Annotated in this window: 95 protein-coding genes, 6 pseudogenes and 1 riboswitch; of the genes and pseudogenes, 49 read left to right on the top strand and 52 right to left on the bottom strand. The window is 65.0% G+C overall.

The annotated features are described in order from the left end of the window. Positions 1 to 574: thiamine pyrophosphate-binding protein (locus AB4Y43_RS20050; protein WP_368728596.1), on the bottom strand; the 574-nt coding region annotated here is incomplete at its 3' end. A gap of 254 nt (positions 575 to 828) precedes the next feature. Here AB4Y43_RS20050 and AB4Y43_RS20045 point away from each other — a divergent pair. Genes AB4Y43_RS20045 through AB4Y43_RS20035 form a run of 3 tightly spaced genes read left to right on the top strand, consistent with a single transcriptional unit; the run spans position 829 to position 5,162 of the window. Further along, the gene (locus tag AB4Y43_RS20045) at positions 829 to 2,001 is read left to right on the top strand and encodes an HlyD family secretion protein (RefSeq protein WP_368728595.1); all 1,173 of its coding nucleotides are present in this window, start codon (positions 829 to 831) and stop codon (positions 1,999 to 2,001) included. A 10-nt stretch (positions 2,002 to 2,011) separates the two neighbouring features. Further along, a complete protein-coding gene (locus AB4Y43_RS20040; protein WP_342948285.1) occupies positions 2,012 to 3,592 on the top strand; it encodes a DHA2 family efflux MFS transporter permease subunit in 1,581 nt (526 codons plus the stop codon). A 1-nt stretch (position 3,593) separates the two neighbouring features. Beyond that, positions 3,594 to 5,162 (top strand): efflux transporter outer membrane subunit, encoded by a 1,569-nt coding sequence (locus tag AB4Y43_RS20035; protein ID WP_368728594.1) that lies wholly within the window; start codon positions 3,594 to 3,596, stop codon positions 5,160 to 5,162. Here AB4Y43_RS20035 and AB4Y43_RS20030 read toward each other — a convergent pair. Both AB4Y43_RS20030 and katE read right to left on the bottom strand, forming a co-directional pair. Next, the gene (locus AB4Y43_RS20030) at positions 5,159 to 5,983 is read right to left on the bottom strand and encodes a CHAD domain-containing protein (protein ID WP_368728593.1); all 825 of its coding nucleotides are present in this window, start codon (positions 5,981 to 5,983) and stop codon (positions 5,159 to 5,161) included. The genes AB4Y43_RS20035 and AB4Y43_RS20030 overlap by 4 nt on opposite strands. A 24-nt stretch (positions 5,984 to 6,007) precedes the next feature. Then, positions 6,008 to 8,104 carry a catalase HPII gene (gene katE, locus AB4Y43_RS20025; RefSeq protein WP_368728592.1) on the bottom strand — a complete coding sequence of 699 codons (2,097 nt, stop codon included), beginning with the start codon at positions 8,102 to 8,104 and terminating at the stop codon, positions 6,008 to 6,010. A gap of 171 nt (positions 8,105 to 8,275) precedes the next feature. Between katE and AB4Y43_RS20020 the strand changes: the two genes are divergently transcribed. From AB4Y43_RS20020 to AB4Y43_RS20000, 5 genes are all read left to right on the top strand, one after another. Beyond that, positions 8,276 to 9,268: a cation diffusion facilitator family transporter gene (locus tag AB4Y43_RS20020; RefSeq protein WP_342948289.1), complete on the top strand. Its 993-nt coding sequence runs from the start codon at positions 8,276 to 8,278 to the stop codon at positions 9,266 to 9,268. A gap of 110 nt (positions 9,269 to 9,378) precedes the next feature. Continuing rightward, positions 9,379 to 9,960, top strand: coding sequence for a (2Fe-2S)-binding protein (locus tag AB4Y43_RS20015; protein ID WP_069262304.1), 582 nt, complete (start codon positions 9,379 to 9,381; stop codon positions 9,958 to 9,960). Next, the gene (locus AB4Y43_RS20010) at positions 9,957 to 10,988 is read left to right on the top strand and encodes a xanthine dehydrogenase family protein subunit M (RefSeq protein ID WP_342948290.1); all 1,032 of its coding nucleotides are present in this window, start codon (positions 9,957 to 9,959) and stop codon (positions 10,986 to 10,988) included. Before AB4Y43_RS20015 ends, AB4Y43_RS20010 begins: the two co-directional genes overlap by 4 nt. Next, on the top strand, positions 10,985 to 13,264 hold the full coding sequence (locus AB4Y43_RS20005; RefSeq protein ID WP_342948291.1) for a xanthine dehydrogenase family protein molybdopterin-binding subunit: 2,280 nt from the start codon (positions 10,985 to 10,987) through the stop codon (positions 13,262 to 13,264). Before AB4Y43_RS20010 ends, AB4Y43_RS20005 begins: the two co-directional genes overlap by 4 nt. A gap of 19 nt (positions 13,265 to 13,283) precedes the next feature. Beyond that, on the top strand, positions 13,284 to 14,381 hold the full coding sequence (locus AB4Y43_RS20000) for an enolase C-terminal domain-like protein (RefSeq protein WP_342948292.1): 1,098 nt from the start codon (positions 13,284 to 13,286) through the stop codon (positions 14,379 to 14,381). A gap of 11 nt (positions 14,382 to 14,392) precedes the next feature. Here AB4Y43_RS20000 and AB4Y43_RS19995 read toward each other — a convergent pair whose 3' ends face one another. The 4 genes from AB4Y43_RS19995 to AB4Y43_RS19980 form a co-directional block, all read right to left on the bottom strand. Further along, complete coding sequence (locus tag AB4Y43_RS19995) at positions 14,393 to 15,085, bottom strand: hypothetical protein (RefSeq protein WP_368728591.1); 693 nt, start codon at positions 15,083 to 15,085, stop codon at positions 14,393 to 14,395. A gap of 111 nt (positions 15,086 to 15,196) precedes the next feature. After that, complete coding sequence (locus AB4Y43_RS19990) at positions 15,197 to 16,165, bottom strand: ROK family protein (RefSeq protein WP_368728590.1); 969 nt, start codon at positions 16,163 to 16,165, stop codon at positions 15,197 to 15,199. Between the two features lie 43 nt (positions 16,166 to 16,208). Next, entirely contained in the window at positions 16,209 to 16,526 is a 318-nt protein-coding gene (locus AB4Y43_RS19985; RefSeq protein WP_368617392.1) for a hypothetical protein, read from the bottom strand. Positions 16,527 to 16,568: 42 nt separating this feature from the next. Beyond that, positions 16,569 to 16,672: riboswitch (SAM-I-IV-variant riboswitch) on the bottom strand. 104 nt (positions 16,673 to 16,776) lie between these two features. After that, complete coding sequence (locus AB4Y43_RS19980; RefSeq protein ID WP_368617391.1) at positions 16,777 to 18,531, bottom strand: IlvD/Edd family dehydratase; 1,755 nt, start codon at positions 18,529 to 18,531, stop codon at positions 16,777 to 16,779. Positions 18,532 to 18,754: 223 nt separating this feature from the next. On the opposite strand from AB4Y43_RS19980, the gene zwf reads away from it, so the two are divergent. Beyond that, positions 18,755 to 20,389 (top strand): glucose-6-phosphate dehydrogenase, encoded by a 1,635-nt coding sequence (gene zwf, locus AB4Y43_RS19975; RefSeq protein ID WP_368728589.1) that lies wholly within the window; start codon positions 18,755 to 18,757, stop codon positions 20,387 to 20,389. Between the two features lie 22 nt (positions 20,390 to 20,411). Further along, positions 20,412 to 21,251, top strand: a complete 840-nt coding sequence (locus tag AB4Y43_RS19970) for an ROK family protein (RefSeq protein WP_083245078.1) — start codon at positions 20,412 to 20,414, stop codon at positions 21,249 to 21,251. A gap of 16 nt (positions 21,252 to 21,267) precedes the next feature. Here AB4Y43_RS19970 and AB4Y43_RS19965 read toward each other — a convergent pair whose 3' ends face one another. Further along, complete coding sequence (locus AB4Y43_RS19965) at positions 21,268 to 22,212, bottom strand: LysR family transcriptional regulator (RefSeq protein WP_069262312.1); 945 nt, start codon at positions 22,210 to 22,212, stop codon at positions 21,268 to 21,270. Positions 22,213 to 22,350: 138 nt separating this feature from the next. Between AB4Y43_RS19965 and AB4Y43_RS19960 the strand changes: the two genes are divergently transcribed. Beyond that, on the top strand, positions 22,351 to 23,568 hold the full coding sequence (locus tag AB4Y43_RS19960) for an FAD-dependent monooxygenase (RefSeq protein WP_368617389.1): 1,218 nt from the start codon (positions 22,351 to 22,353) through the stop codon (positions 23,566 to 23,568). Between the two features lie 99 nt (positions 23,569 to 23,667). Continuing rightward, complete coding sequence (locus AB4Y43_RS19955; RefSeq protein ID WP_368617582.1) at positions 23,668 to 24,192, top strand: cytochrome b; 525 nt, start codon at positions 23,668 to 23,670, stop codon at positions 24,190 to 24,192. Positions 24,193 to 24,195: 3 nt separating this feature from the next. Here the strand turns inward: AB4Y43_RS19955 and AB4Y43_RS19950 are convergent, their stop codons facing one another. The 10 genes from AB4Y43_RS19950 to AB4Y43_RS19905 form a co-directional block, all read right to left on the bottom strand. Next, positions 24,196 to 24,624, bottom strand: a complete 429-nt coding sequence (locus AB4Y43_RS19950) for a biopolymer transporter ExbD (RefSeq protein ID WP_069262315.1) — start codon at positions 24,622 to 24,624, stop codon at positions 24,196 to 24,198. Further along, entirely contained in the window at positions 24,621 to 25,319 is a 699-nt protein-coding gene (locus AB4Y43_RS19945; RefSeq protein ID WP_069262316.1) for a MotA/TolQ/ExbB proton channel family protein, read from the bottom strand. Before AB4Y43_RS19945 ends, AB4Y43_RS19950 begins: the two co-directional genes overlap by 4 nt. A gap of 13 nt (positions 25,320 to 25,332) precedes the next feature. Next, positions 25,333 to 26,094 carry a TonB family protein gene (locus AB4Y43_RS19940; protein ID WP_368617388.1) on the bottom strand — a complete coding sequence of 254 codons (762 nt, stop codon included), beginning with the start codon at positions 26,092 to 26,094 and terminating at the stop codon, positions 25,333 to 25,335. A gap of 13 nt (positions 26,095 to 26,107) precedes the next feature. Further along, on the bottom strand, positions 26,108 to 27,226 hold the full coding sequence (gene pqqE / locus AB4Y43_RS19935) for a pyrroloquinoline quinone biosynthesis protein PqqE (RefSeq protein WP_368728588.1): 1,119 nt from the start codon (positions 27,224 to 27,226) through the stop codon (positions 26,108 to 26,110). A 1-nt stretch (position 27,227) separates the two neighbouring features. Continuing rightward, positions 27,228 to 27,515, bottom strand: coding sequence for a pyrroloquinoline quinone biosynthesis peptide chaperone PqqD (gene pqqD, locus AB4Y43_RS19930; RefSeq protein ID WP_069262319.1), 288 nt, complete (start codon positions 27,513 to 27,515; stop codon positions 27,228 to 27,230). After that, positions 27,512 to 28,231, bottom strand: a complete 720-nt coding sequence (gene pqqC, locus AB4Y43_RS19925; RefSeq protein ID WP_368617386.1) for a pyrroloquinoline-quinone synthase PqqC — start codon at positions 28,229 to 28,231, stop codon at positions 27,512 to 27,514. Before pqqC ends, pqqD begins: the two co-directional genes overlap by 4 nt. Before the next feature lie 2 nt (positions 28,232 to 28,233). After that, the gene (pqqB, locus tag AB4Y43_RS19920) at positions 28,234 to 29,157 is read right to left on the bottom strand and encodes a pyrroloquinoline quinone biosynthesis protein PqqB (protein WP_368617385.1); all 924 of its coding nucleotides are present in this window, start codon (positions 29,155 to 29,157) and stop codon (positions 28,234 to 28,236) included. 66 nt (positions 29,158 to 29,223) lie between these two features. Next, a complete protein-coding gene (gene pqqA, locus AB4Y43_RS19915; protein WP_006410019.1) occupies positions 29,224 to 29,298 on the bottom strand; it encodes a pyrroloquinoline quinone precursor peptide PqqA in 75 nt (24 codons plus the stop codon). A gap of 226 nt (positions 29,299 to 29,524) precedes the next feature. After that, on the bottom strand, positions 29,525 to 31,513 hold the full coding sequence (locus tag AB4Y43_RS19910) for a sigma-54-dependent Fis family transcriptional regulator (RefSeq protein WP_368617384.1): 1,989 nt from the start codon (positions 31,511 to 31,513) through the stop codon (positions 29,525 to 29,527). Positions 31,514 to 31,793: 280 nt separating this feature from the next. After that, entirely contained in the window at positions 31,794 to 34,046 is a 2,253-nt protein-coding gene (locus tag AB4Y43_RS19905) for a TonB-dependent receptor (RefSeq protein WP_368728597.1), read from the bottom strand. Positions 34,047 to 34,515: 469 nt separating this feature from the next. Between AB4Y43_RS19905 and AB4Y43_RS19900 the strand changes: the two genes are divergently transcribed. From AB4Y43_RS19900 to AB4Y43_RS19890, 3 genes are all read left to right on the top strand, one after another. Then, complete coding sequence (locus tag AB4Y43_RS19900) at positions 34,516 to 36,243, top strand: methanol/ethanol family PQQ-dependent dehydrogenase (protein ID WP_368728587.1); 1,728 nt, start codon at positions 34,516 to 34,518, stop codon at positions 36,241 to 36,243. Positions 36,244 to 36,337: 94 nt separating this feature from the next. Further along, positions 36,338 to 37,558: a c-type cytochrome gene (locus tag AB4Y43_RS19895; RefSeq protein WP_368728586.1), complete on the top strand. Its 1,221-nt coding sequence runs from the start codon at positions 36,338 to 36,340 to the stop codon at positions 37,556 to 37,558. A gap of 19 nt (positions 37,559 to 37,577) precedes the next feature. Then, positions 37,578 to 37,892, top strand: coding sequence for a high-potential iron-sulfur protein (locus AB4Y43_RS19890; RefSeq protein ID WP_069262325.1), 315 nt, complete (start codon positions 37,578 to 37,580; stop codon positions 37,890 to 37,892). Between the two features lie 20 nt (positions 37,893 to 37,912). On the opposite strand, the gene AB4Y43_RS19885 is transcribed toward AB4Y43_RS19890, so the two are convergent. Both AB4Y43_RS19885 and AB4Y43_RS19880 read right to left on the bottom strand, forming a co-directional pair. After that, on the bottom strand, positions 37,913 to 38,653 hold the full coding sequence (locus AB4Y43_RS19885) for an SDR family oxidoreductase (protein ID WP_368728585.1): 741 nt from the start codon (positions 38,651 to 38,653) through the stop codon (positions 37,913 to 37,915). Between the two features lie 96 nt (positions 38,654 to 38,749). Further along, positions 38,750 to 39,334 (bottom strand): TetR/AcrR family transcriptional regulator, encoded by a 585-nt coding sequence (locus tag AB4Y43_RS19880; protein WP_368728584.1) that lies wholly within the window; start codon positions 39,332 to 39,334, stop codon positions 38,750 to 38,752. A 98-nt stretch (positions 39,335 to 39,432) separates the two neighbouring features. Here AB4Y43_RS19880 and AB4Y43_RS19875 point away from each other — a divergent pair. Continuing rightward, positions 39,433 to 39,783 (top strand): annotated as a pseudogene (locus AB4Y43_RS19875) (metallophosphoesterase); the annotation flags it as partial. Between the two features lie 37 nt (positions 39,784 to 39,820). On the opposite strand, the gene AB4Y43_RS19870 reads toward AB4Y43_RS19875, so the two are convergent. The 3 genes and pseudogenes from AB4Y43_RS19870 to AB4Y43_RS19860 form a co-directional block, all read right to left on the bottom strand. After that, positions 39,821 to 40,810: a zinc-dependent alcohol dehydrogenase family protein gene (locus AB4Y43_RS19870; RefSeq protein ID WP_342948299.1), complete on the bottom strand. Its 990-nt coding sequence runs from the start codon at positions 40,808 to 40,810 to the stop codon at positions 39,821 to 39,823. 41 nt (positions 40,811 to 40,851) lie between these two features. Then, a pseudogene (locus AB4Y43_RS19865) lies at positions 40,852 to 41,055 on the bottom strand (alkene reductase); the annotation flags it as partial. A gap of 145 nt (positions 41,056 to 41,200) precedes the next feature. Further along, positions 41,201 to 42,922 carry a dihydroxyacetone kinase family protein gene (locus AB4Y43_RS19860; RefSeq protein ID WP_342948300.1) on the bottom strand — a complete coding sequence of 574 codons (1,722 nt, stop codon included), beginning with the start codon at positions 42,920 to 42,922 and terminating at the stop codon, positions 41,201 to 41,203. A gap of 358 nt (positions 42,923 to 43,280) precedes the next feature. Here AB4Y43_RS19860 and AB4Y43_RS19855 point away from each other — a divergent pair, with 358 nt between their 5' ends. Then, positions 43,281 to 46,052 carry a putative bifunctional diguanylate cyclase/phosphodiesterase gene (locus AB4Y43_RS19855; RefSeq protein ID WP_368728583.1) on the top strand — a complete coding sequence of 924 codons (2,772 nt, stop codon included), beginning with the start codon at positions 43,281 to 43,283 and terminating at the stop codon, positions 46,050 to 46,052. Continuing rightward, positions 46,027 to 47,526, top strand: a complete 1,500-nt coding sequence (locus AB4Y43_RS19850) for a diguanylate cyclase (RefSeq protein ID WP_368728582.1) — start codon at positions 46,027 to 46,029, stop codon at positions 47,524 to 47,526. Before AB4Y43_RS19855 ends, AB4Y43_RS19850 begins: the two co-directional genes overlap by 26 nt. Before the next feature lie 9 nt (positions 47,527 to 47,535). On the opposite strand, the gene AB4Y43_RS19845 is transcribed toward AB4Y43_RS19850, so the two are convergent. The 4 genes from AB4Y43_RS19845 to AB4Y43_RS19830 all read right to left on the bottom strand — a co-directional run bounded on the left by AB4Y43_RS19845 (position 47,536) and on the right by AB4Y43_RS19830 (position 53,792). Beyond that, positions 47,536 to 49,011, bottom strand: a complete 1,476-nt coding sequence (locus AB4Y43_RS19845) for an efflux transporter outer membrane subunit (RefSeq protein ID WP_368728581.1) — start codon at positions 49,009 to 49,011, stop codon at positions 47,536 to 47,538. Continuing rightward, entirely contained in the window at positions 49,004 to 52,192 is a 3,189-nt protein-coding gene (locus AB4Y43_RS19840) for a multidrug efflux RND transporter permease subunit (RefSeq protein WP_368728580.1), read from the bottom strand. The genes AB4Y43_RS19845 and AB4Y43_RS19840 overlap by 8 nt, the downstream gene beginning before the upstream one ends. A gap of 12 nt (positions 52,193 to 52,204) precedes the next feature. Next, complete coding sequence (locus tag AB4Y43_RS19835) at positions 52,205 to 53,365, bottom strand: efflux RND transporter periplasmic adaptor subunit (RefSeq protein WP_342948303.1); 1,161 nt, start codon at positions 53,363 to 53,365, stop codon at positions 52,205 to 52,207. Positions 53,366 to 53,660: 295 nt separating this feature from the next. Continuing rightward, positions 53,661 to 53,792, bottom strand: coding sequence for a hypothetical protein (locus AB4Y43_RS19830; RefSeq protein ID WP_256094503.1), 132 nt, complete (start codon positions 53,790 to 53,792; stop codon positions 53,661 to 53,663). Between the two features lie 24 nt (positions 53,793 to 53,816). Between AB4Y43_RS19830 and AB4Y43_RS19825 the strand changes: the two genes are divergently transcribed. Beyond that, positions 53,817 to 54,146, top strand: a complete 330-nt coding sequence (locus AB4Y43_RS19825; RefSeq protein ID WP_069262335.1) for an RcnB family protein — start codon at positions 53,817 to 53,819, stop codon at positions 54,144 to 54,146. Positions 54,147 to 54,231: 85 nt separating this feature from the next. Here the strand turns inward: AB4Y43_RS19825 and AB4Y43_RS19820 are convergent, their stop codons facing one another. Together AB4Y43_RS19820 and AB4Y43_RS19815 are read right to left on the bottom strand one after the other, a co-directional pair. Next, positions 54,232 to 54,612 carry an SHOCT domain-containing protein gene (locus tag AB4Y43_RS19820; protein ID WP_069262336.1) on the bottom strand — a complete coding sequence of 127 codons (381 nt, stop codon included), beginning with the start codon at positions 54,610 to 54,612 and terminating at the stop codon, positions 54,232 to 54,234. 131 nt (positions 54,613 to 54,743) lie between these two features. Next, a complete protein-coding gene (locus AB4Y43_RS19815) occupies positions 54,744 to 55,262 on the bottom strand; it encodes a DUF308 domain-containing protein (RefSeq protein WP_254318469.1) in 519 nt (172 codons plus the stop codon). Positions 55,263 to 55,418: 156 nt separating this feature from the next. Between AB4Y43_RS19815 and AB4Y43_RS19810 the strand changes: the two genes are divergently transcribed. Continuing rightward, positions 55,419 to 57,230 carry a beta-galactosidase gene (locus AB4Y43_RS19810; protein WP_368728579.1) on the top strand — a complete coding sequence of 604 codons (1,812 nt, stop codon included), beginning with the start codon at positions 55,419 to 55,421 and terminating at the stop codon, positions 57,228 to 57,230. On the opposite strand, the gene AB4Y43_RS19805 is transcribed toward AB4Y43_RS19810, so the two are convergent. Continuing rightward, on the bottom strand, positions 57,227 to 59,149 hold the full coding sequence (locus AB4Y43_RS19805) for an enterotoxin (RefSeq protein ID WP_342948305.1): 1,923 nt from the start codon (positions 59,147 to 59,149) through the stop codon (positions 57,227 to 57,229). The genes AB4Y43_RS19810 and AB4Y43_RS19805 overlap by 4 nt on opposite strands. A 297-nt stretch (positions 59,150 to 59,446) precedes the next feature. Between AB4Y43_RS19805 and AB4Y43_RS19800 the strand changes: the two genes are divergently transcribed. The 4 genes from AB4Y43_RS19800 (at position 59,447) to AB4Y43_RS19785 (ending at position 63,136) form a co-directional block, all read left to right on the top strand. Further along, on the top strand, positions 59,447 to 59,743 hold the full coding sequence (locus tag AB4Y43_RS19800) for a hypothetical protein (protein WP_069262339.1): 297 nt from the start codon (positions 59,447 to 59,449) through the stop codon (positions 59,741 to 59,743). 375 nt (positions 59,744 to 60,118) lie between these two features. Then, a complete protein-coding gene (locus AB4Y43_RS19795) occupies positions 60,119 to 60,895 on the top strand; it encodes an ABC transporter substrate-binding protein (protein WP_342948306.1) in 777 nt (258 codons plus the stop codon). Positions 60,896 to 60,989: 94 nt separating this feature from the next. Beyond that, positions 60,990 to 62,105, top strand: a complete 1,116-nt coding sequence (locus AB4Y43_RS19790; protein ID WP_368617374.1) for a succinylglutamate desuccinylase/aspartoacylase family protein — start codon at positions 60,990 to 60,992, stop codon at positions 62,103 to 62,105. A 335-nt stretch (positions 62,106 to 62,440) separates the two neighbouring features. After that, on the top strand, positions 62,441 to 63,136 hold the full coding sequence (locus tag AB4Y43_RS19785) for a phosphatase PAP2 family protein (RefSeq protein ID WP_342948308.1): 696 nt from the start codon (positions 62,441 to 62,443) through the stop codon (positions 63,134 to 63,136). A gap of 43 nt (positions 63,137 to 63,179) precedes the next feature. On the opposite strand, the gene AB4Y43_RS19780 is transcribed toward AB4Y43_RS19785, so the two are convergent. The 3 genes from AB4Y43_RS19780 to AB4Y43_RS19770 are packed head-to-tail and all read right to left on the bottom strand — an operon-like array spanning position 63,180 to position 67,632. Continuing rightward, positions 63,180 to 64,622, bottom strand: coding sequence for an aldehyde dehydrogenase family protein (locus AB4Y43_RS19780; protein ID WP_342948309.1), 1,443 nt, complete (start codon positions 64,620 to 64,622; stop codon positions 63,180 to 63,182). 23 nt (positions 64,623 to 64,645) lie between these two features. Next, the gene (locus AB4Y43_RS19775) at positions 64,646 to 65,824 is read right to left on the bottom strand and encodes a fumarylacetoacetate hydrolase family protein (RefSeq protein ID WP_342948310.1); all 1,179 of its coding nucleotides are present in this window, start codon (positions 65,822 to 65,824) and stop codon (positions 64,646 to 64,648) included. A 23-nt stretch (positions 65,825 to 65,847) separates the two neighbouring features. Continuing rightward, on the bottom strand, positions 65,848 to 67,632 hold the full coding sequence (locus tag AB4Y43_RS19770; RefSeq protein WP_342948370.1) for an IlvD/Edd family dehydratase: 1,785 nt from the start codon (positions 67,630 to 67,632) through the stop codon (positions 65,848 to 65,850). Positions 67,633 to 67,955: 323 nt separating this feature from the next. Here AB4Y43_RS19770 and AB4Y43_RS19765 point away from each other — a divergent pair, with 323 nt between their 5' ends. From AB4Y43_RS19765 to AB4Y43_RS19755, 3 genes are all read left to right on the top strand, one after another. Then, entirely contained in the window at positions 67,956 to 69,308 is a 1,353-nt protein-coding gene (locus tag AB4Y43_RS19765; protein WP_368617373.1) for an MFS transporter, read from the top strand. Positions 69,309 to 69,613: 305 nt separating this feature from the next. Then, positions 69,614 to 70,396: an ABC transporter substrate-binding protein gene (locus AB4Y43_RS19760; protein ID WP_069262347.1), complete on the top strand. Its 783-nt coding sequence runs from the start codon at positions 69,614 to 69,616 to the stop codon at positions 70,394 to 70,396. 8 nt (positions 70,397 to 70,404) lie between these two features. Continuing rightward, positions 70,405 to 73,152 (top strand): EAL domain-containing protein, encoded by a 2,748-nt coding sequence (locus tag AB4Y43_RS19755; RefSeq protein WP_342948312.1) that lies wholly within the window; start codon positions 70,405 to 70,407, stop codon positions 73,150 to 73,152. 29 nt (positions 73,153 to 73,181) lie between these two features. Here the strand turns inward: AB4Y43_RS19755 and AB4Y43_RS19750 are convergent, their stop codons facing one another. Then, positions 73,182 to 74,087 (bottom strand): SDR family oxidoreductase, encoded by a 906-nt coding sequence (locus tag AB4Y43_RS19750; RefSeq protein WP_069262445.1) that lies wholly within the window; start codon positions 74,085 to 74,087, stop codon positions 73,182 to 73,184. 40 nt (positions 74,088 to 74,127) lie between these two features. After that, positions 74,128 to 74,880, bottom strand: a complete 753-nt coding sequence (locus tag AB4Y43_RS19745; protein ID WP_368617372.1) for an SDR family oxidoreductase — start codon at positions 74,878 to 74,880, stop codon at positions 74,128 to 74,130. Between the two features lie 117 nt (positions 74,881 to 74,997). On the opposite strand from AB4Y43_RS19745, the gene AB4Y43_RS19740 reads away from it, so the two are divergent. Beyond that, on the top strand, positions 74,998 to 75,912 hold the full coding sequence (locus AB4Y43_RS19740; protein ID WP_368604709.1) for a LysR family transcriptional regulator: 915 nt from the start codon (positions 74,998 to 75,000) through the stop codon (positions 75,910 to 75,912). Between the two features lie 222 nt (positions 75,913 to 76,134). Next, positions 76,135 to 76,940: pseudogene (gene dkgB, locus AB4Y43_RS19735) on the top strand (2,5-didehydrogluconate reductase DkgB). Between the two features lie 14 nt (positions 76,941 to 76,954). Here dkgB and AB4Y43_RS19730 read toward each other — a convergent pair. Continuing rightward, positions 76,955 to 78,094: an iron-containing alcohol dehydrogenase gene (locus tag AB4Y43_RS19730; protein WP_368617371.1), complete on the bottom strand. Its 1,140-nt coding sequence runs from the start codon at positions 78,092 to 78,094 to the stop codon at positions 76,955 to 76,957. Between the two features lie 174 nt (positions 78,095 to 78,268). On the opposite strand from AB4Y43_RS19730, the gene AB4Y43_RS19725 reads away from it, so the two are divergent. The 6 genes from AB4Y43_RS19725 to AB4Y43_RS19700 all read left to right on the top strand — a co-directional run bounded on the left by AB4Y43_RS19725 (position 78,269) and on the right by AB4Y43_RS19700 (position 83,553). Continuing rightward, entirely contained in the window at positions 78,269 to 79,204 is a 936-nt protein-coding gene (locus AB4Y43_RS19725) for a LysR family transcriptional regulator (protein ID WP_069262352.1), read from the top strand. Positions 79,205 to 79,321: 117 nt separating this feature from the next. Then, positions 79,322 to 79,843 (top strand): 2,4'-dihydroxyacetophenone dioxygenase family protein, encoded by a 522-nt coding sequence (locus AB4Y43_RS19720; RefSeq protein WP_069262353.1) that lies wholly within the window; start codon positions 79,322 to 79,324, stop codon positions 79,841 to 79,843. After that, positions 79,840 to 80,577 (top strand): SDR family NAD(P)-dependent oxidoreductase, encoded by a 738-nt coding sequence (locus AB4Y43_RS19715; RefSeq protein ID WP_342948316.1) that lies wholly within the window; start codon positions 79,840 to 79,842, stop codon positions 80,575 to 80,577. Before AB4Y43_RS19720 ends, AB4Y43_RS19715 begins: the two co-directional genes overlap by 4 nt. A gap of 48 nt (positions 80,578 to 80,625) precedes the next feature. Further along, complete coding sequence (locus AB4Y43_RS19710; RefSeq protein WP_342948317.1) at positions 80,626 to 81,927, top strand: MFS transporter; 1,302 nt, start codon at positions 80,626 to 80,628, stop codon at positions 81,925 to 81,927. Between the two features lie 27 nt (positions 81,928 to 81,954). Beyond that, positions 81,955 to 82,683 carry an SDR family oxidoreductase gene (locus AB4Y43_RS19705; protein ID WP_342948318.1) on the top strand — a complete coding sequence of 243 codons (729 nt, stop codon included), beginning with the start codon at positions 81,955 to 81,957 and terminating at the stop codon, positions 82,681 to 82,683. Positions 82,684 to 82,737: 54 nt separating this feature from the next. Then, positions 82,738 to 83,553: an IclR family transcriptional regulator gene (locus AB4Y43_RS19700; RefSeq protein WP_069262446.1), complete on the top strand. Its 816-nt coding sequence runs from the start codon at positions 82,738 to 82,740 to the stop codon at positions 83,551 to 83,553. 31 nt (positions 83,554 to 83,584) lie between these two features. Here the strand turns inward: AB4Y43_RS19700 and AB4Y43_RS19695 are convergent, their stop codons facing one another. Continuing rightward, positions 83,585 to 84,019, bottom strand: coding sequence for a phosphate-starvation-inducible protein PsiE (locus AB4Y43_RS19695; RefSeq protein WP_069262357.1), 435 nt, complete (start codon positions 84,017 to 84,019; stop codon positions 83,585 to 83,587). A gap of 291 nt (positions 84,020 to 84,310) precedes the next feature. Continuing rightward, positions 84,311 to 84,538 (bottom strand): hypothetical protein, encoded by a 228-nt coding sequence (locus tag AB4Y43_RS19690; RefSeq protein WP_256094505.1) that lies wholly within the window; start codon positions 84,536 to 84,538, stop codon positions 84,311 to 84,313. A 572-nt stretch (positions 84,539 to 85,110) separates the two neighbouring features. Here AB4Y43_RS19690 and AB4Y43_RS19685 point away from each other — a divergent pair. Both AB4Y43_RS19685 and AB4Y43_RS19680 read left to right on the top strand, forming a co-directional pair. After that, on the top strand, positions 85,111 to 86,394 hold the full coding sequence (locus AB4Y43_RS19685; RefSeq protein WP_069262360.1) for a sensor domain-containing diguanylate cyclase: 1,284 nt from the start codon (positions 85,111 to 85,113) through the stop codon (positions 86,392 to 86,394). 44 nt (positions 86,395 to 86,438) lie between these two features. Continuing rightward, positions 86,439 to 86,825, top strand: coding sequence for an MAPEG family protein (locus AB4Y43_RS19680; protein WP_069262361.1), 387 nt, complete (start codon positions 86,439 to 86,441; stop codon positions 86,823 to 86,825). 48 nt (positions 86,826 to 86,873) lie between these two features. Here AB4Y43_RS19680 and AB4Y43_RS19675 read toward each other — a convergent pair whose 3' ends face one another. Together AB4Y43_RS19675 and AB4Y43_RS19670 are read right to left on the bottom strand one after the other, a co-directional pair. Next, a complete protein-coding gene (locus AB4Y43_RS19675) occupies positions 86,874 to 88,229 on the bottom strand; it encodes a pyridoxal-dependent decarboxylase (RefSeq protein ID WP_342948321.1) in 1,356 nt (451 codons plus the stop codon). Positions 88,230 to 88,262: 33 nt separating this feature from the next. After that, positions 88,263 to 89,522 carry an MFS transporter gene (locus AB4Y43_RS19670; RefSeq protein WP_368728578.1) on the bottom strand — a complete coding sequence of 420 codons (1,260 nt, stop codon included), beginning with the start codon at positions 89,520 to 89,522 and terminating at the stop codon, positions 88,263 to 88,265. 118 nt (positions 89,523 to 89,640) lie between these two features. On the opposite strand from AB4Y43_RS19670, the gene AB4Y43_RS19665 reads away from it, so the two are divergent. Continuing rightward, complete coding sequence (locus AB4Y43_RS19665; protein WP_368728577.1) at positions 89,641 to 90,087, top strand: winged helix-turn-helix transcriptional regulator; 447 nt, start codon at positions 89,641 to 89,643, stop codon at positions 90,085 to 90,087. Positions 90,088 to 90,099: 12 nt separating this feature from the next. Here AB4Y43_RS19665 and AB4Y43_RS19660 read toward each other — a convergent pair whose 3' ends face one another. From AB4Y43_RS19660 to AB4Y43_RS19640, 5 genes are all read right to left on the bottom strand, one after another. Next, positions 90,100 to 91,500: an amidase family protein gene (locus tag AB4Y43_RS19660; protein WP_368728576.1), complete on the bottom strand. Its 1,401-nt coding sequence runs from the start codon at positions 91,498 to 91,500 to the stop codon at positions 90,100 to 90,102. Positions 91,501 to 91,543: 43 nt separating this feature from the next. After that, entirely contained in the window at positions 91,544 to 92,734 is a 1,191-nt protein-coding gene (locus tag AB4Y43_RS19655; protein ID WP_368728575.1) for an MFS transporter, read from the bottom strand. Between the two features lie 149 nt (positions 92,735 to 92,883). Further along, entirely contained in the window at positions 92,884 to 93,672 is a 789-nt protein-coding gene (locus AB4Y43_RS19650; RefSeq protein ID WP_368728574.1) for an alpha/beta fold hydrolase, read from the bottom strand. A gap of 51 nt (positions 93,673 to 93,723) precedes the next feature. Beyond that, positions 93,724 to 94,089 carry a DUF4148 domain-containing protein gene (locus AB4Y43_RS19645; protein WP_368728573.1) on the bottom strand — a complete coding sequence of 122 codons (366 nt, stop codon included), beginning with the start codon at positions 94,087 to 94,089 and terminating at the stop codon, positions 93,724 to 93,726. Positions 94,090 to 94,359: 270 nt separating this feature from the next. Beyond that, positions 94,360 to 96,192, bottom strand: a complete 1,833-nt coding sequence (locus AB4Y43_RS19640) for a redoxin family protein (RefSeq protein ID WP_368728572.1) — start codon at positions 96,190 to 96,192, stop codon at positions 94,360 to 94,362. Between the two features lie 316 nt (positions 96,193 to 96,508). Between AB4Y43_RS19640 and AB4Y43_RS19635 the strand changes: the two genes are divergently transcribed. Further along, on the top strand, positions 96,509 to 97,072 hold the full coding sequence (locus AB4Y43_RS19635) for a thioredoxin family protein (protein ID WP_368728571.1): 564 nt from the start codon (positions 96,509 to 96,511) through the stop codon (positions 97,070 to 97,072). A gap of 136 nt (positions 97,073 to 97,208) precedes the next feature. Then, positions 97,209 to 97,619 (top strand): GFA family protein, encoded by a 411-nt coding sequence (locus tag AB4Y43_RS19630; RefSeq protein ID WP_368728570.1) that lies wholly within the window; start codon positions 97,209 to 97,211, stop codon positions 97,617 to 97,619. Between the two features lie 5 nt (positions 97,620 to 97,624). On the opposite strand, the gene AB4Y43_RS19625 is transcribed toward AB4Y43_RS19630, so the two are convergent. Then, positions 97,625 to 97,993: a GFA family protein gene (locus AB4Y43_RS19625; protein WP_368728569.1), complete on the bottom strand. Its 369-nt coding sequence runs from the start codon at positions 97,991 to 97,993 to the stop codon at positions 97,625 to 97,627. Between the two features lie 329 nt (positions 97,994 to 98,322). Continuing rightward, positions 98,323 to 99,366: an alpha/beta fold hydrolase gene (locus AB4Y43_RS19620; protein WP_368728568.1), complete on the bottom strand. Its 1,044-nt coding sequence runs from the start codon at positions 99,364 to 99,366 to the stop codon at positions 98,323 to 98,325. A gap of 412 nt (positions 99,367 to 99,778) precedes the next feature. Between AB4Y43_RS19620 and AB4Y43_RS19615 the strand changes: the two genes are divergently transcribed. Together AB4Y43_RS19615 and AB4Y43_RS19610 are read left to right on the top strand one after the other, a co-directional pair. Beyond that, positions 99,779 to 100,027, top strand: a complete 249-nt coding sequence (locus AB4Y43_RS19615) for a DUF4148 domain-containing protein (protein WP_069262375.1) — start codon at positions 99,779 to 99,781, stop codon at positions 100,025 to 100,027. A gap of 40 nt (positions 100,028 to 100,067) precedes the next feature. Then, a complete protein-coding gene (locus tag AB4Y43_RS19610; RefSeq protein ID WP_069262376.1) occupies positions 100,068 to 100,490 on the top strand; it encodes an organic hydroperoxide resistance protein in 423 nt (140 codons plus the stop codon). Positions 100,491 to 100,573: 83 nt separating this feature from the next. Here AB4Y43_RS19610 and AB4Y43_RS19605 read toward each other — a convergent pair. Further along, positions 100,574 to 101,827: pseudogene (locus AB4Y43_RS19605) on the bottom strand (NAD(P)-dependent oxidoreductase); the annotation flags it as partial. 229 nt (positions 101,828 to 102,056) lie between these two features. On the opposite strand from AB4Y43_RS19605, the gene AB4Y43_RS19600 reads away from it, so the two are divergent. Continuing rightward, a complete protein-coding gene (locus AB4Y43_RS19600) occupies positions 102,057 to 102,182 on the top strand; it encodes a hypothetical protein (RefSeq protein WP_256094506.1) in 126 nt (41 codons plus the stop codon). Between the two features lie 86 nt (positions 102,183 to 102,268). On the opposite strand, the pseudogene AB4Y43_RS19595 reads toward AB4Y43_RS19600, so the two are convergent. After that, positions 102,269 to 102,424, bottom strand: a pseudogene (locus tag AB4Y43_RS19595) (flagellin N-methylase); the annotation flags it as partial. A 424-nt stretch (positions 102,425 to 102,848) separates the two neighbouring features. Between AB4Y43_RS19595 and AB4Y43_RS19590 the strand changes: the two are divergent. Further along, positions 102,849 to 104,387 carry a nodulation protein NfeD gene (locus AB4Y43_RS19590; RefSeq protein ID WP_368728567.1) on the top strand — a complete coding sequence of 513 codons (1,539 nt, stop codon included), beginning with the start codon at positions 102,849 to 102,851 and terminating at the stop codon, positions 104,385 to 104,387. Next, entirely contained in the window at positions 104,384 to 105,145 is a 762-nt protein-coding gene (locus AB4Y43_RS19585; protein WP_069262378.1) for a slipin family protein, read from the top strand. The genes AB4Y43_RS19590 and AB4Y43_RS19585 overlap by 4 nt, the downstream gene beginning before the upstream one ends. Before the next feature lie 206 nt (positions 105,146 to 105,351). On the opposite strand, the gene AB4Y43_RS19580 is transcribed toward AB4Y43_RS19585, so the two are convergent. Beyond that, positions 105,352 to 105,693: a DUF4148 domain-containing protein gene (locus AB4Y43_RS19580; RefSeq protein WP_342948335.1), complete on the bottom strand. Its 342-nt coding sequence runs from the start codon at positions 105,691 to 105,693 to the stop codon at positions 105,352 to 105,354. 988 nt (positions 105,694 to 106,681) lie between these two features. Between AB4Y43_RS19580 and AB4Y43_RS19575 the strand changes: the two genes are divergently transcribed. The 4 genes from AB4Y43_RS19575 to AB4Y43_RS19560 all read left to right on the top strand — a co-directional run bounded on the left by AB4Y43_RS19575 (position 106,682) and on the right by AB4Y43_RS19560 (position 110,584). Next, complete coding sequence (locus AB4Y43_RS19575) at positions 106,682 to 108,541, top strand: HAD hydrolase family protein (protein WP_368728566.1); 1,860 nt, start codon at positions 106,682 to 106,684, stop codon at positions 108,539 to 108,541. 188 nt (positions 108,542 to 108,729) lie between these two features. Further along, positions 108,730 to 108,897, top strand: coding sequence for a hypothetical protein (locus tag AB4Y43_RS19570; RefSeq protein ID WP_368728565.1), 168 nt, complete (start codon positions 108,730 to 108,732; stop codon positions 108,895 to 108,897). A 594-nt stretch (positions 108,898 to 109,491) separates the two neighbouring features. Beyond that, entirely contained in the window at positions 109,492 to 109,944 is a 453-nt protein-coding gene (locus AB4Y43_RS19565; RefSeq protein WP_342948338.1) for a nuclear transport factor 2 family protein, read from the top strand. Positions 109,945 to 110,182: 238 nt separating this feature from the next. After that, complete coding sequence (locus AB4Y43_RS19560; RefSeq protein WP_368617352.1) at positions 110,183 to 110,584, top strand: FAD-dependent oxidoreductase; 402 nt, start codon at positions 110,183 to 110,185, stop codon at positions 110,582 to 110,584. Positions 110,585 to 111,990: 1,406 nt separating this feature from the next. On the opposite strand, the pseudogene AB4Y43_RS19555 reads toward AB4Y43_RS19560, so the two are convergent. Both AB4Y43_RS19555 and AB4Y43_RS19550 read right to left on the bottom strand, forming a co-directional pair. Next, a pseudogene (locus tag AB4Y43_RS19555) lies at positions 111,991 to 112,171 on the bottom strand (VIT1/CCC1 transporter family protein); the annotation flags it as partial. A 1,405-nt stretch (positions 112,172 to 113,576) separates the two neighbouring features. After that, the coding region (locus AB4Y43_RS19550; RefSeq protein ID WP_368728564.1) for a divalent metal cation transporter at positions 113,577 to 114,358 on the bottom strand (782 nt) is incomplete at its 5' end.

The raw sequence follows: 114,358 nt of genomic DNA, 5'->3' as shown, positions 1-114,358 counted from the left end.
CTTCGGGTGCGCTATAGCCCACGCCGGAATGCGCCGTGCCGTGCTTGCGCGCGGGCGGCTCATATTCGAGTTCCTGCAAGTCGTTGGGCAGCACCATGGCCGTGACCGTGCGCCGCGAGAGTGCGATGCGCACTGCGCGGTCCACCACGTGGCGTACCTGCGCAGGCACGCTGGGCTGCTGCACGTAGGCGCCCGCGACGTCCTTGAACATCGAGACGAGGTCGAGTTCCTGCTGATAATGCGCGCCGAGCGCGGCGCGCGCCTGCTGGCCCGCAATGGCCAGCACGGGCATGTGGTCGAGCCGCGCGTCATAGAGCCCCGTGAGCAGGTGCGCCGCGCCCGGCCCCGACGTGGCGATGCACACGCCCAGTTCGCCCGTGAACTTGGCGTGGGCGCTCGCCATGAAGGCGGCCATTTCCTCGTGGCGCGCCTGCACGAATTCGATCTTGCCCTGCGCGCGCTGCAGCGCGCCGAACATGCCGTTGATGCCGTCGCCTGGATAGCCGTAGATGCGTCGCACGCCCCATTCGTGCAGCCGCTCGATGATGAAGTCGCTCACCGTAGTCGTCGCCATGTGCCGTTCTCCTTGCGGATAGTCCGAGTCGTTTGCCGTGTTGGCGTCACCCGCGCAAACGCCGAACCTGGCGCCGGGTGAGACTGGCGGCTTTTGCGCCTCGATGCGCGTCTTTTTTCGTTCGACACCCTCTGCATAGGCATAGCGATTGCTGCCTGCAGGGAGTTGCCCTTTCGCGCAAATCGAATCCACCGGGACCCGCATGAAAGCCTTCCCCCATTCAGCCGATTTCAACGGTGAGCCAGGAGCCGCGCATGGCTGAGCAAGAAGGCTCGGGCGGCGTGGGCGCCTGGTCGCGCGCACACCGGGGCAAAGCGCGCCGCACGGATGCCGAAAAATCGAAAAACGGTGCGAACCGCAGTGAGAAGAATGACAATCAGGGCCGCAAGCGACCCGGCAAGAAGCCGCTCATCGTGATAGGCATCGTGCTGCTCGTGATCGCCATTGGCGCGCTTGTCTGGTGGTTCGTCACGCGCAACGAGGTCAGCACCGACGACGCCTATACCGACGGCAACGCCATCACCGTCGCCCCGAAGGTATCGGGCTATGTGACGCAACTCAACGTCGACGACAACGTCTACGTGCACAAGGGCGACCTGATGGTCGAGATCGACCGGCGCGACTACGCGGCCCAGGTCGACCAGGCGCGCGCGCAACTCGGCCTCGCGAAGGCCCAGTTGCTTTCCGCGCAAGCGCAGCTCGACATCGCGCGCGTGCAGTACCCCGCGCAGTACGACCAGGCGCGGGCGCAGATCGAAACAGCCAGCGCGAACTACGCGCGCGCGCAGGCCGACTACGAACGCCAGCACGGCGTCGATCCCCGCGCAACCACGCAACAGAACATCGACACGGCCAACGACCAGCAGCGCGTGTCGCATGCCGGCGTCATGAGCGCCCGTGCCCAACTGAAGACGGCGAGCCTCGTGCCGCAGCAGATCCGCCAGGCCGTGGCCGCCGTGGAGGCGCGCCGCGAAGAGGTGGCGCAGGCCGAGGCGCAGCTCGACACGGCGGAACTGAACCTCGCCTGGTGCGACATGCGCGCGCCCTCCGATGGCTGGGTCACGCGCCGCAATGTGCAGTACGGCACGTTCTTGCAGGCGGGTACGTCGCTTTTTTCCATCGTCACGCCGCAAATGTGGATCACCGCCAATTTCAAGGAGTCCCAACTCACGCGCATGCGCCCGGGCGACAAGGTCAAGATCAGCGTGGACGCCTACCCGAAGCTCGAATTACGCGGCCACGTGGACAGCATCCAGCTCGGCAGCGGCTCGCGCTTTTCGGCGTTCCCCGCCGAGAACGCGACGGGCAATTTCGTCAAGATCGTGCAGCGCGTGCCGGTGAAGATCGTGATCGACAGCGGCTTGCCGGGGAACCGGCCGCTGCCGCTGGGGCTTTCGGTCGAGCCTACGGTGTATCTGGCGGACTGAGGGCGCGGCCATGAGCGATTCGCAGAGCAACTGGCGCCCCGCCGGCAACCCCTGGCTCATCGCGATCGCGGTCACGCTCGCCGCGTTCATGGAAGTGCTCGACACGACCATCGTGAACGTCGCGCTGCCCCATATCGCCGGCACGATGTCGGCGAGCTACGACGAGGCCACCTGGGTGCTGACGTCCTACCTCGTCGCCAATGGCATCGTGCTGCCCATCTCGGCGTTCTTCGCCCGCGTGCTCGGCCGCAAGCGCTATTTCATGCTCTGCATCGTCGCGTTCACGGTGTGCTCTTTCCTGTGCGGCGTCGCCACGAGCCTCGGCCAGCTCGTGATCTTCCGCGTGGCGCAAGGCTTCTTTGGCGGCGGCCTGCAGCCGAACCAGCAGTCCATCATCCTCGACACCTTCGAACCCAGCCAGCGCGGCCGCGCGTTTTCGATCTCCGCCGTCGCCATCGTCGTCGCCCCTGTGCTCGGCCCGACGCTGGGCGGCTGGATCACCGACCACGTCTCATGGCGCTGGGTCTTCCTGCTCAACGTGCCGGTCGGCATTCTCACGACCCTCGCCGTGTTCCAGCTCGTGGAAGACCCGCCATGGGTCAAACGCGAGACACACCAACGCATGAACTGGCGCACGGTCGACTTCTGGGGCATCGGGCTCATCGCCCTGGGTCTCGGCTGCCTGCAGGTCACGCTCGATCGCGGCGAGGACGACGACTGGTTCTCGTCGCCGTTCATCGTCACCTTCGCCGTGCTCGCGGTGCTCGGCATCGTGGGCGCAACCTTGCGCCTCATCTACGCGAAGCATCCCGTCGTGGATCTGCGCTGCCTGCGCGACCGCAATTTCGCGCTGGGCTGCTGCATGATCGCCGCGTTCGCCGCCGTGCTCTATGGCAGCGCCGTGATCATTCCGCAGCTCGCACAGCAGCAGCTCGGCTACACCGCCACGCTCGCGGGCCTCGTGCTGTCACCGGGCGCGCTGCTCATCACGATGGAGATTCCCATCGTCAGCCGGTTGATGCCGCATATCCAGACGCGCATGCTCATCCTGACAGGCTTCATCATGCTCACCGTGGCGCTCATCTACGCGCGCACGCTCACGCCCGATATCGACTACCTCACGCTCGTGAAGCTGCGCAGCGCGCAGTCGCTCGCCATCGGATTCCTGTTCGTGCCTGTCACGACGCTCGCTTACCTCACCGTGCCGAAGGAGCTCAATAACGACGCCTCCGCACTGTTCACCATGTTCCGCAACGTGGCCGGCTCGATCGGCATTTCGGTCTCCACCGCGTTGATTCGCGAGCGCTCGCAGGCATGGATGGCGCATCTTTCGGCCCATATGTCGCCGTTCTCGCAGAACTACCAGGACACACTCGCGCGCGAGGCGCAAACGGTCATGCAAAGCACCGGAGCGCCGCTCGCGCACGCCATGCAGACGGCGAACGGCCATCTCTACGAGACCTTCGTTTCGCAGGCCACCATCCTTGCCTATATCGACGTATTTGGCATACTCGCCTGCTTCTGCGCGGTGTTCGCGCCGCTCGCGCTGTTGTTCTCGCCCTCGAAAGCGGCGGGTTCAGGAGGCCATTGACATGCGAGCGCTCGCCGTCATTCTCGCCGCTTCACTGTGTGCCTGCACCGTAGGCCCCGACTTCCAGCCGCCGCAGGCCAACGCGCCCGCAGACTGGCATGCGACGCAACGCACGGCGAACGGACCGGGCGGCGTATCGACGCCCACCGTCGAATCGAATCCCGATCCGCAGTGGTGGCGCGGCTTCCGCGACCCCGCGCTCGACGCCCTGATCGAGCGCGCATTGAGCGACAACCCCGATCTGCAGATCGCGGTCGTGCGCATCGCGCAGGCACGCGAACGAACCCAGCAGGCCGCCGCACAAGGCCTGCCGAACGTGCGCGCGAGCGCGAGCTACAAGCGCGAACAACTGGGCGCGAAGGGCCTGCTCGAATCGGCGGGCGTCTACAACAAGGTCGATGCGCTCGGCGCGCCCAACTCGCCCATCAACCAGATCGCGCCGGGTGCGGGCCCAGGCGTGGAGCGCGGCGCGCAAAGCGCGCTCGACCGGCTCACCGCGCCCGTGGACCTGTGGCAAGCGGGCTTCGACGCGTCATGGGAACTCGACCTCTTCGGGCGCGTGCGACGCTCGGTCGAAGCCGCAAATGCGCAGGCCGATGTCGCGCTCGAGTCGCAACGCGATGCGCAGGTCTCGCTGGAAGCCGAAGTGGCCGAGACCTATCTGCAGCTGCGCGGCGCCCAGATGCTGCACGCGACGGCCCAGAGCCTCGTCGCCGAGCAGCGCGAGACCGAGGACCTCGCGCGCAGCGCCGCGATGCACGGCCTCGAAAGCGAACTCGACGTCGCGCGCGCGCACGCCGAGCGTACGCAAACCGAGGCGCTGCTGCCGCAATACGATCAGCAGATCGCGCAGTCGCTCAACGCGCTCGCGGTGCTGGTAGGCGAAGCGCCGGGCGCGCTCGACGCCGAACTCACGCCGCCCGGCATACTGCCCGGCACGCCGCCCGCAGTGCCGGTCGGGCTGCCCGCCACGCTCGCGCGCCGGCGCCCCGACATCCGCCGCGCCGAAGCTTCGCTGCACGCGGCCACGGCCAACGTGGGCGTGGCCGTGGCGCAGTTCTATCCGGACATCTCGCTCACCGGGCAGGTCGGCACGCGCGCGACCTCGCCGCACGATCTCACGCACTGGGCGAACCTTTTCTGGTCATGGGGGCCGAGCGTATCGCTGCCCGTCTTCCAGGGCGGCGCGCTCGTGTCGAACTTGCGGCTGTCGAAGCTCCAGCAGGTCGAAGCCGCGCTCGATTACCGCAAAACCGTGCTCGATGCGCTGCGCGACGTGAACAACGCGCTCGATGTGTATCGCACCGATCAGACGCGCCTCGTCTCGCTCGACGAGAGCGCGGCAGCCCAGCGCCACGCGTTCGATCTCGCACGCGAGAGCTATCGCAAGGGCATTGTCTCGTTCATCGACGTGCTCGATGCGCAGCGCCAACTGAGCAGCGCCGAGCAGAACGCGCAGCAGGAGCAACTGCAGGTATGCACCGACCTCGTGGCGTTGTACAAGGCGCTCGGCGGCGGGTGGGAGCAAGCGGCGCCGATCGCCTCGTCCGCCCCTTCACCGCCGCGCTAATCGAGCAGCTTTGCCGCCATTCGCCGGCGCTTCTTGCGTTCGCGACGCAGCGTCGCGAGCGCGGCATCGGCCTTCGCACCGTCCGGGAAGATCTCGCGATGTTGGGCGAGCAGGTGTTCGCTCGCGACCGCATCGTTTAGCTTGCCGAAACGATCCTGAAGTTTCTTGAGCGACTTCATACCCCGGTTTTCGCGGCGCGGCAGTATCGATCCGAAGAACTCGAGCAAATAGCGCAGGCGCTTCGCCCCCTTGCGCACCTCGTGCCACGAGGCGTAATCGCGGCGTTTTGCGCTGCGCGCTCGCCGCATGCGCTTAGCCAGCGAGCGGCGCGCCGCTCGCACGCGTTCGCGCGCGAGGCGCTTGAGCGGCGTGCGGCGCGGCGACGTGTTCAACGCCCGGTTCACCTCATGCAGCATGTCGCGCAGCGCGTGCTTGAGATCGGCGGCAGAGAGCGTCTGCCGGGCGTGCTCGCGCGCCTCTTGTCGTACCGGCGCAAGGTGCCCGTTCGCGAGTGCGCCGCCGTCCGTGCCGAGCAGCGCGACGGCAATGTCCCAATCGCGCACCTCGCCCGCGGCCGACGCCGCACGCTTGAGAAACGCCCGCTGCGGCTCGATCCTCGCGCGCCCGAGCAGCGGCCGCCACGCCCACAACAGCGTGCGCAGCCGCCGCAACGCGACGCGCAGCTGGTGCATCGTTTCCGGCTCGGTGTCGAGCGCGGTGACACGCGCAAGCGCTTCCCTCACCAGCGGCTGCGCATAGCGCGAGAACTGCGATTGCGCGTCGCTGCGCGCGTTCTTCGATCGTGTAGCCGGCTTGTCCATTTGCTTGTGCCCTCCCGTTGACGCTCACGCCGGCACCGCCAGCGTCTGCGCCACGCGCGACCATACGCGATGCTGCCCTGCCGCTTCGATGAATTCCTTGAGCACGCGCTCGAGTTCGGCTTCATCGCCGTTCGCGACGCCGTCCGCGTGATCGGGCAACTGCGCGGCGGACAGCACGAGCCGCCCCGTCTCGACCGAGCCGATCGCCTTCAGATGCTTGAACGCTTCGAGCACGAAGTGACGCGCATCGCCCGACTGCGTCAATGCCTCCGTGGCCTTCTCGCCGCCGGGGACGAACACCGCGTCGAACATGACCGAGGGCATGCCGGTGATAGTCGCATCGGGCGCGAGATCGCCGATCGGCGCGAGCGTGGGCGCGATGACGAGCGCCGTTGCGCCCTCCAGCGCAAAGGCATCGCGCAGCCGCGTGAGCATGGCGGGGTCCGCGCCGGGCGCGGTGAGCAAGGCGATCTTGCGCGCCTTGATGCCGGGCTGCACGCGGTTGAGCAGGCTGAGCGCGGGCGAACTGGCCGTGCGCGGCTTGCCTGGTTTGGCGCCGGCTTTTGGTTTCGGCAAGCCGAGCGCTTGCGCCACGCTCGCAGCGAGGTCCGCGTCGATGTTCGCGAGAATGGCGTTGACCTGGCGTTCGCGTATTTCGGGCTTCGTGACCTTGCCCAGTTCGAAGGTATAGGCGGCCTTGATATGGTCCTTCTCCGGCTCCGACATGCTGTGGTAGAACATCGTGGCCTGCGAGAAGTGGTCCGCGAACGACTCGCTGCGCACGCGTATCTTCACGCCGTCCATGCGTTCCTGGTAGCTTTCGAAGCCGCCGTCCTTCGGCTGCGTTTCCTTCGGCCACCCGCCGCTCACCGAATTCGGTTCGTACGAAGCCTGGCCGACGTTGAGGGTTTGCCGGTGCATCGCATCGCGCTGATTGTTCTGGTACGGGCAAACCGGCCGGTTGATCGGAATCTCGTGAAAGTTCGGGCCGCCAAGACGGCTGATCTGCGTATCGGTATAGGAGAACAAACGCCCTTGCAGCAACGGGTCGTTCGTGAAATCGATGCCCGGCACGATATGGCCCGGATGGAACGCGACCTGCTCCGTTTCCGCAAAGAAGTTGTCCGGATTGCGGTTGAGCGTCATCTTGCCGATGATCTTCACCGGCACCTCTTCTTCGGGCACGAGCTTGGTCGGGTCGAGCAGATCGAAATCGAAGCTGTGTTCGTCGCTCTCCTCGATGACCTGCACGCCCAGTTCGAACTCGGGATAGTCGCCGCGCTCGATCGCCTCCCACAAGTCGCGCCGATGAAAGTCGGGGTCCTTGCCAGCGATCTTCTGCGCTTCGTCCCACAGCAGCGAGTACGAGCCCAGCACGGGCCGCCAGTGCCACTTGATGAAGCGCGCGTGGCCCTTGGCATTGACGAAGCGAAACGTATGCACTCCGAACCCTTCCATGGTGCGCAGGCTGCGCGGGATCGCGCGGTCGGACATGGCCCAGATGACCGTGTGCGCGCTTTCCGGCACGAGCGAGACGAAGTCCCAGAACGTATCGTGGGCGGTGCCGCCCGTGGGCATTTCGTCGGGGGCCTCGGGCTTCACCGCATGCACGAAGTCGGGGAACTTGATCGCGTCCTGAATGAAGAACACGGGCACGTTGTTCCCCACCAGATCGAAATTGCCCTCGTCTGTGTAGAACTTGGTGGCGAAGCCGCGTATGTCGCGCACGGTGTCCGACGAGCCGCGCGGCCCCTGCACTGTCGAGAATCGCACGTAGACAGGCGTTTCCTTCGCGGGGTCCTGCAAGAAGCCCGCGCGCGTGAGTTCGGCTTGCGACTCGTATACACGAAAAACCCCATGCGCAGCGGAACCGCGCGCGTGCACGATGCGCTCCGGAATCCGTTCGTGGTCGAAGTGCGTAATCTTCTCGCGCATGATGAAGTCTTCGAGCAGCGAAGGGCCGCGCGCACCTGCACGCAAGGTGTTCTGGTTATCGGCGATCTTCACGCCCTGGTTGGTGCGCAGCGCCTCACCGTCCGCATGCGCGCGAAACGATTCGAGGCTCTGCGATTTCGCGTCGGTGGGCTGATGCTTGCCGTTGGGGCGTTTGTGTTGTGTCATGGGGTGGCTCCTGGTGAGTGTTCCGAATGGCTCGCCACAATGTGAAGGCGAGCGACAACATCATCCGGAGCGCAAGCGATGTGCCCTCCCAATCGCGCCGGCGCACGCGCGCAGGGGGCATGCGATTTGCGCGCCCGCAATAAGGGGGTGAACGGGAGGCACGATGGCTGCATGGACCAAGACGATAGACGTTGCGGCGCGCGACATCCCGGGGTTCTGATGGAGCGCGGCGCGACTGGGCAGGCCAGCGTGAAGGTCCCGCGCGCCGTCTACTACGCGCTCGCGTCCAACGTCGTGGTGGCGCTGTGCAAGTTCGCCGCCGCGGCCTACACGAATTCGGGCGCCACGCTTGCCGAGGCCGCGCACTCCAGCGCCGACTGCCTGAATCAGTTTTTGCTCATAGCGGGCCGGCGCGCGGCCCGCAACCGGCCCGACGAACAGCATCCGCTTGGCTTTGGCCGCGAGACGCACTTCTACGCCATGCTCGTCGCGCTGCAGTTTTTCTTCGTGGGCGGCCTGCTTTCGATGGCGATCGGTGCATGGCGGCTCTGGCATCACAGCGGCGTCGATCATGTGCAGATCGCGCTGGGCGTGCTGGCCGTTGCGGCGCTCGCCGAGGGCACCGCGTTGCGCGCATCGATCCGCTCCGTCGACCGGCGGCGCCGCGCGGGCGGTCTATGGCGCTGGTTTCGCGAAACCGGCGAACTGGAGAACATGCTCTCGATCGGCGAGGACGCCGCGGCGCTCGCAAGCCTCGTCGTCTCGATTGCCGGCACGGGGCTGGCCGCCCTCACCGGCTGGCCGGGCTTCGACGCGCTCGGCAGCATCGGCGTGGGCGGCGTGATGATGGCGGCGGCCGTGTTCGCGCTTCGCGAGATCAAGTCGCTGATCGTGGGCGAAGCGGCGCGCGCGAGCGTGCGCCGGGACATGCGCGCGTGGCTCGAAGCGCGCCCCGAGATCGGCCGCGTGGTCAGCCTCGTCGTGCTGCGCTGGTCGGACAGCCTGCTCGTAGCAGTCCAGGCCGAACTCGCAGAGCGCTGCGACGCCGTCGAGCTGGTGCGCATCATCGACCGTGTCGAAAACGCCTTGCAGGCGGCGTTTCCTGCGGCGCGCTGGGTGTTTTTCGAGCCCGAGTTGCCGGAACACGGTGAGCATCCGCTATAGGTTCGAGGGCGCGATCGGGCCCCGCACGCACCCGAACCACCAGGCAAGCGCATTGCGCATTGCATGATCGCGACCATTCCAGCCCAACCCGCCCTGATAACGAGGCCGTTATGCACACAGCCACCCGCAACCCCGCGCCGCGCGCACACGACGCAAAGGCGAGGCACGATGACACGCATCTTCGCAGCGAAGCCGTGCCGATCGAACTCACGATCAACGGCGCGCACCACGCGCTGCACGTGGAACCGTGGACCAGCCTGCTCGACCTGCTGCGCGAGCAGCTTCATCTCACCGGCACGAAGAAAGGTTGCGATCACGGCCAATGCGGCGCGTGCACGGTGCTCGTGAACGGCGTGCGCATCAACGCGTGTCTCGCGCTCGCCGTGTCGCACGACGGCGCGGACGTCACGACGATCGAGGGACTCGCGCAAGACGGCGCGCTGCACCCCGTGCAGCAGGCCTTCATCGACCACGATGCGTTTCAGTGCGGCTACTGCACGCCGGGCCAGATCTGCTCGGCCGTGGGGCTGCTCGCCGAAGGCCACGCGCATTGCCGCGACGACGTGCGTGAGCAAATGAGCGGCAATCTATGCCGCTGCGGGGCATACGTGAACATCGCGAACGCCGTGGAAGGCGTGCGCCGCGCGCAGGACCTCGCCGGCGGCGAAGAGGACGAAGGAGACGCACCATGAACCGCTTCTCGTACGCTCGCGCGAAGAGCGTGGACGACGCCGTGCGGCTGCACTACGCCACCCCCGGCGCCGAATTCCTCGCCGGTGGCACGAATCTCGTCGATCTGATGCGTGAGGACGTCATGCGCCCCGCCGCGATCATCGACATCACACGGCTGCCGCTGCGCGACATCGAGGCGACGCAGGACGGCGGCTTGCGCATTGGCGCGCTCGCCACCAATAGCGCGCTGGCATGGGACGCGCGCGTGATCGAGCGCTATCCGCTGCTCGCGCAGGCGCTGCTCGCCGGGGCGTCCGCGCAGATCCGCAACGCGGCGACCGTGGGCGGCAATCTGCTTCAGCGCACGCGCTGCCTCTACTTCTACGATCCCGCCACGTGCTGCAACAAGCGCGCGCCGGGCACCGGCTGCGCCGCGCTGGACGGCGTCAACCGCATGCACGCGATCTTCGGCGCGAGCGAACACTGCATCGCCACGCATCCATCGGACATGTGCGTCGCGCTCGAAGCGCTCGACGCCACGCTGCACGTGGCGGGCCGGCGCGGCACGCGCACGCTGCCCTTCGACAGCCTGCACCGCCTGCCCGGTCACACACCGCACCGCGAAACGACGCTCGCCGACGAGGAACTCATCACCGCCGTCGAATTGCCGCGCGAGGGCTATGCGCAGCACTTCACGTATCTGAAGCTGCGCGATCGCCAGTCGTATGCGTTCGCGCTCGTTTCGGTCGCGCTCGGCGTGCGCGTGGAGGACGGCACGATGCGCGCGCTAGGCTGCGCGCTGGGCGGCGTCGCGCACAAGCCCTGGCGGGATCGCGAAGCGGAAGCGCGTCTGATCGGCCGCGCTGTCGACGATACACGTGCCATCGAACGCTACGCCGACGCCGTGGTCGCGCACGCCGACCCGCGTCCCGGCAATGCGTTCAAGGTGGATCTCGCGCGACGTACGATCGTGCGCGCATTCGAACAGGCGCTGGCGCCCCGAGCCGAGGGCGATGGCGCAGAAGACTCCGGGGAGGAATCAGCATGAGTACCGCCTATGAAGCTCGCCGCGACGCGAACCCGGTCGCACGCATCGGCGCGCCGCTCTCGCGCGTGGATGGCCGCAGCAAGGTCACGGGCGCCGCGCGCTACGCCGCCGAGTTCACGGCCACAGGGCTCGTGCACGGCGCGGTCGTCAACGCCACCATCGCGCGCGGCAAGATCGTCGCCATCGACGCGTCCGCGGCGCTCGCGCTGCCAGGCGTGCTGCACGTGCTCACGCACGAGAACCGCCCCACGCTCGCCGAAGACGACGCGGCCTGGAAGGATCAGATCGCACCGGGCGGCAAGCCGTTTCGCCCGCTCGCCGACACGCACGTCGCCTTCGCGGGCCAGCCCGTCGCGCTCGTGGTGGCGCAGACGCCCGAACTCGCGCACTACGCGGCTTCGCTCGTGCGCGTGCGTTATCGCAGCGAGGCGCATCAGACCGAACTGGCCCGCGCCCTGGAGCATGCGGTCGACCCCTCCACCGAGAAGGGCGGCTTCGAGCCGCCGCCGGCACCGCGCGGCCACGCGTACCGGGCGCTCGCGCGCGCCCCCGCCCGCACCGACGCGTTTTACAGCATACCCGCGGAGTTTCATCAGCCTATGGAGATGCACGGCTGCACCGTCGTGCCTTCCGCCGACGGGCGTTACATCGTCTACGAAAAGACTCAAGGCGTGAGCAATACTCAGCAGTACCTAATGAAGGTCTTCGGCCTGTCTCAGGACCGCGTACGCGTGATTTCGCCGTTCGTGGGCGGCGCGTTTGGCTCCGGCCTGCGGCCGCAATACCATCTGCCGCTGGCGATGATGGCGGCGCGCGTGCTGCGCCTGCCCGTGCGCGTGGCGCTCACGCGCGCGCAGATGTTCACCTTCGGACACCGGCCCGCCTCGATCCAGCACGTTGCGCTTGCCGCGCAACGCGATGGCCGCCTCGAAGCGATCATCCACGAAGCCGTGGGAGAAACCTCGCAGTTCGAGGACTTCACTGACGTGGTCGTCAACTGGTCGGGCCGGCTGTATCGCGCGCCGCACGTCCAGCTCGGCTACAAGCTTGGGCGGCTCGACGTGTACACGCCGCTCGATATGCGTGCGCCCGGCGCCGCGCAAGGTCTCTACGCGCTCGAATGCGCCATGGACGAACTGGCCGTCGCGCTGGACATGGACCCGCTCGAACTGCGCATCCGCAACTACGCCGACGAGGACGCGAACAAGCAGTTGCCGTATTCGAGCAAGGCGCTGCTCGACTGCTACGCGCAAGGCGCCGAGCGTTTTGGCTGGGGCGCGCGCATTGCCACGCCGCGCGCCATGCGCGAGGGCCACGAACTGGTGGGCTATGGCATGGCCACGGGCATCTGGGAAGCGCTGCAGACCGAAGCGACCGTGCGCGCCGTGCTCAATGCGCAAGGCCGTCTCGAACTCGCCAGCGCCACGGCCGATATCGGCACCGGCACCTACACCGCCATTTCGCAGATCGCCGCCGACGCGCTGCACATGGCCATCGACGATGTCGAGTTCACGCTCGGCGACACATCGCTACCGCCCGCGCCGATCGAAGGCGGCTCGTGGACCGTGGCTTCGGTGGGCAGCGCCGCATCGCTCGCCTGCACGCAGCTGCGCTCGCGCCTCGCGCAACTGTTGCCCGCGCACGGCGGCGTGGCGTTCGCCAATCTCGACCCCGGCATGCTGGACGAAGCGCTCGTGATCGAAGGCGGTGAGGTGAGGTTGAGCGAGAGCGCCGGCCGGCCCGAAACGAGCGCCCGCATTGCCGACGTTCTCGCCGACGCGGGCATGAAAACGCTCGAAGCGCAGGTCACACTGAAGCCCGAGGCGCTCCAGAAGCAGTATTCCATGGCGACGCATTCGGCCGTGTTCGCCGAAGTGCGCGTGGACGAAGCGCTCGGCATGGTGCGCGTGGCGCGCGTGGTGAGCGCCGTTGCGGCGGGCCGCATCGTCAACCCGAAGACGGCCGCGAACCAGATCGCCGGGGGCGTGGTATGGGGCATCGGTATGGCGTTGCACGAAGAAGCGCAGTTCGACCATACGCTCGGGCGCATCATGAATCACAACCTCGCGGAATATCACGTGCCGGTGAATCGCGACATCGGCGAGATCGACGTGCTGTTCGTGGACGAGCACGACGACGTGGTGAACCCACTCGGCGCGAAGGGGGTGGGCGAGATTGGCGTGGTGGGCGTGGCCGCCGCCGTGGCGAACGCGATCTACAACGCCACGGGCAAGCGCGTGCGCGATCTGCCGATCACGCTCGACAAGCTGCTGTGAGCCACACGCGCGAGACATCATGAATGCCACCCGATTGACGCGCCTCGAAGCGCGCGCCTATACGATCCCCACCGACCTGCCCGAAGCGGACGGCACCATCGCCTGGCGTTCCACCACGCTCGTGCTGGTTGAAATCGATGCGCTCGGCTTCACCGGCGTGGGCTATACCTATGCGCATGCGGGCGCCACAGCGCTCGTGGAGAGCGTGCTCGGCGACGCCGTGCGCCAGCACGACCTCTTCGACACCGCGCGCATCAACCTCGAAATGCAGCGGGCCGTGCGCAACATCGGCCGGCCGGGCCTCGCGGCCTGCGCAATATCGGCCGTCGATGCCGCGCTGTGGGACCTCAAGGCGAAGGCGCTCGGCATCCCGCTGTGCGCGCTGCTCGGCATGCAGCGCGAGCGCGTGCCGGTGTACGGCAGCGGCGGCTTCACGAGCTACGACCTGAAAACGCTCACGAAGCAGTTGCGCGGCTGGGTCGAGAACGACGGCTGCGCGTGGGTCAAGATGAAAGTCGGCTCGCACCCGGCCGACGATCCGGCGCGCGTGGCGGCGGCGCGCCAGGCGATAGGCAGCACGGCGGGCCTCTTCGTCGACGCCAACGGCGCCTATGAGATCGAGGAGGCGCAGCGGCTCGCGCAATGCTTCGCGCAAGAGGACGTGCAGTGGTTCGAAGAGCCGCTTTCTTCGGACGACCGCCGCGGCCTCGCCGCGCTGCGCGCCGCCCTGCCCGCGCGCATGGCGCTCGCCGCGGGCGAATACGGCTATACGGCAGACGACTTCCGCGCGCTGCTGGAAACCCACGCCGTGGATGTGCTGCAGGCCGACGCCACGCGCTGCTGCGGCATCACCGGCTTTCTGCAGGCCGACGCGCTGTGCGATGCGTGGCATACGCCGCTCTCCGCGCATTGCGCGCCGGCGCTGCATCTGCACGTGGCATGCTCGGCGCGGCGCCTCGTGCATATCGAATGGTTTCACGATCACGCGCGCATCGAGGCCATGCTGTTCGAGGGCGCGCCGCGCCTGCACGCCGGACATATCGCGCCCGACCTCGCGCGCCACGGCCATGGCCTGACGTTCCGGCACGCCGACGCCGAACGCTACGCGGTGCGCTGACGCGCAGTCATTCAACTGTCAGGTGGCCGCGCGGGCACCTGCTGCCAGACGCCTGGGCAGGTCCGCACGTACGGGTAGTAGGTCTGCGACGCGATGCAGTAGTACCACACGCCGTATGGCGCCTCGCCGCCCTGGCCGCCCTGGCCGGTTTGATCGCCTTGCCCGTACTGCTCGTTTTGATCGTACATATTGGCGCCGCCGTACTGGGGCTCTGCCTGGTACTGAGCCTGGCCCTGGCCTTGTTCGATCCACTGCGTGGGCTGCGAGAAGTCGCCGGAAACGTAGGGGTAGTAGACGCTCGCGACGTACGGCGGATAGTAGTACGGATAGAACGGAGAGCCGTAGATGAAGCCGGGGCCGAAGTAGAAGCCGACGCTCGCCGATCCGCAACAGCCATACCAGCCGTGATAGTGGCCGCCGTGATACCAGCCGTAGCCGTGGTAGTAGCCGCCATGGTAGTAGCCGCCGTGGTAATAACCGCCGTGATACCAGGCGCCGCCGTTATAGCCACCGTGGTAGCCGCCGCTCCAGCCGCTGCTGTGATTCGCGCCGCCGTAGCCGCCTCCCCAGCCGCCGCCACCACCGCCGCCCCAGCCGCCACCGCCGCCATGCACCCAACCGCCGCCTCGACCCGCGCTTGCCCCGGCGCTGATGCATAGCGCCACGAGCACGAGCAGGAGTCTGCACAATTCACGCGCTTTCATGATGCTTACCCCGGTAGCCGCTGACCGAAACGCTGACCGATAGCCGTCTGGCTTCATAGATTAGTTTAGGCGTCGGAAGCCCGTTTTTCCTGTGCGGGCGAACACGGCGCGCTACGGCTCGCGCCAGTCGTCCTGCCGCGCGATGATGGCCGCACCGATGAGTCCGCCGTCCTGCCGGAATGCGCCCGGAACGACGACGCGTTCGCGAAACTGCCGCAGCGTGCGCTTGCGCACGGCCGCGTCCAGCGCGTCGATCAATGGGGCCACATTTGAAAGGCCGCCGCAAACCGGGACGACCGAAGCGCCCGTGATATTGACCACGGCTGCGAGCGGTTCGCATACCAGCGCGAGCCACGCGCAAACGGTGCGCCGCGCGCGCTCGCCGCCTTGCTGCCAGTCGTCGAGAAGGGTGTGGCTGTCTTTCTGCTCGTCGTTCAGGAGTGCGTGGAGCCGTTCCAGACCGCGTGCCGCGCCGATGGTGTCGACGCATCCCACTCGCCCGCAGCCGCAACGCAATGCCATCACGGGCTCCGCGTGGCCCATGCCGTCGAAGTCGACGTGCGTGCTGACCGGCAGCCCGTGGCCCCACTCTCCCGCTATGCCGCTCGCGCCGCCCACCACGCGGCCGCCCACGACCAGCCCGCCGCCGACACCCGAGCCGAGGACCACGCCGAACACGACATCGTGGCCGGCACCCGCGCCCTCGACGGCCTCGGCCAACGCGAGGCAGTCCGCGTCGTTTGCAATGCGTATGCGCCGCTTGAGCCGGGAGGACAACTCCGCGCCGAGCACGCGGCCCGAGACACATGGGACGTTGGACGCGCAAATCACGCCGCTTGCGGGATCGATCGCGCCTGCCATCGAGATGACGAGAGGCGAGCGGGTCTCGCCAATATGCCGGGCCGCCAGGGCTTCGAGGGTCGCGCCGAACGCCTCCCAACTGTCGACGGGGGTCGGCACGCTTTCGACGAGGCGCACGCTGCGCGGACGGTCCGATACACCGAGCCTGATGTAGGAGCCGCCGATGTCCGCGACAAAGACGCGTGAGTGTTGCCCTTGTTCAACGCTGATGTCTGGCACCCTGGCTCCTCGTTAAGTGCATCGGCGACGCCGGCCTTTGGTTTCAGCGGGCGCGCACGAAATGATGCTCTATCTTCGCGCGCAACACGCCGTCGACGGCCGCGAGCCGTTCGCGCAGCCGGGCCGCCCGGCGTTCGGTCATGTCGCCAAATACGATTTTTTGCTCGAGCACGTCGCCGAAGCGGGTCACGGCCCATCGGTCGACGACCACCTGTTCGCCGTCGAGCACGCCGGCGGCGGTCGACACGACGCCGAGATCCAGACCGGACACCAGATGCACGGTGTGAGTGAGCGTGAAACCGGGGAGGCAGTGCGACAGGTCTTCACAGACGGTCGACGAGGAGGAGATATCTTGATGCATGGTGGCTCCGGATGAAGGTTGATCGAACCGGTGCCAGCCAGGCTGTTCCCGTTTCGTTGCCGTGAATCGGCCGCATCGCCTCGAGGGCTTCCACCTTGCCCGGGAGGGCAGGTTGGCGTCGGTCAGTCCGACTCTGGATGCTTTGCTGCTGCATGGTGTTTCTTGTTCGCTATTCCGAACGAGCTTTCATTATACCGAAATCAGGACGCCGGGCAAGAAGTGCGGCCACCCGGCTCTCCCGGCCCGCAAGCTACTTCCTGGGCACTGCGCCACGCGATTCGACCGCCCTGAGGAAATCGAAATCGGCGCCCTTGTCTGCCTGGGTCACGGTGTCGAGAAAGAGCTTGTGATAACCGCGGCTTGCCGTGGGCGCAGTCACCGGGTTCGCCTGCGCCCGGCGCCGCAGTTCGTCTTCGTCCACGAGCAGCGTAATCTCGCGGTTGGCCACGCTCAAGCGGATGCGGTCGCCGTTACGGACCTGCGCTAGCGGGCCGCCGATGGCGGCTTCCGGCGTGACGTGCAGCACGATGGTTCCGAATGCCGTGCCGCTCATGCGTCCGTCCGAAATCCGCACCATGTCCTTCACCCCGGCCCGCGCCAGCTTCTTCGGGATCGGGATGTAGCCGGCCTCGGGCATGCCCGGCGCGCCTTTGGGTCCGATGCGCTTGAGGACGATCACGTCGTCGGCGTGGACGTCGAGATCGTCGGAGTCGATGCGGTGCGCCATATCGGTCGCGTCCTCGAACACCACCGCGCGGCCCTCGTGCTCCATGAGCGCCGCCGAGGCGGCCGATTGCTTGATGACCGCGCCACCCGGCGCGAGATTGCCGCGCAACACGGCCAAGCCGCCCTGCGGGTAAATGGGCGCGGTGAGCGGCTTCACCACGTCCTGCGCGAAGCGCGGCCCGGCGCGCTCCATCTCCTCTCCGAGGGTGCGGCCGGTCACGGTCATGGCGTCGAGATGCAGCAAGGGCTTCAGTTCATGGAGCAGCGTGGCCATACCGCCCGCCCGATGAAAATCTTCCATGTAGTGCTCGCCGGACGGCTTCAGGTTGAGCAGCACCGGCGTTTCGCGGCCCATACGGTCCACGGCGTCCAGATCGATGTCGAAGCCCATGCGCCCGGCAATCGCTGCGAGATGCACGATGCCGTTGGTCGACCCGCCGATGGCCAGCAGCACCCGCAAGCCGTTTTCGAACGACTCGGCGCTGAGCACCTGGTCGATGGTGAGCCGCCGTCGCGCCATCTCCACGACTTGCGCGCCGGTCTGCTCGGCCACGCGCATGCGGTCCGAGCTCACCGCTGGAGGCGAGGCCCCGCCCGGCATCGTCATGCCCATGGCTTCCGCCACGCAAGCCATCGTGCTGGCCGTGCCCATGACGGCACAGGTGCCGACGCTCGGCACGAGGCGGTCGTTCACCTCGGCGATCTCATCCGCCGTGACTTCGCCCGCGCGAAACTTGCCCCAGTAGCGGCGGCAATCCGTACACGCGCCGACGCGCTCGCCGCGATGCGCGCCCGTCATCATCGACCCGGTAACGAGCTGAATGGCCGGAATGCCCGCCGACGCCGCGCCCATCAACTGGGCGGGCACCGTCTTGTCACAGCCGCCGATGAGCACGACCGCATCCATGGGCTGCGCGCGAATCATCTCCTCCGTATCCATCGACATGAGGTTGCGCATGAACATGCTGGTTGGCTGCGAAAAGCTTTCGTGGATGGAAATGGTCGGGAATTCCATCGGCAAGCCGCCCGCCAGCAGAATGCCGCGCTTGAGCGCCTCGAGAAGCTGAGGCGCGTTGCCATGGCACGGGTTGTACGCGCTGCCCGTGTTCGTGATGCCGATGACGGGTCGCGCCAGCGCGTCGTCGGTATATCCGGCGCCCTTGATGAAGGCCTTGCGAAGGAACAGCGAGAAGTCGGTGTCGCCGTAGTTCGTGAGTCCGCCGCGCATGCCCTGCGGATCATGGGGATCTTTTTCGTCGGGGGAGTGCTTATCGGACATAGCCACCATCCTCGGGTCGGTTCAATCAGCCTGGTCGAAGTTGCCGCCGCCGGTAAGGGTACTGCGAATTGCGCAATCAGCGCGGGGGAGAACGGCGTGACATGAGTGCCCACGATATTACAAAACGCCTTCGATGGCGGAATGAACTCAATGCGCGCAAACTCGGTCAGTCAAGGAACCGGACTTGCTCGCTGTATTCATTTCGGCCCACTGAAGCGAAATCATGTCGACGAAACCGACTCACCCCGCGACCCAGCCCCACGCTTCCAACGAAGCTTCCCGCGCGGCCCCCAGCGCGAAAGTGCCTGCGCATCCGCACGGCGCACCGGCCGCGCCCGCCTCGCCCGTTGGCAAGCATCCCGCACCGCCCTGCACGCTCGTGATCTTCGGCGCGGGCGGCGATCTGACCAAGCGCCTTTTGATGCCGGCGCTCTACAACCTCGCCGTCGACCGCCTGCTCGACGACGGCATGAAGATCATCGGCGTGAATCATGGCGAGCGCGAAACGAAGGCGTGGGTCGACGATCTGCACGCCGCGCTGGAGAAATTCGCCGCCGACAAGGCGAGTACCTTCCACGCCGGCAAGCTCGACGACGAGGCGTGGGACTGGGTCGCGCAGCGGCTCACCTACATGGCAGGCGAATTCGAGGACGACAGCGCGTTCGAGCGCCTCGCGCAGCAGCTGAACGGCAAGTCGCGCGGCAACGTCGTGTTCTACCTCGCCGTGGGCGCGCGCTTCTTCAAGCCGATTATCGAGCGTCTCGGCAAGGCGGGGCTGCTCGACGAGGGCAACGACAGCAACGGCGCGTTCCGCCGCATCGTGATCGAAAAGCCCTTCGGCGCCGATCTCGCTTCGGCGCGCGACTTGAACGAGCATGTGCTGCGCTTCGCGAGCGAATCGCAGGTCTATCGCATCGACCACTTCCTCGGCAAGGACACGGTGCAGAGCATACTCGCGCTGCGCTTCGCCAACGCCATGTTCGAGCCCGTCTGGCGGCGCGAGTACATCGACAGCGTGCAGATCACGGCTTCGGAAGTGATCGGCGTGGAAGGCCGCGGCAAGTTCTACGAGCAGACCGGCGCGTTTCGCGACATGGTGCCCAATCACCTGTTTCAGCTGCTCGGCATGGTCGCCATGGAGCCGCCCAACTCGTTCGACGCCGAAGCCGTGCGCAACAAGAAGGCCGACATCTTCGATGCGCTCAAGCCGCTCACGCCCGACGACGTGGTGTTCGGTCAATACGCGAAGGGCCCGGCGGGCGTGGGCTACCGCGAAGAACCGGACGTGGCGCAGGACAGCCGCACCGAAACCTATGCCGCCGCTCGCGTGCAGATCGACAACTGGCGCTGGGCGGCCGTGCCGTTCTATCTGCGCACCGGCAAGCGCCTCGCCGCGCGGCGCACGGAGATTTCGGTGCAGCTGAAGAGCGTGCCGTTTCTGCTCTTTCGCGACACGCCGGTCGATACGCTCACGCCCAACGTGCTGACGCTGCGCATCGATCCGTCGCATGGCACGAGCTTCGACTTCAACGTGAAGACGCCGGGGCCAGTCGTGCAGATCGGCCCGGTGCATTCGTCGTTCGACTACGACGACTTCTTCGCGGAGCGTGCCAATGTCGGCTACGAAACCCTGCTCTACGATTGCATGCTCGGCGACCAGACGCTCTTTCAACGCGCCGATGGCATTGAGGCGGCATGGTCGACGGTGGATGGCGTATTGCACCCGGAACTCGACGCCGCGCTTCCCGTGTACGAGTACGCCGCGGGCAGCGAAGGCCCGGCGCAGGCGGATGCACTGCTCGCGCGCGACGGCCGCGCGTGGCGCACCCTCGCGCCGGCGCCGGCGAAGAAGACGTGAACCAGACAGCCAAGGAGAACGTATGACCAAAATCGAAAAAGCGGTGAAGAAAAGCGCTGTGAAAAGCGCGGTAAGTGCAACGCACACCTCGAACGACATCGAAAATATTCTCGCGATCGACGTTGGCGGAACGGGCCTGAAGGCCGCGATCATCGACGCGAGCGGCGCAATGCGCACGCAGCGCGTGCGCGTGGCGACACCGCATCCGTGCCCGCCCGCCTTGCTGGTCGAAACGCTCGCGACGCTCGTCGGCCCGCTGCTCAAGCAGTATCCGGCGACCCACGTTTCGATCGGCTTTCCTGGTGTCGTGCGCAACAATCATGTGATCACGGCGCCGCATCTCGGCCCCGACGACTGGAACGACGTGCCGCTCGCGCAGATGCTCGGCGAGCGCCTGGGCATTGCGTCGGTGCGCATGATCAACGACGCGGAAATGCAGGGCCTCGCCGCGATCGAAGGGCAAGGCCTCGAATTCGTGATGACGCTCGGCACGGGGGTAGGCACGGCCATGTTCCGTGATGGCGAACTGATGCCGCACCTCGAACTCGCGCATCATCCGGTCAGCCGGAAGCGCGCCTACGACGAGTACATCGGCGACGCCGCGCGCAGCAAGGCGGGGAACAAGCGCTGGAACGCGCGCGTCGAGAAGATCATCGGCATACTCGACTCGCTCGTGCACTACGACAAGCTCTGGATAGGCGGCGGCAACGCGGCGCGCCTCACGTTCGATCTGCCGCCGAACGTGGCCACCGTGCCGAACGACCGCGGCATCGAAGGCGGCGCGCGCCTGTGGCATCCGCGTTCGGTGCGCGAAACACGGCAGTTGCCCGCGGCCACGCAGCGCGCAGGCAAATTCCGCTAGCGGGATCGTTCGAGGCTTAGGCGCGGGCCGCGCCGCTACCCTTGCGCGCTTGCCCGCCGCCATCCGCGAAGAGTTCGATCACGCGTTCGCGCAGCCAGCGATTGCCTTCGTCGTGCTGCACGCGCGCGTGCCAGAGCAAATGAATCGGCGCGGCGGGCAGCTTCATGGGCAGCGCGCTCAGGCTCAGCGAAAACGGCTTCGCCAGTTGCAGCGCCAGCCGCTCCGGCACCGTGGCGATCAGATCGGTGCGCTCGAGGATGTAGCCCACGCTCATGAAGTGCGGCACCGAGAGCCGCACCTGGCGCTTCACGCCGCGCCGTTTCAGCCATTCGTCGACCTGTCCGTGCCCCGTGCCCGCCGACACCACCACCAGATGCTCGGCCTCGCGCCAGGCCGCGAGCGTGAGCGGCGCATTCTCCAGCGGATGCCCGCGCCGGAAGAGGCAGACATAGCGCTGATCGAAGAGACGCCGCTGATAGAAGCCGCCTTTGAGTTGCGGCAGCAATCCGATGGCGAGATCGACCCGGCCGTCGGCCATCTCTTCGCTGAGATTGACGCCCGTATTGCGCACGGTGTTGAGCGCGACGCCCGGCGCTTCGCGCGCGAGGCGCTCGAGCAGCGCGGGCAGGAACACGACCTCGCCGATGTCGGTCATGCCGATCGTCATGGTGCGCGTGGCGCGCAACGGATCGAACCCGGTCACGGGATTGAGCGCGCCGTGCAGCGTGGCGAGTGCCTGCGCGACCGGCTCTGCGAGACGCAGCGCGAACGGCGTGGGCACCACGCCGCCCGGCCCGCGCACGAAGAGCGGATCGCCCAGCAGGCGGCGCAGCTTCGCGAGCGCGTTGCTCACGCCGGGCTGGCTCATGTTCATCTGCTCGGCCACGCTCGCCACGCGCCGCTCGCGCATGAGCCGATGAAAAAGCAGCAGCAGATTGAGATCGATGTCGCCCAGTTCCATTCATTCAATCCAGTGATGAAGCAGATTCCTTCCATTTTATTGTGGAATGAGAAGCGGCTGCCGAGAATACGGACACGGTGTGAGCGTGATGAAGCAGCGCCAGCCGACCCCACCTATATGAATATCGGAGACACAGTCATGAAATCACGTGATCTGAAGATTGCGATCGTCGGCGCTGGCATCGGCGGCCTCACACTGGCTCTCGCGCTGCGCGAGCATGGCATCGACGCGCAGCTCTTCGAGCAGACCGACGAGCTGCGCGAAGTGGGCGCGGCCGTCGCCCTCTCGGCCAACGCCACGCGCTTCTACGAGCGCATGGGCCTGCGCCCGGCCTTCGAGAAAGTCTGCGCGGAAGTGCCGGGCCTCGTCTATCGTGACGGCCGCAGTGGCGCGGTGATCGGCCACCATCGCGGCGCACCGGACTCCCGCGGGCAATTCGGCGGCTCGTACTGGGGCGTGCATCGCGCCGATCTGCAAGCGGTGCTGTCGGGCGCGGTCGGGCTCGAGCGCATCAAACTCAGCCATCGGCTCGTCGATCTCGCGCAGCAACCCGACCACGTGAGCCTGACGTTCGCCAACGGTGAACACGTCGATGCCGATCTCGTGATCGGGGCGGACGGCGCGCGCTCGGTCATCCGGCGCTGGATGCTGGGTTACGACGACGCGCTGTATTCGGGCTGCTCGGGCTTTCGCGGCGTGGTGGCCGCGGAGCGCACGGACCTGTTGCCCGATCCCGAGACCATTCAGTTCTGGGTCGGGCCGGGCGGCCATCTGCTGCACTATCCGATTGGCGACAAGGGCGACCAGAACTTCCTGCTGGTGGAGCGCCATCCGTCGCCGTGGCCGTCGCGCGAGTGGGTCATGCCTGCCCAGGAAGGCGAGCAACTGCGCCTTTTCAGGGACTGGCACCCGGCCGTCGTGCAGATGATCACCGCTGTGCCGATCAGCCAGCGCTGGGGGTTGTTCCACCGCCCGCCGCTCGGCCGCTGGAGCAAGGGCCGCATCACGTTGATCGGCGACGCCGCGCATGCGCTCGTGCCGCACCACGGCCAGGGCGCGAACCAGTCGATCGAGGATGCCGTGGTGCTGGCCGACCAGCTGGCGAAGGCGGGCTCGGGTAACTGGCGCGAAGCGCAGCAAGCCTACGAGCGCCTGCGCCGGGGCCGCACGCGCAAGGTGCAGTACGCTTCGATCACCACGGCGGACGTGCTGCATCTGCCCGACGGCCCCGCTGCGCAGGAACGCAACGCCCGGCTCGGCTCGCGCGAGGGCGTGCTCAATCATCTGGACTGGATCCACGATTTCGACGCGCTTGCCCAGGAGCCGAACGAGCGCCAAGGGGGAACGTGGCTTTAAGGGTGACCGGCAAGCTGCACAGTTAATGATCCGTTAATCTCGGCACGCTAGAATCGGCGCTTTCAACCGACCCTTTCTGAGCACGGAGCGCCCATGCAAATCGCTGCCGATTCGCGCTACGACCTCGTAGCGCGCCTGCTTCACTGGCTCGTCGTCGCACTCGTCGCGGCGCAGTTCGTGATCGGCTGGACCATGCCCGATGTGCACCGCGACACGCGCCCCGTCGGCGAAATTGCGTGGCACCTGGGCGTCGGCACGGCGCTCGTCGCCGCCATGGTGTGCCGTCTGCTCTGGCGCGCCACCCATCGCCCGCCGCCCGACGACCAGACGCCGTTCATGCGTGCCGTGGCAGCCCTCACCCATGCCGGCCTCTACGCACTGCTCATCGCGGTGCCCATGCTCGGCTGGATCAACGCGTCGTCGCGCGCGTGGGACGTCACGCTGTTCGGCGCCATTCCGCTGCCCGCGCTCTCCCCTGCGGGGTCGTCGTTCGGGCACGCCATGGGCGACGTCCACAGCGTGCTCGCGTGGGTGCTGTTCGCGTTCATTTGCCTGCATGTGGCCGCGGCGCTGTTTCATCGCTTTGTGCTCAAAGATCGCGTGCTGCAGCGCATGAAGCTTTAGTCGTTACTGGCCACGCCGCGGCGGGTCCGGCTCGGTCACGAAGCCGACCTTCGCGAGTCCCGCGGCGCTCGCCGCCGAGAGCTGCTTCGCGACACGCCCGTACGGCGTGGCGCGATCGGCCGAGAGCCGGATTTCAGGCTGCGGCGTGAGCCGCGCGGCTTCTACCAGCCGCGCCGATAGAGCGGACTCCTGAACAGGCTGCCCGTTCCAGCTCATGTGGCCAAGCGCATCGACGACGATGTCGACGTGCGGCGCGGCCAGGTCCTCACGCTGGCTGCTCGCGCGCGGCAACGCCAGCTGCGCAGCATGGTGCAGAACCGGCAGCGTCACCATGAAGATGACGAGCAGCACGAGCATCACGTCGATGAGCGGCGTCATGTTGATGTCGGCCGTCGGCATCGCTTCGTCTTCCAGATCGCGATCGTCGTTCATACCCGTTCCTTCATCGTCCCACGCGGCGCAGGCGCGCTGCCTGTGAGCAACAGCGCGTGTACGCCGTATGCGAAGCGGTTGAGCTGCGCGACGATATCGCGCGAAACACGCGCAAGCGCGTGATACCCAAGCACGGCGGGAATCGCCACGCACAGGCCGAGCGCCGTCATGATGAGCGCCTCGCCAACCGGCCCCGCGACGTGTTCGAGACTGGCGTCGCCACTCGCGCCGAGTGCGAGCAGCGCATGGTAGATGCCCCACACGGTGCCGAGGAGGCCGACAAAAGGCGCCGTGCTGCCGATCGAGGCAAGCAGGCCGAGACCGCGCTGAAGACGCGTCGAGCTCTCGTTCACCGAAGCCCTGAGGCTGCGCAGCAACCACTCGCTCAAGTCGACGCGCCCGCGATGCGCAGCGCCGCTCGCCCCGTGGTGCGCCAGCGCGCGCTGGCCTGCGCTGGCCAACTCGAAGAACGGCGTGCCCGCGGGCCCCAATGCATCGACGCCATCGTCGGCGTCGACGGCTTCCCGGAAGCGTCTTTGCGCGAAGCCCGAATGGCGGCGCAGACGCGCGAACTCGAACGCCTTCACTACGATCACCGACCACGACACGACCGACATCGCGATGAGCAGCGCCGCCACGAAGCGCGTCATTGGATCGCCCTGGGTCCACAGGTGCGCGATTCCATAGGTTGGCATGAGATCCTCCGTTTCATTCGCTGAGGGTGAACGTGAACGGCACGTCGGCACGCGCTGGCGCCGCCTTGCCGTCCTCGGCATAGGGCTGGCAGCGGCTCGCGAGCGCCGCGTCGCGCGCCGCTTCGTCGAGCCTCGCGTAGCCGCTGGTCGTCGCTACACGCGCGGCGACTACGTGGCCGTCCGCTGCGGTATCGACTTCGATGATGGCCGTGCCCGCCTCGGCGCGGCGCAAGGACTGCGCGGGGTAGTCGGGCTTCGTGAGCGCGCAATCCAGATGGGCGACGCGGCGCGGCACGTCCACGGCAGGTGCCTGAGCGACGGGCGCAGGTTGCGATCGCGGCTGCGGTCCAGCTATGCGCTCCGTCGGCGTCGCGGCTTCGGGGGCAGCATGTGCGGACGGTGGTGGCGTTAGCGGCGGCGGCGTGCGTGCAATGCTTTGCGCACGCACAGGCGCAGGTGGACGGGTTCTAGCCGACTGCACACGATTATTCTGGATTGCTTCGTGAGTGGGTCGGCTCGGCGAAGACGTTCGCGCAGGCGCTTCGTTCTTGTTCGACACAGGCGGAATCGGCGCGATCAGCACGGCGTCAACGACCCTCACGCGCACCGGCATCGCGTGCGACGCGGGCGCCTCCCATCGCGCCACCGCAATCAGCGCGGCATGCAGCGCGAGCACGCCCGCGACCACACCGGCGATTGCGGCACGCCGCCCGAACGGGTGCTGGCCGAACGCCGCAGGCTCACCGCGATCGAAGCGCGCAACGACCGACGCCATGTCGATTCTCCACTCAAAGCGCGAGCGAGTTCTGCCGGCTGCGGAACACGATCGGCCGCTCGTCGTCGCGCGTTGGCCGTCTTGCGAATTCCACGGCCTGCACGATGCGGTCGTGATGCGGCGACTTCCCGCACACCGGGTCGACCGCGGCGGCGTCGCCGGTCAGGAGGTAGGCCTGGCATCGGCAACCGCCATGATCGGCGTGACGCTCGTCGCAACTGCGGCAGGGGTCGCGCATCCAGCCATCGCCGCGAAACGTGTTGAACGCTTCGCTCTCGTACCAAATCTGCCGCAGCGGCACGTCGCGCACGTTCGGCAACACGAGGCCCGGCAACGAACGTGCCGCGTGGCAAGGCAACGCCGCGCCGTCGGGTGCCACGCCGAGAAACACGCTGCCCCAGCCGCTCATGCACGCTTTGGGCCGCTGTTCGAAGTAGTCGGGCACGACGAACAAAATGCGGCACCGATCGCCAATCCGGGCGCGATAGCGGTTCACGGTCTCCTCCGCTTCGCGAAGCTGCTCGGCGGTGGGCATCAACTGGTCGCGATTCAGCATGGCCCAGCCGTAATACTGCGTGTTCGCGAGCTCCAGATAGTCGGCGCCCAGTTCGAGCGCCATGTCGATGATCTGCGCGATGTGCGGCAGATTGAAACGATGCAGCACGCAGTTGAGGACCATGGGATAGCCATGCGCCTTCACGAGCCGCGCAACGTTGCGCTTCAGTTCGAACGTGCGCGTGCTCGTGAGAAAGTCGTTGAGTTCGCGTGTGGAATCCTGCATCGACACCTGAATATGATCGAGCCCGGCCGCCTTGAGCCTCTCGATGCGCTCAACGTTCAAGCCGATCCCGGACGTGATCAGGTTCGTATAGAAGCCAAGCTGGCGCGCATGCGCGACGAGCGCTTCCAGGTCGTCGCGCAGCAGCGGCTCGCCGCCGGAAAAGCCGATCTGCGCCGCGCCCAGTTCGCGAGCGGCGCTGATGGTCGCGCGCCATGTTTCGGTGTCGAGTTCTTCGCCGTGCCGCGAGAAGTCCACCGGGTTGTAGCAGAACGCGCAATGCAGCGGGCAGCGGTAAGTCAGCTCGGCGAGCAGCCAGAGCGGCTTGGGCAGGGGGGCAGGAGCGGTCGCCATGTCAGTCGAGCCAGCCGCGCAGCCGCGCGTGATCGAGAAAGCGATAGACGTCGGGCGCCAGCTCGGAGGTACTGAAAAGCCGCTCCAGCTCGCCGATGATCTCGTCGAGTTCATGCGCGCCGTCACAACGCGCGAGTATCTCGCCCGCGCTCGAATTGAGCTGCACCATCCCTTCGGGATAGAGCAGAACGTAGGCGTCCTGGGCCGCCTCCCACTGCAAGCGGTACATGCCGCGCAAGCGCGGGCGCAGCGGCACGCCGCTGCCTGCATCGGGCACTATCGGATTCATATGGGCCACGCCTTTTCGACTGCATCGAGGATCGACCAGAGAATGTCGAGCTTGAACTGCAGGATCTCCACCGCACGCTGCTGTTCGGCGGGCGTGCGGAAATGGCTCAGCGTCACTTCGAGCCCGTGTTCGACGTCGCGCTGCGCGAGCGGCACGCGGCTGCGAAAATACTGAAGGCCTTGCGGCTCGATCCACGGGTAATGCGAAGGCCAACCCGCGAGCCGGTCCAGATGAATCTGCGGTGCGAACATCTCGGTAAGCGACGAACACACACCCTCCTGCCACGGCGCGCGCCGCGCGAAATTCACGTAGGCATCGACCGCGAAGCGCACGCCGGGCAGCACGAGTCGTTGCGACCACATCGTGTCCGGATCGACGCCAACGGCATCGCCCAGGCGCACCCAGGCTTCGATGCCGCCTTCGTTCTCGCCTTGCCCGTCGTGGTCGGTCAGACGCTGGATCCAGCGGCGGCGCGTGGCACGGTCGGGGCAGTTCGAAAGAATCGCCGCATCCTTGAGCGGAATGTTGATCTGATAGTAAAAGCGGTTCGCGACCCACCCGCGGATCTGCGCGGGCGAGCAACGCCCGCCGTTGAGCATGCGGTTGAATGGATGGTGGATGTGATAGCGCGATTCGAGGGCACGAAGACGCGATTCGAATTCATTCGCAGTCCATGATATTTCGTGCGTGTTTTCAAGCTTGAGAGGTGCGTTCATCGTCATACCTGAAACTGCATACCGTCGTGGGCCACGTCGATGCCGTGTGCACGCAGTTGGGCGTGCTCGACGGAATGCGGGTCGAGAATCGGATTGGTGTTGTTGATATGCGTGAGCACCTTGCGCGTGCCGCGCGGCAACGTGTCGAGCCAGTCGATCATGCCCGGCCGGCCGTCGTCACCGCGCTGCGCGAGATGCCCCATGTCGACCGCGTGCTTCGTCGAGAGGCCGAGGTCGATCATTTCGGTGGTGGTCCAGAACGTGCCGTCCACGAGCACGAGGTCGGCTTGGCGCATGGTGCCGAGCACGTCGGTGCTCATCTGCGCCAGACCCGGCGCATAGAACGCACGCGTGCCCGCTGCGATATCCTCGATCAAGAGTGCGATATTGTCGCCCGGCGCGGATGCCTCGCGGCGTGGCGAATATGGCGGCGGCTTGCTCTCCACGGGCAGCGCGGTAAAACGCAGGCCGGCGCAAGCGGCAACCGTGAACGGCTCGCCCGGCGCGACCGTATGTGCCTCCACGCCGCAGTAGTGGCCGAGCAGCGGTACGAGCGGCAACCCGCTCGACAGATCGTCGAGCACCGGCGCACACGCATAGAGCAGCAACGGCGACGTGCGTTCGCGCAGCATCAGCAGGCCCGTTACGTGGTCGATCTGCGCGTCGGTCAGCACGACAGCCGCTAGCGCGCTATCGCGCGTTGCGCGAGCGGGCTGCAGATCGGAGTGCGAGCGCAACTGTGCAAGCAGATCCGGCGACGCATTGACGAGCACCCAGTCCGCGCCGTCGCCGCTCACAGCGATCGACGACTGCGTGCGCGGCAGCACATCGCTGCACGCCTGCCGCGCGCGGCGGCAATTCGCGCAGTTGCAGTTCCATTGCGGCAGGCCGCCGCCCGCGCCTGAACCCAGTATCCTGATCTTCATGATCGTTCTCGCTGCATGCCGCCCGCCACGCCCCGATAGCCGCGCGGGCGGCACGCTGCCGTGCGCTCAGCGGTTGGCGATATACATCGTGATTTCGAAGCCGAAACGCAAGTCGGTATAAGCGGGGGTCGTCCACTGCATGACATGTCTCCTTGTTTGAGATTGAGGCTGCATACCGCATCGAATGTGCGGCCAGTCTCTTTAAAGCAAGGGGCATGCCGGTGTGAGCCAGCGTTCGCTCGATGCGGCCAGTGCTGCCGGCGCGGGAAGGAGTGTTGCGTTTCGGAACACGGGTGCTACAGGATGCAACACCCGTGGGACAGAGGAGGAGACAGGAAGTGGCCTGGCCGCGCGCGCGAATGGCGCTTCAGGCGTCGCCCGAACCGCGACCGGGATCGGCAGCGGGCATCTTGCGGTAGATGGTATTGCGCGACACGCCCAACGCCCGCGCCGCAGCCGACACGTTGCCGCCATGGCGCGCGAGTGTGGCCGCGATCGTCGAGGCGGTCACGTCTTCAAGGCGCGCATCCTCCGGCACCAGCGGCTCCGCGCGGGCATGCGCCGGGGGCAATGCCTGGGTCTGGCCGCAGCAGCGCAGATCGTCGAAGAAGTCGTCGGGCAGGTGCTCGCGCCGGATCTGGCCGTCATCGTCGACCATGGCTGCGGCCGTGCGCAGCAGGTTGCCGAGCTGGCGGAAGTTGCCGGGCCACGCGCAGCGCTCGAACAGCGCCATCACCTCCGCTGCGACGCTGAGTGGCTGCACGTTGGTACGCCCGTGCGATTCCCGGTGCAAGAGCTTTTGAATCACGACCGCGAGATCCGTGCGGTCGCGCAGCGGCGGCAGCCGCACCACGAGGCCATTGAGCCGGTAATACAGGTCCTCGCGAAAACGGTTCTGCGCGATCATCTCTCGCAAGTCGCGGTGCGTCGCGCAGATGATCGAGATATCGACGGGGATGGTCTTCGTCGAGCCGAGCGGATTGACCATGCGCTCCTGCAGCACACGCAAGAGGCGCACTTGCAGCGGATACGGCATGTCGCCGATCTCGTCGAGAAACAGCGTGCCGCCGTTCGCCTGCAACAACTTGCCCACCGCGCCCTTGCGCCGCGCGCCGGTAAATGCACCCTCCTCGTAGCCGAACAGCTCCGATTCAATCAGCGTTTCCGGAATCGACGCGCAATTCACCGCCACGAACGGCTGGTCGCGGCGCGGCGAATCGTTGTGAATGGCCTGGGCGAGCAGCTCCTTGCCCGTGCCGGTTTCGCCGGTGACGAGAACCGGGATGTCCTTGCCGATCACCTTGCGCACCTTCGCGATCACGAGCGCCACTTGCGGATCGCCCGTGTCGAGGTAGCTCAGGCGCGAGAGGCCCATGGAAGGCGGCTGCGCCGTTGCATAGGCGGCCGGCTGCACAGCCGAGCCATGCACCGCAACGGGTCGGGCGCCTTCGGCCAACGTGGCGCGCCTGAACTGCACGCGCGCGCAAACCACCGCCCCGCTCGCCAGATTGAGCATGAAGTGCGATTCCAACCCCGCACGCATACTGTCGATCAGCTGCGCGCTGGTGGTCTGGAATAGCGACGAGAGCGTATGAGCGCGCAGCGCGGCGAGCGAGAGGCCGAGCTGAAACTGCGCGCTGCGGTTGGCCGAGAGAAAACGCCCGTCGCAGGTGAAGGCGGCGATGCCTTCCATGAGTGTGCCGAGGAATTCCGGGCGGCCATGAAACGAGACCTGCAGCGTCTCCTGAAAAGTCGTCGCAAACAAATGATTCTCAATCATTTGCACTGACATGCGCGCGAGCGCCATGGTGTGCTGGTGATAGCTGCGATGATCGCCCGTCACGTCCAGCACGCCGATCACGTCGCCGTATGGGTCGAAGATCGGCACGCTCGAGCAGGTGAGGAAGCGGTTCGCCGCGAGGTAATGCTGGTCGCCGTGCACGACCATCGCGCAGCGCTCGGCGAGCGCGGTGCCGATCGCGTTGGTGCCCTGGCGGTCCTCGGCCCAGTTGGCGCCCGGCCGCAGCGCGACCTTTTCGGCGCGCTGGAGGAAATCGTCGTCGCCGATCGAATGCAGGATCAAGCCTTCGGCATTGGTCAGCACGATCATGCTTTGCGTGTTGACGATCTGCTCGTGCAGCGTCTCCATGACAGGCGTGGCATGCATGCACAGCACGCGGTTCTGCTCGCGCTTGAGTTCGAGCCCCGCGCCCGAAAGCACGTCGTAATCCGGTCTCGCGCTCGCGCGCAGACCGAAGGTCTCCGAGCGCTCGTGTGCCTTCTGGATAGCCGGTGCGGGCCAGCCATTGGACATCTGGACCGCTTGCCCCGCGGCCATCTGTACGTCGTCGCGCATGCTCTCCTCCACGATTGGCCGGTACCTTGCCGGACACTTCGGTATTTCTCGGTGTCCTCTATTAGCAAGCTCCGGGCCATCCGGCCATCGAATCCAGCCAGCCGGTTTGCGCCGAACGCGCACGCGACGCGCAACACGCTGTGTAAGCGAATCGTATGCAACGCAACGTGCGTCGATCGAAACACGCGCCGCAGCGATTCGCCAGCCTGTGTATTACCGCAAATGGCCCGCGTGGAGGAATGCGGACTCACCCCGATGCGCGCATATGCAGCACATCCCTTCAATCCCATGCGTAATGCAGGCCCACCCAAAAACCGCGCGGCGCGCCTTGTCCGACGAATTGCTCGTTCACCGGATTCGCGCCGTCGAACGTGTGGCCGGGCCCGTTGAAGAAGTTCTGGCCCAGCACGCCGAAGCTCGCATAACGCTTGTCGAACAGGTTCGTCACGTTCGCGTAGACCTCCAGCCGCTTTGTGACGCGATAGCGCGTGTCGAGATCCACGAGCACATAGCCCGCGATCTTTCCATTGGCATCCTGATTGTTTTCGTCGCCTTGCGCATACACGCCGCTGCGCCATGTGATGTTCGTGCCGATGCTCCATTGCGCCGTGGCCGCGTAATCGAGCCGCAGCTTGACGGCATGCGCCGGAATGCCGGGCACGTGGTCGCCCGGCCGCACCGTGATGACGCCGTTCGCATCCGCCGACGAATTCGCGGAGCTTTGTTCGGTCCATGTCGAGCGGTAGGTCGCGTCCACGTAGCTGTAGTTCAGGCTGATGCCAACGGGGCCGAACGCCGTGTGACCCGCCAGCTCGACACCCTGGCGGCGCGTCTTGCCGACATTCTGAAAGTAGCCCTGCGTGCTGCCCGCCGCGCTCACGAACTCGATGTCGTTGGAGAGCGTGGTGCTGAATGCGGCGGCGCTCCACGTTGTCTGCGAGCCGATACGACCGCGCGCACCGGCCTCGAAAGTCTTCGAGACCACAGGCTGCAGCGCCGGATCGGCCACGAAGTCGTTCGGCAGCGAGCACGGCGCAGCGGGGTCCGCGCACGCAAGCTCGATTGCGGTGGGCGCGCGCATGCCTTCGTTGTAGGTCGCGTAGACCGTGACGGTGGGCAGCGGATTCCAGTTGAGCCCCACTGCGGGATTGAAGCGCGAGAACGTGTGATAGCCGTCGAGCAGCGGCTGCACGCCGCTTTCGTCTGCGATGCGCGCGCTCGCCCAGTCGTAGCGCCCCGACAGCGTGAGCGTCCATTGCGGCGTGAGCGTGAGCGTCTCGTTCAGGTAGAGGCCATAGTTAGCGTTGCGTGTTTTTGCATCGGTCTGCTGAACGAAATCGCCGATACCGACCGTCGCGCGGTCGGGCGTGAAGGCGGCATTCTGCGAAGACGAGACGTAGTGCGAGTTCGCGAAGTCCGCCGCCACGCCCGCAACGAGCTGGCTCCCGATGCCGCCCAGCTTGCCGAGCAGCGTCAGCTGCAGGCTCGCGCCAAAGCTGTCCGTCGTGACGATGGAATCGACGTTGCTGCCCTCCAGCGTATCGACGTTGCCGTCCGCGTCGATCGAGCCGTAATCGGTGTTGTTGTTGCTGCTCACGTTCTCGTTGCGCAGGTGCCGATAGTAAGCGTTGCCGCTCAACTCCACGTTGTCGTTGAAGAAGTGTTCGCCCGAGAGTGTGAGGTAGCCCACGCTGTTGCGGTTCAGGTCCGGAAACGTGTAGGCCTGTTTCGGGTTGTCCAGAAACGAGCGCGGAATGGTCTGGCCGCCGTATAGCTGGTTGTCCGCGCCGCCGCCCGAGATCGAGAGCGTCGTGTCGTCGTCGGTGTAGCGCAGCTTGCCGAATCCCTGGCGCACGCGGCTCGCGTTGTGGTCGGCCCAGCCGTTGTCGTTTGTGACGTTCGCGTTCGCGTAGTAGTCAACATGCGGCCCGAGCGTGCCGCCCTGCTCGAACTGCGCACTCTTGCGTCCCCATGAGCCGCCCGATAGATCGATGTCGCCGCCGGGGCTCGTGCGCCCGTTCTTCGTCGTGATCGCGATGGCGCCGCCCAGCGTGTTGAGGCCGTAGACAGGATTCGAGCCTGGAATGAGTTGGATCTTGTCGATCGCGCCGGTCGGTATCAGGTCCCAGTTCACCACGTCGCCAAACGGCTCGTTCACGCGCACGCCGTCGACGAACACCGACAATCCCTGAGGGGTGCCAAGCACCGGCGAGGCCGTGAAGCCGCGATAGTTCAGGTTCATCTGGAAAGGATTGCCTTGTGCGTCGGTCACACTCACGCCCGGCAGGTTCGCGGCGAAAAAGTCGGTCAGCGTTTCGCGGTGCTGTGTCGCGATGTCCTGCGCGTTCACGGTCTGCACGTTGGCCGGCACCTTCGCGAGCGGCGTACCGATGCCGAGCAGCGGCGTCGTGCCGACCACCACGACAGCGGGCAGAACGAGCGGGGCCGCCGTCGCGCTCGCCGCGCTGTTATCCGCTGCGCTCTGTGCCTGCGCGATGGCCAGCGTGGATGTACCGCAGCACAGCGCGCCCAGGGCGAGGCTCGTGCCGAGCGTCGCATACGCGCGCCTGGCGCCCACCGCCTTCTTTGGAATCAACTTTCGTCTCCATCTGTTTTTTTCGCGCTCGTGTAGCTCGACGCCGTAGCGTCGAGCGCCGACCGCTGCGCACACAACCGTCTCCTCTTTGCCGTGATCTAGCCAGGAACGTGCCAGCGTGCATCGGCACGCGCGATTGCGCGCAGCGTCCTTCGGCGCGACCGGCCCACTGTCACGTTCGCCAACACTTTTCGCGGCGGCCTGTACCGGAATGCAACACATCGGCCACGCACGGGGCACCTCGCCGGGAAGCCGGTCAACGGGCTGCATCGCCCGACACGCAACGCTTCGCGGCGAATGGCATACGACTTGCAAGAACGGCAGCGCACCCGGACCGGCCCCATCCCCCGCACATCCAGCCTGACCGCTTCCCGGCCGTGCATCGACAAATATTCAGGAGACGAAGATGAAGAGACGCTCGGCTGCGGCAAGCCGGCTTGCGACCTGCGCCATGGCCATCGCAGCGGCGATGTCCTTGAACGCGGGCCCAGTGGATGCCGCCTCGGACTATCCGCCCGTGACCTATGACCGCCTGACCCGCGCGCAAAGCGACCCGGGCTGGCTCACGTACTACCGCAGCTACAACGGCCAGTCGCACTCGCCGCTCAAGCAGATCGACGCGTCGAACGTCGGCGAGCTCAAACAGGCGTGGAGCTACCAGTTCCCCGCCGAACTGAAGCAGGGTTTCGAGGCGACGCCCATCGTCAACGGCAACTATCTCTTCGTCAGTACGCCGAAAGACAACGTCTACGCCTTCGATGCAAAGACGGGTACGCAACTCTGGAAATACGAGCCGAAGCTCGGCGCGGAGTCGTTCAAGACCGCGTGCTGCGACGTGGTGAACCGCGGCGTGGCGCTGTACGGCAAGAACGTCTATATCGCCATGCTGAGCGGCGAAATCGCCGCACTCGACGCGAAGACCGGCGACGTGGTCTGGAAGAAGCAGATGTTCGAACCGGGCCTCGGCTACGCGTTCTCGCTCGCGCCGCTTGCGCTCGACGGCTCGATCGTCGTGGGCACCTCGGGCGGCGAATACGGCATTCGCGGCTATATCGCCGCGCTGAACCCCGACGACGGCGCGATCGTGTGGAAGCGCTACACCATTCCGGGCTCAGGCGAAAAAGGCGCGGAGACCTGGCCCGACGGCATTCAGGCGCACGGCGGCGGCGCCGCGTGGCTAACCGGCACCTACGACGCCGCGAGCCGCACGCTGTACTGGGGCGTGGGCAACCCCGGCCCGTGGCTCGCCGCGCTGCGCCCCGGAGACAATCTGTACTCCGATTCACTACTCGCGCTCGACCCGAAGAACGGCAAGCTCAAATGGCATTACCAGTACACGAGCAACGACACATGGGACTATGACGGCGTCAACACGCCGATCCTCGCGAACATCCAGTACAAGGGCAAGGATTACGACGCCATCATCCACGCCGACCGCAACGGCTTCTTCCACGCCATCGACCGCCAAACGGGCAAGCTGATCTACGCGGAGCCATTCGTGAAGGCGAGCTCGGTCACGGGCTACACGGACGACGGCAAGCCGATTCAGGACCCGTCGAAATACCCGAAGGCCGGCACGACCATCGATACCTGCCCGAGCTTTCTGGGCGGCAAGAACTGGTGGTCGGTGTCCTACGATCCGGAGCGGCACATTGCCGTGGTGCCTTCGCTGCACGCGTGCATGAGCCTCTCGGGCAAGTCGGTGAGCTATATGGAAGGTCTCCCCTATCTCGGCGAAGGCTTCGAAATCAAGCCTGAACCGGGCAGCGAAGGCTATGGCGAGCTGCAGGCCATCGACGTGAACACCGGCAAGAAGCTCTGGGGCCACTGGAGCAAGATGCCCTGGAACGGCGGCGTGGCGACCACAGCCAGCGGTCTCGCGTTCAGCGGCTCGCTCGACGGCCATCTCTATGCGTTCGACGTCGCGACCGGCAGGGTGCTCTGGGAAAGCCCGCAGCTCGCGAGCGGCATCATCGCGCAGCCTTCCGTGTTCGAAGTCGACGGCAAGGAGTATGTCGCCGTGCTTGCGGGCTACGGCGGCGCGAATCCGATTTGGGGCGGCCCGATGGCCGATGTGGCAAAGGATGTCCCGCGCGGCGGCACGCTCTACGTGTTCGCACTGGACCGGGGCTGAACCTGGGCTGAACGACGTTCTCGCCTTTCGCCGCACGCTTGTGCGCAAGCCACCGCGCTTGCGTGCGGCCCCGACTTCACTGGAACACACGATCATGACTATCCGGATCACCTGGCTCGCCGTGGCCGCCGCGCTCGCGGCAGGCGGCGCGCATACCAGCGCCCATGCGGCGGCGAACGCCGTGCGTGTCTGCACGTTGCCGGGCAGCCCCACGGCCGCGCTCGACCAGGCCGTCGCGCGCGCCGTGCTGAAAACCGCTGGCGTGGTTGCGACGTTCGTCACCCACGGCATCGACGACGATGGGGGCGACGACGGCATCTCGGCGCACGAACTCGCCAGCGCGCTGGGCCGCGACTGCGATCTCGTTGCGGGCTTCCCGCGCTCGAGCGTCGCCGATGCGTCGGGTTCGCAGATGATTTTCTCGCAAGGCTACTTGCGCTCGGGCTATGTCAGCGTCACGCTACGCCACCCGCGCGCCGCCACGCCCGCTGCCGACGGCAAGGAAACGGTCGCGGCGACCTGGTCGAGCCCGTCGCAACTCATCGCCGTGCAGGAGAAGAACGCGCGCTTCGACCTGGAGAACACCTCCGAACTGACCGTCGACGCGGTCGCGAAAGGGCGCGCGCAGCGCGCGATCGTCTGGTATCCGGCCGTCGTGGCTTACCAGGGCGCGCATCCGCAGCATCAATTCGCGGTCGCGGCGACGGCCTCGCCGTATGCCGACTGGCATCTCGTGTTCGCTTCCGGGGCCGGCATGCGTGCGCTGCAATCGCGCATCGACGACGCCCTTGCACGCATGAACGAAGACGGCCGTCTCGCCGCACTCACGCGCGGCTGGACGCTGCCGGATAGCGCCGCGAGCGAGGCGCATTCGAGTGCGCCATCGCTCGAAAGCACGAAAGCCTCGTATGGGCGCAGCGCCATGCACGGCCCAGGCGCCATCATCAAGGTCGCTGCAACGACTGGCGGCAACGCGCCCGCATTCGATCACGAACAGGTCGAGCACGGCCAGCATCTTTATTCGGAATCCTGTGCGAAATGCCACGGCGCGCAACTCGAGGGCATTACAGCGCCCGCGCTGAGCGGCCCGGCCTTCGCCCCGGCTGCGAATTCGCATTTGACCATCGGCGGCATCTATCAGTACATGTCGACCAACATGCCGGCCGACCGCCCGGGCAAGATGACCGATCAGGAGTACGCCGATTTGATGGCCTTCCTGCTCTACACGAACGGCTATGACACGGGCGATGCGAAGCTCACTTCCGAAGCCGCGCAATTGTCGACCACGCCGCTCAACGCCGGACCGCGCCACTAACGCAACTCAGGAAACCAGCATGATCTCCCGCAATCGCAGAACCTTCATCCTTCACACCGCCGGTCTTTGCGCCGCGCTCGCCACGGCCGGGCGCGCACTCGCGGGCCCCGCCCTCGTCGACGAGAACGACACCACCGCGAAGTCGCTGGGCTACCGCGCCAAAGCCAGTAGCGTCGACGCAGGCAAGTTTCCGAAGTACGCAGCGGGGCAGCGCTGCGCGAGTTGCCGCTTCTATGCGGGCGCGGCGGCCGACGCCTCGGGCGCGTGCCCGATGTTCCCGGGCAAGGCAGTGGCCGCCGACGGCTGGTGCAACGTCTACGCCCCACGGGCCTGAGTGCCCGCCACCACGCGCGCTCACAGCGCCATGCCGCCGTCGATGGTGAGGCTCGACCCCGTCATATAGCCGGACTCCTTGCGCGCGAGCCACGCAACGAGCCCGGCAATCTCGTCCGGGTCCGCCGCGCGCTTGAGCGGAATGAGCGGTTTAATTACCTCGATGTGCTCGGCGGTCATGTCGGTGATCGTCGGCCCCGGCTGGATATTGTTCACCGTGATGCCGCGGCTCGCGAGATCCACGGCCGCGCCCTTCACCATGACGGCAACGGCGGCCTTCGTCATCGAGTACACGCTCGAACCCGGATGGCCGCTGCGCACCGCCGTGTTGCTGCCGATCGAGATGATGCGGCCACCTTCGGTCAGTTGCGCGGCGGCGGCCTGAATGGCGAGAAAGACCCCGCGCACGTTGATGCTGAGCATGCGATCGAGATCCTCGACGCTCACGGTCGCGATGTCGCCGAGCATGAGGATGCCCGCGTTGACGACTGCGATGTCCAGTTTGCCGAAGCGCTCCACGGTCTGCGCGACGGCGGCGCGGATGGCGGCCGGATCGGCGCTATCGGCGTGAATGGCCATGCCTGCGCGGCCTGCGGCTTCGATTGCGGCAACGGTTTCAGCCGCGCGCTGCGGCGCCGAAACGTAGGTCAGTGCGACATCGGCGCCTTCCTGCGCCAGGCGTCGGGCTGCCGCCGCGCCAATGCCTCGCGAACCGCCGAATACGAGCGCTGTTTTTCCCTCGAGTGCCACAGTCGTTTCCATTTGTTTCTCCTTTATTGACAGATCAGTCCATAACACAGCAAAAATAAACCGCGCAGCATGGCTTGCGCGGTTCGACGCGTAACGGTTCAGCTCAGATTAGCGTGCCCTGTAGCGGTCTATGGCGAAGCGCGCCAGGGCGCGCAGGCTCTTCGCATCGCTGCCGGCTCGCGCGGCGAGTTGTATGCCCTGCATGGTCATCAACATAAAGGCGGCGGCCTGGCGCGCGTCGAGGTCAGGGTCGATTTCGCCGCACGCCTGGCCCTCACGAATACGCTCCACGAGACACTTCGAGAGACGCGGGGCGACCTTGTTGCGCAGCGCCACGAGTTCCGGGTCTGCCGCGCCGAATTCGCTCATGGCCACGACGCCCATGCAGCCTAACGCGCGCTCGTCCTCGTCGTCGGCAACGAGACCCAGCAAGAGCGCCTCGATACCGCCCAGCGGCGACGCGCTGCCATTCAGGCGCGCGATATGCCCTGCCGTGCTTTCGCCTTGATAGCGCTCCAGCGCTTCGAGGTAAAGCTTGCGCTTGTCGCCGAACGCGTTATAGAGGCTCTGCCGCCCGATATCCATCGCGGCGAGCAGGTCCTCTGTGGATGTCGAGGCATAGCCCTTCGCCCAGAACACGCGCAGTGCGCGCCCCAATGCCTCGTCCCGATCGAATTCTCTAGGTCTGACCATGACGCGAGAATAGAGTTTGCGGACTGATCTGTCAATAACCGGCGGAATCCATGCAATATGCAGATACGAACGATCGGCCGTGGACTCCCACGGCCAGCGGATGCCGAACGGCCACGCAAAGCGAGGTCAGACGCCGCGCGGCCGAAGTCGAGGCGGCGTTGATCTTGTGCGGCCATACGCATCTCGCGCGCACGATGCAGCTGGCCGACGGCCGCCTCATCGTAAACCCAGGCAGCGTCGGCCTGCCCGCATACGAAGACACGCATCCGTTTGCGCATCGTATGGAAACGGGGACGCCGCATGCGCGCTACGCGAGCGTCACCCGTACCGCGCGCGGCTGGGACGTGGAGTTTCGCGCCGTGGAGTACGACGGGCACGCGGCGGCCGAACGTGCGGCCGCCAATGGCCGGCCCGACTGGGCAGCGGCGCTTCGCACCGGTTATTGCTGATCGTTTTTGCCGATGCTGGGCGCCGCGCATCGGCAGACTACACCGTCACCACGATCTTGCCGAACTGCCCATTGGTTTCGAGGTAGCGGTGTGCATCCACAATCTGGTCGAACGTGAACGTGCGATCGATGACGGGCTTGAGCGCGCCGCTTTCGAGTCCCTTTAGCACGTATTCCACCGCGGCCTTGCGGCGCTCTGCGTCGCCGCTGGTGAGCCAGATGTTGTGGGCCTTCACGCTCACGACCTTCGCGATCATCTCCAGCACGGGCAGCGTCGTGGCACGTTCATCGAGCGCGCCGTAGAGATACGCGATCCCCTGGAAAGACAGCGCCGAGATCAGCTTCGCGAAGTTCGGGCCACCGACCGGATCGAAAACGACACGCGCCCCCTTGCCGCCGGTGATGCGCATGATTTCGTCCAGCAGATCCGTCTCGTCGGTCACGACCACGTGCGCCGCGCCTGCGTCGAGCAACGGCTGTTTCTTGGCGGCGTGACGCGTGACTGCGATCGACGTCGCACCGGCGTAGTTCGCGATCTGGATCGCCGCGAGTCCGACGCTGCTCGACGCGGCCGGCACGACGACGTAATCGCCGGCGCCCACCTTCGCATCTTCGATCAGCGCGCCGTATGCGGTGACGAACATCATCCACACCGACGCGGCCTCAGCGAACGAAAGCGATTCAGGATGCCTGACGACCGCATAGTCCGGCACGACAATCCTATCTCCGTACGTGAAGTATTGATTCATCGAAAACGACGGGATCACGTTGACCTTGTCTCCCGGTGCGATGCCGACTACTCCCTCGCCCACGGCGTCGACGATGCCGGCCGCTTCGTACCCGAGTCCTGCCGGAAAGCGCACGGGTTCGATGTACTGGTCGGCGCGCCACATCGACTCCGCGCGATTCAGACCAATGGCTTTCACGTCGATGCGAACTTCGCCCTGGCCGGGGGCGCGTACCGGTTCGTCCACGAATTGCAGTACTTCCGGGCCACCTGCTTGTGCAAACCTGACTGTGCGTGACATGACTGACTCCTGCTTCGATTGATAAGGACGTAATGGGCGCATCACAGGCTCACCGCGGCCTGCGAGTTCGACTGATGAATCGGGAAATCCGGGTCATGCTTTTCGTCGCTGCCCCGGAATGCTGCGCGCACATAGGGCGTAAGCGGCAGTTTGTGCTTCAGACGATACGGCAAGTTCGGGTTTGACGAGAAATGCCTGCCAAACGCCACGAGATCCGCGTCGCCCGACGCCACGATCGCTTCGGCGCGACGCCGTCTGCCGGACAATCGGCGGGCGCACGGCGGCGCAATGCTCGTTGCGCCGCGTCCGCATCGTGCCGTCCGTTCCGGGCGGCCCGCACTACAGCATTTTCGAAGTGCTTTGAGCCACGCGCTGGGCCGCTGCCGCGCCTCACGCCGCGCCGATATGCGGCTGCAGCGCCTTGAGCCAGCACGCCACCACCACCGCCCCGCCATCGGGCGTCCCGATCGCCCGCGCGCCGAGATAGCTTGCCCGGCCCGCGCGCGGCGTCATTTGCGCCGTGCTTTTCGCACCGGACTCCGCGGCGCTCACCGCCTGCGCCCACGCCTCGCCCACAGGGCGCGCCGACTTTAAGGCGCTTTCCAACGCATCGACGGCGGGTACGAGCGCATCGAGCATCGTGCGGTCGCCGGGTTTCGCGCCGCCCAGTTCGCTGATCGCCTGAGCCGCAGCGCGCATGGCTGCCGCCCAATCCAGCGCGCCGGGCTGCGCTTGCTCGCCGAGCGTGCGCGAGGCGCGCAACAGCGCCGTTGCGTAGAACGGCCCGGAACTGCCTGCTATCGCACGGCGCAATGCCGTGCCGAGCGCGGCGAGCGCGCTGCCCGGCGAGCCGAGCGCGCCCGGGGGTAGGGCGAGCATGGCCTGCGCGGCGCGCTGCATGCTCGCGCCCAGATCGCCGTCGCCGGCTCGGGAATCGAGGTCCGTAAAAATCGCTTCGTTCTCGATCAATGCGTGCGCAACGGCATCGAGCGCCGGCTTCAGACGCTGCGCCCATGCAACGCTCGCCGCGTCCGCAGGCGTCGCGCCCAACTCGGCGCCCGCATCGGCTGCCGAAAACGCCGGCTCGATGCGGATTCGCCGGTTGACCGTGCCGACGCCGGGCCACGCGCGCGCTTCGGTGGCGGCGTCGAGCAGCGCCAGCTTCGCATCGTCGAGCCGCAGCACGGAGATCGAACAGCCCGGCATGTCGAGCGCCGAGAGAAACGTGCCGGTCCATGCCCGCTCGACGGTCACGTGACGGCGATTCAGGCTCTCGAATGCATCGCGCATGATGATCGCCAGCTCCATCGCCGGTGTCGCGCCCAGTCCGTTCACGAGCAGCGCCACGCGCTCGCCGCCTTTCAACGCCAGGTCTTCGACGATGTTGGCGAGCAGCGTTTCCGTCAATTCGCCCGCCGCCATCGGCACCGTGCGCTCCACGCCTTTCTCGCCGTGGATGCCCATGCCGAGTTCGATCTCGTCGTCGGCGAGGCGAAAGCCGGCTTGCTGAGCGCCGGGCAGCGTGCAGCCATCGAGCGCCACGCCCATCGTGCCGAGATTCTCGGCCACGCCGCGCGCAATCGCGGCCACGAGGCCCAGCGCGTCGCCCCGCGCCGCCGCCGCGCCCGCGATCTTGTGCACGAGCACCGTCCCCGCAATGCCGCGCCGCTGATTGCGCTCCGTATGCCCGCGCAGCGACACGTCGTCGGCCACGATGACGATTTCGACCGGAATACCCTCGGCTCGCGCCAGTTCGGCCGCGAGGCCGAAATTGAGCCGGTCCCCCGTGTAGTTCTTCACGATGAGCAGCGCGCCGTTCGGACCCGCGCTCGCGCGAATTGCGGCCAGCACGGCGTCGGTGGAGGGCGACGTGAACACTTCGCCGCACACGGCGGCGGTGAGCATGCCTTGTCCGACGTAACCGCCATGCGCGGGCTCGTGGCCGCTGCCGCCACCCGAAATCACGGCGACGTTGCGCTCGGCCGGGCTGGGCAGTGGGTTGCGAACGAGCACGTTTTCGTTGCCGAGCACGGCGACATGCGGCGCAGTACGCGCAATGCCCTCGAGCATTTCGTGCACCACTGACGACGGATCGTTGACGAGTTTCTTCATGAGAGTCCCTTGAACGAGTAACCGGGGGCAAAAACCAGGGGTAGAAGCGAGGGGCAAAACGACGGGACCGTGCGCGCTCCCTTCACGCCAATGAACGTATTGAAGCACGGGCATCGAATGCGTTCCGGATGCCTGCCCCACACGTAGCGCCAGCATCCAGGCCTCTAGGTAAAAACACCCATCAAAGAGGCACGCGGAATACCCGTTATTCAGACAGTATCGACCGATCACGGACTTGCCGTGCCTTCGCGGTCTGCATGCCTGGAACACATGGCCCCTCTGCCCGCCTCCCGCGCTGATGCGGGTGCATTCACCAGTAACCTGCCCACTCCGGCCGAGCAACGCGGCGCGAGTGGCGATGTGCCGAATCGCGTTGCGTGGCGATGAACGTAGAACTATCCGGAACCCCTCCACAGGCCCCGTCCCGCGCGCCCGGCAAGGGCGTCGCCGTAGCGCTGGCCGTGGCGCTGATCGTCTGCGTGGCAATCGGCGCGATACTGAGCGCGAACTGTCGCGCGGCACGGCCGACTCGCGGCTTCGCCAGGAACTGAACACCACGTCGGAACTCGAAGCCCTGCTCACGCTGCACATCGCGGCGAATACGGACTTCCTCAAAGGCGTGGGCACGGCGGGCTATACGTCGCGCGCGTGGCCGATCAAGCGGGCCGCAGTCGTGGCCGGTACTTACGACCGGCTCGAGCACGACTTTGCCGGCGCGCCGCGCAACGAGCGCACGATCCGCGAGTTGCGGCAGTTGAGCGCCATCTGGCCCGAGCAGCTCGACGCGGCCGCGCGCAATATCGCGCTCGCAGACGCGGGCGCGAGGCTCGACCCCGCCCTGATGCAGCGCGCGAACGAAACGCTCAGCTCCATCATGTCGCTGCTCACCGAGCTGCGCTCCGAGCAGCGCGAGCAGATCAAGGTCGTGCAGTTCAGCGCGCAGGCGCAGCTCGCGCGGCAAAAGATCTCGCTGATCGGCACGGCGACAGCCGGCGCATTGCTGTTGCTCTTCACGTTGTTTACGAGCCACCGCACCGCGCTTTCCCGCAGCGCCGCGAAGATCGTCGCGCTCGAGGCCGAGCGGCGCTTTCGCGAGTACTTCGAGCAGCATCCGGTTGCGATGCTCATTTTCGATGTGCGCTCCTACGCGATCCTCACCGCCAACGCCGCGGCCCAGCGCCAATACGGCGCGAGCCTTCAACAACTCAGAGCCATGTCGGTCGAGCAACTCCGCCTGCAGGCCGAAACCGGTGCGTTCCGCCGCGATCTGCACGGCTACGTCAATTCCGGGGCGCAAAGCGGAGCAGGCGGCGTGCGCCGGCACGTGCGCATCGACGGAGAAGTGATCCACGTCGATATCGCCTGGCATCTGCTGGACTATGCGGGTCAGGACGCGTGTTTCATCACTGCGCACGACGTCACCGCGCACGAACAGGCGAGAGAGCATTTGCGCATTCGCAGCCGGGCGCTGGAGGCTTCGAGAAACGCTGTGATCATTTCGCAAAAGGTCGATGGCGAAAGCATCATTACGTACGCCAACGCGGCGTTCGAGCGCATCACCGGCCGCGCCGTGTCTACAGCGAATGGCGCCGGGCACTGGGACATGCTCGATTGCGATAAAGCGTGCGCCGATGCCAATATCGTTCGCAGTGCCATGCAATCGGAGCGCGAAGGAGAGGGTCTGCTCAAATGCTGCCGGCCCGACGGCTCGCCCTACTGGATCGAGCTGCATGTCGCGCCGGTTCTCGACGAGCGCAATCGCCCCACGCACTGCGTGACCGTGTTCAACGACGTTTCCGAGCGCATCCGCTATCAGGAGCAGTTGCGCCTGCAGGCCAACGAGGACTCGCTCACGCATCTGCCGAACCGGCTCGGCCTCAAGGCGCGATTGCGCGAACTGGTCCGCACGGCGCTCGACGCGCAGCAGAAGTTCGCGCTGGTGTTCATCGACCTCGACAACTTCAAGGAGATCAACGACTCGCTCGGCCATACCGCGGGCGACGAGGTATTGTGCGAAGTCGCGCGCCGCCTTTCCGCCAATATCGCCCAGGGCGAAATGGTTTCCCGCTATGCGGGCGACGAGTTCGTCGCCGTGCTGTACGGCCGGGGCAGCGTCGATCACTTCGTCGCCGCAGCGGCAAGCATGCAGGAATCCTTGACACATGGCCTGCTGATCGGCAACAAGGTCATCGTGCCGCTCGCCTGTGTCGGCCTCGCCGTGTTCCCCGATCATTCGAGCGATCCCGACTCGCTGCTCAAGTACGCCGACTCCGCCATGTACCGCGCCAAGTCGATGGGACCCGGCAGCATGCAGGTATTCGACATGGCTATCGCCATGCAGAACCTGGAGCGGGCGAGCCTCGCGCAGGCGTTGCGGCTAGCCGTGGCGTCGCGCGCGTTTGCCGTTGCGTGGCAGCCGAGAGTCAACCCGAGGACAGGCGAGACGATGGGTTTCGAGGCGCTCGTTCGCTGGCACGACGCAGAGCGCGGCCAGGTGAGCCCGGCGCTGTTCGTGCCGCTCGCCGAGGAAAACGGCCTGATCGTGCAGATCGGCGAGTTCGTGTTCGAGGAGGCCTGCCGCCAGGCCCGCGAGTGGGCGCGCGAGCACCCGGACATCGTGGTTTCGGTCAACGTTTCGCCGGTCCAGTTCGTGCGAGCGGACTTGCCCGCGATGATGGCGCAAACGCTGGCGCGTACCGGCGTGAGCCCGCGCAATATCGAGCTGGAAATCACCGAAGGCGTGCTCATGGCGCCCCGTTCGCTCGCCACGCTGCGTGCCCTTCGCGAGATGGGGCTCTCGGTCGCCATCGACGACTTCGGCTCGGGCTATTCGAGCCTCGGCTATATTCGCAGCTTCATGCCCGATCGCCTCAAGCTCGACATGTCGTTCGTGAAGGGCATTGGCCACTCGCGCGCGGACGAGGTCATCGTGAAGGCTGTGCTCGCGCTCGGCCATACGCTCGGCATGCGCGTGGTAGCGGAGGGCGTGGAAACGCTGCGGCAACTGGAATTCCTGATCGAGAACGGCTGTAACGAGGCACAGGGCTACTGGTTCTCTCGCCCTGTGGACGCAGCGAGCGCGCAGTCTTATCTGGAAGGGAGCCATGCGGCCGGCGTTCACCAGCGCTAACCTGCTCAGATGGCTCACCGGGCCGCGCGCGATTTTCTATGGCAGCCTCGCGGTCGCCTTCATCATGGCGTCGCTCTGTGCGACGGTGCTCTACGAGAGCCGCCACGACGCCCTGGAGCGCGCCCGGGAGAACTCGCGCAACGTTGCGCTCATCGCCCAACGCGACATCGAGCGCAACCTCGAGCTTTACGAGCTCTCGCTGCAAGCCGTGGTCGACGGCATCGGCCGGCCCGACGTCATGGCGCTGCCCGCGCCGCTGCGCAGCCAGCTGTTGTTCGACCACGCCATCACCGCGGAATATCTGGGCTCGATACTCGTGCTCGACGAAACGGGCAACGTCGTCATGAATTCGGCCACCGGCGCGCCGCTCAACGCCAATTTCGCCGACCGCGACTACTTTACGGCGCAGCGCGACAATCCCCATGCCGGACTCTACATCAGTGCGCCCTACCATTCGCGCCTGCGCAACGGCTCGCCCAGCATTGCGCTGAGCCGCAGGCTTTCGCATCCCGACGGGTCGTTCGCCGGCATCGTCATGATCGCCATTAACCTCGAGTATTTTCACCAGCTGTTTGCCGGGCTCTCGCTCGGCCGCCACGGGGCGATTTCGCTGATCGCGCAGGACGGCACCATGATCATGCGCCAGCCCTATGATCCGGCCGTGGTGGGACGCAACATCCGCAACGCAAGTACCTTCCGCCACTTTCTGGCTGCGAAGGAAGGCAGTTTCTCGGACACGTCGTCGATAGACGGCGTGCGGCGGATGTACTTCTTCCGCAATTTCCCGCGCCAGCCGCTCATCATCATGGTGGCGGAGGCCGAACCCGATATCTACGCCGCGTGGCGGCGGCGCGCGCTGACCATCGGCGCGCTCATGGGCACCTTCGCCATCGGCTTCGTCGGCCTCTCATTCATGCTCGCCACGCAGTTGCGGCGCAGGATGCGTGCCGAGTCGGAACTGCAGCTGCTCGCACGCACCGACAGCCTCACGGGCCTGAGCAATCGCCGCACGCTCGGCGAAATCCTCGAACAGGAGTGGCGGCGCGCCAGACGAGCGCGCAGCGTGTTCTCGCTGCTGTTCGTCGATATCGACCGCTTCAAGGCCTATAACGACCAGTACGGGCATCAGGCCGGCGACGACGCGCTCGCCGCCGTGGCGCGCTGCATCGGCGAAAACATCCGCCGGCCCGCGGACACCGCCGCACGCTACGGCGGCGAAGAGTTCATCGTCGTGCTGCCCGATACGCTGCTGGACGGCGCCTGCGCGATCGCCGAGCAAATCCGCCATGCGATCAGCGAACTCGCGATCGAGCATGCGGGCAGCGAGTACGGGCGCGTCACAGCAAGCATCGGCTACGCAAGCTGGTCGCCGGATCGGGATGTCGATGTCACGCAGGTCATCCAGGCGGCGGATCAGGCGCTGTACGATGCGAAAGCGCGCGGCCGCAACCGCGTCGCCATGTGTGGCGCTTGACCCGCGCGGCTACGGGGTGACGACACTACCGGAAGCGGCGCCTGCGTGCTCGGCCGGGCGCGCGTCCTGCCCGCCTCCCAGCGCCACATAGAGCGAAGCGCCGTTTTGCAGCGCCGCAGCGCGTAGCTGGATCAGTTGCTGTTGCGCCGCGAACAGGCTGCGCTTCGCATCGACCACTTCCAGGTAGATGGAGATGCCGTTCTCGTAGCGCAGTTCCGCGGCCTCCGCCAGGCGCGACTCGGAGGCCACCGCGCGCTCCTGTGCCGCGATTTGCTCCTGCAGGCGCTGGCGCGCGATCAGCGCGTCGGAGACTTCGCGGAACGCCACCTGAACGGCTTTCTGGTAGTTCGCCACGAGTTCGGTCTGACGCGCTTCGGACAGACGCACTTGCGCGCTGCGGCGCCCCGCGTCGAAGATCGGCAGCGCGACGAACCCGGAGATGAGCCATGCCTGCTTGCCGGGCACGAACAGGTCGCTCAACTCGGGAGACACATAGCCGAAATTGCCCGTGAGCGAAACACGCGGAAAATAGTCCGCACGCGCGGCGCCGATATCGGCGTCGGCGGCTCGCAGCGACTGCTCGGCCGCGCGAATATCGGGGCGCAGCGCCAGCAGCGAAGAAGGTAGGCCCGCGTCGAGCGTGCCGAACTGGTCCGCGTCGGCCAGCGCGTGGCGTTGCGTCATGTCCGCGGCATCCGGCAAGGGACCGCCGATCAGGACCGCCAACTGATCGCGCTGCTGGCCTGTCGTTCTTTGCAGCTCGGCAAGCTGCGTCTGTGCCTGCGTAACGAGAATGCGCGCCTGCTCGTAGTCCACGAGCGAGGTCGCGCCCGCTTCGAGGCGCAGCCGCGCGACCTCCAGCGCATACTGGCGCGTTTGCAGCGTGTGCTGCGCGAGGTCGATGCCCTCGTTGCCAGAAAGGATCGCGTAGTACGTCGCGGCCACATTGCTGATGAGCGAGAGGCGAAACGCTTCGTTCGCCTCCACCGTCGCCAGATAGTTTCGCCGCGCCGACTCGCTCTGGTTGGCCACGCGCCCCCAGAAGTCGAGTTCGAACGACGTGACGGCCACCTGCACGCTGTACTGGTTGACGTGAATCGACGTGTTGTTGTTGGGCAGCTCGGGCTCGATGGAGTTGAGCGGGGTTTTGGTGCGGGTTGCGTCCGCGCCCACGGCCACTTGTGGAAACTGCGCGGAGCGCTGCACGCGATAAAGCGCCTGAGCCTGCCCGATGCGCGCAACCGATGCCGCCAGATCGCGATTATGCGCAAGCGCCATGGCGATCAGCTGCCTGAGCGCCGGGTCGCGAAAGAAGGTCTCCCACGTCAGCTCTGAAGCGAGCCGCTCGCCGCCCGGCGCGGCGATATCCGCACTCTCATAGCTTTGCGCAACCGGCAAATCGGGCTGCTGGTAGCGAGGCGCGAAGTTGCACGACGCGAGCGTCAGGCACGCGGTGATCGCCGTCCACCTGGCAGTCTTAAGCATCGTGCGCTCCCGCGGGCCGCGCGTCTTCTTCGTCATCGTCGCGCGTCCGTTTGCGGCTCAACCATCGGCGCGCCACCACATAGAACACGGGCGTGAAGAAGATACCGAACAGCGTGGCCGTGAGCATGCTGCCCATGATGCCCGTGCCCACCGCCTGCCTGCCCGCCGCGCCCGCGCCCGTGGCGAGCACGAGCGGCAGCATGCCGAGCACGAAGGTCACGCTCGTCATCAGGATCGGCCGCAGGCGCTGGCGCGCACCGTTCACCGCTGCGCTCACCGTATCGCTGCCACCGGCCTCCTCCTTGATCGCGAACTCCACGATCAGAATGGCGTTTTTCGCCGCGAGCCCGATGATGGTCACGAGGCCGATATTGAAGTAGATGTCGGCGGAAAAACGCCGCGCCATGGTGAACAGAACCGCGCCCAACACGCCCAGCGGAATGATGAGCAGCACGGCAACGGGAATCGCCCAGCTCTCGTAGAGCGCGGCGAGCAGCAGGAACACCACGACGAGGGAAAGCAGCAGCAGCGCACCGATCTGCCCGGCCGCCTGCTGTTCCTCGAACGCCGTGCCGGTCCATTCGTAGGTCAGGCTGCCGGTAAGCACGTGGTCAGCAATGCGCTCCATCTCCGCGAGCGCCGCGCCGCTCGAACGGCCCGGCGCCGCCTGCCCGGAGATCGTGGCCGAGGGAAAGCCGTTGTAGCGTTCGACCTGCTGCGGTCCCGCGCTCCAGTGCACGCTCGTGAACGCCGAGAACGGCACCAACTCCCCCACGTTGTTGCGCAGCCGCAGCGCGCCGATATCCTCGGGCCTCATGCGCTGGTCGGCGTCGGCTTGCATGAGCACGCGCAGCACGTTCCCCTCGCAGACGAAATCGTTCACGTAGTTCGAACCGAATGCGAGCGCGAGCGCGCTGTTCACCTGACCGATCTGCAGCCCCAGCGCGCGCGCCTTCACGCGGTCGATATCGACATAGAGCTGTGGCGCGGGCGGTAAACCGTCGGGACGCACGCCCACCAGCAAGGGACTGCGCGCGGCCTCCGCCAGCATGCGCGCGCTCGCCTGCTGCAGCGCCGCGCCGCCCACGCCGCTGCGGTCGAGTATCTTCATCGTGAAGCCGCTCGCATTGCCGAGCGCGGGAATGGCCGGCGGATCGAGCGCGAAGACGAGCGCTTGAGGAATATTGCGCAACGCCGCGTTCGCGCGCGCCACCAGCGCCCCCGCAGAATTGGCCGCGCCCGGCCGCTCCGACCACGGCTTCAGGTCGACGAACGACATTGCCGCCGACTGTCCCTGGCCGAAGAAGCTGAATCCCGTGACGGATGCGATATTGCGCACCTGCGGCTGCTGCCTGAGAAAGGCCTCGACCTGATCGACGACCTGTTGCGTGCGCTGCGCCGTCGCGCCGGGCGCCGCCGTGTACGCGACGAAAATGTGCCCCTGGTCCTCGCCCGGAATGAAGCCGCGCGGCAACTGGGTGAAGAAGAAACCGGTCGCCGCGCACACCACGACGAAGACGAGGAGCCAACGCACCGGCTTGCGCAGCATGGCCTGCACGGCCAGCACGTAGCGCTCGGTGGCGTTTTCCATGCCGCGATTGAAGGCATCGAACACGCGCTGTTGCATGCGGGCCGGCCAGTGTGTGGCGGCGGGCTTGCCTGTGCCGTCACTGGTCTTCGTCCGGCTGCCCAGCAGCGTTGCCGACATGGCCACGCCCAGCGTCAGCGCGAGCAGGGTCGACAGAAAGATCGAAACGGTGAGCGTGACCGAGAACTGGCGATAGATCGCGCCCGTCGAGCCCGGAAAAAACGCCATGGGAACGAACACCGCAATGAGCACGAGTGTGCTCGCAATGGCGGCGCCCGCAATCTGCCCGACGGCCTTGACGGTCGCGCGCCGCGAACCGAGTCCCTCTTCCTGGATCACGCGCTCGACGCTTTCCACCACCACGATCGCGTCGTCGTTGAGAATACCGATCGCCACGACCATGGCGAACAGCGAAAGCAGATTGATGGAGAGTCCGAACAAATAAATACCGACACACGTGCCGATCAGCGCGATCGGCACGACCAGCGTGGGGATGAGCGTCGCGCGCCATTTCTGCAGGAAGAGGAACACGATGACCGTCACGAGCAGCAACGCCTCGACCATCGTGCGCAGCACGCCGCTCAGCGAGGTCGTGATGAACGGCGTCGTGTCGAACGGCACGACCCATGCCACGCCCTTCGGGAAAGTCGGCTGCAATTGCGTGAGACGCTGCCGGACGGCGCTCGCCACGGCCAGCGCGTTCGCTCCGCTCGCAAGCTGGATGGCGATCCCGGCGGACTCCCTGCCGTTCACGCGAAAGCGAAAGCCATAGCTGTCGTTGCCCAGCTCCACGCGTGCGACGTCGCCCACACGCACCGTCGAGCCATCCGGGTTCGAGCGCACGATGACCTCGCGGAACTGCTCGGGCGTAGAAAAGCGGCCGCGCATGACGATCTGAGCATTGAGTTCGGCGCCCGGCGCGATGGGCTGGTCGCCGAGGCTGCCGCCCGCAGTCTGGCTGTTCTGCTCCTGGATGGCCGTCATCACTTCGATTGCCGAAATCCCGAAGCTGCTCAGTTTTTCCGGATCGATCCATATCCGCATGGCATACGACGAACCGAACAGCTGTGCATCGCCGACGCCGGGAATGCGGCGTAATTCGTTGACGATGTTATTGGCCGCAAAGTTGCCCAGCTCGACAGCCGGGATCGAACCATCGGCGGACTGCAGCGCAATGAGCATCAGAAAGCCGGACGACGCCTTCGTGACGCTCACGCCCACCTGCCTCACCTCCAGCGGCAGGCGGGGCTCCACGCGGCTCAGGCGGTCCTGGACCTGCGAGAGCGCGACGTCGAGATTCGTGCCGGGCCTGAGCGTGACGGTGATCTGCGCCGTGCCGTTCGAGCGGCTCTGCGACGACATGTAGAGGAAATTCTCGACGCCGTTCATCTCGTCTTCGATGATCGACGTCACTGTACGGTCCAGCGTGTTCGCGTCGGCACCGCTATAGACCGCCGATATCGTGAGCGAGGGCGGCGCGACGTCGGGGTACTGCTCGACCGGCAGCAGCATGAGCGCGAGGGCGCCGAAGAGCGTGACGAAGAGCGCAACGACCCACGCGAAGACTGGCCGGTAGACGAAGAATCGGTTCATGAGGCGCGCCGCTCAGGAGTGGGCCGGCGCGGTGAAGGGATGGGCGTCCACGCGCTGCCCCGGCTGCACCCTTTGCCAGCCGTCGACGATGACGCGCTCACCCGGCTCCAGCCCATCCTTCACGACCCATTGCCCCGCTTCCTGCGGGCCGAGCACGACATTGCGGCGCACGACGGTGCCGTCGTCGGCGACGAGCGAGAGGTTCGCACCGTTGCTGTCGAACTGCACGGCGCGCGCGGGGACGACGAGGCCGTTCGGTATCGTCCCGATCACGACGCGCCCGCGCACGAACTGCCCCGGCAACAAGATGCGCGATGCATTGCTGAAGCGCGCGCGCAGCACCTGCGTCCCGGTGGAAGGATCGACGACGAGATCGGTGAAGTCGAGCACGCCCGGCTCGCCATAGTCGTCGCCGTTCCCGAGCGTGAGCCACACTTGCGCGCGGGCGGCCGGCGCCGCGAGCGTGCCTGACGCGATCTGTTTGCGTACTTCCAGCAACGAAATATTCGACTGCGTAAAAACGGCATTCACCGGCGTTAGCTGGTTGACCTGCGTGAGCAAGGTTGCGCCCGCAGCACTGACCAGCGCGCCTTCGGTGACGAGCGCGCGCCCCACACGGCCCGCTATCGGCGCGCGAACCGTGCATCGATCGAGGCGAAGCTGCGCGAGCGTCACCGCGGCGCGTGCATCCGCAACATTCGCGTCGGCCTGCTGCAGTGCGGCCGTCGCGGCCTCGAACTCCTGGGCGCTCACGACCTGGCGTGCCACCAGCGGCTTGAAGCGCGCCACCTCCGAGGCCGCATTGCCCTGCACGGCCCGGGCCCGGTTGAGCGCGGCCTGGGCCTGCTGCAATGCAGCCTCGTAGTCGCGCGAATCGATCAGAAAAAGCGGCGCCCCGGCGCGCACGTCGGTGCCCTCCTCGAAGAGCCGCCGCTCGACGATCCCGTCCACGCGTGCGCGCACTTCCGCCGAACGGATCGCTTCGATCCGCCCCGGCAGTTCGATCTCGCGGGGAATCGTTTGCGCCGCAACCGTTACGACGAGCACGCTCGGCGGCGGTGGCGCCGCGCCGCTCTGAGCTTGCCTGTCGCGGCAACCGTTGCCCGCCAGCAGCAACATTGCCGCAATGCCGATCAGCCACGGTCTGCAGCGTCTGGGTTCGCAGTTTGGCACGCGAGGCTCCACCGAAAAATAGAGACGGTACGCGCGCGCCCCGAATGGCTCATTGCGCCGTACCCGACCGGATAATTGCGATGTTCACTCAAACTGCAAATCAGAGCCCCCGATGTGCGCAATTCGCGAATGCTCAAGCGCGCGAAAAACGCATAACGTTTCGATCGTTATCTAACAAGCAGCGCTTTCATGCATTCACAGGAATTACGCAAAACCGCCGCAAAATCAACCACTCGTAAATTACTTGAAGTCGGAATTCCGTTTACTACTATGGATAGACGCTTCACACCCTTATTCACACCGCTAGATTCGTTCGTTTTCCAGCCTTTGCCCATACGCTTTTAAGGGCACGTTCGCACAACTGGATATCACGGATTTCGGGATGTTCTATAACCGAAGAAGCCATAGTCATGGTGACGTCAATCATCTTCTTGCCTCCGGAGATCGAATCATGAAAAGCCAACTCGTCCTCTCAGTCATCGCTGCGCTCCTCCTCGGTGTTGCCTCTTCCGCAATGGCGCAAGACGCAGCATCGGGTGCAGACCAAAGCCAGGGGACAGGTCGCCAGCAGGTCATGCCGACCATGCCGCATCGCGACTGGCATGAGGGCCAACAGGTTCCCTCGAAGTATCGGCATTACAACTACCAGATGAAAGACTGGAAGTCGCATAACCTGGACGCACCGAAGCGCGGCCAGCAATGGCTTGGCGTGAACGGCGACTACGTGCTGGTGACGAGAAGCAACTGGAGGATCTCGAAGATCGTTTCGGGTACTGAATGACCGGATGACGCGACGGGCTACGTTGCCGTAGCCCGCGCTTGCTGCATGATTCAGGCATGGACGGTTGCCATGCCTGCTGCCCTTCTCATTCGACGAGCCGCGCGCGCAGGCGCTTGTACTCGTCGTCGGTAATCGAGCCTGTCGTTTTCAGCTTGTCGAGCTTCTCGATTTCGTCCGCGACACTGTAGCCCACTATGTGGCGCAGTTCTTCGCGCGCCTTCTGCGCCCGTTCCTGGTTGCGATGCGCCATGTCCCTGCCTTGCGTGAGGACATAGGCAAATATGCCGATATAGGGCAAAACAATCAGAAAGATCACCCAGACGATCTTCAGGAAGCCCGATATATCGGTTCGACGGAACAGGTCGCTCGTGATCGTGATGAACAGCCAGAACCACAGAATGAACATGAATATCGAAAACGTATCGATAATAAAGTTCGAAAACGTAAAGCCATTTGCGAAGATCATGAATCGCCTCCGTCGGTTTTGCGTGTGTAAAACGGCAACCGCACACTGACACGGGCATCGATGGCGATACCGTGTGCGCGCGAAACGTGATGCGCGGCCGTGACGCGGCCGCCGACTGCGCTTTCGTCAGGTCAGATCAGGTCGCGCCTGCGCTCCCGGCCGCCAAACGGCACCACGGCCATGGAAATGAGATCCAGCCCGAGGAACAATCCGAGCAAGGGCAACGGCACGCTCGGGAAATTGGCGGCCAGAAAAATGGCGAGCAGGAAAGACAGCGCCGCACTGACAATGCCGATGTTGTTGATCTTCACGTCCTGCCCGACGGAAGCAATGATCTTGAAGAAGCCGTCGAGCACGAAAAAGATCATCAGCATCACGGTAAGCCCGCGAGCCCGTGCGCTGTCATTGACCAGAATGAGAATGCCGATGAGTATGGGCACGATGACCGGCGGAATGCGCCTGATAGCGAGTTTCCAGTCCTTCGTCGTGAACAGATTCAAGGCATGCACGAAGCCGCAGAACAGCAGCATCCTTGCGATGAAAAGCGTTCCGATCAGGGACCTTGTCGAGAGTGACAAGACGATGCAGAAAATTCCCGCCGCGACGAGAAGCGTTGAACTGGCAATCGGAAAAATAGCACGCTTTTTCATATTCGAATGTAACTGCGTCAATACGGTTACATAGCTCGGCATATCTGACTTGCGCGTATTCTTGCCGAATTATAGGCTTAAGCGAAATTAAGCGTTCTACTATCAGCCGTCGAAGTATAGTGCGTGAGTGTGCAAATACAAGGGCGCGATTGCACCGTGAGCCTCGAACGCAGCCACACCTTCTCGTTCAGTCCCAACGGCGAGCACTTCCTGCTCGACGGCGAACCCTTGCAGATTCGCAGCGGCGAGATGCATCCCGCGCGCATACCACGCGAGTACTGGCTGCATCGCATTCGCATGGCCAAAGCGATGGGCATGAACTGCATTGCGCTGTACATCATGTGGAACTACCACGAGACGCGCAGGGGCGTGTTCGACTTCGAAAGCGGCAACCGCGATCTCGAAGCCTTTATCCGTCTGTGTCAGCAAGAAGCGCTGTGGGTGCTGCTGCGTCCGGGCCCCTACGTTTGCGCAGAATGGGACCTGGGAGGCCTTCCCGCTTACCTGCTGAGCGAACCGGACATCCAGCTTCGCACCGACTCCGCCAGCGATGCCCGTTACATGGCTGCGGTTGCGCGCTACATCGGCGAACTGGTTCCCCGCATCAAACCGTTGATGATCGATGCAGGCGGGCCGATCCTGATGATCCAGATAGAGAATGAATTCGGTTCGTACGCAAGTAATCCCGCTTACCTCGAAGAACTGAGGCAGCTCTGGCTACGGGGCGGCGTAACGGGGCCCTTCTACACCGAGGACGGCCTCGCGCAACTCGAACGCAATCGCACGACGGTGACGGGCGGCGCCATTGCATTGAGCAACGGCAACGCGGCGCAAATCGCCACGGTGCGACGCGCGTTTCCTGCCGTTCCCGCGATGGCGGGCGAGGTCTACCCGGGCTGGCCGACGCATTGGGGCGAGCCTGAATTCGCCGGACTTCATTACGATCTTTCCGCCATCTTGAGTGCATTCATGCAGTCGCAATTGTCGTTCAACCTCTATGTCATTCATGGCGGCACGAGTTTTGGCTTTTATGCCGGCGCGAATATGGACGAGTCGGGCAACTATCAACCCGATATCACGAGCTACGACTATGGCGCGCCAATTAACGAGCAAGGGGCCGCCACCGCGAAATTCCTGAAGTATCGCGACATCATCGCCCGTTACCTGGCCGAGCCGTTGCCGGAGATCCCGGACGCCATACCCACGGTCGCGGGCCACACCCTGACGCCCACCCTCTATGCCTCGATCTGGGACAACCTCCCCGCGCCCTTGCCAAGTGTCGCTCCGTTGCCGTTCGAGCACTACGGCCAGACATTCGGCTTCATGCTGTATCGAAAAACGTTGCGTTCGCAACCTGCTGACGCGCTGGATATCAGCGGCGTTCACGACTATGCAACGGTCTTCGTCGGCGAGCGCTACGCGGGCGGCGTCTCGCGTGCGCGGATTCCGCACGACTATTCACAGCGGCTACGCGTGACGCATCGCGCGCCGCTCGCATTGCCCGCCGCCGCGTCCGGCGCGTTGGAGATCCTGGTAGAGTCCATGGGCCGCGTCAACTTCGGGCCTGCAATCGTCGACCGCAAAGGCCTGCTGGAGCCCGTGAAAATACAATACGCCGACGGGTCCGTTTCATCGCTCGAGGAATGGGAAGTCTTTTCGCTGCCGATGGATGAGGCGTACATCGCCGGGTTGCAGGCACGCTGCACGAATCCGCTGAAACCCGGGCTTTTTTTCAAGGCGCGCCTGGTTATCGATGAAATCGGCGACACCTGGCTCGATATGAGCCACTGGACCAAGGGCGTAGTCTGGGTCAATGGGCACAATCTCGGACGCTACTGGAGTATCGGCCCGCAACAGCGCTTGTTTTGCCCCGCGCCGTGGCTCACGCAAGGCGAGAACGAGGTGCTGATCTTCGACCTGCACCAGATCGAAGCGAAGCCGGTGCATCTGGCGAATGCGTTGTATTAGCCCCCAGCGGACGGCAGCAGTTCCAGCGTGAGCACTTCGAATGGCGCGAGCTGGATTTCGCACGGCACGTCCGCGTCCAGTATTGCGGGAATGCTGCTCTTGCCTGCATGCCAGAGACTCCGCACATGAAATCGTCCTGCCGCCTCGGCCAGCAATTCCAGTTGATGCCGCAGCGCCAGTGCAAAGCGCTGCGCCTGATCGTGCGGATTGCGCAGTGTGACGAATGCCTTGTGCGGCGCCCACGCGGCCCAGCCGTAGATTGCCGCTTCGTCGGGCGCGCCACCGATCCAGTGGCTGTCGCGCAATACATCGCTGTTCGCGCGCGCCCACCGGGCCGCTTGCGCGAGCACGTTCCAGTCGTCTTCGCCCAGCAGCGAAGGCGTGATGTATAGCTCCTGCAATTGCGTACCGCTCGCGAAGAAGGACCGCACCTCGTGCGCGAATGCGTCGCCTGCCGGCGCATTCAGGCGCGGATTGCACTGTGCCAGCACAATGCCGTGCAGCATAAGGGAATTGAGCGGAAAGAGCGGGCTGCGCAGCACGACGTTGCGGTACGTCTGCGCGTCGCGATACGTGATCCAGCGCTCGCGGTGCGTGCCGCTGCCCGCCTGACCGTCGTCACTGCCGCCCCGCCAGATCGCGTCGACGTAGCGCAGCCAGAACGGCGAGGGATGCGTGCCGGTCGAGAGATTGATGAAGGTTGCCGGTTTCGCCGCGCGAATGTCGCCGATGAGCTGGATTGCCGCGTCCCAGTCGCTATCGAAAAGGCTGCCTGGAAATACACGGTCCGCGTTGCCCGTGCCGTCGAACTTGAACTGGTTCACGCCGTCTCTCGCGAGCAGGCTCATCACGACTTCGTGAAAGCGCTCGTAATAGCGAGGCCCCGATAACGCAAAGCCATTGTCGATGACCTCATAGCCAGTGGCGCGGCCGTGCGTGACGCGTTCGTCCTTCGGCGCGCAATAGCCGCCCCAGGGAGACAGCCAAACGCCGGGCGCGCCGCCATAGCGCGCCGCCGCGTCGCGCAGCGGAGCAAAGCCATGAGGAAACGCCTGGCTGAAATGCCAGCCGCCGCCAAGGTCGTCCCAGCCATCGTCGAAAAGAAACGAATCGATCTGCACGCCGCGCGCGGTATGTAACTCGTGGCCGATTGCGTCGATACGCTCCAGCGCCTGTTCCTGCGTATAAGGCGTGAGATAACCGATATCCCACCAGCTGTTGTAGTGCAGAAACGGCTGATATGGGCGAGCGCGCTCCTGCTCGAGGTATGTGGAGAAATCACGCCGCAACTGTCCGTCGCGAGCCACGCCGGCCACGGCGGAGTAAGTCAGCGTCCGGTTCTTTTCCAGCGGCAACGCGCGATGCAGCGTAAAAGCGATGCTATCTGCCTCCACGTGGCTGGTTGCAAGCGGCAACTCGAAGCCCAGATAGAAGCTGCCCGCGACGACCGGCGTGCCCTTGCGTTCACTGCCGGTCTGCGCGGCGGCAGCGCGCGCCTGCAGCAATGAAACGACGCCAATGGCTTCGTCCAGGCGCAGGGCCGTCACGTTTAGCGTCATGCGCAGATATCGCGCGCCGTCGCGCTGCTCTACGCTCCATTGAATCGCGAGACGCCCCTGGGCGTCGCCCAGCGTGATGCTCACGCGCTGGCCCTCAACGCGTTCGGCCAGGCGCGATGCGTGCGGGTTGGCCGCGAGCGCGTCTTCCCGTACCGGTGCAAGCACCCGCAGTCCGGCCAGACCGAGCGTGGTGCCATCCGCGAACGTCAGCGTGAACGGCGCGACGATCGGCAGCTCGCATGCTCTTGCGCAATCGACGAGCGAGAAGCGAGTGAGGTGTTCGTCCTCGAGTGTCCAGCGCAATGCAACGGCTTGATTCCCGAACGAGCAGACATCGCCCTGCGTCCGGAATTCAGGCATGGAGGCTTGCGTAGCAGTTCGATCGTCGGTGCACATGGGAAACCTGTCCCGGACGCGAGCAACCTCTGTAGGGTAATGGCAAAGGCATAACCGTGTAATGGCCCCAAAGCGGCGGCCCCACACAACCGGACATTCAGATCCGCGCAACTACCTTATGAGAACCTTAAGCTCGCTATTTTTTCGCGCGGCCTTACCAGCGGTTACACGATTGACAAATCTGCGCATCCCGTCCGTAAGCCCAGCGACTAGAATCCGCTTCCATCGCAACCGCGTCCGTTGACTGGAATAGAGATCATCATGAATCGCCTGACGTTTTATCTTCTCGCAGGACTCGCAGGGACGTGTGTCAGCACAGCGGCATCCGCCCATGCCGATATCGGTGTCTATCTCGGCGTTCCCGGTCCGGTCTATGCCGCGCCCGAGCCGGTGTACGAGGCACCGCCGCCCGTCGTGTATGCGGCACCGCCCGCTGCGGTTTACGAACCGGCCCCGGCCTACGGCTACTACCGCTACGACCACGACGAAGGCGAACACCACTGGCACGACCACGGCCGTCATCGTGGCTGGGAACATCACCACGGCGACGACGATTGATCGGCGCGCCCGCCAGCTCTTGTTCGTTGCGCGCGCAACCTCATGCGCGCGCCTGCCTCTCCCTACGTGTGCAAAGTCCGTCGCTCCCTCCCTGCGACAGCAGTCCTGTTCGGCCATGCCAGGCTAGGCCCATCAAAGTTGTCTAGCCAATAAGCACTTACAACGCACGCTCCAATCCGCCTGCCGCCGTCCTTTCCCACGTGCACCGCGCACGTGTCAGCACGTTTACACCTTCCGCCAGCAAAAACCCTAGTTGTCTCAATATGTGAGAGCCGTTATCTTGTCTATACAACACGGCTGACGTGACAGCCCGCTGTTGACCATGCCGCCATCCGTCATGGCGGCGTCGAAAGATATATTGGAGACTCCACGTCAATGAAGAAGTTTGCCCTGTGCATTGCGATGCTCGCCGTCGCCACCTCGGTCTGTGCGAAGGACTGGACCACCGTCCGCTTTGGCGTGGACGCAAGTTATCCCCCGTTCGAATCGAAGAGCACGGACGGCAAGCTGGTCGGCTTCGACATCGACGTCGGCAACGAAATCTGCAAACGCATCAACGCGAAGTGCGTGTGGGTGGAAAGCGAATTCGACGGCATGATTCCGGCGCTCAAGGCGAAGAAGTTCGACGCCGTCCTCTCCTCGATGTCGATGACGCCGCAGCGCGAAGCGCAAATCGCGTTCTCCTCAAAAGTCTTCCACACGCCTAGCCGTCTCGTCGCGAAGAAGGGCTCGAGCCTCCAGCCCACGGCGGATTCGTTGAAGGGCAAGACGGTCGGCGTCGAACAGGGCACGACCCAGGAAGCCTACGCAAAAGCCAATTGGGCGCCGAACGGTGTGAAGATCGTGCCTTACCAGGATCAGGACCAGGTCTATGCGGACCTGCTCTCGGGCCGCCTCGACGCCGCGCTGCAAGACGCCGTGCAAGCCGACCTGAGCTTCCTGAAGACCCCGCGCGGCGCAGGCTTCGCGTTCACGAACGGCGAACTGAGCGATCCCAGCGGCATTCTCGGCAACGGCGCCGCCATCGGCCTGCGCAAGGACGACGCCGACCTGAAGGCAAAGATCGACAAGGCACTCGCGGACATGCTCAAGGACGGCACGTACAAGAAGATCGAATCGCGCTACTTCGCATTCGACGTGTACGGTTCCTGAGTCTGACCGGAGCACACGATTAGCGACGAAGGCGCGGGACACTCCCGCGCCTTTTGCCCTTTCCGCCGCCCGCAACTTCCGTCCTCACGCCATCATGCAGATCCAGACCCATCCGCTCATTTCGCCGGCGCTCGGCACCGCGCGGCACCTTACGAGCTTCCACTACGGCCCCACCGGCGCACAGAAGATCTACATCCAGTCGTCGCTGCACGCCGACGAACTGCCGGGCATGCTCGTCGCCTGGGCCCTGCGCCAACGCCTCGCCGCGCTCGAAGCCGCAGGCAAGCTGCGCGGCGAGGTCGTCGTCGTGCCCGTGCCCAATCCTATCGGCCTCAATCAGCGCCTGCTCGGTCAGCTGCTCGGCCGTTTCGAAAGCGGCACCGCGGCCAACTTCAACCGCCACTTCCACGATCTCGCCGAACTCGTGCTCCCGCGTGTCGGCTCTCGCCTGAGCGGCGACGCACAGCAGAACGTGGCCGTCGTGCGCGCTGCGATGCGCGAGGCGCTCGACGAACAGACGCCCACCACGGAACTCGGCTCGCAGCGTCTTGCGCTTCAACGCCTGTCGTACGACGCCGATGTCGTGCTCGACCTGCATTGCGACTTCGAAGGTGCGATGCATCTCTACACGAACCCCGACCTGTGGGCCGATGTCGAGCCGCTCGCGCGCTATCTCGAAGCGAAGGCGTCGCTCTTCGCGCTCAATTCGGACGGCAGTCCCTTCGACGAGATTCACAGCTTCTGCTGGTCCGCGCTGCGCGAGCGCTACGGCGAACGCTTTCCGATTCCCAACGGTGCGGTGTCCGTGACGATCGAGTTGCGCGGCCAGGCAGACGTGAGCTACGACTTCGCCGAACGCGACGCGAACGCCATCGTCAACTACCTCACGCATCGCGGTGTGATCGAGGGCACGCCCGCGCCGCTGCCTGCGCTCGAATACGCGGCCACGCCGTTCGCGGGCGCCGAAACGCTCATTGCGCCGGCCTCCGGCGTGCTCGTGTTCCGCACGCCGGTTGGCGTGAGGGTCGAACCGGGTCAGCCGATTGCCGATGTGGTCGATCCGCTGACCGATCGCGTCGTCACGATCACGAGCTCCGTGACCGGCATGCTGTACGCACGCCAACGCACGCGCTTCGCCACGGCGGGGATGGAAGTGGCGTGGGTGGCAGGCGCCACGCCGCTGCGCAGCGGCTCCCTGCTGCCTGGCTAGGCGATGAAACCGGGCAAATCGCCCGAAACGATGTGGGGTCATGCCCGATAACGGACACGTTGTGCGGCAAGGTTCGTTTTGAAACGAAACGATATGTGACGGGGCGTAACAGCGGGCCGGCAGGCACGCCGCACAGGACGATGCCTGCCGCTGCGGCGCAGTGAGGGCGGGGAGCAAGCACGATTTACACTTGCTTTCGATTCTTTACCTATGCGCGCTGAATTGAAACTTACGATGGCTAGCGCCTGGAACATCGGGCCCCAAGGCGGCCGGAGACCTCCGTTTCCGGCCGCCTTGCTCATTCGTAAATAAGTCAGCGGAATGGCCCACAATAAATGAACAGCTTCGATACCGTCATTCTGGGAGCCCTCACCCAAGTCGATCTGCCGCCACTGCTCAATCATGCGATCCGGGTGATGGTGGGACTCTATACGTTCAAGGGGTATTTCCTCATCCCGCTCATCTGGTGGATCTGGTTTCAGCCGAACGAGCGGCGCGAGTGGCGGCGCGAGATGATGATCGCCACGGTGACGAGCGGCCTGATCGCGCTCGCCGTGGGACGCCTCCTCGCGCGTTTTCTGCCGTTCCGCCAACGGCCGCTATTCAATCCCGATCTGCATCTGCATTTCGCCTCGTCGTCGCTGCGGGCGGCCGGGCTCACCGACTTCAGTTCGTTCCCGAGCGATCACGCCATGCTGTGGGTGGCGATTGCGATGGGGATCTTGCTGGTATGGCGTGTGGTCGGCGCGCTGGTGATGTTATACGTGGTACTCATTATCTGCCTGCCGCGTGCGTATCTGGGCTATCACTACCCCACGGATTTGATCGCGGGCGCCGCAATCGGCGTGGTGATTACCTGGCTGATGACGCGCGACGCAGTCAGGAAGCGGACCGCCGAGCCCGCTCTGCGCCTGATGGTGCGCTTTCCCGGGGCGGCTGCCGCATTCACATTTCTCGTGTGTTTCGAACTGGTCACGCAATTCGACGATCTTCTGCGGCTCGCCCACTCCGTGGTGCACGGCATGATCTGAACACCGGCGCGGGCGGCGTCTTCCGTACGCCGCCCGCGCGGCTTCACACTGCGCCCGGATTGACGTACGCCGTCTTGACCGTGGTGTAAAACTCGCGAGCGTAGCTGCCCTGCTCGCGCGGGCCGTAGCTCGAACCCTTGCGGCCGCCGAACGGCACGTGATAGTCCACGCCCGCCGTCGCGGTGTTCACCATCACCATGCCGGCCTGCACATGGCGGCGGAAATGGTTGGCATGACTGAGCGAAGTCGTGCAGATGCCGGCCGACAGACCGAACTCCGTGTCGTTCGCCACGGCGAGCGCCTCGTGATAGTCCTTCACCTTGATGACCGAGGCGACGGGGCCGAACACTTCTTCGCGGTTGATGCGCATTTGCGATGTCGTGCCGGTGATCAGCGCGGGGGCAAGGAAGTAGCCGCGCGTGGCGCCTTCCACACGCTCGCCGCCGTACACCTCGCCGCCCTCTTCACGCGCGATCGCAATGTAGCGCTCGTCCTGCTGAAGCTGCTTGTCGTCCACCACCGGCCCGATATGCGTGCCGTCCGCCAGCGCGTCGCCCGTCTTCAGCGTTTTCATGCGCGCCTTCATCGCTTCGATGAAACGGTCGTGAATGCCTTCGGTCACGATGAGGCGGCTCGACGCCGTGCAGCGCTGCCCCGTCGAGAAGAATGCGCCGTTGATGCAGGCGTCCACGGCGACGTCGAGATTGGCGTCGTCGAGCACGACCATGGGATTCTTGCCGCCCATTTCCAGCTGGAACTTCTTGCCCGTTGCAAAACACTTCGCGCCGATCGCGCGGCCCGTCGGGACCGAGCCGGTGAAACTCACGGCATCGACATCGGGCGAGCTGACGATCGCCTCGCCCACCACCGAGCCGCGCCCCATCACGAGGTTGATCACGCCGGCCGGCGCGCCCGCTTCCGCAATGATTTTCACGAGCTCCCACGTGCTGGCCGGCACGAGGTCGGCGGGCTTGATGACGACCGTGTTGCCATAGGCCAACGCGGGCGCGATCTTCCAGGCGGGAATGGCGATCGGAAAGTTCCAGGGCGTAATGAGCCCGATCACGCCGATCGGCTCGCGCGTCACCTCGACGGTCATGCCGGGCCGCACCGAAGGCACGATCTCGCCGCCAAGGCGCAGCGCCTCGCCGGCGAAGAACTTGAAGATCTGCGCCGCGCGGCCCACCTCGCCGATGGCCTCGGGCAGCGTCTTGCCCTCTTCGCGCGCCAGCACGCGGCCCAACTCGGCCTTGCGCGCGAGAATGACACTGCCCACCTGGTCGAGCAGATCGAAGCGTTGCTGCGGCGTGGAGAGCGACCATTGCGCAAAGGCCTTGCGCGCGGCGGCGATGGCGTCGCGCGTCTGCGCGTCGTCTGCCTGCGCGAACTCGCCGATCGCGTCGTCGAGATTGGAGGGATTGATGTTGGTGGATGCCGTAGCGCCGCGCACCCACTGGCCGCCGATGTAATTGTCGAACTGGTTCATGTCGCGTTTCCCGATTCAGTGGCTCACAGCAATCCGCGCGCGGCCAGATTGCGATAGAGCGCGCGCACGCCGAAGTTCCACGGCGCGAGAGCCGTGCTCAATTGCACGGTGTTGATCAGCGCGCCGAGTTCCGGCGCGGAAATGGTGACCTTGTCGCCAAGGTGGTGCGTAAAGCCGCCGCCTTGCGTGTCGCGATCCTTGATCGGCGAGAACATGGTGCCGAGAAACAGCATGAAGCCGTCGGGATACTGGTGATGCGGGCCCCACGTCTGCGCCACGAGGTCGGCCGGATCGCGGCTGATTTCGCTCATGTGGCTGATGCCTTCCAGGACGAAGTCGTCGTCCGTGCCCTCCACGCGCAGCGCGACGCTCGTCTTGCGCACCGTGTCGAGGCTGAACGACTCGTCGAACAGACGCACGAACGGGCCGATCGCGCACGAGGCGTTATTGTCCTTGCACTTGCCGAGCAGCAGCGCCGAGCGGCCTTCGATGTCGCGCAGATTGACGTCGTTGCCGAGCGTCGCGCCGACAATCTCGCCGCGGCTGTTCACGGCCAGCACGATTTCCGGCTCGGGGTTGTTCCAGACCGAAGCGGCCAGCAAGCCGACAGCCGCGCCAAAGCCCACCGCTGACATGGGCTGCGACTTCGAAAACACTTCCGCGTCGGGCCCGATGCCCACTTCCATGTACTGGGACCACGCGCCGCGCCGCTCGAGTTCCGCCTTGAGCTTCATCGCTTCGTCCGAGCCCGGCTTGATCTTCGAGAGATCGGTGCCGATCGTGGCCGCGATGGTTTCGCGCACTTCCTGCGCTTTCGCGGGATCGCCGCCCGCCTGCTCTTCGATCACGCGCTCGATCAGGCTCACCGCGAACGTCACGCCGCAGGCCTTGATGGCCTGCACGTCGTTGGGCGCGAGCAGACGCAGCGCTGGCTCCCCGCTGCCGGGCAGATTCGCTTCGATCAGCTTTTCCACCGGGCCGAGCGATTCGCCGCTCACGGTGCGCGCGAATTGCGCGAGGTCCTCGCGGTCGAACAGATCCGCGGTGGTCGGCGCGCTGGCCGTGATATCGATGACTTCGCCGTTGCGCACGAGCACGACGGAGGGGCCTTCATGCTCGCCTGCCTTGCGCCACACGCGGCCAACGAGCAGCGCCTGCCCGACATCGCCGGGAAGCCAGTTTGAGGGGGTGTTCGAGGTCATGGTGCGTCCAGTTGAGTGTCCGGTTAATGCGAATGGCGCGGGTTGCCGCGCTCGGCGATCACTTTCAGATAAAGCGTGGCGGGTTCGAGGCATCCGCCCGTGGACAATTGCCCCACCGTCTTGCGGTAAAGCTCCTGCCAGGGCGTCTGTGCAGGCGGCACCTCGAAGTGCGCCGTCTCGCGGCGGCGCGCCAGCTCGGCTTCGTCGACCAGCACGTTCACGCTGCGCGCGTTCAGATCCACACGAATGCGGTCGCCTGTTTGCAGCAGCGCGAGGCCGCCGCCCACCGCCGCCTCGGGCGACATGTTCAGGATCGACGGGCTCGCCGACGTACCGCTCTGTCGGCCATCGCCCAGCGTGGGCAGCGACGTGATGCCCTGGCGCACGAGTTCCGCCGGCGGCGCCATGTTCACCACTTCGGCGCTGCCGGGATAGCCGACCGTGCCGGTGCCGCGAATCACCAGAATGCAGTGCTGGTCGATTTCGAGCGACGGGTCGTTGATGCGTGCATGGTAGTCCTCTGGACCGTCGAACACGATGGCGCGTGCCTCGAAGGTGTTTTCCGCACCCGGCTCGCTCAGATAGGTTTGCCGGAAGGCGTCGCCGACCACCGACATCTTCATGATCGCGCTGTCGAAGAAGTTGCCCGAGAGCACCATGAAGCCTGCGCCATGCTTGAGCGGGTCATCGGTTGTCCTGATGACTTCGCGATCGGGCTCGGGCGTGCCGTCGGCGATGGCGCCGATGGTGCGGCCCGATACCGTGAGGCATTCGCGATGCACGAGACCCGCGCGATCGAGTTCGCGCAGCACGCCGGGCACGCCGCCCGCGCGGTGGAAGCTCTCGCCCAGATACTCGCCTGCCGGCATGCAGTTCACGATGAGCGGCACCTGTTCGCCGACGCGTTGCCAGTCTTCGAGGCTCAGCTCGATGCCCATGTGCCGCGCGATCGCGATGAGGTGCGGCGGGCAGTTGGTCGACGCACCCAGCGCAGAGGCCACGACGATGGCATTCTCGAACGCCTCTTTCGTCATGATGCGCGAAGGCCGCATGTCATAGCGCACGAGGTCGACAATGCGCTTGCCGGTTGCGTACGCCATCTGGCCGCGCTCGCGGTAAGCGGCCGGAATGCTGGCGCAGCCGGGCAGCGACATGCCCAGCGCTTCGGCGAGGCTGTTCATCGACAACGCCGTACCCATCGTGTTGCAGTGGCCGATGGAGGGCGACGAGGCCGTCGTGAGCTCCATGAAGCCCTCGTAGTCGATCTCGCCTGCTGCCAGCAGATTGCGCGCATGCCAGATGACCGTGCCCGACCCGACGCGCTGGCCGTTATGCCAGCCGTCGAGCATTGGGCCGCCCGACAGCACGATGGCGGGCATGTCGACCGTTGCCGCGGCCATCAGGCAAGCAGGCGTGGTCTTGTCGCAGCCCGTGGTCAGCACCACGCCATCGAGCGGGAAACCGTGAAGAATTTCGACGAGACCCAGATAGGCCAGATTGCGGTCGAGCGCTGCCGTGGGCCGGCGGCTCTGCTCGGCGAGCGGATGGACCGGAAATTCCATTGGGATGCCGCCCGCGTCGCGAATGCCCGCCTTCGTGCGGGCCGCCAGCTCGATATGGTGACGGTTGCAAGGGGCGAGATCGCTCCCCGTTTGCGCAATGCCGATGATGGGGCGGCCCGATTGCAGTTCTTCCCGGGTCAGACCGTAATTCATGAAGCGCTCGACATAGAGCGCGGTCATGTCCGCATGGGCCGGGTCGTCGAACCATTCCTGGCTGCGCAGGCGCCGTGCGTTGGGCTGGGTCATATCACTCACTTGCTTGTTCCTTGTCTCGACGATGTGGCACGCAGGTCCGCGCCATTTGTTATCGGTAACATTTCTGGATCTTAGCACTTTGCACGCGCCCTGTGCACCAGGTGAGACCACGCGTTTTCCCGACTTCGGCGCTGGCGACCGACTTGCCGTGGCGCCTCGTCTCATGCTAATTTAGCGCCCGCTGTGTTACCGATAACAAACAATGCGCTGTTCACAGCCAGCGCAGAGATCCAGCAAGCACACCACGAAGCTCGTGGAATCGCCTCCCCAGTACCGGGAGCGTTCAAAGGCATATGTGAAAGGAGACACATCCCATGCCAACCCTGACCCAGATTGCGGACTCGCCGGCCGCCGTCAACGAAGCCGAAGAACGGCTGTACCGCAAGGTACTGAAGCGCATCTTGCCGCTTCTGCTTCTGTGCTATGTCGTCGCCTACCTCGACCGCGTAAACGTCGGCTTTGCCAAGCTGCAGATGCTCGATTCGCTCGGTTTGAGCGACAGTATCTATGCGGTGGGCGCAAGCATTTTCTTCTGGGGATACTTCCTCTTCGAGATGCCGAGCAATCTGCTCCTGCATCGCTATGGCGCGCGTTTCTGGATCGCGCGCATCATGGTGACGTGGGGCATCGTGTCTTCGTCGCTCGCCTTTATCGCGCCGCTCGCGAGTTTCTTTCACGTGCAGACCTCGACGATGTTCTACATCCTGCGGTTTCTGCTCGGCGTCTGCGAAGCGGGGTTTTTCCCCGGCATCATTCTTTACCTGAACTACTGGTTTCCGGCGCGTCGCCAGAGCGTCGCGATGTCGGGGTTCCTGATCGCCATTCCGGTGAGCCTCACGCTCGGCGGCATTATCTCGGGCTGGCTGATGGAAAACACGCATGGACTGTTCGGCCTGGGCGGCTGGCAGTGGATGCTGTTGCTCGAGGGCATTCCTTCGATTCTCGTCGCCTTCGTGGTGCTGCTGCGCATGGGCGACGGCATTCAGTCGGCGACATGGCTGAGCGCCGCCGAAAAAGCCGTGCTGCAAAAGAATCTCGAACAGGAAAGCGCGAAAAAAACGCATAGCGCCGTGGCAGCGCTGAAAAGCCCGCGTGTCTGGCTGCTGACGTTCATCCTGCTGACCTTCAATACCGGCTTCTATGGCCTGGCATTCTGGCTGCCTTCCATCATCAAGGCTTCCGGTGTGAAGAGCACGTTCAACATCGGCTTGCTGACCGCCATTCCCTATCTCAGCGCCGTCGTCGCCATGATCTGGAATGCGTCACACTCGCGCAAGACGGGCGAGCGCCGCCTGCATGCGGCCATTCCGGCCTGTATCGGCGGCGGCGGCCTGATTCTGAGCGCACTCTTCGCGCACAACGTGCCGCTCTCGATCGTATTCCTGACGATCGCCACCTGCGCGATTCTCGGGCTCATGCCGATTTACTGGACGTTCCCAGGGCAGATTCTCTCAGGCACGGCCGCGGCGGCCGGTATTGCGCTCATCAACTCGGTCGGCAATCTCTCCGGCTTCACGGGTTCCATGATCACCAGCGTGGCGAAGGATCTGACCGGCGACATCAACAACGGCACCTATGCGCTGGGCGCCTGTCTGCTCGTGAGTTGCGTTCTGATTCTGTCGATTCCGCAAAGCATGCTGAACCGCGACCCGGTGGAAGAGAACTGAACGTTATGCGAATCGGCTAGATCGTCCGTTGCGAGGGCCACCTTCCACCACCTTCCGGCTGGGCCCTCCTTACACGAACCCGTTTTGAAAATTGCGTCGGCCTTGCGCCGGCGCTTTTTTTTGGCCTCTGCGCTTGGCGGTCACGGGCAATCGTCCCACCTGAACACCCCAGCGCCCGCACGAAAAGCGTGCAAAAAAAACAATTGGAATTGTCTCAAGAATTGAAGCACGCTGCCGATAAGACGTGGAGTTTGTTTTCCGCCCAGTGCACCGCTATCGGGCCATTGACACGCAACGGAGACGCTGTGATTCGAACCTGCCTTGGCGGCCTGCTGCTCGCGCTCGGTTGCATTGGCACCGCGGTTGCCGCGGGCCCCGACTGCTCGCGCTCATTTACGCTCGCCTTACACGATCACGGGCTGCTCTACTCCGTCGACACCGACACGGGAATCGACAAGGACTTCGCTGACGCCCTCGCGCGGCGCAGCGGCTGCCAGATTCGCGTGAGCCTGATGTCGCGCGCACGCATCTGGAAGCTCATCGAATCGGGCGCGCTCGATTTCAGTCTGTCGGGCATTGCCAACGAAGAGCGCAATCAATACGCGGATTTTGCCTGGTACTTCAGCAACAAGTACTATCTGCTGGTTCGCAAGGATTCAGGCATTCATCAACTGGCCGATTTCGAGCACAACGACAAGTTTCAGCTCGGCGTGATCCGCAGCTTCCGCTATAGCGAGTCGGCCAACCGGCTGGTCGATTCGCTCTCGGCCGAAAACCGCGTGAGTCAGGCCGGGGGCCTCGAGCCGCTTTACCAGGCGCTGATCCTTGGCCGCATTCAGGGAATGATCATCGAGCCGTTCGATTATCCCGCCATCGATGAAGCGAAGATTCGGAGCGTGACCAATATCGTGGAGTTCGACGATCCACCCATTCCGCATGGACTCATCATGTCGAAGAAGGCGCTTTCGCCCGAGGAGCGGGACAAGTGGCGCGCCCTCGTCAACGAAATGATCGCGGACGGCACGGTGCGGCGCATCTTCACGAAGTATTTCAAGCCTGACCTCGCCGATTCGATGGTCCCCTTCTAGACGCCGCCATGACCCGGACGCGCCTCGTTCTGCTCCCGCTACTGGTTCTCGCCGCCGCGCTCGGCGTGACCTGGACGCTCTGGAACCACGAGCGGGAAGCGGCTCGCCACGAACTGCTGACGCAGTTCGATTACTCACTCGGCGACGTCGTGAGCCGCATCGAACAGCGCATGGGCACTTACCAGCTGTTGCTGCGCGGCGTGCAGAGCCTCTTTGCCGCCACCGGCGAGGTCGATCGCGACGCGTTCCGGGCGTACGTCAATACACTCACTCTCGACGCCAACTTTTCCGGCATCCAGGCCATCGGCATCGTCGCGTGGGTGCCGCAAACGCAAAAGGCCGCACATATCGCGGCCATGCAGCAGCGCGGCGTGCCGGGCTACTCGATCGAGCCCGACGGTCCGCGCGCGAACTACGCACCCATCATCCAGCGCGAGCCGTATATCGGCGCCAACCGCGCGGCGCCCGGTTTCGACGCCTGGGCCGACCCGGTGCGCCGGCGCGCCATGGAGCAGGCGCGCGACACCGGCATGGCGACCATTTCAGGAAAGGTGCGCCTCTCGGTCGACACCGATCCCGGCGCCGACCCCGGCTTCGTGATGTACATGCCCGTCTACGCACGCGGTTCCGCGCCGGAAAACGCCACGGAACGCCAGGCGCAGCTGGTAGGCTGGGTCTATGCGTCCTTTCGCATGCACGACGTCATTGCCAGCCTTTACGGCGAGGAACCGCCCGGCCTTTCGGTCTCCATCTACGACGGCGTGGAATCGTCGCCGGACGCGTTGCTCTACAGAACGTCGGGTGCCCCGGCCCCTCACCTGCCCAGCGATCTTTCGGCAACCGAATATCTGGTGGTCTGCGGACACGACTGGATGCTCAAGCTGATGGCGCGCGACGGCTTCAAGGCGCGCTTCGGCCGCGACGCGGCAACGCTCATCGCAATCACCGGAACGGGTCTGAGCCTGCTGCTCGCGCTGCTCACGCGCCTCATGATGACGGGCCGCAGCCGCGCGATACGTCTTGCCTCGTCGATGACGAAGGAACTGCGCGAAAGCGAGGAAAAATTCCGCGCCATTGCGGACTGTACGGTCAACTGGGAAATCTGGTGGTCGCCGGAAGGCAAGCCGCGCTGGATCAATTCGGCGGTGGAGCAGTACATCGGCTATACCGTCGACGAATGCATGGCCATGAGCGACTTCGCCTGCACCGTGATCTATCCGGGCGATGCCTCCTACGTCGCGCCCGAGTTCCGGGGCGCGCAACTGGGCTCGCGTGGCGACAATCTGGAGTTCCGCTGCGTGCGCAAAGACGGCTCGCTCATGTGGCTCTGCGCCTCGTGGGTGCCGATTACCGACTCGAAAGGCGACTTCATCGGTTTCCGCACGAGCGGGCGCGACATCACCGAGCGCAAGATCGCCGACCAGCGCATCAAGGAGCTGGCCTTCTACGACGCGCTCACCGGCTTGCCCAATCGCACGCTGCTGCTCGACAACCTGAAAGACGCCCTGACCGACAGCGCAAGAAACGGCACGAGCGGCGCCCTGCTGTTCATCGATCTGGATCACTTCAAGACGCTGAACGATACACTGGGTCACGACAAGGGCGACCTGCTGCTGCAGGAAGTGGCCAAACGCCTGGCGGCGAGCATACCCGCGGGCGACACCGTGGCGCGCGTGGGCGGCGACGAGTTCGTCGTCGTGGTGGGGAACCTGAACCCCGTTCCCTGCGAAGCGGCCCGCCAGGCCGAGGCCCTGGGCGAGCGGATTCTCGCCGTGCTCGGGAATCCTTATCGACTCGACGAGATCGACTACCGCAGCACGGCGAGCATCGGCGCAACCGTATTCAAGGGCTTGCAGGCGACGACAGACGACCTCATGAAGCAGGCCGACCTCGCCATGTACAAGTCCAAGGAACGCGGACGCAACGCGGTGCGCCTCTTCGACCCCGACATGCAGACGGTCGTGGTGGAACGTGCCGCGCTCGAAGCGGCACTGCGCGAAGCCATCGAGAACGAAGAGTTCGTGCTTCACTACCAGATGCAGATCGACAGCGGCCGGGTCACCGGCGTCGAGGCGCTGGTACGCTGGCGTCATCCGCTGCGCGGGCTCGTGTACCCGGCCGATTTCATTCCCGTGGCCGAGGAAACCGGGCTCATCGCCGAGCTGGGCAGCTGGGTGCTGCGCGCGGCCTGCACCCAGCTGGCGCGCTGGGCCACGCAGCCCGACACGGAGCATCTGACCATTGCGGTCAACGTCAGCGCGCAGCAGCTGCACCAGCCCGACTTCGTGCAAAGCGTGCTGGCCACGCTCGAACAGACTGGCGCAAGAGCGGACCGGCTCAAGCTCGAGTTGACCGAAAGCGTGCTGGTCGACAACGTGCAGGAGATCATCGAGAAGATGGAGGCGCTCAAGGCGAACGGCGTCGTCTTCGCGCTCGACGACTTCGGCATCGGCTATTCGTCGCTTTCGTATTTGAGGCGCCTGCCGCTCGCTCAACTGAAGATCGATCGATCCTTCGTGCGCGATGTCCTCGTCGACCCGAACGACGCCGCGATCGCCCGCACCATCGTGGCGCTCGCGCACAGCCTGGGCCTCGGCGTGATCGCCGAAGGGGTCGAGACCGAAGAGCAGCGCGCCTTCCTCGCCTCGGCCGGGTGTTACGCGTATCAGGGCTATCTGTTCTGCCGCCCGATTCCTGTCGAGGAGTTCGAAGCGGCATTGCGCGGGCTCGAGGCGTCGGAGTGCCTCACGGAGTAAGCGCGCCCCGCCGCCCGCCGCCGGTGGCATCACGCGTCGCCGTGCCCGCGCGGCACGAGCAGGTCGGAGAGGCCCACGCGATGCAGCATCTCCGCCCGCACGCGGTCCAGTACGGCAAAGCCAACGTCCGCGCCATCCTGGGTCGGGTCCACGTGCACCCGGAAGGGCCGCTTCCCGAAGGGGGCATCGACCACATCGACGATCGCCTCGGCCACGAGGCCCACGTCGGCTTGCGGCGGCACGATGGCGGCAAACGCCTCCTGGATCTGCTCGCCGAACCCGGCATAGGGGCCGGCTTCATAGGCGGCGACGACGCCCTTGTCTTCCGGGCTGCCCGCATGCGAAAAGTGATTCGTGCCCGAGGTGAAGGCGCCCGGCACGATGATCGACGTTTCGATGCCCCAGCGCGCAAGCTCGCGTGCGTACTGCACCGCAATCGCATCCATGGCGGCCTTCGCCGCAAAATACGGCGCGAGATAAGGCGGCGTGCCGCCCGCGGAACTGCTGCTCGACACCCACACCACGAGGCCCTCCCGCCGCTCGCGCATGTGCGGCAGCACCGCGCGGTTCACCCGCTGCGTGCCCAGCACGTTGATGTCGTACAGGTGTGCATACTGCTCCGGGCTGAACGCTTCGGCCGGCCCGAAGGCCATGTGGCCCGCGTTGTGGACGATCACATCGATACGCCCGCTTGTGGCAATTACGCGGGCGATGCCCGCGTCCACGGACGCCTGTGACTGCACGTCGAGTTCGACGGTGCGCAGATCCACGCCCTTGTGCAGCGAAAATTCCGCCATCTGCGCGACGACCGGGGCGTTGCGCCCGGCGCTCGCGCGCATGGACGCGTAGACGGTATGACCGGCGCTCGCGAGTGCTTCGGCAGCGAGGCGGCCAAAACCGCTCGATGCGCCGGTAACGACAATGACCTTCTTCATGATGGGCTCCTTGTTCGTCATGAAACGCTTGATCAGGACATCAAACAATGCCGCCGTTCACACGGATCGTTTGACCGTCGATCCAGCCTGCGCCGTTGCCGACAAGGAACGAGACCACCTCGGCGATGTCGTCCGCCTGGCCGAGCCGTTCGAGCGGCGGCATCTTTGCGAGGCGTTCGATCTGCTCGGGCGTCTTGTCCTTGAGGAACAGTTCGGTTGCGGTAGGCCCGGGGGCGACCGCATTCACCGTGATATTGCGGCCGCGCAGTTCCTTGGCGAAGATGTTGGTCATCGCTTCCACGGCAGCCTTGGTGGCGGCGTACACCGAGTAGCCCGGCAGCGCGAGCGCCTGGATGCTGCTCGAAGAGTTGACGATGCGGCCGCCCTGGCGCAGCTTCTTCGCGGCAATGCGCAGCGTATTGAAGGTGCCCTTGAGGTTGATCGCGACGAGCCGGTCGAACAGGGCGTCATCGGTATCGGCCAGATTGACGAGGCCCGGCTGCATGATGCCCGCGTTGTTCACCACGATATCCACGCCGCCGAAGAGCGTAATGGCCTGGTCGAACATTGCGGCCACCTGGGCGGGCACGGCCACGTCTGCCTGAATCGCCGCGGCGCGACCGCCCGCGGCCTTGATGTCCTCCACGACCGCATTGGCGTCTGCGGCGCGGCCGGCGTAGTTGACGACGACTGCGATGCCTTCGCCCGCGAGGCGTCTGGCGATCGATGCGCCGATCCCGCGGGAAGCGCCGGTGACGATCGCGACTTTGCTGGTGTTGGCTTGCGTGCTCATGGTGACTCTCCGTTCCGGTTGGGTGGGTGATGCAACGTGATGCGATGGGTGCATCTTCCCGCCAGCCAACGCTCCACGGTAGCCGCATAGCCAGAATATCGGTTATGCTCCCGGCGTATGACCATATTCAACGACCTGGGCCTGCTGCAGGCCTTCGTTGCCATCGTGGAGAGCGGCAGCATCTCCGCGGCGGCCCGCAAGCTGAATCTGAGCCAGCCCACGCTGAGCCGCCAGTTGCGTTCGCTCGAAGATCAATGCGGCGCGGCGCTGCTGCGGCGCGACACGCACCGCATGAGCCTCACCGAAACCGGCCACCAATTCCTTGCCGACGCCCAGGCGCTGCTCGCGCTAGCCGAGGAGTCCGCGCAGCGCATGCGGCGCGACCAGAGCGCGCTGAGCGGCAATATCCGCGTGTTCTCCACCATCGACTTTGGCCAGTCCGTGGTGAGCCGGATGATCAGCAGCTTTATCCAGGCGCACCCGGCAGTGAGAATGGAGCTGGCCTATTCGAACCGCCCGCTGCACATGATCGAAGAGGGCTGCGACGCGGGTATCGTCGCTGGCGTGCTCACTGACGATCGCGTCGTGGCGCGCTCGCTGGGCGAGATCCGCCGCTATCCGGTTGCCTCGCCCGCCTTCCTCAAGGATCACAAGTTCGCCAGCAAACCGGAAAGTCTCCAGGCCTTACCGTGGATCGCACTTTCGAGCCGGCAATTCGGCGGTTCGAGAGATGTCACGCTGTATTCGGGCGCGGCAACGTATACGTTGCAGATCGAGCCCGTGATGATCTCGGAGGGGGTGACAAGCATGCGCGAGGCCGCGCGCATGGGGCTGGGCCTGGCCGTGTTGCCGGAATGGCTGATCGAGGAGGATCTGATATCGGGCCGCCTCGTGCGCGTCTTGCCGAAATGGCAGGCGAAACCACTCGCCGCGCAAATCGTCTATCCCGTTCAAAGGCGGCTGCCGCTGCGCGTGCAGGCATTCACAGAATTCGCGACGGAATATATGACGACAGTGTTGAAGCCGCGGTAACGCCGGACTCCGCTCATGCGAACGCTTCGGGCTAAGTGGCCCAACTAGCCGGTGCCCCACCAGGCACGATGCCATGCTCGACCGCGACCTCGGTCTACGCTGCAGCGTTCGTCGCGCTTGGCGGCGTTGCACTCGTCCTCGTCCTGGATCGTCATGAGCCGGCGCTCGCGTTAAATCACTATTTTCGATTAGGTTACCCAATCATTTTTTGTGGAGAGCAACATGCGCAAGATTCCCGCATTCGGCCTCGGCACGTTCCGCCTGCAAGGCCAGGCTGTGATCGACTCCCTGCGTAACGGCCTCGAAGTCGGCTACCGCGCCATCGATACCGCGCAGATCTACCGCAACGAGGCCGAAGTCGGCGAAGCGATCGCCGCTTCCGGCATCGCGCGCGACAATCTCTTTCTCACGACCAAGATCTGGGTCGACAACTACGCGCGTGAAAAGCTGGTGCCGAGCCTGAAGGAGAGCCTGAAGAAGCTGCGCACTGACGCAGTCGATCTCACGCTGATTTATTGACCCGTGCCCAACAACGGCGTACCGCTCGAAGAATTCATGCGCGCACTGGCCGAGGCGAAATTGCAAGGGCTGACCGGACAGATCGGCATTTCCAATTTCAATATCGAGCTGACGAAGCAGGCTGTCGCAGTGGTCGGCAAGGAAAACATCGCGACCAACCAGATCGAGTTGAGCCCTTATCTGCAGAATCGCAAGCTCGTTGAGTTCCTGAAGCAGGAAGGCATTCACGTGACGTCGTACATGACGCTCGCCTACGGCAAGGTGCTCGGCGATCCGGTCGTCGGCGCGATTGCCGAACGGCGCCACGCCACGCCCGCGCAGGTGGCGCTCGCCTGGGCACTGCGCCTGAACTACTCCATCATTCCCGCTTCGACGAAGCGCGAGAACCTGACCAGCAACCTGCTCGCGCAAACGCTGGAACTCACGATGACGACATGGTGCAGATCGCCGCGCTCGAACGCAACGGTCGTGAAGTGCGCCCTACGGGCCTCGCCCCGCCGTGGGACTAAAACGCCGCGCCGCTTTACATCGACGATTCGAGCATGGCGCGGTAATCGTCTTCGGAGGCCTCGCGCGGATTGGTCTTGTGGCTGTGATCCTTGAGCGCGCCCTTGATGATCTCGGGGAACAGCCCGGCGTTCACACCGAGTTGCGCGAGGCCCGTCGGCAAACCCAGGCGCTCGGTCATCGTACGCACGGCAGGCGCCACTTCGGCGCCGCTGCCTAGCCCCATTGCCGTCGCGAGGCGGTCGAGCTTGCCTTCCTCGCGCACCGAAGGCGCTGCCTCGTTGAACCGCAGCACAGCCGGCAGGAAAATCGCGTTCAGCGTGCCGTGATGCAAACGCGGGTTGATGCCGCCGAGCGAATGGCTCAGGCTGTGCACGCAACCCAGACCCTTCTGGAACGCAAGCGCGCCCTGCATCGATGCGCTCATCATATTCAGCCGCGCCACGCGGTCGCCGCCGTCATGCGTCGCGCGCTCGATGTGACGCCACGCGCGCCACAAGCCGTCCAGCGCAATGCCGTCCGCGGGCGGATTGAAGGCGGGCGCGAGAAAAGTCTCCATGCAATGCGCGATCGCATCCATGCCCGTCGCCGCCGTCAAACCGGGCGGCAAGCCCAGCGTGAGTTCCGGATCGCAAATCGCCACGCGCGGCACCACGTACGGGGAGATCACACCGACCTTGCGACCGTCGTCGAGAATCAGAATGGCGCCGCGCCCCACTTCGCTGCCGGTGCCCGCGGTCGTCGGCACGGCGATCACCGGGGCCGTCTTCGCCGTAATGTTCACCGCGCCGCCTTCGATCACCGCGAAGCGCTGCAGCGGTCCTTCGTGCGTCGCGCAAACGGCGACGCCTTTGGCGAGGTCAATGGCGGAGCCACCGCCAACGGCGACGATGCCGTTGCACTCCCCTGCAAGATAGGCCGCCACGGCCTCACGCACGGCCGCTTCGCTCGGATTGGGCGGGGTACCGTCGTAGATCGTTGCTGGCGCAACGCCTGCCAGCGCGCCCAGCACCCTATCGACGATCCCCGCCGCGCGTACGCCCTTGTCCGTGACGATCAATGGCCGGCTGATGCCCACACGTTCGCATTCGTTCTGGAGCAAATGAATGGCGCCGAAATCGAACTGGATTTGCGTGACGTAGTTGATGAGGGACATAGGATTGAGCTTCAGTTATAGTGAATTTGGCCGTTGCGGCGGCAAACGCTGACAACGGCAATGCAATTACCGCATTTCGGCCGCATAGTGCTATTGTTTTGGGCCAGTATAGGGAGACACCTTATACGCGGTAATTGAGAAGATTTGATACAGCTATAACTTTTCCTCAACCCCATGACCCCGTCGCTCAACTCGATCATCTCCCGCCTCCATGTGAAGCAACTTCGGCTGTTGATCGCCCTGGGCGATCACGGCTCGCTGCTGAAGGCCGCCCAACAGGTCTCACTCACGCAGCCCGGCGCCAGCAAGGCATTGCAGGAGATCGAAACGACCTTTGGCACCGCGCTCTTCAATCGCACCAATCGAGGTCTCGAGCCCACCGAGGCCGGTCACTGCGCGATCCGCTACGCGCGCCTGATCCACACCGATCTCACGCATTTGCGCGAGGAGCTTGTCGGACTCTCGCGCGGGCGTGGCGGACGCGTAGCGGTGGGGGTCATCATGGGCGCGGTGCCGCTGCTGACCGATGCGATTTCCACGCTGATCGCGGCGCATCCGGAAATGTCGGTTGAAATCGTCGAAGACACGAGTGCTGCGCTGCTGAGCCAGATCGATGCGGGCCGGCTCGATCTCGCGATCTGCCGCACCACGGTCAGCCAGACGCCGCATCTCTACGAGAGCCTCAAGCTGCAGGACGAAACGCTCGCCGTGATCGCCAACGTGCGGCATCCGCTGCACCGCGCGAAGAAGCTCACGCTCAAGGACACGGAGAAGTATCGCTGGGTGGTCTACCGCGCCAACATGCCCATGCGGCTGTTGCTCGAACGCGAGTTTCGCGAGGCCGAACTGCGCTTTCCCACGCATCTGCTCGAAACGACCTCCGCGTTCGCCACGCTGGCGCTGCTGCAAGGCAATCCCTCGTTCGTCGCGCTGGTGTCGATCGACGTTGCGCAGTTCTTCGCGAGCCAGGAGATGGCCTGCATCCTGCCGCTACGCCTCGCTTCCCGCAGCGAACCGTATGAGCTGGTCACGCGCCAGGGTGCGCCGCTCGCCCCCGCGGCGCGGCTGCTCATCGAAACGCTGTGCGACAAGCAAGGCATTGAATTCTGAAGCGCACGACAGCCGGCCCCGGGGAAACCCTGGCATTGACCTTAATCAAATCCCTCCCGCACAATGAACCATATCGTGGACTTATCGTCCATATTATGGACATAACGAGAGCAATTGATGACGGACAAGCCCTATTCCCCCATGACGCCGTATCAGCTTCCGTTCCCCAAGGAAGCGCAGCAGGAAATCGTCATTCCCCACGCCATTCCCACCGACGAGCGCGTGTGGGTACCCCAGGCCGAGAACGTATGGTTCCGTCCGCTGTGCCTGAACACGGCACAGGGCTACTGGATGAATTTGCTGCGCGTGCGTAAATCAGGTGTCCTGAGCAGGCATCGGCATCCGCAGGCCGTTCACGGCATGGTGCTCAAGGGCCGCTGGCGCTATCTGGAGCACGACTGGGAAGCGACCGAAGGCAGCTACGTGTTCGAGCCGCCCGGCGAAACGCATACGCTCTACGTACCGGAAGACGTCGAAGAGATGATCACCTACTTCCAGGTCAACGGCGTGATGTTCTATTGCGATCCGTGGGGCAACTACACGGGCTATGAGGACGTGTTCACGAAGATCGACATGTGCCGCAAGCATTACGCGGCGGTGGGTCTTGGCGAGGATTACGTGGACCAGTTCATCCGATGACCCGCGCCCGGTACGATTTCGCGGGGCGCGTGGCCGTCGTGACCGGCGCGGCGGGCGGCATCGGCCGCGCGATCTGCAATGCGTTCGCGCGCGGCGGGGCGCGCACGGTCAACTGGGACCGCGTGCCCGGCCCGCTGGATACGCAGGACGCGCCCCGTCACATCGAAGCCGACGTCACGCGCCCCGAGACGATCGAAGCGGCGCTGGCAGCGACGCTCGCCGAGTTCGGGCGCATCGACTACCTCGTGAACAACGCGGGTTTCGCCGGTTCGACCGTGCCGCTCGATGCGTACGATCCCGCCGAATGGCAACGCATCGTCGACGTCAATCTGGTGGGCACCTATCACGTTTGCCGCTTCGTCGTGCCCGCCATGCGCCGCGCCGGTTCGGGGCGCATCGTCAACGTGGCATCGCTCGCGGGCAAGGAGGGCACGCCGAACGCGTCCGCCTACAGCGCGGCGAAGGCCGGTGTGATCGCGCTCACCAAATCGCTCGGCAAGGAACTCGCGCGGATGGGCATTCTCGTCAACGGCATTGCGCCCGCTGCCGTAGAAACACCGCTGCTCGCGCAGATGGCGCCCGCCCATGTGCAGACGATGATCGACAAGAGTCCGCTCGGGCGGCTCGGCACCGTGGATGAAGTCGCCGATCTCGCGCTATGGCTTTGTTCGGATTCCTGTACGTTCAGCACCGGCGCGATATTCGATCTTTCCGGCGGCCGCGCCACGTACTGATACACGCCCAAAGACACCCACACGATAACAGCCAAAAGGAGACGACCCATGATCAAAAAATCGCAACGGCTCAAACGCACCCAGACGATCGCCATCGCCTTTCTGACGATAGCGGGCATCGTGAACTATCTGGACCGCAGCACGCTTTCCATCGCCAACCATTCGGTGGCGGAGGAACTGCATCTGAACGCTTCGCAAATGGGCTTGCTGCTTTCGGCGTTCTCGCTCGCCTATGCGTTCGCGCAATTGCCGGTGGGCGCGATGCTCGACCGTTTCGGCTCGCGCGTGATGCTCGGGCTCGGCATGCTGGTGTGGTCGCTCGCGCAGGTCACGGGGGGCTTCATTCAAACGCTCAATCATTTTCTGGCGGCACGCGTGGTGCTGGGCATCGCCGAAGCGCCGCTCTTTCCGGCGGGCGCCAAGGTCATTCACGAATGGTTCGCCGTGCGCGAACGCGGCGCGCCAACCGGCACGTTCGTCTCCTCCTCGACCATCGCGCCGATGATCGCGCCGCCACTGCTCACCGCGCTGATGCTCTCGTTCGGCTGGCGTCCGATGTTCATCATCATGGGTGTGCTGGGTGTGCTCGTCTCGGTCGGCTGGTATGTGGTCTATCGCAACCGCGATCAGGTCGTGCTCACGTCCGAAGAAACGGCATGGCTCGAAGACGGCGCGACCGAAGCACCGAAGAAGAGCGCACTGAGCTTCGCCGAATGGGGCATGCTGCTCAAGCAGCGCAACACGTGGGGCATGATCTTCGGCTTCATGGGCGTGATCTACATGGTGTGGCTCTATCTCACCTGGCTGCCCGGCTATCTGGAGAAGGAGCGCCATATCTCCATCGCGCATACGGGCTGGCTCGTCGCCATTCCCTATGTGTTCGGCACGATCGGCATGGCCAGCAGCGGCTTTATTTCCGATTACCTGCTCAAGCGCGGCATGGCGCCGATCCGCAGCCGCAAGTGGCCGCTGTGCGTCGGGCTGATCGGCGCGGCGGCCTTCACCGTGCCGGCCGCCTACACGCCGAGCACCGCGCTCGCCATTACCTATGTTTCCGTCGCGATGTTCTTCGTGAACATGTCGAGCGGCGCGGCCTGGGCGCTCGTGAGCGTGGCGGCTCCCCGCCATCTCGTGGCGTCGCTTGGCAGCATGCAGAACTTCGGCGGCTATTTCGGCGGCTCGTTTGCGCCGGTCATCACCGGCATCGTGGTCGACCAGACGCATTCGTTCGTGAACGCCCTGCTCATCAGCGCAGCGGTGGCGTTCGCCGCCGCGTTCGTCTATCTCTTCGTCGTCAGGGAAGTCGTGCCTGAAAACGAGCGCCGGACGGCAGCGACCCAACCCACCTGATTCATCTGTTCATTCGCACTACGCATCATGACATTCAAGGACAATTTTCTCGCGGGGAAGGTCGCGCTCGTGACGGGCGGCCACTCCGGTATCGGCGCGGCCATTGCCAACCGGCTCGCACAACTCGGCGCACACACCACGGCCGCCGGCCTGCCGCCTCCCGCCGGCACGCCAGACGTACTCGATGCCGGCGTGCAACGCACCTCGCTCGACGTGCGTTCGAGCGAAGACGTGACGCGACTGGTTAATGGCTGCGAGCGGCTCGATATCGTCGTGAACTGCGCGGGTGTGATCAGCCGCGGCGAAGAGCACCAGATCGAGGCGTTCGAGCGCGTGCTCGATATCAATCTCAACGGCACCATGCGTGTGTGTTCGAGCGCGCGCGAGCTGCTCAGGGCTTCTTCCGGCTGCATCGTGAACACGGCTTCGATGCTGAGCTTTTTCGGCGGCGGTCTCGTGCCGGCCTATAGCGCCAGCAAGGGCGGCGTGGCGCAGCTCACGCGCTCGCTCGCCATTGCCTATGCGCCCGACAATATCCGTGTGAATGCACTCGCGCCCGGCTGGATCGCGACGCCCCTCACCCAGGCGCTGCAGGACGACGGCGGCCGCTCGCAGGGCATCCTCGAGCGTACGCCGATGAAGCGTTGGGGGCAGCCCGAAGAAGTCGCGAACGTGGCCGCGTTTCTCTGCTCGCCCGCCGCTTCGTTCATGACGGGCGCGATCGTGCCCGTGGACGGCGGCTATCTGTGCGCCTGATCCGCAGGAATTGCGGGCATAATGGCGCCACACATGGCGCCCGCTAGCTTTCCGATGTCGACCACTGATTCCCCCACCTCCTCCCAATCCGGCGACGCCAAGGGCGTTGCCGGCACGGCCGCCTTTTCGAAGTTCATCGCCGTGCTGCAGCTCATCGCTGATGCCAGCACGCCGCCGAACATCGCGAAGCTCGTGGCCGCGAGCGGCTATCCGCGCCCGACCGTGCATCGCATCGTCGCCGCGCTGCAGGCCGAAGGGCTCGTCGCGGCCGTGGGCGGCGGCAATACGTTCGCGCTCGGGCCGCGTCTCGTGAATCTCGCGAGCCGCAGCTGGGAGCGATCCGACCTGCGCATCGCCGCCGTCGACGCGCTCATGGAACTGCGCAACACCACCTCGGAAACAGTGCACCTCGCCGTGCCCAGCGACGGCGCGATGGTGTACATCGAAAAGCTCGAAAGTCCGCACGCCGTGCGTATGGCTTCGCGTATCGGCACGCGCGTGGCGCTCACGTCGAGTTCGGTCGGCAAGGCCTGGCTCGCCACGCTCACGCCGCCCGAGCGCGAGCCAATGCTCGCACAGGCGCCGCGCGTGCGTTTCACCGAGCATACGATGACCGACCTCGACGCGATCCGCGACGAGATCGAACTCACGGCGCAACGCGGCTACGCGGAAGACCGCGAAGAAAACGAACAGTCGATCTGGTGTTACGGCGCGGCGATTCTCGGCGCCGATGGTCACGCAGTGGGCTGCGTGAGCGTCAGCATGCCGATGTTCCGCCGCCAGGCGGATGCGCAGCAGAGCTACATCGAACCCCTGCTCGCCGCGTGCCGCACCATTGCCGCACGGCTCGGGCCGGTTTGCTTGCGATAACTCAAAACGGCACGACTTCAGCAGGACCGGCCTACTTCGCCTCTTCCACGCGCCGTTCATCGGTGTTGCTGGGATATTTCGCCTGCCCGAAGCGGATGATCAGCACGCCCAGCGCGATCAGCACGATCGCGCCCGCAGACGCCAGCAAATGCAGCTCGGTGTTCGCGCCCGCGCGCAGGATGAGGTCCCGCGCGATCGACACCATGGCGATATACAGCGGGAAGCGAACGGGCAGCTGTCCAGCCTTGAGATACTGCCCGACCATGGCGAAGATCTCGAGGTAGAGAAACATCAGCAGCAGGTCGGTCAGCGTCACGCCGTCCGAATGCACCATATGCCAGATCAGGGCGCCCATGGCGGCCACGGTGCCAATGCCGATGATCAACAGACCGAACAGTTCGGCCAGCTCCATAGCGCGCTCGAGGCGCTCCTTGATCGCTCGTTGCAGAGCGTTCTCGTACTTCATCTTCGTAGGTTCCCCATGACACAGTAGGGGGATAGTAGCGCGACAAGATGAAAGTTCGAAAACGCGAAAAAAAATCCGCGAGGGCGCGGGCGCGAAACGAAATCAGGGCGAAGGCGCGGCGGTCACGCGCTCCACGTCGTTCAGGAGCGCCGCCTCGCCGGTCGTGCTGAGCGCGGCGATGCCGGCAACGCCGTCACTCGCGTATTCGTCGGTCAGGAGTTACAACGCCTCGACATCCACTCGCCATCGCGCAACGGCGTCACGATGGGCAACCGGATTCCCTCGAACATATCAGGCCCCCTTGTTGCCGGTACGCAGACGCAACGCGCCGATCGTGGCTTCCGGCACGCTGCCTATCAGCGTATGCATCGTGAAGTCGATGTCTTCGGGCGCGATATCGAGTAGCACACGCATGGCGCCGCGCGCGAAGGCAGTTTGCGCGACGTAGACGCCGAGCGGGGAATGCAGCAGCGCCGCGAGATGCGCCCGCGCGGCTTCTTCGGTATTCGCGGTCAGCATGACTTCGAGCCAGGCACGCGGGGCCCGCAACGGAACGACCTTTGCACGCGGGCGCGGAGCCGGCGCCACGATCTCGTAACGGGGGATGGGATTTGCGCAAGCCATGAGATTTGAATTGCTATTCGCAGGTTGTGAATACAACTTCAGCGTATTCCCGAACGCGTAAAACCGGTGTTAAAAATAGCGGTGCGTCGTGTCTAAATCTCACATGCCTTGTGCGAGCTGCGGATTCAACTCGAGATGCAGCACGACGAGCCAGCGTCGCGGGCACGCGTTGGCAATTTCGAGTGGCGCTTCGTGCGCACTTCCACCGCTTCGTACAGGCCCGATGAAGCCCTGCTTCTTCTCACAAGAAAAAATGCCGTAAAAAAGCGCGGCATTTACCTCCCATTCTGACTTCGGCGTTCGCATTCTTCGCATTTTCGAATTACCCCGATTTCGCGCTGGGGTCTGCGCGAACGCGCGCGAACCCGCATGTTCGAAAACGTCCGTGGGACACATTACGCTGCCGCGCCGCGCAATGCGGTCTACTATATCGTCAGTGTATTGGGCAACCGGGCAAAGGAGGCTCGATGGCCGACTGGTCGAACATGATGCGCGATTTCGTCGACGAAATCGCTGCGAGCGTGGCCATGATCGGCCGCGATGAGCGGGGCCAGTTCGTGGTTTCGGCCTGCAACGATCATTTCATGCGCATGACGGGCGGCAGGCGCAGCGCGATCAAGTCGTTCCCGGCACCGTTCGATTCGCTCATTCCCAACTACGCCCGAACCGAATTCCGCAAAAAGCTGACCCAGTGCTTCGAATCCGGCGTCGCCCGGGAACTCGAGCAAGCCTATGACCTGAGGGACGGAACGCACTGGTGGCGCCTGTCGTTGAAGCCGATACGCCACGCCGAAAGCGGTGTCTCCGTACTCGAAATCATGGTCACAGGCCTTGAAATCACCACGAAGATGTTGCTGACGCACGAACTGGAAGTCAGCACGTCGCGCTTTCGTTCGGTCGTCGATGCAGCCTACGACGCCATCATCACGATCGACCAGCAGCATTGCATCACGCTATTCAATCGTGCCGCGGAAAACCTGTTCGGGTACTCTGCCGAAGAAATGCTCGGCCAACCGATCACGGACCTTCTGCCCGAGCGCTACCGCGCCAATCATTCGCAATACGTCCACCTGTTTGCGCGCTCGCCCGTGCGCTCGCGGCAGATGGACGAGCGCAACCGCGTGTATGGGCTGCATCGGGATGGGTCGCTGTTGCCCGTCGAAATTGCGATTTCGAAAATCAACGTGGGCGGGCTGATCGAATTCACCGCCGTGATTCGCGATATCGCCGACCGCGTTCGCTTGATGGATCTGCTTCAGAAGCAGGCCGTCACCGACGAGCTGACCGGTCTGCCGAACCGCCGAGAATTTGCCGATACCGTTGAACAGCTTCTCGAAGCCGACAAAACGCTTTCCGTCTTTATTCTCGATATCGATTACTTCAAGAAGATCAACGACAGCTACGGGCACGACATCGGCGACGAAGTGCTGCGCGTGCTGGCCAAAGTCGTGATGAACAGCGACAGGCGCATTGGCGTGTTTGCGCGCTGGGGCGGCGAAGAGTTCGTCGCCGCGCTGCCTGAGTTCAATATCGAGCAGGCAACGGCCGTGGCCGAGGAATTGCGCCAGACCATCGAGCAGCAGGACTTCGAGCATCAATGGCGGCTGGGCAAGCCCGTTCCGTTTACGGTGAGCATCGGCGTAACGGAGCGCCTGCCGGGCGAGGATGACTTCGGTGCGATCGTCAAACGCGCGGACGTGGCGCTCTATCGGGCCAAAGACAGCGGACGCAACCGCGTGGAAGTCGGCTAGCGCGCGCCACAATCGCATCGCGTTCTTTCGCCAGGGAGGCCGTCATGGACAGAATTGCGCTGGCCTGCGTGGCCGTGCTGGGTCTTTTGCTGTTTGGCCTCGGCCTGTCCATTTCCATGCTTCGCTTTCGCGAAGGCACGCTCTCGGGATGCGCGCCGGACCCGGCCAGCCTGCTGCACAAGTTCGTGCGCGCGCATGCGAACACGGCCGAATATGTGCCCTTCCTGGCCGCGCTGTTTCTCTATCTGGGCACACACTCGCCCTCGCCGGCAACGCTCGCGCTGATCGTGGCCGCGACCGTCTGCCGGTGCTTGCTCGTCGTCGGGCTGGTCGCGTTTCCCTCGATGGCAAAACCCAATCCCGCCCGATTTATCGGCGCGCTCGGCACTTACGCGGCCGGTATCGCGCTGAGTCTCGCGTTGCTACGTTGACTCGAGAATGGGCTTTCGCTGTGCGCGCAACGTTGTCGCCGGTGTTCGCTACGGCGCACGCGAATCGCCGCGCAGCGATGCCAGCAACTGCACGAGCGCCTCGATGTCTTCATCCCGCGTGCGCCACGACGACACGCTGATCCGCAACGCAGGCCGCCCTTGCCAGATCGTGCCGCCGAACCACGTTTCGCCCGAAGCCTGCGCGGCGCTGCGCAGCGCCAGCGTCTGGGCATCCGTTGCGCCGCGGAACAGCACCTGGTTCAGCACGACCCGGTTGAGCACCTCGTAGCCCAGGCGTTCGAGTTCGGCGCCGATGCGCTGCGCCTGCGCGTGATGGCGCTCGACCATGGCCGCGACACCTTCGCGACCGAGCGTGCGTAGCGCCGCCCACACGGGAATGCCGCGCGCGCGGCGCGAGAACTCCAGTGTGAGGTTCTTCTGCGCGTCGGCGCTCGCAGACAAATAGGCCGCGTCGCTGTTCATCGCCTCGGCGAGCGCCGTTGCATCGCGGCAAATGACCATGGCGCAGTCATACGGCGTGTTCAGCCACTTGTGCGCATCGGTCGTCCAGCTATCGGCCCCTTCGATACCCTCGGTCAGCGCCGCCAGTGACGAGGTCCGCGCCCACAGGCCGAACGCGCCATCGACATGCACCCACGCGCCGGCCTCCCGCGCACGCGCGATGATCGGCGCAAACGGGTCGAATTCGCCGGTATTCACCTCGCCGGCCTGCAGGCACAGGATCGTGCGGTCGTCGAGCGGCGGGAGTCGCGCCGCATCCACGCCGCCGTGAGCATCGACGGCCGCGTAGACGATGCGCTCCAGCCCGAAGCCCAGGATGCGCAACGCCTTCTTTACTGTAATGTGAGCGAGTTCCGAGACCACGACCTTGATTTCGGGCGCGCCCATCAGCCCCTGGCGGTCGAAGTCCCAGCCTTGCCGTGCGAGCAGCGCGCGCCGGGCGGTAGCGAGCGCACCGAGCGTGCACGCTGTCGCGCTGGTGCCGAAGCCCACGGCGCTTTCGCGTGGCAGGTCGAGCGCTTCGAGCACCCAGCGCCCCGCGATGCGTTCCACCGTGGCTGCGACCGGCGAGTTGTCGAACGTGGAGGCGCACTGATCCCACGCCAGCATGAGCCGCTCGACCGCGGCCGCTGCAGGCAGCGCCGCGCCAATCACGAAGCCGAAATAGCGCGGACCGTTCGAAGCCGTCGTCGCCGGCGAGCCTACGCGGTCGAGCAGCGACAGCGTGTCTTCGGCGGGTAATCCGCTCGCGGGCAGCGGCTCGTCGAACGCACTGAGCGCCGCGATGGCTTCGTTCGAGGGGAAAACACGCCGTGTGGCGTTGCCTTCGAGATAGCGCAGGCCGCGTGCGTCGGCATCCGCCAGCAGTTTCAGTTCATCCATCCATGTCTCCCGGTTCGAGTTTCCATTCAGGCTTCAATTCGACGTACCGGCGCACGGGGACGCGCGCGGCATGCTGCGCACCGTGACGGCCCAGAACACGAGCGCCAGCAAACTCACGGCCGCGCCCAGCGTACACACACCATGCCAGCCCGCCGCGGCATACGTCGCCGTCGTGCCGATCGCGCCAAGCCCGCTGCCAACCGCATAGAACAGCATGTAAAGACTCACGGGCCGGCTATGAAGTTGCGCGTTGCTGCGAAAAATCAGGCTTTGATTGGTCACGTGCAGCGCCTGACCGCCGAGATCGAGCAGCACGATGCCGACCAGCAGCATCCATAGCGAGTGTCCCAGCATCGAGAGCGGCCACCAGGCCAGCAACAGCAGCGCCAGCGCGGCCGCACTGGTGCGCTGGCCCCAACCCCGATCGGCCCAGTGGCCCGCGCGCGCAGCGGCCAGCGCGCCCGCCGCCCCGGCTATGCCGAAGGCCCCGATCGCCGTATGAGAAAAATTGTAGGGCGGCGCACTCAACGGCAGCACCAACGCGCTCCAGAAGATATTGAGGGTCGCGAACATCAGCAGCGCGAGCACGCCGCGCGTCTGCAGCACGCGATCCGAGCGCAGCAACGCGAACATCGAGATGATCAGTTGTACATAGCTCATCGTGCCTGGCTCACCGCGTGCCAGTTTCGGAAGCCGGCGCCACAGCGGCACGGCCAGGGCGAGCATGACGGCGGCGGAACAGCCATACACGCCGCGCCAACCGGCAAGATCGCTCACGCCGCCGGAGAACACGCGAGCCAGCAGCAGGCCGATGAACACGCCACTGCCCGCTGCGCCCACCACGCGCCCGCGCTCGTCGGGCGCGGCGGCGGCCGCCGCATAGGCGATCAAACCCTGCGTCATGGCCGTGCCGAGCATACCCACACCGAGCATGCCGGCCAGCAGCACCGTTACGGATCGCGCGAGACCGACCACGCCCAACGCGCCCGCCAGCGCCAGCAATTGCACGATCATCAGGCGGCTACGCTCTACCCTGTCGCCCAACGGCACGAGTAGCAGCAGCGCCAGCGCGCAACCGGCCTGCGTCGCCGTGACCACGCCGCCAACCGCGGCGCGCGTGATGCCGAAATCGCGCGCCAGGGCGTCCAGCAAGGGCTGCGCATAGTAGACATTGGCGACGCTCAAACCGCTGGCTACGGCGAACAGCAGTACGAGGCCGCGCGACAACGGCGCGCGCGGCTGCACGGGAGCGCCGCGGGCCGGCGGTGCAAGCGCAACGGAATCCGCGTCCATGATCTTCAATCCAGTTTCAAAACAAAACTGATTGAATGGTATGTCGACTGGTTTTAAAATGCAACTACGTGAGGCGTACGCATTACGTCAATACGTTCCAGCAAGAGAGAGAATCGCCATGGCAAGCCGCAAATCCATGCAGAAGGAAACCTGCCCCGTCGCGCGCTCGGTCGACGTGATCGGCGACCGGTGGTCGCTGATGATCCTGCGCGATGTCTTCGACGGCATTCACCGCTTCGGTGACATTCAGCGCAATCTGGGCGTGGCGCGCAATATCCTGTCAGGCCGTTTGAGCCATCTGGTCGAGGCCGGCATTCTCGAAACCCGGCCTGCCTCCGACGGCACGACCTATCAGGAGTACGTGCTAACGAAGAAAGGGGAAAGCCTCTTCCCCGTCATCGTGGCGCTTCAGCAGTGGGGCGAGCGCCATTTGTTCGAGCGCGGCGAACGGCATTCGTGGTTGATCGACAAAGCAACGGGCAAGCCGTTGCTGTCGATGTTTCCGCAGACCCGCGAAGGGCACGCGCTCACCCCTCACGACACCGTGGTCAAGAAGCCCGCATAACGCCCGCCCGGCTTACATGGCCGGGTCGATGGGCGAAGGCGGCGCGCCGCGTTCCTCGATGGCCTGGCCAGCCAGCAGACACAGGTCTTCGCGGAAGTGCCCGGCGACGATCTGCACGCCAACCGGCACGTCCTTCACCATCCCCGTCGAAACGACGAGCCCCGGCAAGCCCATCGTGGGCAATGCGCGCATGGTCAGCTGGGCGTCCCACACGCGCTGGAATCCCGCCGCGCCCTGCATGTCGAGGTTGTCGGGGAACGGCAGTTCGCCCGAAACCGGCAGCAGCAGCACGGGATATTCCGCAAGGAACATGCGCCATGCGCGCGTGAGCGTCGTGCGGCGCACCAGCGACGGGACCACCACGTTCTCGGGCATCGCCGCGACCTTGGCGCGCACGCCGTCCACCACCGCCTGCGCGCCCGGGTCGCCGTCACGCGCCACGGCGTCGGCGAGCGCCGGGAAGCCGTCGCCGAGCCACAGGCGTTCCTGCACTTCGCCGGCGTCACGCAGGAGCGGCACGTCATCGATCTGCTCGACCGTCCAGCCCGCGTCGGCGAGTCGGCGGCCGGCGTCGAGCAAAGCATCCTCCACCTCCTTCGTGATGCTCATGCCGCCCGGGCGCAGGCAGAGCGCCGCGCGCCGCGGCACGTCGGGCCCGATGAGCGGCGCCGGCGTCCACCAGGGGTCGCGCAGGTCGGGCGCGGCAAGCGCCGCAAGCGCCACGCGCAAGTCCTCGACCGTGCGCGCCATCGGGCCCGCACCCGACATCATCTGCGCGCCGATCGGCCGCTCCGGCGACGACGCGTTGAACGCCGGCACCCGCCCGATGCTGGGCCGCAGTCCATGCACGCCGCACGCATAGGCCGGGTAGCGCACCGAGCCGCCAATGTCGGTGCCGAGCGCGATATGCCCGATGCCGGCCGTGACCGCCGCCGCCGCACCGCCGCTCGAGCCGCCCGGCGTGAGCGATGCGTTGCGCGGGTTTTTCGTATGCCCATGGACCTGGTTGCTCGTGAACCAGCGCAGCGCGAAGGTCGGCGAATTGGTGCGGCCGAGCAGCACCGCGCCCGCGCGCACGAGGTTTTCGACGGCCGGGCTGTTGGCCTGCGCGATCAGATCCTTTTGCAGACGCGTGCCGTTGGTCGTCGCGAAGCCCGCCTGGTCGATGTTGATCTTCGTAGTGACGGGCACCCCCGCGAGCGGCCCCGGGTCTTCGCCGCGCGCTATCGCCGCGTCGATTCTGTCGGCCTGGTCGAAGACCCACTCGGGCCGGTAGTCGATCACCGCGTTGATGAGCGGATTGACGGCCTCCAGCCGCTCGAGCGCGGCCTTCGCGGCCTCGCGTGCCGACACCTCGCGCGCGCGAACCCGCTTGGCGAGCTCAGTTGCAGTTAAACGCCATAGTTCAGTCACGATCCCTCCGGTTCGTTAGCAAATCGGGAGTGGCCAGGCCTGTTCAGGCGCTGGCCGATAACGTCTCGACACGCTGCCGGTCGCGCAGAACCGCCAGCGCGAGCGCCGCGAGTCCGCATGCCGCGATGAGCGCGAGCAGCGCCGCGCGGCCGCCGTGCACCAGCACCCAGCCGCCGACGGTCGGAAACCCGAACGCGCCGACGAAGTACGCCGCGACGAACCACGTGAGCGCGGCGCGGCGGTGCGCGGCGACGGAGTCGTTGACGGCCTGAAGCTGGACGATCGGGTAAGCGAGCCCGTACCCGGTGCCCAGCAGCACCGCGGCCGCCGATTGAAACAGCACGTGAAACGGCACTACGAACATCGCCGCGCTGCCCATCACCATCATGACGAGCAGCACTTTCGTCGCGGTTTCGGAGCGCATCTTGATGACCACGCGCGAGAGCAGCCAGCGCGTGGCGATGACCGTCACCGTGTAGACGCTGAAGAAAGTCGTCGCCTTCGCCTCGGTGCCTTGCACGAACGACATCTGGAACGTCATGAGGCCCGAGAACACGCAGCCGCCCAGCGCGATGATGACGATGGGATACACCGCGCGCGTGCGGGCGATCACGCCCATCTTCAGGAGCCACGGGTCCGGCGAGGCCGGTTCTTGCGTCGCGGTACTGGAGCGCACGTGCGGCGCGAGCCGGCCGAACAGCTCGAGCAGGACGGCCGCCAGCACGCACAGGCCGCCGATCGTGTAGAGCACGCCGCCAAGCGGCATGCGCCAGAAGCGGATCGCAAAGCCCGCCAGCGCCGGACTGCCGCCGATGCCCGTCATCTGCATGGTGGCGAAGCGCAGGAACCACAGGCCGCGCTCGGCGTCGTTCGTGCGCTCGGCGAGCGCCATCGGCGCGGCGAGGCAGAACGCGCCCCAGCCGAAGCCCACGAGGAAGCCGGGCACGACGTCGAAGCTGCTCACCTGCTCGACCAGCGCGAAACTGACCACGCCCGCGCCCACGCAGAGCGCCGCGAGCGCGGCCATGCGCGCCGCGCCCACATGCTGGGCGACCCAGCCCGTGAGCGAGACGCCCACGAAGGTGCCGAGCGCCGCGCCCGCGAGCGCCACGCCGGTGTTGATATCGTTCCCGCCGATGGCGCGCACGTGCATGGAGAACAGGAACGTCGCGCCATAGCCTGCCGATGCGAGCAGGACGCCGACGAGCATGATGAGGGCACTGAATGGGCGCACGGCGGGCCTTCCGGACGATGACGGAAGTGTGCAGATTATCAGTCCCTGTACCCAGCGTTGCATTCAGGTGCTCCTCGGGTGCGATGTCGGCGGCGGGCGAGCGGTCGCGCGAGTCGAAGCGCTTCCACCGCACGGCCGGGACGGGCCGGTTACTTGACGTCCTGCTGCGCGTGTTCCGCCGCGTCGATGATCGCGTCGGCCACGGCCTTCGGCTGGCTCAGCATCGAAACGTGGCTGCCGTTCACGCGCGTCACCTTTGCGCCAATATGCTTCGCCATCGATTCCTGCAGCGCGGGGGCGATCATGCGGTCGCGCGCCGTCACGACGAAATACGAAGGCTTGTCGTGCCACGCGGCCTGCGTGACCTTCTGCGAGAGGGCGCCGCTGAACCACGGGCCCTGGGTCGCCGCCACGATGCGTTGCTGCGCGGGCGGCAGGTCGGGCGCGAAGTCCTCGCGGATCGCCTTGTCCGAAAGCGTCAGGTAGCCCGCCGAGTCCTTGCGCAGTTCGCTTGCCCAGGGCGCGTCCGGCTGGCCCTGGGTGATATCGGCGATCGACTGGCCGTTGTCGGGCGCGAAGGCCGCCACGTACACGAGCGACTTCACCTTCTCGTCGTTGCCGGCTTCGCTGATCACGACGCCTGCCCACGAGTGGCCGACCAGCACCACCGGGCCCTTCTGCTGCTCGATCACGCGCTTCGTTGCGGCAGCGTCGTCGGCGAGCGAGCTGAGCGGGTTCTGCACGGCGACGACGTGCAGGCCGCGCGCTTCGAGGAGCGGAATCACGCGGTTCCAGCTGGAGCCGTCGGCGAACGCGCCGTGCACCAGCACGACGTTGGTGCCTTTCAGGTCCTGCGGCGGCGCGGCATGCGCCGCTTGCAGCGCGAAGAGGCCGCCGAGGAACGCCACGGACGTAAAAATCTGCTTGATCGAAGCCATCGTTTTTCTCTCTTCTCTTATCGGGTCGTTCGGTGGGTCGGGAAAGGCGGATTACGAATGCGCGTAGATCGGGCCGAGGCCGGGGATATCGTCCTGCGGAGCGCGCGCGGCGTTCGTGCCGTTCATGGCGTGATGCGGCTTGCGCGGAGCGGACGCATCGGACGAGCCGGCCGTCACACCGCCATACGATGACGAAGCGGCTTGCTGCGCGACCTGCGTGGCTTCCACGCGCGCCAGCGCGGCCTGGATGTTGCGCGGGTATTGGGTTTCGTCGGCGGCCGGGTTGTAGCCGGCTTTCTGCAGCTGCACGAGTTCGGCGCGCACCTGCGCACGGGTGACGGGCTCGTTCGACTGAGCGAACGAAAGAACCGGGGCGGCGGCAAGAGCGGCGAGGGCGAGGAGTTTGAGGGCTTTCATGAGGTTCTCCAAAGAGGAAGGGGTAGACAGCGATCGGGTTCAAACCGGGTTCAGTTCAGCGCGAGGGGTTTATCGAGCTGGCGTAGGTGTATTTGAACGCCCCGATGTATCTGCCGTGTTTCCATTTGGGGCGCGGTTTGCATATGAACGTGTCCGAATTGCGCGCAGATACATTGCGCTACAAAAAGCCCTCCGCGATGCGCGGCACAGCCATAACGCAAACGCCGCCGGCCCACGAGGGCACGGCGGCGCGGCGTGGCGTGGCGCTTATCAGCCGAACGTGAAGCTGTAGACGTGCGCGCCCGGGTCGAGAAAGCGGATCTCGAAGGTGTGATCTCCAATGCGGCCGGACTGCCGCACGAGCTGATAGAGGCGCGCGCTCGTGGCGACGCCGGTGCCGTCCGCTGCGACGTCGGCGCCATGCGCGGCTCCCGGAGGCGCGCCGTCGATGCTGACGCGAAAGCGCACGGGCTTGCCGTCGGCGGTGGGCGCGAGTACCAGATGCAGGTCGCGCGCATGGAAGCGATAGGCAATGCTCGCCTGCGGCGCACCCGCCACGGCGGACTCGGCGCCCACGTTCCACTGCCCGCCGAACGCCCACTGGTTCAAGCCGAGCTGCCCCGGCAACGTGTACGCGGCGGCCGTATCGGCCTGCACGCGCTGCGCGTTCGCATTGCCCTGCGCCTCGCGATACCCCACATACGTTTCGCCCGAGCCGATGTCGCGTTGATCCGCGGGAGCCAGCGCGCCGCTTGAGTGCGGTGCTGTCAGCGTGGCGGCGGGCGCGGCGCGGCCGTTGTCGGCCAGCAGTTGCTGGATCCCCTGCTCCGCCTGTGCGTAATCGCCTTCGCCGAAGTGGTGATAGCGCACGCGCCCCTGAGCATCGACGAGATAGAACGCCGGCCAGTACTGGTTGCCGAAGGCGTTCCAGATGCGGTAGTCGCTGTCCACAGCGACGGGATAGCGGATGTCCAGATTGGCCAGCGCGCGCTTGACGTTGCCCGTGTCATGCTCGAAACCGAATTCCGGCGTGTGCACACCGATTACGACGAGGCCGTCGTTACGGTAGCGATCGGCCCACGTCTTCAGATACGGCAGGGTTCGCAGGCAGTTGATGCACGAGTAGGTCCAGAAGTTGACCAGCACGACCTTGCCGCGCAGCGCTTCGGGCGTGAGCGGCGCGGAGTTGAGCCACGCGTTCGCGCCGTCGAGCGCCGGCAGGCGGCCTTCCACCGGAAGATCGACCGCGGGCGCCGGGGCCGGCAGCGACACGCGCACGATGTGGGCCGCTGGTTCGTCTCGTACCGCTGGACGAGCCTGGGCTACCCGCTCCTCATGACGCGCTGGCTCCGCGCTCGGCGTCTGCGGTGCCGCAGCGGGGCTCGCAAGCAGATCGACAAGGCGCGCTTCCACGCCATTGGTCGGCGCGCCCGGCACCAGCGCAAGCAGGCGCGTATCCACGCCCAGCGCGATCGCGCCGACCGTGAGGAGCACGAGCGCACCCATCGCGCGCCGCACATGCTCGCCCACGCCGAGCGAGCGCTTGAGCGCAGCCATCGCGCGATGGCCGAGCCCCGCCACCGCCGCGAGCGAACTGGCGGCGCCCACGGCATAGGCCGCGAGCGCGGCCCACGTCTGCCAGGTCACGCCGTGGCGGGCCGCGCCGGTGATGATGAGACCGAGGATCGGCCCCGCGCACGGCGCCCACAGCAGGCCCGTCGCGGCGCCGAGCAGCACGGCGGAACCGATGCGGCGCGACGCGCCGTCGTCCTGCGAGCGCGCCATGAAGCGGTCGGCGAGCCCAGTGAGCGGGCCGGAAAGGCGCGTGGCGAGCGCGGGAAAGAGGAGCGCCGCGCCAAACAGCGCGAAGAGCCCGAGCGCGATCCAGCGGCCGTACTCGCTCAGCTGCGCCGCGCCGTTCAGGCCGGCGGCGCCGAGCCCCGTGAGCAGCGCGAACGTGAGCGCGAGGCCAAGCAGCATGGGCAGCCGGCCAGTGAGGAAAGGCTCCTCGGAACGTGCGAACACGAACGGCACGACCGGCAGGATGCAGGGGCTCAGGACGGTGAACGCACCGCCCACGAATGCGATGACGATGAGTAACATGAGTTCGGTCTCCAGACGAATGTCGGCGGACTTGCCATGTGCCGTATTTCAGCGCGGGCATGTATCCGGGGAATGTCCGGAACGCGGGCGTCGTGCATCGTCATGTATCGCGCAGGCGGCTGGATACATAGGGATACAAACACGCGCACGGCGTGCAGCGGCCCGCGAAGCTGTGGCCGCGCAGTGGACGATTTGTATCCCTACGTATCGCGCCCCGCCGGCGACACACTACGTTTCAACAGTGCCGCAAGCGGGACACGAGCCAGATACGTGGGAGCGGTCCAATACGCTCGTCGTCCACACAAGGAGAACTCTCATGATCTCTCGTCTCAAGATAGCCGCTGTTGCCATCGGCCTCGCGGCCACCGCCGGGCTCGCCGCGTACGCTTCGGGCGAAGCGCCGTCGGGCGGCTCGGCCGCGCTGCAGACCGGCGCGCAGGCGCCCGACTTCACCGGCATCAACAACTGGCTCAACAGCCCGCCGCTCGACCTCAAGCAACTGCACGGCAAAGTCGTGCTCGTCGACTTCTGGACCTTCGACTGCATCAACTGCGCGCACACTATCCCTCACATCAAGGAGCTGGACGCGCGCTATCGCGACAAGGGTCTCGTGGTGGTCGGCGTGCATACGCCAGAATATTCGTTCGAGCGCGACACCGGCAACCTGCAGAAGGCGATCAAGCAATACGACATTACGTACCCTGTCGCGCAGGACAACGGTTACGCGACGTGGAACGCCTATGGCAACCAGTACTGGCCGGCGGTCTACCTCATCGACCAGAACGGCAAGCTCGTTTATACCCACTTCGGCGAGGGCGACTACGCGCAGACCGAGCAGAAAGTTCGCGATCTGCTGGGCATTCAGGGCAAGCAGGGATGATCGGCTGGCGCGGCGCCGCTCCGGCTGGCGGGGCGGCGGCGATCACGCGTTTGCCCGCGTAGATCCGGCAGCAGCGCGCGATGAGACCGACTATACGCGTAACATGCGCGCGTACCCGCAAAAACGGAGAAGACCGATGTCGACAGACTGGAAAGGCCGCTGCCTGTGTGGCGCGGTGCAATACGAGGCTCGCGGCGCAGCGTTCGCGCAGCTCGTTTGTCACTGCCGCGATTGCCAGCGCGCTTCCGGATCGGCCGGGTTGCCGGTAGTCGTGGTGAGTGCGGCCGAATTCTCGTTCGAAGGCGAAATCCGCACTTACACGATAACGGGCGGCAGCGGCATGCCAACGACACGAAATTCCTGTGCGCATTGCGGCAGCCTGCTCTTTGGCACACCGCAGCATGCGCCGGATATCGTGACGATCTACGCCGGATCGCTCGATGACCCTTCACGGTTTCGCGCCGAATTCGTTCAGTTCACGTCTGAGCGGCATCAGCTGGACGGCCGCGAGCCCGGCATTGCTCAACATGCGGGACGAGCGCCCTGAGACACTCAAAGGTGCCGCGTTTCCGGAGGCGGATTGCCCCAATCATTCGCGAGACCGTTGGCATAGGAGATCGGTGCATCGAGGGCTTCGTTCAGGTCGAAGTCGTCGATGCACATGATATTCACGTTGATGTAAGGGTAACCCGTTCCATTCGGCATATCGACGCGGTCGAATACATGCACGCCGCAGTGTTTGCAGAACGGATGGTGGGCTACCGGGTTCTTCCCTTCGTAATGCGTGAGATCGCTTTCGCCCGAAAGCAGGACGAATGCTTCCGGGCGAACCTGGACGAGCCAGAGGCGGAGCCTTCCGCAGAAACTGCAGTTGCATTTTCCCGTGCCCTTGCTGAAATCGATTAGGGCTTCGAACTTCACCGACTGGCAATGGCAACTTCCACGGTATGTCCGCTGCATGGGGCTCTCCCGATCAGTGTGAAGACAACTGCGGAATTATGTCACCGATCCTGAATCAGGAGCCCCTGCACCCTGTCAAGGTGCAAATCGAGTAAACAAGTAGTCGCGATCATTTCCCACTTGCGGTAGCCGGGCGCAATCGTCAAGCCGTAGATCGGCGATGCGGCCTGCCCCCGGCGCTTGCGTACCTTACTGGGCCCACGCAGCGGGAACCTGCGCGAGAGCCGCGCGCAGTGCGAGCACGACGGGCGCGCGATGCTTGAGAAAACGTGCTTGCATCGCGGCCTCCGTCACAGATGCGTGACTTGCAGGATGGCCTGCGCGAACTCCTTGGGCGCTTCCTGGGGGAGATTGTGGCCAATGCCGCCATCGAGATTGCGGTGCAGATACTTGCCCGTGAACTTCTTCGCGTAGGCGGCCGGCGCGGGATGCGGCGCGCCGTTGGCGTCGCCTTCGAGCGTGATGGTCGGCACGGTGATGGCCGGCGCGGCGGCAAGACGCTGCTCGAGGCTGTCGTACTTCGCCTCGCCCTGTACGAGCCCGAGGCGCCAGCGGTAGTTGGAGATCACGATGGCCACGTGGTCCGGATTCTGGAAGGACGCTGCGCTGCGCTCGTAGGTCGCGTCATCGAAGTTCCACTTCGGCGAGGCGAGTTGCCAGATCAGCTTGTTGAACGCATCGCGATTCGCGGCATAGCCCTGCACGCCGCGCTCAGTCGAGAAGTAGAACTGGTACCACCACTGCAGCTCGGCTTGCGGCGGCAGCGGCTTGCGGTTCGCCTCCTGGCTGCCGATCAGGTAGCCGCTCACGGAGACCATCCCCTTCACGCGCTCGGGCCACAGCGCCGCGACGATGTTCGCCGTGCGCGCGCCCCAGTCGTAGCCGCCCAGCACGGCCTGATCGATCTTCAGGGCGTCCATGAACGCGACGAGATCGACGGCGGTGACGGCCTGCTGGCCGTTGCGCGGCGTGTCGTCGGAGACAATGCGCGTGCTGCCGTAGCCGCGCAGATACGGCACGAGCACGCGATAGCCCGACGCGGCCAGCATCGGCGCGACCTCGACATAGCTATGAATGTCGTACGGCCAACCGTGCAGCAAAATCACAACCGGACCGTTCTTCGAACCCGCTTCGGCGTAGCCCACATTGAGCAGGCCTGCGTTGACCTGCTTGATCGGGCCGAACGAGACGCCGTTGCCCGTGCGCGAGTTGCCTTCCGTGCCGCCAGCCGACTGTGCGTGCGCGAGACCGCCGAATGCGAAGTCCGCGAGCGTGAGGCCGGCAAGCGACGTGCCGAGAAGGCGACGGCGCCGGACGTTGACGGGATCTGACATGACCACTTCTCCTTGTTGTGCATGCAGGCCGCGCCCGAACGGCTTGGCCTCGTTGATGAGCCGGCGACAGCAGATCGTTCGAACCGGTCGATCACGCTCGCGGCGGCAGGCAAAACGCCCCGGTGAATTTATAACCGGGCAGCAAAAGCGCCATGTATCCCAATGTGTCTGTTGCGAGCGCGTACACAAAACGAATCAAAAAAGCGTCGGCGTGCCAGGATCGATTCGGCGTGAGCGGGATTGCACGAGCGGCGCGTTTGTATCGCAATGTATAAGCGCCGGCCACAGACACATACCCTTGCAAAACGCGGCATTCATGAAACACGGCAGATACGTCCGGTGGTTGTAATGCATCAACGCCGGAACTTGCTGTTGACCGGACGGATTTCCGAACCCTTCCCAGGAGAAAGTCATGAACGTCTCGAAGCTCGCCCTCGCCTTCGCCGCCAGCGCCGCAGTCCTCACCGCCGCTCCGGCCTTCGCCGCCATGCCCGCCCAGTCGGTCGCCGCGCAACCCTCGGTTCAGCAAAGTCCGGCATGGATGCCCGCCAGCAATGCGGCCAACGCAAAGATCACGCGTGCACAGGTTCGCCAGGAACTGGTTCAGGCGCAGCACGACGGCCAGCTCGCCGCGATCCAGCAACTGTACCGCGGCAGCTAATTCATTGTCCCAACGACGCTAACCCCAGGAGATAAATACCATGAGTCAGGCAGAAAAAGTGCTGTACACCGGCAAGACCCACACCACCGGCGGCCGCGATGGCGCGGCCCGCAGCGAAGACGGGCGTCTGGACGTGAAGCTCTCGCCGCCCGGATCGAGCGCACCGGGCACGAACCCGGAGCAGATGTTCGCGGCGGGCTGGTCGGCGTGCTTCATCGGCGCCATGGGTCGCGCCGCCACGAAACTCGGCACGACGCTGCCGCGCGACGTGGCGGTCGACGCCGAGATCGACCTCATCAACGCCGACGACGCGTTCAAGCTGCGCGGCCGTCTGAACGTGACCCTGCCGGGCGTCGATCGCGAGACGGCACAGCGCATCGTCGAAACGGCACACCAGATCTGCCCGTACTCGAAGGCCACGCGCGGCAACATCGACGTCACGCTCAGCGTCGTCGAGGCGTGATCGCGGAGCAGTAGAAAGCAAAAAAGCGGGGCGGCTTGCGCGCGCCCCGCTTCGCTTTTATGCGTTGCCGTGCGCGCTGCGCGCTAGCCGTGCGGCGCGTCCACGAGATTGACCGGCGAACCGCTACGCCAGGCCTCCACGTTGCGCAGCGTCGTTTGCGCGATCTCGTTCATCGCCTCGCGCGTGAAGAACGCCTGGTGCGACGTGACGATCACGTTCGGAAACATCAGGAGACGCGCGAGCACGTCGTCCTGCAGCGGCGCATCCGAGTGGTCCTCGAAGAACAGGCCGCCCTCTTCCTCGTACACGTCGAGGCCGAGATGCCCCAACTGGCCGCTCTTTAGCGCATCGACGAGCGCGGTGCTTTCCACCAGGCCGCCGCGGCCGGTATTGATGAGCATGGCGCCGCGCTTCATCTTCGCGAGCGCGTGCCGGTCGATCAGATGCCGGGTTGCGGGCACGAGCGGGCAATGCAGACTCACCACGTCGGACTGCGCTAACAACGTATCGAGCGGCACGTAACGCGCGCCGAGCGCCAGCAAGTCTGCGGCCGGCGGGCCGGGATCATGGGCGAGAACCTGCATGCCGAAGCCTGCCATGATGCGCGCGAAACACCGACCGATGATGCCCGTGCCGATCACGCCGGCCGTCTTCCCATGCAGATCGAAACCGAGCAGCCCGGCAAGCGAGAAGTCGCCTTCGCGCGTGCGCGACACGGCTCGCGGCAGCTTGCGGTTGAGCGCGAGGATCAGCCCGACGGCATGCTCGGCCACCGCATGCGGCGAATAGGCGGGCACTCTCGCGACGGTGATGCCAAGACGCTGCGCCGCTGCCAGATCGACGTGATTGAAGCCTGCCGAGCGCAGCGCCACGAGGCGCGTGCCGCCCTTGTGGAGGCGCTCGAGCGTGGCGGCGTCGACCGTATCGTTGACGAAAGGGCACACCACCTCGTAGCCATCGGCAATCACGGCGGTATCGGCGTCGAGATGCGATTCCTGGTAGTGCAATTCATATTCGAAAGCGCTGTTCGCCTCGGCGAACGTATCGACGTCGTACTGGCGCGCGCTGAACAGGATCATGCGCGGACGAGCGGAAGTGGGGATCTGGGTTCCCGGCATGTTGACCTCGTGCGAGCTTCGGGTGTGGGCGCGAAGTGCGCCTTGATGCGCATGGATGCGCCGTGAACTCGAACGTGAAAGCGTTCGCGTGAGCCGCGTAGCCACGCAAGCACATGGTAACAGCAGGTCGGCGGGGGATCGCGTGTTGTCGCTGGCGCGGTTGTAGCCGGCCTTCTGGAGTTGCATGAGTTCGGCCTTCACTTCGGCACGGGTCACCGGTTGGCTCGACTGGGCGCAGGAACGGCAACGAGGGCCGCAAGTGCGGCGGCGGCGAGCGAGTGTGCGAGCTTCATGGTGTCGCGTTGGCGGGGCCGGCTAACACGACAATAAGGGGCGAATCAAAAGTGTTGCTGCACCGCACACTTAGCTCCCCGCGCCTTGCATTCTGCCCTGAAATCTCTATAATAAGGGTTATCCCTTAGGCACTAACCCTAGCAACGAGGAAATCATGGGTGCAATCGTCGAAAAACTGACTCAAGTTCTGGCTGCACTGCGTCGTCTTGGCGCCGAAGCGCTGAACCGTCACCTCGAATACTGCGAACTGCTCGCAGAAGCTCAGCGCCGCTGGTACTAATCCGCGCCTGACTGCAGCAAGCGTCCCTGCCCGTACAAACGAGGGACGAGAAGAAGTAACACGCGGCCGCATCGAGCGGTCGGGTTTTATGCGGCGCCCTGCCGTGCCTCGATTCGGGAGGCGTCCGTGCGCGCCGCATCGGGCCGTGATCCCGGCGCAACCAGAAATACGCGTGCGCGGTCATAGGCTTGCGCAAAGCCACGCAGTTCCCGCGTGACCGGCCGGTCGTCCAGACCCCGCCGGGGGTGAGCGCGTAGCTTTCACCATGCCCACCGCACCGAATCCTGGTAGCGAGTAAGCATGAAATGCGCGACCGCGTTCCAGCGGTACGCGGCCACATCCCGTTCGTCCTCGAAGCTCGCCGCATCGAAGCTGCGACCATAGGGCTCGTCGCCGTATGGGTCCGTGCGCTTCCGCAGCCCTCTTGCCGTTTAGTTGCAATAGCAACGACTTGCCGGCCGCAAGATGTTCGCGCCGCAGCGCGGCGCGCCAAATCCCGATTCCTCCATTGCTTCCAGAGCCGTGCAATCCGTGTGCGGCACAACATTCGGCGCGTTTCCCCGCCGTTCGGGCCGGTTCGCGCTTTGGGCGGAAAGCGCCTAATCTTGAGGTATCGGCTCTTGCCCAATCTGTGAACCGGAACGTGAGCCACCTTCCGGACTTCCGATGCGCGATCATCGCCCCTCGCATGCCGCGGTGCACGACGCGCCGCACGCTCACCCGCACCATCCGCTTACCGCGCGGCTTGCTCGCGCCGTTGTGTTCGTCGCCTTGCTGGTCGCGTGGGCCGCTGTGGCGGCCGCGCTAGCCGTGCCGGCTGCGTTCGCGGCGCCGAGCTCCCCCGTCGTCGTCATGACGGTGAACGGCGCGATCGGGCCCGCCAGCGCCGATTTCATCGTCCGCTCGCTGGAGCGAGCCGCGCGCGAGCGCGCGCCGCTTGCGATCCTCGAACTGGATACGCCCGGCGGCCTCGACACGTCGATGCGCCAGATCATCAAGGCGATTCTCGCCTCGCCGGTGCCCGTTGCGACCTTCGTCGCTCCCGGCGGCGCGCGCGCCGCGAGCGCGGGCACCTATATCGTCTACGCAAGCCACTTCGCAGCCATGGCGCCGGGGACGAACCTCGGCGCGGCATCGCCGGTGCAGCTCGGCGTGGGCGGCGGCGGTGGCGGTGGTTTTCCAGGCGGCCCGCCAGGCGCTCCCGAGACCGCCTCCGGCGCCTCGGCCCCGCACGCCGACGACAACGAATCGACGGAAGCCCGCAAGGTCATGCACGACTCCGCCGCCTACATTCGCGGCCTTGCACAACTGCGCGGGCGCAACGCCGCGTGGGGCGAGCGCGCCGTGCGCGAGGCTGTGAGCCTCTCGGATGAAGAAGCACGCGACCAGCACGTGATCGATCTGATCGCGCTGGACGCCGCCGATCTCGCGCGCCAGCTCGACGGCCGCACCGTCACAACCACGGCGGGAACGCTGCGCGTCGCCACCGCGCACGCGCCGCTCGAAGTCGTCGCGCCCGACTGGCGCAACCGCTTCCTCTCGATCGTCGCCGACCCGAACGTCGCGCTGATTCTGCTGACCATCGGCATTTACGGACTCTTCTTCGAGTTCGCCAACCCAGGCTTCGTGCTGCCCGGCGTGGCGGGCGCGACCTGCCTGCTGGTGGGCCTCTTCGCCATGCAGCTGCTGCCCGTGAACTACGCGGGTCTCGGGCTCGTGCTGCTCGGGCTCGCATGCCTCATCGCGGAGGCATTTCTGCCGACCTTTGGCGTGTTGGGCTTCGGCGGCATCGTGGCGTTCGCCATCGGCGCGCTCATGCTCATGGACACCGGCGCGCCCGGCTACGGCATCCCCATCCCGCTCATCGCGGGCCTCGCGCTAGGCGGCGCGGCGTTCGTCGCCACCGTCTCGAGCGTGGCGCTGCGCGCGCGGCGCCGGCCCGTGGTGACCGGCGCTGAGGCGATGGTAGGCGCCACGGGCGAAGTAATCGACGAGGGCCTGCACCCCGACCCGCGGCCCGGCCACGCAGCTTTGTCGACGGGCTGGGCGCGCGTGCACGGCGAGCGTTGGCGCGTGGCATGCGCCACGCCGCTCGCCGCCGGCAGCCGCGTGCAAGTGAGCTCGCGCAGCGGTCTCACGCTCACCGTGACCCCGCTGCACGGCGCGGCACACGACAAGGCAAACGAGAAGGGAGAACATTCATGATCGGCTTCACGTTCGGCTTCACAGGTCTTCTGATCGCGCTGCTGGTGCTGATCGCCTTGTCGTCCATCCGCATCTTCAAGGAGTACGAACGCGGCGTCGTGTTCATGCTCGGGCGCTTCTGGAAGGTCAAGGGGCCGGGCCTCGTGCTCATCATTCCCGTGGTGCAGGTGGCGGTGCGCATCGACCTGCGCACTGTCGTGTTCGACGTGCCTTCGCAGGACGTCATCACGCGCGACAACGTTTCGGTGAAGGTCAACGCCGTGGTCTATTTTCGCGTGGTGGACCCGGAAAAGGCCGTGATTCAGGTCGCGCGCTACATCGACGCGACGAGCCAGCTCGCGCAAACCACGCTGCGCGCCGTGCTCGGCAAACACGAACTCGACGCCCTGCTCGCCGAGCGCGAGCAACTGAACGCCGACATCCAGAAAGTGCTCGACGCGCAAACGGACGCATGGGGCATCAAGGTGTCGAACGTCGAGATCAAGCACGTGGACCTGAACGAAACGATGATCCGCGCGATTGCCCGCCAGGCCGAAGCCGAACGCGAGCGCCGCGCCAAGGTGATTCACGCGGAAGGCGAACTGCAGGCGTCCGAAAAATTGCTGCAAGCCGCGCAATGCCTCGCGAAGCAGCCGCAGGCCATGCAACTGCGCTATCTGCAGACGCTCACCACCATCGCCGCCGACAAGAACTCCACCATCGTCTTCCCGCTGCCGATCGAACTGCTCAACGCGCTGATCGAGCGCTTGGGCAAGTGATCCGGCCCCTCGGTTTCGAGCCGCTTGTGCCCGAGCAGGCTTCTGCGCGGCTGCGGATCGAGGCGCGTTGCTTTTCGCACTGAGCGTGGCCAGCCTTCACTCGCGAAAGTGCCTTGGGCACGACCGAGGCGCCGGGCCGTGTTGCCCAACCCACTGCGCCGCACGAGCACCGCCGCAGTGCGCATGTATAGGTGACAGCCTGTGTGTCAGTGCCCAAAGTAGATCGGCTTGATTCCAGCGGGGGCGTTCATTGGCTGCGCCCACTTCGCGGCCGACTCCGACGAGCCCGCGCTTACGCCGCCATAGCCGCTGCCCGCGATGCCCACCTGCTGGGCGCTAACGCGCGCTTCAGCCGCCTGCAGGTCGCGCGGATAAGACGCCCGGTCGCCCGCCGACGGTTCGTAACCCGCCTGCTCCACCTGAATCAAATCCTGCCCGACCTGGCCGCGGGTCAGGGAATCGCTTGTGGACACTGCAGCTTGCCCGAAAGCGGCAGCAGGAAACGTCAAAATCGCGGTGACTGTGACAATACGTTTAATCGTCTTCATTTAGTTCTCCCAAACGTTGAAAAGGACACATCTAATCGAGCACGGGCTGTGCCGCGCCTTCAACGGATGGCGACGGTCATTGGGGGCAAGGCCGGAGCGAGGACGACGGGCAGGCGGTCCGCGACCGCCGGCTCCCAAAAGACCGCAACGTAGCGGCGATGTCGTGCCTCGCGCTCGCGCTTCAGATCTATCGCAAACTCGGGCCATTGCCGAGCGGTGTTACCCATCGTGCGGAGCCAGCACGTGTGCGTCGGCACACGCCAGCACGGACATCACGGCTCTAGCTTGACCTTGATCCAGCCCGGTATCAAGGGCGTCGTCACGCGAGACAGCGCCACACGTTCCCTTGCGCTCGATGAACCGGTCACACCCTGTTTCGTACAGTCAGGCCTTGCACATGCGGAACGTCGTTTGCTGATCGAGCGACGTGTCGGCTGAGGGAATCAACCGGCAAGCAACTGAATCGGACAGTCTGACCGCCCGCATCAGAGACATTGGAAAGGAGGTATGAGAATTCAATGTATAGAAATGGCAGAGCTGTCGATAACGCCGACGGTCCGAATTCGATTCCGAAGGGCGATTCCTGTGGGTTGTCCGAGTCGCTCGGCGCGCGGAACAGGCCTTTCCGGCCATGCGCGGTTTCTGGCGGTCGACTAAGCGTTGCCTGGCTCCGAAACCGCGCCATTCGATGGGGATCGGGAAGCTTCCGCTCGGCCGCTTGCGCTATCGCGGCGGACTGGGTGAAGTAGGAGATGGGGCGAAGCGTGCCTCGAGGCTATTTAGGTACGCGCGATGCGTGTTCGTGAATTCGATATGCAGAGAGCGCTGAAGAGTGCCTATTGAAACCCCTAGAGCAAACGGTGCGACGACGTGATGTAACGCCTCGATGATTTGCCCGCGCAGGAATTTCAGAGGGCCGCCGACGTATCAAAGGGCGTCGGTAACGAGTAATCGTCAGGCGCTCCGCCAAGACCCGCAGGAGGGCCTGATGCAATTCTTTGCGCTTGCCACCGACTACGACAATACGCTGGCGAGTGACGGCCGCGTCGCCGATTCTACGTGGGACGCCGTAGAACGTCTTCGTGCGTCGGGCCGTCACGCCGTTCTCGCGAGCGGCCGCGAGCTCGACGATCTTCTCGCGATCTGCCCGCGCCTCGACCTTTTCTCGCGCGTCGTGGCCGAGAACGGAGGCGTCCTCTATTGCCCCGCCACTGGCTCCCATCGTCTGCTCTCGCCCGCCCCGCCGGAAGCCTTCGTCGCCGAATTGCGGCGGCGCGCGCCCGGCGCGTTCAGCATCGGCGAGACGCTGGTCGCGACGGTGAAGCCGCACGAGCACGTCGCGCTCGACGTGATCCGCGACCTCGGTCTGGGCTTGCAGATCGTTTTCAACGGCGATGCGGTGATGATCCTGGCGCCGGGTGTTTCGAAGGCAAGCGGTCTAAACGCGGCGCTCGACGAACTGGAATTGGCGCCGCTGAACGTAGTCGGTGTCGGTGACGCGGAAAACGATCACGCCCTGCTCAACGCATGCGGCCTGAGCATCGCAGTCGCAAATGCGCTGCCCGCATTGAAGACGCATGCCGACGCCGTGATGCATGAGGCGGCCGGATCGGGCGTCGCGGAGTTGATCGGGATGCTGCTCGCCGACGATCTGCGCGCCATCGCCGCCGTATCGCCGCGCCGTCGCGTCCTGCTGGGGACACGCTGTTCCTTGCAGGACAATCAGAAGAGCCACGAGCAAGACCGTGAGAAAAACCGGGAGTGGCTACCGCTGCAAGGGAGCGTCTCACTGCTGGTCGGCCCGTCAGGTTGCGGCAAGTCTACCGTGACGGCGGGCATGCTGGAGCGGCTCGCAGGCGCGGGCTGCCAGTTGTGCGTGATCGATCCCGAGGGCGATTATGCCAACGACGACATGACTATCGTGCTCGGCGACACGCACAGCGCGCCTTCGGTCGAAGAACTGATGCAGTTGTTGACCCGCCCAGCGCGACCCGTAGTCGCCGTCAACCTTTTGCGCGTGCCGCAGGCGGATCGCCCCGTCTTCTGCGCGAACCTGCTGTTGCACGTTCAGCGCCTGCGCACGCGCACCGGTCGTCCGCACTGGGTCGTTTTCGACGAAGCACATCATCTGTTTCCGGCAGCTTGGGAAGGCGCGAGCCAGGCGATCCCCGAAACGCTCGAAACCGCGCTGGCCGTAACGGTATCGCCCGACCAGCTCGCGCCGGCATTCTTGCGTCAAGTCGGCGTCGTACTGGCAATGGGCGATGACGCCGAAGAGGCTCTGCACAGTTTCGCGTCGGTAAGCGCACGTCCGCTGCCGGCCTCGATGGCACCAGGGGCAAGTACGGGCACTGCGCTGCTTAAGCGTGGCGAGGCGCTGTTGTGGCGTGTCAATGACGCAGCCGCACCGCAGGCGGTTTGCCTCGAACCGGGGAACAAGGAAAAGCGGCGCCATCACCGCAAATACGCGGAAGGCTTGCTGATTCCCGAGCGCAGTTTTTATTTTCGCGGCGCGCAGGGCAAGCTGAATCTGCGCGCACATAACCTGGTGCTCTTCATCGAACTGGCAGAAGGCATCGATGTCGACACGTGGCAATTCCATCGCCTGAAGGGCGACTATTCGCGTTGGTTCGAAGAGCAGATCGGCGATGACGATCTGGCCTCGGAAGCGCGTGCGATAGAGCGGGACGACTCGCTGGATGCCTGCGAGAGCCGTTTGCGCATTCGCGCTGCTATTCAGGCACGTTACACGCAACCGGAGAACCCGTCGTTGCCCGCAGTCCTGACAGCCCGGCAGCCTGGTGGAGGCGGCGTGTCGGACGGCGCACGCGAGCGGGCGGCGGAGTGACCGCTGCCCTGAAGAGTCTCTGGACCTGCACTGATCGCGAAAAGATGTGTATGGCGATTGCTTTCTGTTGCGCCGGCTCACGCGCTCGCTTCACATTTAATACGGAGTCCCGCCGTTATGATCTATCTCGATCCCGCATTGAATTCGATTCAAGGCTCCATTGCAGCGACCGCGACAAGGCACGTTGATTGCACACTCCGAAGAAGCCCCGTCTGTTGCTGCTCGGACTGCTCCGCATCTGGTTCTATCTCAACATCGTCGTTGGCCACTCGGCGGTTGCGCGACCGATTCGCATAGTGGCAACGATCGCGGCCATCGTCTACGCACTTACCATCGTCGGTATGCTTTCGCCCTAAGTTCCGGTGTCCGTGGCGCAGCATCTTCATTACCTGCCTGCATCGCCGCCCATGTACGGCGCGTCATCGTCCGGCAAGGGCGGCTAGCGCCACCAGACCCAGAGTCTTCCAGGTCCGTCGCCGGCCGCAAGATCAATCCGGGAGGACGGATCTGCCCGATCCAGTCGTCGACCAGGACGTCCATGCTGGACCCGATGAAATCGCATAGCCTCATATCTGCTATCCCGGTGTTGGGCCGGGTCAATGCGGGCAAAGAAGGGCTCGAAGGGCCGACATCTTCCAGGTTCGTCTCGACTGACCCACCACTCAACGCGCACCCAAACTGGCCGTACTTGCGAGAGCTTCGCGACACATGCCCGGGATCAAAAGTTTCCGGGGCCTCCGGCGGCATCAGATACGCGCTCCGCACCTTCCTTGCAGTGCGAGTCGCGGCTGGCAGGATCAGATGATGCGCGCCTGTTTCCATTGCCAGCGGGAAACGCGAGACCCCTGGAGTCTCTTCCGCGCGCGGCAGCGCCGCAATGAGGCACTGGCGCGATCAATGAACGTCGGCGGCCGAACGCCGCACTGGCCGCCGCTCAACCGGAGTTCACGATGACCGACAATCTGAATCGAACCGCTCTGCCTCCTGATGTGGCCGCAGAGATCGAACGTATCTACCAGCAATGGGACCTCGCATGGTCGACCGACGATCTCGACGCGATGGTCGCGCTCTATGCACCGGAGGCGGTACTCGAAAGCCCACTCGTTCCTCACCTGCTCGGCGGCAGCGACGGTGTCCTTCAAGGGCGCGAGCGAATCCGTTCACTGCTTGACAGCGCGGCGCCGCGTAAGCCTGATGCCCGCTCCTTCCATCGCGAGGGCTATTTCACGAACGGTCGCCGGTTGATATGGGAATACCCGCGCGCGACGCCCAACGGCGAGCAAATGGACTTTGTTGAAGCGATGGACGTTGAGAACGGTCGGATCAGTCGGCATCGCGTGTATTGGGGCTGGCGCGGCGTAGAAGTGATCAAGGCTGATGCGTATTACAAGGGGCACCGCTAGCCGGCCGAATCATTTTCCCTAAGAGCGACCTTGAGCGTCCTCCATTGAAGTTCAAGGCGATCAATAGTTGCGAGCAGAACGTCACGCCGACAAAACCGGGAAGCGCCGGACACTCTCCTCATGAGTCCTGGATGGGCTGCCATTGAGAGGGCGCCCCGTGTCAGGGCCGCCAAAGACCCTGCTTTTATTACGTTATGGAATGCGCGCCCGCGGCGGTGTGACCGTGCGGAGATGGACCATGAATGACACGACGCCTGTCATCGGTGCTGGACCGGTCGGTCTCGCGGCCGCACTTTTTCTTGCTGACCAGGGCATACGCACCCGCATCGTCGATGCCGCTCCGCAGGCTGCCACCGAATCGCGCGCTCAGGTCGTGAATCCCCGCGCACTCGAACTGCTGGAGTCCACGGGCGTCGCGCAGGCGATGGTCGCGCAAGGGCGTGCCATCCACCGCACGCGCTTTTATGAGGACTGGAAACTGATTGCAGAACTCGAGTTCGCTGGCGCGCATCCGCGCTACGGAATGATGATCCTTTCGCAGGCCCGCAGCGAGGCATTGCTCGCGCAAGCCTTGCGCGAGCGGGTCCGTCACAATCGCAGCCGCCTTACGGCGACCGTTTTCTGCAGGCGTTACAACTGACCGGATCACTTTGAACGCAGTGAATCCTTCGCAGCACGCTTGCCAACCGCACGGGCTAGCACGGGCCGGAGCGGCCAATAGATCGCCGCAAGCGTCGCTCAGGCCTGGTAAGGCCTGCTGCCCCGTTGCAACTTGTACCAGCCTGACTCACCGTCCGCATATGACCCGAGCGACGGCTCATCGCTCGGACTGGCGTGGCTGGACTCACCGCGGAACGTTCGCCCGAAGCGGCGCGCCATCTCTCATTGACTGGCGCCGGCAGCGCTGCTCGCCGCAGCAGGCGAACTGCTCATGCCAGTGTCGCTCTGTGCCCTGGTGTTGTCGGCACGTTTGCATCCAGCAGCCGATAGCAGCGCCAGCAGCGCTGCAAGCACAATAATCCCTGTCACGCTGTGTCTCATTTGATACTCCGATAGCGGTCCCGCAATATGGCGCGCAACCTTCATGCCGCGGGTCCGTCATCACACAAGTCCAGTGCGTCGTCCCGGGTGCAGCCGCTCAAACGAACCGGAACTCATCGGAACCCACTTTGCCTGTTGCATTACATCGACACGGGCCGCGCCATACGCGTGGGCACGCGCATGTCCAGTTGGGAGGTAATTCGCCAGCGGGCTTTTGTGAACGCCATGCGAGCTCCCGCGGCCGTTGCAGCAGCAGCGCGACGTGGGCAATGGCACGCCGCAGGCCCTACGATGTCAGCGAAGTGTCCAATGAACGTCCCTGTTTTCGAAAGGACTACATGAACAGCACCATTCAGCTCCGCAACCCGGGCAGCGGTAGTACTGGATGCGGATGCTGCCGAGATATGCCGGTTCGCCGACATCGCGCAGAGGGTGTGTCACATCGAAATCGGGATGACTCAGCAGAAGACTGCAGGACGCGCAAAGATGTGATGGATCGCAAATCATTTCATTGCCCCTGCATTGCCTTCGATGCGCAACTGCCAGGCGTCGCACGATACTTTTCACGAAGGCAGAAGATCTTGATGTCAAGGAACACGGAGGCTTGGGGACAGAGCGGAGTGTCCTCGCCATTCGCGAAGAACGCCGCGTCTGTGAAGCGCTCGAAGTATAGGATGCGGTCCGGCGCGGGCAAGCGTACTAAATTCATGGGTTCCGCACAGGCAGTTGACCGCACTCGGACGATCAGCTGCGCACGGACGCGTCATGAAAGGTTGGACTCGACGGATTGCCATCTCCGCAGCGCGGCGGCGCATGGCCAGGTGAAACAGATCCCATCGGGAGCCTGCAACTGTCTGGCCCCGTCAGCCTACCGCGCGCAGTCGCGTTCGCTGCGGCTCATCGGAATACAGCGCCACTGGTCGCATGCTTGCAAACGTCTGCCCGAAAGCTCCTGCGTCCGGCGCGCCAGCCCCACACTCGAGCGAGGTCATTCATGACGCGCCAGCCATTGAACAGTGACGTGAACACCCCGATGGCCGCCAATGCAAAAAGTACTCAGACCTACGCACTGCACGATCGCCGGGGTGCCGGACGTCCACAGGAATGGCATCGCCGGGAAGATGGCTCCGACCGCAAACAACGGAAACGAAAATCCCGCTGCAGTCCACGGATTGCCACCGAGTTCCATGACGGCGAGCATGAACACACACGATCCAAGCGTCTCGTGGAATCGCCGGTCTATCTCGTGGACGGACGAATACACGCGCCGTTCGCGTCCGCCTGGCTCGTAGACGATGCGACGAGGTCAAGAACTGCCGTACACCAGTGAAGGAATTGCGTGATCGAGCCGTAACGGGTTCCAGAGCTACCCATGGCTTTTTTCAGGTTAGCAGAGTGTCATTACATTGACGCACGCGAATGAGCGACGGGCAACGACACAGTAGCTGACGTGGCGCATACCTGTTCATGGGCTTACGGCATCGTGGTAGCCGACGCCGAGCACAAACCCTGGAACCGGCTCGATTCCAGTAGAGGACTGACTACTTGGGTCAGCTTGACAAGCGAAGCGCGAGTTAGTGGCGATTAATATTTACCTCTACGAGCGTCGGCCCGCAAACAGGGTCTATACGCGTCATGACGTTCAGTACCGGGTTTCCTGTCATCGGCTGCGTAATGCGTTACTAAGGCAGTATTTCCCGTAGACCAAACAGTGGTGAATTCCAACATTCGGCAATGCGTTTTCAGCGAAAACGCCAGTAACAGCCCGTGTCGTGTTCGTTGTGAAAACCGGACGGTTTTGATTTATGGACTGGAATGCGATGACCAAGACCAGAGCAAAAACCATGCATATCGGTGGAATGTGCTTTTTCATCGTCGGTGCCTGATACGGTAACCCGAAACGCCCTGCCAAGGTGCGGCGGAGCTCGCTCTCAGTTCATGCCACTGAGTGACCTGTTATGCCACGTTCGCCAAATGAACATGACGTTGCTCTGCGCCGCCGTGGCGTCATTTGACTTGCACGGCGGAGTATGTACCTCGGCGCGCTGTCCGCGCTTCCACTCATTTCATTCGGGCGCAGATTCGTGGGCCTGTCGACCAATCGAAGCTAGATACGCCGTTGTCCATGTCCATTCGGACCGCCAGGATACTTGAGCATTAACGCGGCCCTCTCGGGCCGTCCGCGCCGAAGAGTCGCGGTCCCGGAGCCGATACCTGCTGCGAACTGCGTACGAAATGTATCGCTTCAAATGACTGTCAACCATCACGACCCGACCCGCAGGCGCCGTAGCAGAGCCCGTCCTGCCTCGGTTAATCGCACGGTGATCCAGTCAGGCGCTCGCTCCTGAGTTTCGACAAGCTTCCGACTCTGCAATGCCCTCATGTTCGGGTCCAGTGTGCGTACCCGCATTTCCCCGTTCGCAAGCGTTAGCAGCGTGCCAATCTCATGGTGGCTGAGCATCGAAGTCCCCGCAAATGAAGACATGTCGAGAGCAGAAGCCGCGTCACGTGCCCGTATGCATACGCTTGCACGAAAAAGACGGGGCCGTGCGCACTAGAGAAGGGGCAGACTTGCGTCTGCCCGATGCACGTTAATGGATAGCCATCTGCACGACCTTCACGATCACGAGACCTACCGCGACGACGAGGTAGGTGCGCAGCACGCCCATCCACACGCGCGTCGACAACGTCAGGTGCTGCGGCGCCGGCAGGTCTTCGAGCGGCGCCATGCGCCACGTGTTGCGCAACTCCTTGAGCGCTGGCTTGTTGAGCGGCAGGGCATCCTGGGTGCCATTCGCGCGGCGCAACTTGCGCGAGAGTTCCACCGCTGCGTACACCGCTGCGGCAAGCCCGCATCCGCCTACGAGAATCTTGATAATTGCCGCACCGCTGATATCCGGATAAACCGTGGCCGCCGTCAGGATGATCGACAACACGACGAGCACGGCAATCACTGCACCCGTGAACACGTTCAGCTTCTTCGAATTCACCCACGGGCCGAGCACCGCCTTGTCATTACAGAGCAGCAACAGGAACACCGTTGCGCTCGGCAGCAGCACGCCGGCCAGCGTCTGCACAGCCTCAGTCAAGAGGCCGAGCGGGCTGCCGGGAATCAGCACGAGGGCCGCCGCGAGCGCGATGATGCCGAAGTAGACGAGATAGAAACCCTTCGCGTCGAGCACGCTGCGGTGCAGCGAGTGCTTGACCTTGAAGACATCGCCAATCGCATAGGCCGTCGAAAGCGAGACGGCGGCGGCGCCAATGATCGACGCGTCGAGCAGCGCCACGGCGAAGATCGTGGCCGAGGTCTGGCCGACGTACTTGTGCAGACCCGCAATCACGCCACCCGCGTCGGTGAAGTTGCCGAACTCGG

The sequence above is a fragment of the Paraburkholderia sp. BR10872 genome, assembly GCF_040965835.1.
Classification (GTDB): domain Bacteria; phylum Pseudomonadota; class Gammaproteobacteria; order Burkholderiales; family Burkholderiaceae; genus Paraburkholderia; species Paraburkholderia nodosa_A.
Note: the sequence above shows the minus strand (reverse complement) of the source record. Positions and strands in the feature narration are given on the sequence as shown.

Coding starts and splice junctions, on each gene's coding strand:
- AB4Y43_RS20045 (WP_368728595.1), top strand. CDS start 829: ATGGCTGAGCAAGAAGGCTCGGGCGGCGTGGGCGCCTGGTCGCGCGCA.
- AB4Y43_RS20040 (WP_342948285.1), top strand. CDS start 2,012: ATGAGCGATTCGCAGAGCAACTGGCGCCCCGCCGGCAACCCCTGGCTC.
- AB4Y43_RS20035 (WP_368728594.1), top strand. CDS start 3,594: ATGCGAGCGCTCGCCGTCATTCTCGCCGCTTCACTGTGTGCCTGCACC.
- AB4Y43_RS20030 (WP_368728593.1), bottom strand. CDS start 5,983: ATGGACAAGCCGGCTACACGATCGAAGAACGCGCGCAGCGACGCGCAA.
- katE (WP_368728592.1), bottom strand. CDS start 8,104: ATGACACAACACAAACGCCCCAACGGCAAGCATCAGCCCACCGACGCG.
- AB4Y43_RS20020 (WP_342948289.1), top strand. CDS start 8,276: ATGGACCAAGACGATAGACGTTGCGGCGCGCGACATCCCGGGGTTCTG.
- AB4Y43_RS20015 (WP_069262304.1), top strand. CDS start 9,379: ATGCACACAGCCACCCGCAACCCCGCGCCGCGCGCACACGACGCAAAG.
- AB4Y43_RS20010 (WP_342948290.1), top strand. CDS start 9,957: ATGAACCGCTTCTCGTACGCTCGCGCGAAGAGCGTGGACGACGCCGTG.
- AB4Y43_RS20005 (WP_342948291.1), top strand. CDS start 10,985: ATGAGTACCGCCTATGAAGCTCGCCGCGACGCGAACCCGGTCGCACGC.
- AB4Y43_RS20000 (WP_342948292.1), top strand. CDS start 13,284: ATGAATGCCACCCGATTGACGCGCCTCGAAGCGCGCGCCTATACGATC.
- AB4Y43_RS19995 (WP_368728591.1), bottom strand. CDS start 15,085: ATGAAAGCGCGTGAATTGTGCAGACTCCTGCTCGTGCTCGTGGCGCTA.
- AB4Y43_RS19985 (WP_368617392.1), bottom strand. CDS start 16,526: ATGCATCAAGATATCTCCTCCTCGTCGACCGTCTGTGAAGACCTGTCG.
- AB4Y43_RS19980 (WP_368617391.1), bottom strand. CDS start 18,531: ATGTCCGATAAGCACTCCCCCGACGAAAAAGATCCCCATGATCCGCAG.
- zwf (WP_368728589.1), top strand. CDS start 18,755: ATGTCGACGAAACCGACTCACCCCGCGACCCAGCCCCACGCTTCCAAC.
- AB4Y43_RS19970 (WP_083245078.1), top strand. CDS start 20,412: ATGACCAAAATCGAAAAAGCGGTGAAGAAAAGCGCTGTGAAAAGCGCG.
- AB4Y43_RS19965 (WP_069262312.1), bottom strand. CDS start 22,212: ATGGAACTGGGCGACATCGATCTCAATCTGCTGCTGCTTTTTCATCGG.
- AB4Y43_RS19960 (WP_368617389.1), top strand. CDS start 22,351: ATGAAATCACGTGATCTGAAGATTGCGATCGTCGGCGCTGGCATCGGC.
- AB4Y43_RS19950 (WP_069262315.1), bottom strand. CDS start 24,624: ATGAACGACGATCGCGATCTGGAAGACGAAGCGATGCCGACGGCCGAC.
- AB4Y43_RS19945 (WP_069262316.1), bottom strand. CDS start 25,319: ATGCCAACCTATGGAATCGCGCACCTGTGGACCCAGGGCGATCCAATG.
- AB4Y43_RS19940 (WP_368617388.1), bottom strand. CDS start 26,094: ATGGCGTCGGTCGTTGCGCGCTTCGATCGCGGTGAGCCTGCGGCGTTC.
- pqqE (WP_368728588.1), bottom strand. CDS start 27,226: ATGGCGACCGCTCCTGCCCCCCTGCCCAAGCCGCTCTGGCTGCTCGCC.
- pqqD (WP_069262319.1), bottom strand. CDS start 27,515: ATGAATCCGATAGTGCCCGATGCAGGCAGCGGCGTGCCGCTGCGCCCG.
- pqqC (WP_368617386.1), bottom strand. CDS start 28,231: ATGAACGCACCTCTCAAGCTTGAAAACACGCACGAAATATCATGGACT.
- pqqB (WP_368617385.1), bottom strand. CDS start 29,157: ATGAAGATCAGGATACTGGGTTCAGGCGCGGGCGGCGGCCTGCCGCAA.
- AB4Y43_RS19910 (WP_368617384.1), bottom strand. CDS start 31,513: ATGCGCGACGACGTACAGATGGCCGCGGGGCAAGCGGTCCAGATGTCC.
- AB4Y43_RS19900 (WP_368728587.1), top strand. CDS start 34,516: ATGAAGAGACGCTCGGCTGCGGCAAGCCGGCTTGCGACCTGCGCCATG.
- AB4Y43_RS19895 (WP_368728586.1), top strand. CDS start 36,338: ATGACTATCCGGATCACCTGGCTCGCCGTGGCCGCCGCGCTCGCGGCA.
- AB4Y43_RS19890 (WP_069262325.1), top strand. CDS start 37,578: ATGATCTCCCGCAATCGCAGAACCTTCATCCTTCACACCGCCGGTCTT.
- AB4Y43_RS19885 (WP_368728585.1), bottom strand. CDS start 38,653: ATGGAAACGACTGTGGCACTCGAGGGAAAAACAGCGCTCGTATTCGGC.
- AB4Y43_RS19880 (WP_368728584.1), bottom strand. CDS start 39,334: ATGGTCAGACCTAGAGAATTCGATCGGGACGAGGCATTGGGGCGCGCA.
- AB4Y43_RS19870 (WP_342948299.1), bottom strand. CDS start 40,810: ATGTCACGCACAGTCAGGTTTGCACAAGCAGGTGGCCCGGAAGTACTG.
- AB4Y43_RS19860 (WP_342948300.1), bottom strand. CDS start 42,922: ATGAAGAAACTCGTCAACGATCCGTCGTCAGTGGTGCACGAAATGCTC.
- AB4Y43_RS19855 (WP_368728583.1), top strand. CDS start 43,281: ATGTGCCGAATCGCGTTGCGTGGCGATGAACGTAGAACTATCCGGAAC.
- AB4Y43_RS19850 (WP_368728582.1), top strand. CDS start 46,027: ATGCGGCCGGCGTTCACCAGCGCTAACCTGCTCAGATGGCTCACCGGG.
- AB4Y43_RS19845 (WP_368728581.1), bottom strand. CDS start 49,011: ATGCTTAAGACTGCCAGGTGGACGGCGATCACCGCGTGCCTGACGCTC.
- AB4Y43_RS19840 (WP_368728580.1), bottom strand. CDS start 52,192: ATGAACCGATTCTTCGTCTACCGGCCAGTCTTCGCGTGGGTCGTTGCG.
- AB4Y43_RS19830 (WP_256094503.1), bottom strand. CDS start 53,792: ATGATTGACGTCACCATGACTATGGCTTCTTCGGTTATAGAACATCCC.
- AB4Y43_RS19825 (WP_069262335.1), top strand. CDS start 53,817: ATGAAAAGCCAACTCGTCCTCTCAGTCATCGCTGCGCTCCTCCTCGGT.
- AB4Y43_RS19820 (WP_069262336.1), bottom strand. CDS start 54,612: ATGATCTTCGCAAATGGCTTTACGTTTTCGAACTTTATTATCGATACG.
- AB4Y43_RS19815 (WP_254318469.1), bottom strand. CDS start 55,262: ATGAAAAAGCGTGCTATTTTTCCGATTGCCAGTTCAACGCTTCTCGTC.
- AB4Y43_RS19805 (WP_342948305.1), bottom strand. CDS start 59,149: ATGCCTGAATTCCGGACGCAGGGCGATGTCTGCTCGTTCGGGAATCAA.
- AB4Y43_RS19800 (WP_069262339.1), top strand. CDS start 59,447: ATGAATCGCCTGACGTTTTATCTTCTCGCAGGACTCGCAGGGACGTGT.
- AB4Y43_RS19795 (WP_342948306.1), top strand. CDS start 60,119: ATGAAGAAGTTTGCCCTGTGCATTGCGATGCTCGCCGTCGCCACCTCG.
- AB4Y43_RS19790 (WP_368617374.1), top strand. CDS start 60,990: ATGCAGATCCAGACCCATCCGCTCATTTCGCCGGCGCTCGGCACCGCG.
- AB4Y43_RS19785 (WP_342948308.1), top strand. CDS start 62,441: ATGAACAGCTTCGATACCGTCATTCTGGGAGCCCTCACCCAAGTCGAT.
- AB4Y43_RS19780 (WP_342948309.1), bottom strand. CDS start 64,622: ATGAACCAGTTCGACAATTACATCGGCGGCCAGTGGGTGCGCGGCGCT.
- AB4Y43_RS19775 (WP_342948310.1), bottom strand. CDS start 65,824: ATGACCTCGAACACCCCCTCAAACTGGCTTCCCGGCGATGTCGGGCAG.
- AB4Y43_RS19770 (WP_342948370.1), bottom strand. CDS start 67,632: ATGACCCAGCCCAACGCACGGCGCCTGCGCAGCCAGGAATGGTTCGAC.
- AB4Y43_RS19765 (WP_368617373.1), top strand. CDS start 67,956: ATGCCAACCCTGACCCAGATTGCGGACTCGCCGGCCGCCGTCAACGAA.
- AB4Y43_RS19755 (WP_342948312.1), top strand. CDS start 70,405: ATGACCCGGACGCGCCTCGTTCTGCTCCCGCTACTGGTTCTCGCCGCC.
- AB4Y43_RS19750 (WP_069262445.1), bottom strand. CDS start 74,087: ATGAAGAAGGTCATTGTCGTTACCGGCGCATCGAGCGGTTTTGGCCGC.
- AB4Y43_RS19745 (WP_368617372.1), bottom strand. CDS start 74,880: ATGAGCACGCAAGCCAACACCAGCAAAGTCGCGATCGTCACCGGCGCT.
- AB4Y43_RS19740 (WP_368604709.1), top strand. CDS start 74,998: ATGACCATATTCAACGACCTGGGCCTGCTGCAGGCCTTCGTTGCCATC.
- AB4Y43_RS19730 (WP_368617371.1), bottom strand. CDS start 78,094: ATGTCCCTCATCAACTACGTCACGCAAATCCAGTTCGATTTCGGCGCC.
- AB4Y43_RS19725 (WP_069262352.1), top strand. CDS start 78,269: ATGACCCCGTCGCTCAACTCGATCATCTCCCGCCTCCATGTGAAGCAA.
- AB4Y43_RS19720 (WP_069262353.1), top strand. CDS start 79,322: ATGACGGACAAGCCCTATTCCCCCATGACGCCGTATCAGCTTCCGTTC.
- AB4Y43_RS19715 (WP_342948316.1), top strand. CDS start 79,840: ATGACCCGCGCCCGGTACGATTTCGCGGGGCGCGTGGCCGTCGTGACC.
- AB4Y43_RS19710 (WP_342948317.1), top strand. CDS start 80,626: ATGATCAAAAAATCGCAACGGCTCAAACGCACCCAGACGATCGCCATC.
- AB4Y43_RS19705 (WP_342948318.1), top strand. CDS start 81,955: ATGACATTCAAGGACAATTTTCTCGCGGGGAAGGTCGCGCTCGTGACG.
- AB4Y43_RS19700 (WP_069262446.1), top strand. CDS start 82,738: ATGTCGACCACTGATTCCCCCACCTCCTCCCAATCCGGCGACGCCAAG.
- AB4Y43_RS19695 (WP_069262357.1), bottom strand. CDS start 84,019: ATGAAGTACGAGAACGCTCTGCAACGAGCGATCAAGGAGCGCCTCGAG.
- AB4Y43_RS19690 (WP_256094505.1), bottom strand. CDS start 84,538: ATGCTGACCGCGAATACCGAAGAAGCCGCGCGGGCGCATCTCGCGGCG.
- AB4Y43_RS19685 (WP_069262360.1), top strand. CDS start 85,111: ATGGCCGACTGGTCGAACATGATGCGCGATTTCGTCGACGAAATCGCT.
- AB4Y43_RS19680 (WP_069262361.1), top strand. CDS start 86,439: ATGGACAGAATTGCGCTGGCCTGCGTGGCCGTGCTGGGTCTTTTGCTG.
- AB4Y43_RS19675 (WP_342948321.1), bottom strand. CDS start 88,229: ATGGATGAACTGAAACTGCTGGCGGATGCCGACGCACGCGGCCTGCGC.
- AB4Y43_RS19670 (WP_368728578.1), bottom strand. CDS start 89,522: ATGGACGCGGATTCCGTTGCGCTTGCACCGCCGGCCCGCGGCGCTCCC.
- AB4Y43_RS19665 (WP_368728577.1), top strand. CDS start 89,641: ATGGCAAGCCGCAAATCCATGCAGAAGGAAACCTGCCCCGTCGCGCGC.
- AB4Y43_RS19650 (WP_368728574.1), bottom strand. CDS start 93,672: ATGGCTTCGATCAAGCAGATTTTTACGTCCGTGGCGTTCCTCGGCGGC.
- AB4Y43_RS19645 (WP_368728573.1), bottom strand. CDS start 94,089: ATGAAAGCCCTCAAACTCCTCGCCCTCGCCGCTCTTGCCGCCGCCCCG.
- AB4Y43_RS19640 (WP_368728572.1), bottom strand. CDS start 96,192: ATGTTACTCATCGTCATCGCATTCGTGGGCGGTGCGTTCACCGTCCTG.
- AB4Y43_RS19635 (WP_368728571.1), top strand. CDS start 96,509: ATGATCTCTCGTCTCAAGATAGCCGCTGTTGCCATCGGCCTCGCGGCC.
- AB4Y43_RS19630 (WP_368728570.1), top strand. CDS start 97,209: ATGTCGACAGACTGGAAAGGCCGCTGCCTGTGTGGCGCGGTGCAATAC.
- AB4Y43_RS19620 (WP_368728568.1), bottom strand. CDS start 99,366: ATGTCAGATCCCGTCAACGTCCGGCGCCGTCGCCTTCTCGGCACGTCG.
- AB4Y43_RS19615 (WP_069262375.1), top strand. CDS start 99,779: ATGAACGTCTCGAAGCTCGCCCTCGCCTTCGCCGCCAGCGCCGCAGTC.
- AB4Y43_RS19610 (WP_069262376.1), top strand. CDS start 100,068: ATGAGTCAGGCAGAAAAAGTGCTGTACACCGGCAAGACCCACACCACC.
- AB4Y43_RS19600 (WP_256094506.1), top strand. CDS start 102,057: ATGGGTGCAATCGTCGAAAAACTGACTCAAGTTCTGGCTGCACTGCGT.
- AB4Y43_RS19590 (WP_368728567.1), top strand. CDS start 102,849: ATGCGCGATCATCGCCCCTCGCATGCCGCGGTGCACGACGCGCCGCAC.
- AB4Y43_RS19585 (WP_069262378.1), top strand. CDS start 104,384: ATGATCGGCTTCACGTTCGGCTTCACAGGTCTTCTGATCGCGCTGCTG.
- AB4Y43_RS19580 (WP_342948335.1), bottom strand. CDS start 105,693: ATGAAGACGATTAAACGTATTGTCACAGTCACCGCGATTTTGACGTTT.
- AB4Y43_RS19575 (WP_368728566.1), top strand. CDS start 106,682: ATGCAATTCTTTGCGCTTGCCACCGACTACGACAATACGCTGGCGAGT.
- AB4Y43_RS19565 (WP_342948338.1), top strand. CDS start 109,492: ATGACCGACAATCTGAATCGAACCGCTCTGCCTCCTGATGTGGCCGCA.
- AB4Y43_RS19560 (WP_368617352.1), top strand. CDS start 110,183: ATGAATGACACGACGCCTGTCATCGGTGCTGGACCGGTCGGTCTCGCG.